The sequence below is a fragment of the Paenibacillus sp. FSL W8-0187 genome, assembly GCF_037969755.1.
In the GTDB taxonomy this organism is placed as follows: Bacteria; Bacillota; Bacilli; order Paenibacillales; family Paenibacillaceae; genus Paenibacillus_AQ.
Window position 1 is genome coordinate 5,757,113 of the sequence record NZ_CP150206.1, and the last position, 115,343, is coordinate 5,872,455.

104 protein-coding genes and 1 pseudogene (2 of these 105 running past the window's edge) are annotated in these 115,343 nt (G+C 48.9%); 32 read left to right on the top strand and 73 right to left on the bottom strand.

Annotation, left to right across the window (positions count from 1 at the left end; genetic code table 11):
- On the top strand, positions 1 to 675 hold the 3' portion of the coding sequence (locus MKY48_RS26005) for a sulfurtransferase (RefSeq protein ID WP_339291607.1). 162 nt of this gene lie to the left of the window's left edge; 675 of the gene's 837 nt are visible here — the last part of the coding sequence; its start codon lies beyond the left edge, outside the window; the stop codon is at positions 673 to 675.
- A gap of 68 nt (positions 676 to 743) precedes the next feature.
- Here MKY48_RS26005 and MKY48_RS26010 read toward each other — a convergent pair whose 3' ends face one another.
- The 6 genes from MKY48_RS26010 to MKY48_RS26035 all read right to left on the bottom strand — a co-directional run bounded on the left by MKY48_RS26010 (position 744) and on the right by MKY48_RS26035 (position 10,042).
- Complete coding sequence (locus tag MKY48_RS26010; RefSeq protein WP_339291608.1) at positions 744 to 1,769, bottom strand: hypothetical protein; 1,026 nt, start codon at positions 1,767 to 1,769, stop codon at positions 744 to 746.
- 75 nt (positions 1,770 to 1,844) lie between these two features.
- On the bottom strand, positions 1,845 to 3,212 hold the full coding sequence (locus MKY48_RS26015; RefSeq protein ID WP_339291609.1) for a HEAT repeat domain-containing protein: 1,368 nt from the start codon (positions 3,210 to 3,212) through the stop codon (positions 1,845 to 1,847).
- Between the two features lie 201 nt (positions 3,213 to 3,413).
- The gene (locus MKY48_RS26020; RefSeq protein ID WP_339291610.1) at positions 3,414 to 5,408 is read right to left on the bottom strand and encodes a serine hydrolase; all 1,995 of its coding nucleotides are present in this window, start codon (positions 5,406 to 5,408) and stop codon (positions 3,414 to 3,416) included.
- A 360-nt stretch (positions 5,409 to 5,768) separates the two neighbouring features.
- Positions 5,769 to 6,956, bottom strand: coding sequence for a multidrug effflux MFS transporter (locus MKY48_RS26025; RefSeq protein WP_076324386.1), 1,188 nt, complete (start codon positions 6,954 to 6,956; stop codon positions 5,769 to 5,771).
- Between the two features lie 365 nt (positions 6,957 to 7,321).
- The gene (locus MKY48_RS26030; RefSeq protein ID WP_339267328.1) at positions 7,322 to 8,329 is read right to left on the bottom strand and encodes an ABC transporter substrate-binding protein; all 1,008 of its coding nucleotides are present in this window, start codon (positions 8,327 to 8,329) and stop codon (positions 7,322 to 7,324) included.
- A gap of 96 nt (positions 8,330 to 8,425) precedes the next feature.
- Entirely contained in the window at positions 8,426 to 10,042 is a 1,617-nt protein-coding gene (locus tag MKY48_RS26035; RefSeq protein WP_339291611.1) for a helix-turn-helix domain-containing protein, read from the bottom strand.
- A 265-nt stretch (positions 10,043 to 10,307) separates the two neighbouring features.
- Between MKY48_RS26035 and MKY48_RS26040 the strand changes: the two genes are divergently transcribed.
- A complete protein-coding gene (locus tag MKY48_RS26040) occupies positions 10,308 to 10,646 on the top strand; it encodes a VOC family protein (RefSeq protein WP_339267334.1) in 339 nt (112 codons plus the stop codon).
- Between the two features lie 89 nt (positions 10,647 to 10,735).
- Here the strand turns inward: MKY48_RS26040 and MKY48_RS26045 are convergent, their stop codons facing one another.
- Both MKY48_RS26045 and MKY48_RS26050 read right to left on the bottom strand, forming a co-directional pair.
- The gene (locus MKY48_RS26045) at positions 10,736 to 11,272 is read right to left on the bottom strand and encodes an SMI1/KNR4 family protein (protein WP_339267336.1); all 537 of its coding nucleotides are present in this window, start codon (positions 11,270 to 11,272) and stop codon (positions 10,736 to 10,738) included.
- A gap of 84 nt (positions 11,273 to 11,356) precedes the next feature.
- Positions 11,357 to 12,121, bottom strand: a complete 765-nt coding sequence (locus MKY48_RS26050; protein WP_339291612.1) for an SDR family oxidoreductase — start codon at positions 12,119 to 12,121, stop codon at positions 11,357 to 11,359.
- Between the two features lie 317 nt (positions 12,122 to 12,438).
- On the opposite strand from MKY48_RS26050, the gene MKY48_RS26055 reads away from it, so the two are divergent.
- Positions 12,439 to 13,275: a YitT family protein gene (locus MKY48_RS26055; protein WP_076324391.1), complete on the top strand. Its 837-nt coding sequence runs from the start codon at positions 12,439 to 12,441 to the stop codon at positions 13,273 to 13,275.
- A 105-nt stretch (positions 13,276 to 13,380) separates the two neighbouring features.
- On the opposite strand, the gene MKY48_RS26060 is transcribed toward MKY48_RS26055, so the two are convergent.
- Positions 13,381 to 14,268, bottom strand: a complete 888-nt coding sequence (locus tag MKY48_RS26060; RefSeq protein WP_339291613.1) for a hypothetical protein — start codon at positions 14,266 to 14,268, stop codon at positions 13,381 to 13,383.
- Between the two features lie 389 nt (positions 14,269 to 14,657).
- On the opposite strand from MKY48_RS26060, the gene gdhA reads away from it, so the two are divergent.
- Positions 14,658 to 16,037, top strand: coding sequence for an NADP-specific glutamate dehydrogenase (gene gdhA, locus MKY48_RS26065; RefSeq protein ID WP_098748466.1), 1,380 nt, complete (start codon positions 14,658 to 14,660; stop codon positions 16,035 to 16,037).
- A gap of 51 nt (positions 16,038 to 16,088) precedes the next feature.
- Here gdhA and MKY48_RS26070 read toward each other — a convergent pair whose 3' ends face one another.
- Together MKY48_RS26070 and MKY48_RS26075 are read right to left on the bottom strand one after the other, a co-directional pair.
- A complete protein-coding gene (locus MKY48_RS26070; protein ID WP_076324394.1) occupies positions 16,089 to 17,072 on the bottom strand; it encodes a diaminopimelate dehydrogenase in 984 nt (327 codons plus the stop codon).
- 151 nt (positions 17,073 to 17,223) lie between these two features.
- Positions 17,224 to 18,285 (bottom strand): suppressor of fused domain protein, encoded by a 1,062-nt coding sequence (locus MKY48_RS26075; protein ID WP_339291614.1) that lies wholly within the window; start codon positions 18,283 to 18,285, stop codon positions 17,224 to 17,226.
- 113 nt (positions 18,286 to 18,398) lie between these two features.
- On the opposite strand from MKY48_RS26075, the gene MKY48_RS26080 reads away from it, so the two are divergent.
- On the top strand, positions 18,399 to 19,130 hold the full coding sequence (locus MKY48_RS26080; RefSeq protein WP_339291615.1) for a hypothetical protein: 732 nt from the start codon (positions 18,399 to 18,401) through the stop codon (positions 19,128 to 19,130).
- Between the two features lie 94 nt (positions 19,131 to 19,224).
- On the opposite strand, the gene MKY48_RS26085 is transcribed toward MKY48_RS26080, so the two are convergent.
- The 4 genes from MKY48_RS26085 to MKY48_RS26100 all read right to left on the bottom strand — a co-directional run bounded on the left by MKY48_RS26085 (position 19,225) and on the right by MKY48_RS26100 (position 23,645).
- Entirely contained in the window at positions 19,225 to 20,763 is a 1,539-nt protein-coding gene (locus MKY48_RS26085; RefSeq protein WP_339291616.1) for a copper amine oxidase N-terminal domain-containing protein, read from the bottom strand.
- Positions 20,764 to 20,780: 17 nt separating this feature from the next.
- The gene (locus tag MKY48_RS26090; protein WP_339291617.1) at positions 20,781 to 22,187 is read right to left on the bottom strand and encodes an MBOAT family protein; all 1,407 of its coding nucleotides are present in this window, start codon (positions 22,185 to 22,187) and stop codon (positions 20,781 to 20,783) included.
- 199 nt (positions 22,188 to 22,386) lie between these two features.
- Positions 22,387 to 22,836, bottom strand: a complete 450-nt coding sequence (locus tag MKY48_RS26095) for a YdeI/OmpD-associated family protein (RefSeq protein ID WP_076324399.1) — start codon at positions 22,834 to 22,836, stop codon at positions 22,387 to 22,389.
- Positions 22,837 to 22,883: 47 nt separating this feature from the next.
- Positions 22,884 to 23,645, bottom strand: a complete 762-nt coding sequence (locus tag MKY48_RS26100; protein WP_339267352.1) for a glucose 1-dehydrogenase — start codon at positions 23,643 to 23,645, stop codon at positions 22,884 to 22,886.
- A gap of 241 nt (positions 23,646 to 23,886) precedes the next feature.
- On the opposite strand from MKY48_RS26100, the gene MKY48_RS26105 reads away from it, so the two are divergent.
- On the top strand, positions 23,887 to 24,999 hold the full coding sequence (locus tag MKY48_RS26105; RefSeq protein WP_339291618.1) for a DUF3626 domain-containing protein: 1,113 nt from the start codon (positions 23,887 to 23,889) through the stop codon (positions 24,997 to 24,999).
- 138 nt (positions 25,000 to 25,137) lie between these two features.
- On the top strand, positions 25,138 to 25,992 hold the full coding sequence (locus MKY48_RS26110) for an AraC family transcriptional regulator (protein ID WP_339291619.1): 855 nt from the start codon (positions 25,138 to 25,140) through the stop codon (positions 25,990 to 25,992).
- A 95-nt stretch (positions 25,993 to 26,087) separates the two neighbouring features.
- Here the strand turns inward: MKY48_RS26110 and MKY48_RS26115 are convergent, their stop codons facing one another.
- Positions 26,088 to 26,579 (bottom strand): GyrI-like domain-containing protein, encoded by a 492-nt coding sequence (locus tag MKY48_RS26115; protein WP_076324403.1) that lies wholly within the window; start codon positions 26,577 to 26,579, stop codon positions 26,088 to 26,090.
- Positions 26,580 to 26,673: 94 nt separating this feature from the next.
- On the opposite strand from MKY48_RS26115, the gene MKY48_RS26120 reads away from it, so the two are divergent.
- Positions 26,674 to 27,369: an effector binding domain-containing protein gene (locus tag MKY48_RS26120; protein WP_339291620.1), complete on the top strand. Its 696-nt coding sequence runs from the start codon at positions 26,674 to 26,676 to the stop codon at positions 27,367 to 27,369.
- Between the two features lie 117 nt (positions 27,370 to 27,486).
- On the opposite strand, the gene fabV is transcribed toward MKY48_RS26120, so the two are convergent.
- A complete protein-coding gene (fabV, locus tag MKY48_RS26125) occupies positions 27,487 to 28,677 on the bottom strand; it encodes an enoyl-ACP reductase FabV (protein ID WP_339291621.1) in 1,191 nt (396 codons plus the stop codon).
- A 223-nt stretch (positions 28,678 to 28,900) separates the two neighbouring features.
- Positions 28,901 to 29,650, bottom strand: coding sequence for an SDR family oxidoreductase (locus tag MKY48_RS26130; RefSeq protein ID WP_076324406.1), 750 nt, complete (start codon positions 29,648 to 29,650; stop codon positions 28,901 to 28,903).
- Between the two features lie 144 nt (positions 29,651 to 29,794).
- On the opposite strand from MKY48_RS26130, the gene MKY48_RS26135 reads away from it, so the two are divergent.
- Complete coding sequence (locus tag MKY48_RS26135; protein ID WP_076324407.1) at positions 29,795 to 30,694, top strand: LysR family transcriptional regulator; 900 nt, start codon at positions 29,795 to 29,797, stop codon at positions 30,692 to 30,694.
- 102 nt (positions 30,695 to 30,796) lie between these two features.
- On the opposite strand, the gene MKY48_RS26140 is transcribed toward MKY48_RS26135, so the two are convergent.
- A complete protein-coding gene (locus MKY48_RS26140) occupies positions 30,797 to 31,561 on the bottom strand; it encodes an exodeoxyribonuclease III (protein ID WP_339291622.1) in 765 nt (254 codons plus the stop codon).
- Between the two features lie 293 nt (positions 31,562 to 31,854).
- Here MKY48_RS26140 and MKY48_RS26145 point away from each other — a divergent pair, with 293 nt between their 5' ends.
- Positions 31,855 to 31,998, top strand: coding sequence for a hypothetical protein (locus MKY48_RS26145; RefSeq protein WP_009595787.1), 144 nt, complete (start codon positions 31,855 to 31,857; stop codon positions 31,996 to 31,998).
- 150 nt (positions 31,999 to 32,148) lie between these two features.
- On the opposite strand, the gene MKY48_RS26150 is transcribed toward MKY48_RS26145, so the two are convergent.
- The 3 genes from MKY48_RS26150 to MKY48_RS26160 all read right to left on the bottom strand — a co-directional run bounded on the left by MKY48_RS26150 (position 32,149) and on the right by MKY48_RS26160 (position 34,486).
- Positions 32,149 to 32,523, bottom strand: a complete 375-nt coding sequence (locus tag MKY48_RS26150; RefSeq protein WP_339291623.1) for a VOC family protein — start codon at positions 32,521 to 32,523, stop codon at positions 32,149 to 32,151.
- A 94-nt stretch (positions 32,524 to 32,617) separates the two neighbouring features.
- Entirely contained in the window at positions 32,618 to 33,412 is a 795-nt protein-coding gene (locus MKY48_RS26155; RefSeq protein ID WP_339291624.1) for an RNA polymerase sigma factor, read from the bottom strand.
- 57 nt (positions 33,413 to 33,469) lie between these two features.
- Complete coding sequence (locus tag MKY48_RS26160) at positions 33,470 to 34,486, bottom strand: iron-hydroxamate ABC transporter substrate-binding protein (protein WP_339291625.1); 1,017 nt, start codon at positions 34,484 to 34,486, stop codon at positions 33,470 to 33,472.
- Between the two features lie 151 nt (positions 34,487 to 34,637).
- On the opposite strand from MKY48_RS26160, the gene MKY48_RS26165 reads away from it, so the two are divergent.
- On the top strand, positions 34,638 to 35,678 hold the full coding sequence (locus tag MKY48_RS26165) for an iron ABC transporter permease (RefSeq protein WP_339291626.1): 1,041 nt from the start codon (positions 34,638 to 34,640) through the stop codon (positions 35,676 to 35,678).
- Between the two features lie 2 nt (positions 35,679 to 35,680).
- Positions 35,681 to 36,685, top strand: a complete 1,005-nt coding sequence (locus MKY48_RS26170; RefSeq protein WP_339291627.1) for an iron ABC transporter permease — start codon at positions 35,681 to 35,683, stop codon at positions 36,683 to 36,685.
- 226 nt (positions 36,686 to 36,911) lie between these two features.
- On the opposite strand, the gene MKY48_RS26175 is transcribed toward MKY48_RS26170, so the two are convergent.
- The gene (locus tag MKY48_RS26175; protein WP_339291628.1) at positions 36,912 to 37,961 is read right to left on the bottom strand and encodes a 2,3-butanediol dehydrogenase; all 1,050 of its coding nucleotides are present in this window, start codon (positions 37,959 to 37,961) and stop codon (positions 36,912 to 36,914) included.
- Positions 37,962 to 38,285: 324 nt separating this feature from the next.
- On the opposite strand from MKY48_RS26175, the gene MKY48_RS26180 reads away from it, so the two are divergent.
- Positions 38,286 to 39,314 (top strand): LacI family DNA-binding transcriptional regulator, encoded by a 1,029-nt coding sequence (locus MKY48_RS26180; protein WP_076324414.1) that lies wholly within the window; start codon positions 38,286 to 38,288, stop codon positions 39,312 to 39,314.
- An 88-nt stretch (positions 39,315 to 39,402) separates the two neighbouring features.
- Here the strand turns inward: MKY48_RS26180 and MKY48_RS26185 are convergent, their stop codons facing one another.
- The 14 genes from MKY48_RS26185 to MKY48_RS26250 form a co-directional block, all read right to left on the bottom strand.
- A complete protein-coding gene (locus MKY48_RS26185; protein ID WP_339291629.1) occupies positions 39,403 to 39,921 on the bottom strand; it encodes a DinB family protein in 519 nt (172 codons plus the stop codon).
- Positions 39,922 to 40,146: 225 nt separating this feature from the next.
- Entirely contained in the window at positions 40,147 to 40,995 is an 849-nt protein-coding gene (locus tag MKY48_RS26190; protein ID WP_339273669.1) for an AraC family transcriptional regulator, read from the bottom strand.
- Positions 40,996 to 41,250: 255 nt separating this feature from the next.
- Complete coding sequence (locus MKY48_RS26195) at positions 41,251 to 42,348, bottom strand: alpha/beta hydrolase (protein ID WP_339291630.1); 1,098 nt, start codon at positions 42,346 to 42,348, stop codon at positions 41,251 to 41,253.
- Positions 42,349 to 42,442: 94 nt separating this feature from the next.
- Positions 42,443 to 43,036 carry a TetR/AcrR family transcriptional regulator gene (locus MKY48_RS26200; RefSeq protein ID WP_339291631.1) on the bottom strand — a complete coding sequence of 198 codons (594 nt, stop codon included), beginning with the start codon at positions 43,034 to 43,036 and terminating at the stop codon, positions 42,443 to 42,445.
- Positions 43,037 to 43,248: 212 nt separating this feature from the next.
- Entirely contained in the window at positions 43,249 to 44,091 is an 843-nt protein-coding gene (locus MKY48_RS26205) for a sulfurtransferase (RefSeq protein ID WP_339291632.1), read from the bottom strand.
- A gap of 36 nt (positions 44,092 to 44,127) precedes the next feature.
- Positions 44,128 to 44,901, bottom strand: coding sequence for an ABC transporter ATP-binding protein (locus tag MKY48_RS26210; protein ID WP_076324417.1), 774 nt, complete (start codon positions 44,899 to 44,901; stop codon positions 44,128 to 44,130).
- A 21-nt stretch (positions 44,902 to 44,922) separates the two neighbouring features.
- Positions 44,923 to 45,939: an ABC transporter substrate-binding protein gene (locus MKY48_RS26215; RefSeq protein ID WP_339267387.1), complete on the bottom strand. Its 1,017-nt coding sequence runs from the start codon at positions 45,937 to 45,939 to the stop codon at positions 44,923 to 44,925.
- 39 nt (positions 45,940 to 45,978) lie between these two features.
- Positions 45,979 to 46,755: an ABC transporter permease gene (locus MKY48_RS26220; RefSeq protein WP_339267389.1), complete on the bottom strand. Its 777-nt coding sequence runs from the start codon at positions 46,753 to 46,755 to the stop codon at positions 45,979 to 45,981.
- A 5-nt stretch (positions 46,756 to 46,760) separates the two neighbouring features.
- Positions 46,761 to 48,101 carry an LLM class flavin-dependent oxidoreductase gene (locus MKY48_RS26225; protein WP_339267391.1) on the bottom strand — a complete coding sequence of 447 codons (1,341 nt, stop codon included), beginning with the start codon at positions 48,099 to 48,101 and terminating at the stop codon, positions 46,761 to 46,763.
- A gap of 76 nt (positions 48,102 to 48,177) precedes the next feature.
- A complete protein-coding gene (locus MKY48_RS26230; protein ID WP_339291633.1) occupies positions 48,178 to 49,158 on the bottom strand; it encodes an aldo/keto reductase in 981 nt (326 codons plus the stop codon).
- A gap of 168 nt (positions 49,159 to 49,326) precedes the next feature.
- Positions 49,327 to 50,643, bottom strand: coding sequence for an LLM class flavin-dependent oxidoreductase (locus MKY48_RS26235; RefSeq protein WP_339291634.1), 1,317 nt, complete (start codon positions 50,641 to 50,643; stop codon positions 49,327 to 49,329).
- Between the two features lie 44 nt (positions 50,644 to 50,687).
- A complete protein-coding gene (locus tag MKY48_RS26240; protein WP_339291635.1) occupies positions 50,688 to 51,260 on the bottom strand; it encodes a DUF4825 domain-containing protein in 573 nt (190 codons plus the stop codon).
- A complete protein-coding gene (locus MKY48_RS26245) occupies positions 51,257 to 51,937 on the bottom strand; it encodes a permease prefix domain 1-containing protein (RefSeq protein WP_339291636.1) in 681 nt (226 codons plus the stop codon). The genes MKY48_RS26240 and MKY48_RS26245 overlap by 4 nt, the downstream gene beginning before the upstream one ends.
- Complete coding sequence (locus MKY48_RS26250) at positions 51,934 to 52,290, bottom strand: PadR family transcriptional regulator (RefSeq protein ID WP_339267400.1); 357 nt, start codon at positions 52,288 to 52,290, stop codon at positions 51,934 to 51,936. The genes MKY48_RS26245 and MKY48_RS26250 overlap by 4 nt, the downstream gene beginning before the upstream one ends.
- Positions 52,291 to 52,492: 202 nt before the next feature.
- Here MKY48_RS26250 and MKY48_RS26255 point away from each other — a divergent pair, with 202 nt between their 5' ends.
- The 5 genes from MKY48_RS26255 to MKY48_RS26275 all read left to right on the top strand — a co-directional run bounded on the left by MKY48_RS26255 (position 52,493) and on the right by MKY48_RS26275 (position 57,252).
- A complete protein-coding gene (locus MKY48_RS26255) occupies positions 52,493 to 53,023 on the top strand; it encodes a DUF2062 domain-containing protein (RefSeq protein WP_339267402.1) in 531 nt (176 codons plus the stop codon).
- Between the two features lie 205 nt (positions 53,024 to 53,228).
- A complete protein-coding gene (locus MKY48_RS26260; protein WP_339291637.1) occupies positions 53,229 to 54,689 on the top strand; it encodes a spore germination protein in 1,461 nt (486 codons plus the stop codon).
- On the top strand, positions 54,689 to 55,864 hold the full coding sequence (locus MKY48_RS26265) for a Ger(x)C family spore germination protein (RefSeq protein WP_339291638.1): 1,176 nt from the start codon (positions 54,689 to 54,691) through the stop codon (positions 55,862 to 55,864). Before MKY48_RS26260 ends, MKY48_RS26265 begins: the two co-directional genes overlap by 1 nt.
- Before the next feature lie 12 nt (positions 55,865 to 55,876).
- Entirely contained in the window at positions 55,877 to 56,080 is a 204-nt protein-coding gene (locus tag MKY48_RS26270; protein ID WP_339267408.1) for a hypothetical protein, read from the top strand.
- Between the two features lie 68 nt (positions 56,081 to 56,148).
- Positions 56,149 to 57,252 carry a GerAB/ArcD/ProY family transporter gene (locus tag MKY48_RS26275; RefSeq protein WP_339291639.1) on the top strand — a complete coding sequence of 368 codons (1,104 nt, stop codon included), beginning with the start codon at positions 56,149 to 56,151 and terminating at the stop codon, positions 57,250 to 57,252.
- Between the two features lie 516 nt (positions 57,253 to 57,768).
- Here the strand turns inward: MKY48_RS26275 and MKY48_RS26280 are convergent.
- Positions 57,769 to 58,629 carry a DUF421 domain-containing protein gene (locus MKY48_RS26280; RefSeq protein ID WP_339267411.1) on the bottom strand — a complete coding sequence of 287 codons (861 nt, stop codon included), beginning with the start codon at positions 58,627 to 58,629 and terminating at the stop codon, positions 57,769 to 57,771.
- Between the two features lie 161 nt (positions 58,630 to 58,790).
- Here MKY48_RS26280 and MKY48_RS26285 point away from each other — a divergent pair, with 161 nt between their 5' ends.
- The 3 genes from MKY48_RS26285 to MKY48_RS26295 all read left to right on the top strand — a co-directional run bounded on the left by MKY48_RS26285 (position 58,791) and on the right by MKY48_RS26295 (position 60,847).
- Complete coding sequence (locus MKY48_RS26285) at positions 58,791 to 58,997, top strand: DUF1657 domain-containing protein (RefSeq protein WP_076324431.1); 207 nt, start codon at positions 58,791 to 58,793, stop codon at positions 58,995 to 58,997.
- Positions 58,998 to 59,153: 156 nt separating this feature from the next.
- Positions 59,154 to 60,116: a sugar kinase gene (locus MKY48_RS26290; protein WP_339291640.1), complete on the top strand. Its 963-nt coding sequence runs from the start codon at positions 59,154 to 59,156 to the stop codon at positions 60,114 to 60,116.
- A 62-nt stretch (positions 60,117 to 60,178) separates the two neighbouring features.
- Entirely contained in the window at positions 60,179 to 60,847 is a 669-nt protein-coding gene (locus MKY48_RS26295; RefSeq protein ID WP_339291641.1) for a bifunctional 2-keto-4-hydroxyglutarate aldolase/2-keto-3-deoxy-6-phosphogluconate aldolase, read from the top strand.
- A 98-nt stretch (positions 60,848 to 60,945) separates the two neighbouring features.
- Here the strand turns inward: MKY48_RS26295 and MKY48_RS26300 are convergent, their stop codons facing one another.
- From MKY48_RS26300 to MKY48_RS26320, 5 genes are all read right to left on the bottom strand, one after another.
- The gene (locus MKY48_RS26300; protein ID WP_339291642.1) at positions 60,946 to 61,551 is read right to left on the bottom strand and encodes a YitT family protein; all 606 of its coding nucleotides are present in this window, start codon (positions 61,549 to 61,551) and stop codon (positions 60,946 to 60,948) included.
- 122 nt (positions 61,552 to 61,673) lie between these two features.
- A complete protein-coding gene (locus MKY48_RS26305) occupies positions 61,674 to 62,525 on the bottom strand; it encodes an MBL fold metallo-hydrolase (protein ID WP_339291643.1) in 852 nt (283 codons plus the stop codon).
- Positions 62,526 to 62,674: 149 nt separating this feature from the next.
- A complete protein-coding gene (locus MKY48_RS26310; protein WP_339291644.1) occupies positions 62,675 to 64,636 on the bottom strand; it encodes a fructose-specific PTS transporter subunit EIIC in 1,962 nt (653 codons plus the stop codon).
- Between the two features lie 83 nt (positions 64,637 to 64,719).
- A complete protein-coding gene (gene pfkB, locus MKY48_RS26315; protein WP_339291645.1) occupies positions 64,720 to 65,631 on the bottom strand; it encodes a 1-phosphofructokinase in 912 nt (303 codons plus the stop codon).
- Positions 65,631 to 66,380, bottom strand: coding sequence for a DeoR/GlpR family DNA-binding transcription regulator (locus tag MKY48_RS26320; protein ID WP_076324436.1), 750 nt, complete (start codon positions 66,378 to 66,380; stop codon positions 65,631 to 65,633). Before MKY48_RS26320 ends, pfkB begins: the two co-directional genes overlap by 1 nt.
- Before the next feature lie 268 nt (positions 66,381 to 66,648).
- On the opposite strand from MKY48_RS26320, the gene MKY48_RS26325 reads away from it, so the two are divergent.
- Entirely contained in the window at positions 66,649 to 67,566 is a 918-nt protein-coding gene (locus MKY48_RS26325; protein ID WP_339291646.1) for a J domain-containing protein, read from the top strand.
- Positions 67,567 to 67,648: 82 nt separating this feature from the next.
- Here the strand turns inward: MKY48_RS26325 and MKY48_RS26330 are convergent, their stop codons facing one another.
- On the bottom strand, positions 67,649 to 68,539 hold the full coding sequence (locus tag MKY48_RS26330; protein ID WP_339291647.1) for a hypothetical protein: 891 nt from the start codon (positions 68,537 to 68,539) through the stop codon (positions 67,649 to 67,651).
- Between the two features lie 173 nt (positions 68,540 to 68,712).
- Between MKY48_RS26330 and MKY48_RS26335 the strand changes: the two genes are divergently transcribed.
- Together MKY48_RS26335 and MKY48_RS26340 are read left to right on the top strand one after the other, a co-directional pair.
- Entirely contained in the window at positions 68,713 to 69,570 is an 858-nt protein-coding gene (locus MKY48_RS26335) for a DegV family protein (protein ID WP_339267425.1), read from the top strand.
- A gap of 241 nt (positions 69,571 to 69,811) precedes the next feature.
- Entirely contained in the window at positions 69,812 to 70,315 is a 504-nt protein-coding gene (locus MKY48_RS26340) for a hypothetical protein (RefSeq protein ID WP_076324440.1), read from the top strand.
- Positions 70,316 to 70,412: 97 nt separating this feature from the next.
- Here the strand turns inward: MKY48_RS26340 and glpX are convergent, their stop codons facing one another.
- The 4 genes from glpX to MKY48_RS26360 form a co-directional block, all read right to left on the bottom strand.
- Complete coding sequence (glpX, locus tag MKY48_RS26345) at positions 70,413 to 71,390, bottom strand: class II fructose-bisphosphatase (RefSeq protein WP_339291648.1); 978 nt, start codon at positions 71,388 to 71,390, stop codon at positions 70,413 to 70,415.
- Between the two features lie 42 nt (positions 71,391 to 71,432).
- Positions 71,433 to 72,239 (bottom strand): pyruvate, water dikinase regulatory protein, encoded by an 807-nt coding sequence (locus MKY48_RS26350; RefSeq protein WP_076324442.1) that lies wholly within the window; start codon positions 72,237 to 72,239, stop codon positions 71,433 to 71,435.
- 13 nt (positions 72,240 to 72,252) lie between these two features.
- Positions 72,253 to 72,915, bottom strand: a complete 663-nt coding sequence (locus MKY48_RS26355; RefSeq protein WP_009595798.1) for a helix-turn-helix transcriptional regulator — start codon at positions 72,913 to 72,915, stop codon at positions 72,253 to 72,255.
- Positions 72,916 to 73,123: 208 nt separating this feature from the next.
- The gene (locus MKY48_RS26360) at positions 73,124 to 73,297 is read right to left on the bottom strand and encodes a GapA-binding peptide SR1P (RefSeq protein ID WP_076324443.1); all 174 of its coding nucleotides are present in this window, start codon (positions 73,295 to 73,297) and stop codon (positions 73,124 to 73,126) included.
- A 327-nt stretch (positions 73,298 to 73,624) separates the two neighbouring features.
- Here MKY48_RS26360 and MKY48_RS26365 point away from each other — a divergent pair, with 327 nt between their 5' ends.
- Positions 73,625 to 74,599, top strand: a complete 975-nt coding sequence (locus MKY48_RS26365; protein WP_339291649.1) for a cation diffusion facilitator family transporter — start codon at positions 73,625 to 73,627, stop codon at positions 74,597 to 74,599.
- 65 nt (positions 74,600 to 74,664) lie between these two features.
- Here the strand turns inward: MKY48_RS26365 and MKY48_RS26370 are convergent, their stop codons facing one another.
- Positions 74,665 to 76,461, bottom strand: a complete 1,797-nt coding sequence (locus tag MKY48_RS26370; protein ID WP_339291650.1) for a S9 family peptidase — start codon at positions 76,459 to 76,461, stop codon at positions 74,665 to 74,667.
- Positions 76,462 to 76,747: 286 nt separating this feature from the next.
- On the opposite strand from MKY48_RS26370, the gene MKY48_RS26375 reads away from it, so the two are divergent.
- Positions 76,748 to 78,139 carry a SpoVR family protein gene (locus MKY48_RS26375; protein WP_076324446.1) on the top strand — a complete coding sequence of 464 codons (1,392 nt, stop codon included), beginning with the start codon at positions 76,748 to 76,750 and terminating at the stop codon, positions 78,137 to 78,139.
- 129 nt (positions 78,140 to 78,268) lie between these two features.
- Here the strand turns inward: MKY48_RS26375 and MKY48_RS26380 are convergent, their stop codons facing one another.
- The gene (locus MKY48_RS26380; protein WP_339291651.1) at positions 78,269 to 79,330 is read right to left on the bottom strand and encodes a globin-coupled sensor protein; all 1,062 of its coding nucleotides are present in this window, start codon (positions 79,328 to 79,330) and stop codon (positions 78,269 to 78,271) included.
- A gap of 213 nt (positions 79,331 to 79,543) precedes the next feature.
- Positions 79,544 to 81,439, bottom strand: a complete 1,896-nt coding sequence (locus tag MKY48_RS26385; RefSeq protein WP_076324448.1) for a PrkA family serine protein kinase — start codon at positions 81,437 to 81,439, stop codon at positions 79,544 to 79,546.
- Positions 81,440 to 81,704: 265 nt separating this feature from the next.
- On the opposite strand from MKY48_RS26385, the gene MKY48_RS26390 reads away from it, so the two are divergent.
- Entirely contained in the window at positions 81,705 to 82,481 is a 777-nt protein-coding gene (locus MKY48_RS26390) for a DUF2161 family putative PD-(D/E)XK-type phosphodiesterase (RefSeq protein ID WP_339291652.1), read from the top strand.
- Between the two features lie 137 nt (positions 82,482 to 82,618).
- Here the strand turns inward: MKY48_RS26390 and MKY48_RS26395 are convergent, their stop codons facing one another.
- Entirely contained in the window at positions 82,619 to 83,833 is a 1,215-nt protein-coding gene (locus tag MKY48_RS26395; RefSeq protein ID WP_339291653.1) for a PLP-dependent aminotransferase family protein, read from the bottom strand.
- A 110-nt stretch (positions 83,834 to 83,943) separates the two neighbouring features.
- Positions 83,944 to 84,600, bottom strand: a complete 657-nt coding sequence (locus MKY48_RS26400; protein WP_339291654.1) for a response regulator — start codon at positions 84,598 to 84,600, stop codon at positions 83,944 to 83,946.
- Between the two features lie 375 nt (positions 84,601 to 84,975).
- Between MKY48_RS26400 and MKY48_RS26405 the strand changes: the two genes are divergently transcribed.
- A complete protein-coding gene (locus MKY48_RS26405; protein ID WP_339291655.1) occupies positions 84,976 to 85,389 on the top strand; it encodes a hypothetical protein in 414 nt (137 codons plus the stop codon).
- On the top strand, positions 85,386 to 86,471 hold the full coding sequence (locus MKY48_RS26410) for a phosphodiester glycosidase family protein (protein WP_339267445.1): 1,086 nt from the start codon (positions 85,386 to 85,388) through the stop codon (positions 86,469 to 86,471). Before MKY48_RS26405 ends, MKY48_RS26410 begins: the two co-directional genes overlap by 4 nt.
- A gap of 281 nt (positions 86,472 to 86,752) precedes the next feature.
- Here the strand turns inward: MKY48_RS26410 and MKY48_RS26415 are convergent, their stop codons facing one another.
- The 8 genes from MKY48_RS26415 to MKY48_RS26450 form a co-directional block, all read right to left on the bottom strand.
- Entirely contained in the window at positions 86,753 to 87,007 is a 255-nt protein-coding gene (locus tag MKY48_RS26415) for an AbrB/MazE/SpoVT family DNA-binding domain-containing protein (protein WP_009595823.1), read from the bottom strand.
- Between the two features lie 196 nt (positions 87,008 to 87,203).
- Positions 87,204 to 87,668: a tRNA (uridine(34)/cytosine(34)/5-carboxymethylaminomethyluridine(34)-2'-O)-methyltransferase TrmL gene (trmL, locus tag MKY48_RS26420; protein WP_076324455.1), complete on the bottom strand. Its 465-nt coding sequence runs from the start codon at positions 87,666 to 87,668 to the stop codon at positions 87,204 to 87,206.
- Positions 87,669 to 87,797: 129 nt separating this feature from the next.
- The gene (serC, locus tag MKY48_RS26425) at positions 87,798 to 88,886 is read right to left on the bottom strand and encodes a 3-phosphoserine/phosphohydroxythreonine transaminase (RefSeq protein ID WP_339291656.1); all 1,089 of its coding nucleotides are present in this window, start codon (positions 88,884 to 88,886) and stop codon (positions 87,798 to 87,800) included.
- A gap of 99 nt (positions 88,887 to 88,985) precedes the next feature.
- Positions 88,986 to 89,870: a hypothetical protein gene (locus MKY48_RS26430; protein ID WP_339291657.1), complete on the bottom strand. Its 885-nt coding sequence runs from the start codon at positions 89,868 to 89,870 to the stop codon at positions 88,986 to 88,988.
- A 78-nt stretch (positions 89,871 to 89,948) separates the two neighbouring features.
- Positions 89,949 to 92,675: a cellobiose phosphorylase gene (locus tag MKY48_RS26435; protein ID WP_339291658.1), complete on the bottom strand. Its 2,727-nt coding sequence runs from the start codon at positions 92,673 to 92,675 to the stop codon at positions 89,949 to 89,951.
- A gap of 25 nt (positions 92,676 to 92,700) precedes the next feature.
- The gene (locus tag MKY48_RS26440) at positions 92,701 to 93,537 is read right to left on the bottom strand and encodes a carbohydrate ABC transporter permease (RefSeq protein WP_339267453.1); all 837 of its coding nucleotides are present in this window, start codon (positions 93,535 to 93,537) and stop codon (positions 92,701 to 92,703) included.
- Positions 93,537 to 94,388 carry a sugar ABC transporter permease gene (locus MKY48_RS26445; RefSeq protein ID WP_339291659.1) on the bottom strand — a complete coding sequence of 284 codons (852 nt, stop codon included), beginning with the start codon at positions 94,386 to 94,388 and terminating at the stop codon, positions 93,537 to 93,539. The genes MKY48_RS26440 and MKY48_RS26445 overlap by 1 nt, the downstream gene beginning before the upstream one ends.
- Before the next feature lie 107 nt (positions 94,389 to 94,495).
- Positions 94,496 to 95,836, bottom strand: a complete 1,341-nt coding sequence (locus tag MKY48_RS26450) for an extracellular solute-binding protein (protein ID WP_339291660.1) — start codon at positions 95,834 to 95,836, stop codon at positions 94,496 to 94,498.
- A gap of 413 nt (positions 95,837 to 96,249) precedes the next feature.
- Between MKY48_RS26450 and MKY48_RS26455 the strand changes: the two genes are divergently transcribed.
- Positions 96,250 to 97,293: a LacI family DNA-binding transcriptional regulator gene (locus tag MKY48_RS26455; RefSeq protein WP_339291661.1), complete on the top strand. Its 1,044-nt coding sequence runs from the start codon at positions 96,250 to 96,252 to the stop codon at positions 97,291 to 97,293.
- Between the two features lie 175 nt (positions 97,294 to 97,468).
- On the opposite strand, the gene glnA is transcribed toward MKY48_RS26455, so the two are convergent.
- From glnA to MKY48_RS26510, 11 genes are all read right to left on the bottom strand, one after another.
- Entirely contained in the window at positions 97,469 to 98,893 is a 1,425-nt protein-coding gene (gene glnA, locus MKY48_RS26460) for a type I glutamate--ammonia ligase (RefSeq protein ID WP_076324463.1), read from the bottom strand.
- Between the two features lie 294 nt (positions 98,894 to 99,187).
- Positions 99,188 to 100,243 carry a 3-deoxy-7-phosphoheptulonate synthase gene (gene aroF / locus MKY48_RS26465; RefSeq protein ID WP_076324464.1) on the bottom strand — a complete coding sequence of 352 codons (1,056 nt, stop codon included), beginning with the start codon at positions 100,241 to 100,243 and terminating at the stop codon, positions 99,188 to 99,190.
- Between the two features lie 179 nt (positions 100,244 to 100,422).
- Positions 100,423 to 102,213 (bottom strand): sensor histidine kinase, encoded by a 1,791-nt coding sequence (locus MKY48_RS26470; RefSeq protein WP_339267460.1) that lies wholly within the window; start codon positions 102,211 to 102,213, stop codon positions 100,423 to 100,425.
- Positions 102,214 to 102,251: 38 nt separating this feature from the next.
- Complete coding sequence (locus tag MKY48_RS26475; RefSeq protein WP_339291662.1) at positions 102,252 to 103,826, bottom strand: helix-turn-helix domain-containing protein; 1,575 nt, start codon at positions 103,824 to 103,826, stop codon at positions 102,252 to 102,254.
- A 79-nt stretch (positions 103,827 to 103,905) separates the two neighbouring features.
- Positions 103,906 to 105,576, bottom strand: a complete 1,671-nt coding sequence (locus tag MKY48_RS26480) for an extracellular solute-binding protein (RefSeq protein ID WP_083659761.1) — start codon at positions 105,574 to 105,576, stop codon at positions 103,906 to 103,908.
- Between the two features lie 79 nt (positions 105,577 to 105,655).
- Positions 105,656 to 106,552, bottom strand: coding sequence for a carbohydrate ABC transporter permease (locus MKY48_RS26485; protein WP_076324467.1), 897 nt, complete (start codon positions 106,550 to 106,552; stop codon positions 105,656 to 105,658).
- Positions 106,553 to 106,583: 31 nt separating this feature from the next.
- Positions 106,584 to 107,540: an ABC transporter permease subunit gene (locus MKY48_RS26490; protein ID WP_098748543.1), complete on the bottom strand. Its 957-nt coding sequence runs from the start codon at positions 107,538 to 107,540 to the stop codon at positions 106,584 to 106,586.
- 672 nt (positions 107,541 to 108,212) lie between these two features.
- Positions 108,213 to 109,163, bottom strand: coding sequence for a 4-hydroxy-3-methylbut-2-enyl diphosphate reductase (locus tag MKY48_RS26495; protein ID WP_339293559.1), 951 nt, complete (start codon positions 109,161 to 109,163; stop codon positions 108,213 to 108,215).
- A gap of 52 nt (positions 109,164 to 109,215) precedes the next feature.
- On the bottom strand, positions 109,216 to 110,673 hold the full coding sequence (locus MKY48_RS26500) for a HAMP domain-containing sensor histidine kinase (RefSeq protein ID WP_076324469.1): 1,458 nt from the start codon (positions 110,671 to 110,673) through the stop codon (positions 109,216 to 109,218).
- Between the two features lies 1 nt (position 110,674).
- Positions 110,675 to 111,361, bottom strand: coding sequence for a response regulator transcription factor (locus MKY48_RS26505; protein WP_339291663.1), 687 nt, complete (start codon positions 111,359 to 111,361; stop codon positions 110,675 to 110,677).
- 129 nt (positions 111,362 to 111,490) lie between these two features.
- On the bottom strand, positions 111,491 to 113,131 hold the full coding sequence (locus tag MKY48_RS26510; RefSeq protein ID WP_339291664.1) for a trypsin-like peptidase domain-containing protein: 1,641 nt from the start codon (positions 113,129 to 113,131) through the stop codon (positions 111,491 to 111,493).
- An 801-nt stretch (positions 113,132 to 113,932) separates the two neighbouring features.
- Between MKY48_RS26510 and MKY48_RS26515 the strand changes: the two genes are divergently transcribed.
- Positions 113,933 to 114,253: a hypothetical protein gene (locus MKY48_RS26515; RefSeq protein WP_339291665.1), complete on the top strand. Its 321-nt coding sequence runs from the start codon at positions 113,933 to 113,935 to the stop codon at positions 114,251 to 114,253.
- Between the two features lie 116 nt (positions 114,254 to 114,369).
- Positions 114,370 to 114,729, top strand: coding sequence for a hypothetical protein (locus tag MKY48_RS26520; RefSeq protein WP_339291666.1), 360 nt, complete (start codon positions 114,370 to 114,372; stop codon positions 114,727 to 114,729).
- A 22-nt stretch (positions 114,730 to 114,751) separates the two neighbouring features.
- Here MKY48_RS26520 and MKY48_RS26525 read toward each other — a convergent pair.
- Positions 114,752 to 115,343, bottom strand: a pseudogene (locus tag MKY48_RS26525) (IS630 family transposase) (it continues 412 nt past the right edge of the window).

Sequence of the window (115,343 nt, forward strand, 5' to 3'; positions counted from 1 at the left end):
CTCTCCTCTCCTATCACCCAACATGGCGGACGCCATCCTCTACCGGACCTGGATCAGCTTGCACAGCGTCTCGGCCAGTCCGGTATTCAGGAGAGCAGCCGCGTCGTCATCTATGACGACCAGGGCGGAGCCATGGCCAGCCGTCTATGGTGGCTGCTGAAATACACCGGGCATGAACAGGCTTATGTGATGGATGAAGGCTTTACGGCTTGGAAGGACGCTTCGTATCCGGTAACGGATGAACAACCGATCGTCATTCCGGTACCATATGACATCAACCTTAAGCCCGATAAACTGGTCCTCGTAGATGAGGTACGCAAGGCTTCGCAGCATGGTAACAAAACGCTTATCGATTCACGCGAACCACGTAGATATGCTGGAGTTGAAGAGCCTTTGGACACCAAGGCAGGACATATTCCGGGGGCGGTGAACTACTTCTGGAAGGGGGTCCTGGACACCTCTGGACATTGGAAGGATGCTGGCGCGCTTCGCGAGCATTTTACCGATATCCCGCAAGATGCCGAGATTATCGTATACTGCGGCTCCGGCGTTACCGCTTGTCCGAACGTGCTTGCCCTGGAAGAAGCTGGGTACGGCAACGTGAAGCTGTACGCGGGCAGCTGGAGCGATTGGATCAGCTACGAGGAGAATCCGGTGGCGACTGGAGAGGAATAAAAGATTAAAATTGGAAAAAAGCCCGCAACTATAACGGGCTTTTTTCCAATTTTATGGCATCTGCACTTTTACATCAGGATCCCCGACAGATGCTCAAGAGCCATCGATTGTATCCGCTTCTCCTCGGCGATATTCTCATAGAGAAGATGCTCTTTGCCCGCTTCAGCCATTCGCTTGCGCATGGCGGCAATGCGGCCTTTTCCGGTATCGATAAACCGGAAGTCTACCTGCCGCAGGCAATCCATATCCGCCAAGCTGTCCAAGGCTTCCGCTTTGATCCTTGTAGGGATCTCCTTTAACATCAGAACCTCCAACCGGTCCGCGGTCCACAAGTTCCCGATCTCCTGCAAGGATTTCATGTAATCCAGTTCAAGCTGCCGGAGATTTCGCATATGCGAGAAATCGCACAAGCGCTCGACTTTCGGCAGCGACAAGTGAAGGAAAACCAAATGATCCAATACCGCCAGGGCATCGATATTCGTCAGATTTCGGACGGCAGAGAGCCTCAGCATACTTATATTGGAGCTAGCCAGCACTTCCAGCGAACCGTTCAAAGTACAGCTGTCTATGGCCAGATACTTCATCAGCGGCAAATCCACGACAAAATCCAGCTGGTCGATCGGGCAGTTCAGGACCAGCGTATCCAGCCGAATGCAGTCCGCTATCGCCGATAGATCATCAAATTTGCCACTAAGCTCAAGGTATTTTAAAAACTTGTAATTCCGGATAAAGTCGAGATTTTGCGTTTTGGGCGAGCGTATCTTTAGAAATTCCATTCGATCCATTGCAGCCAGCCTATTCAAATCCTGTTGCTGTTTGAGATCCAGGTGCAAAGCAGCAACAAATTTCAATCCTGAAAGTGTCTCCAAAAATTCCTCCCTATAACGACCTTTCGCCTCTGCATGATAGATATGCAATATCAAGTCCGGACGCTTGGAGAACACCTGTTCATCCAGCTTCAGCAGATCTTCCGCTTTGTCTGCCCCAACAACAAAACCGATCGTAGCACGGTTCCGTAGTTGTTTGACGGCACTGTCCATCTTGTCCGTGCTCCAGGGAACCCCGCTCATCGATGCTGTCCACGGTTCGCTCATACCGCTCGCCTCCGTTTCTTTGAAAGGAATTAAAGTTCTATAAGAAAAAAAAACCATTTGAGCCTCATGCCACCATTAAAGACCCACTATCTTCTTCAACATGCCCCGCACATGCGTGCATTCTGTCGGAATCTCTCTTTCGACCTCCTCTAATGAGGCAAAGGCGAATTCCTCCAGCCGCACCTTGATATAGGAGCGGATGTAATCCTTGTTGGTCTTATGCTTACGCAGCAGCTGTTCATAGATTTCCATCAATCCGGGATCGGTGACCTCCCCCAGTGCCTGCAGTGCGGTATACTGCACACGTACTTCTTCGTCTTCCAGGGCCCGAATAAAATCCGGCAAATAATTCGCCTTGTCCGCTGATTTTCCAGCCAGATAAACAGCCTGAATACGAACCTCCAGGTTAGGGTGCTTGAAAAAAGGAATGAGCAGCGGTAGCGGCTCCACCCCGGCCTCGTACAGAAGCTTACTGCAGAGTCGGAATGCCTCCTCATTCAGTTCCTGCGGGAGCAGAGCTAGCAGTTCGTCCATAAAGCGCCTCTCCCCCTGCGGCATATACCGTTTGATCAGCTGCATGCCCAGCAGCCGCGCCGCGGGGTCCTGACTATGCAGCGTCCTCCGGATGAGTGGATCGGCACGGTCAAAATCCATTTTGGCCAGTACTTGCAAAGCCAGTCTTGGAATATTCGCCGGGCCCCTCTTATATTGATTGACTAGAAAATCTGCAGTTTCCGGTGCAATGGATGGCAGTTTAAGCATGCCTTCCAAAGCCTCGAACCGGGTATATTCTTCCCGTTCAGTATGGTACAGCTTCATCAAGGCCTGGGCATCCCCTCCTCTTCGCCGCCCAAACCAGGCGCTCTCATAGCCAGCTATGGTCTCATCCAGCCAGCGTTCATACCAATCCAGAAAATGCTCTTCATATGTGAAAAAGAATCGGGTTTGATCTAGATCAAGATACACAACTTTTCCGCGGTATTCTCCGGTAACGATCAGCATCGTCTCATAGCCGCACCACTGTTCTCCGATATTCAGCAGGCCCTGGCACCACTCAGCCATAGCCTCATCGTACGCCTCATCGTCTATATCATCATCAAGACAAAGTTTCGTCATCCTTCCAGCCGCTTGATCCTCCCTAGCTTCAGATCGGAGTACTGAGGGTTCATGAATCCGTTCCAGCCCAATCACCTGCTTCTTCCCAAGCGGATGAATGCCGTAATAGGGACCAGCTCCTCCATTTCCAATCTCAGTAAGAAAAACCCTGTACGCATCCGGAAGCTTAACGCCATGCTGCTGCTCAAACTGCATAAGCTCTGCCTGACTCAACGGCTCATACAACCGGTATTGGTGTATACGCGCACCGAATACCTGACAGTTCGGATCTGCGGCAGCCGCCTGTTTCAGCTTTTCACGAACTCGCAGCACCTGCTCGCCATACATTCTGATCACTCCTTAGATATCCATATAATCAATCGTTTTTCGTCACGGCAATGTCCGTCTAGGCTTTTTCAGACAGCCATCGACATGAAGCCTGTCCGCATCCACGTTCTACCCTTTGATCCGACCCAGATAATAGTCAAGATACTTCTTCGGTCTTCTCTGGAAGACCCTTTTCTTCCCGCATTGAAAGGATCGGTCAAATTAGTGACTAATCGGTAAAGTATAGTAATTAAATGCTTGATCCAATAAGGCACTAGCCTCTTGACGTTTCAAAAGTTCTTTTGAACGGAAGTTCACGGAGCCATCCGTTTTAACCTTGGTATCTGGGTCTATGATACCTTGGGAAACAAGCGCCTTGATCGCTTCCACTGCCCATGGATCCGTTTTTCCACTCAGTTTAACCTTCGTTCCAGGCTCTACCTGTTTCAGGTTTTGGATCATTACCGCCGCCATTTGTCTAGTGATCGGAGAATTAGGCTGATAATTAGGCAGTCCGGCTTTCATCTGCTTCTTATTGGGTTCAATCATGTAAGGCTGTTTATGCATCCCATGGGCGCGAAGCAGCACTTCTGAGAATTCTCCCTGAGTCATCGTTCCTTTTGGATCAAAGATATGGGAAGACTTCCCGATCATGACTTTCAAAGCGTTAAGATTGTTAATATATGATTTATACTTACTATTCGCAGGTACATCAGAGAAAGGTGAATCAACGTTAATTTTTTCTGAAAATGCAACTAAGTCTGGTAGCCTCGTAGAATACATATATGCGATATGGCCAGCTGCGTTTTTCTTAAACGTAATTTTAGTACCTGATTCATCTTCGAACAATAAAGGATGGATCATTTTCAGCGTCTGTTTGCCTGCAGCTCCTGCTTCCAAAACTAAGTTCCCGTTCGAATAAGAAACCTTAGTCCTCATGGCATCAATACGCGTGTTTTTATATAGTCCGACATACGCTTTGGCTTGCTGCTCACTGATTGCCGAATAGGTTGGCTTTGGAACTTCTGTCTTTCTTGGATAATAGTGATTCATAAATGCTTCATACACGTCAATGCTCACATAGGGGTTGTCGTCATTGTTTGACATATACAAGGCTGTATTTTTCTCAGGCAGAATAACAATCAGGGATGAATGCCCTGTAACATTCCCTCCTTTTAGAACCACATGTTGACCATTCATCTTCTCATGAAAGTAGCCTTCAAACCCGATTGTTGCAATAGGAATCGTTTTATCAGCAAAAAGCTGGTATGTTTGCATTTGCTCTATGCTTTTTTGACTCACAATTTCTTTGCCATCATACTTTCCTTTGTTCAGATGCATTAAGAGATACTTTGCCATGTCATCTGCTGTTGAGACGATACCACCTTCGGGTTTTTCTGTAGGAATAGTTCCATCCATAGGGATTTTTTCACCCTTCGGTCCATAGTGAGCAGCCATTCTGCCTAATAGTTCAGGCGTAATTCGCACATTCGTTGAGGTCATGCCTAACGGTTTGAAAATGTTTTTCTCCATATACTTCGAATAGGGCATTCCCGAGACGTTCTCTACCGCATACCCCGCTAGCAGAAACCCAAAATTGTCATAAGTGTATATTTCCCCCGGAGGCCTTACAACCGCTGACATATGTGATCTGACAAAATCCTTTATTGGAAAGTTTTTGTTAACATATTCCGGTGAATAATACGAAGCGATATCGGGTGAATCAAATCCGGTTGAATAGGTAAGCAGATCATACATGGTCAGCTTTTTCCCCGTTTTATTCGGAATTTTCACTCCTCCTAAGTACTTTTGAATGTCGCCTCGTAAATCGATTTTCCCCTTATCGACCAACTGCATTGCCGCCAAGGCTGTGAATGTCTTGGTAACAGAGCCGATCTGGAAAACGGTGTCTTTATCAACGGGAATCTTCTTTTCTTTGTCGGCATAACCGTAACCTTTGCTTAGTAACACTTTCCCATCGGCCACGACCGCAAAATTAGTACCGACTGTGTTATACTTCTTCATCACGTCCGTAATAACGCTATCTGCAAATGCTTCTACCTCCTTGGCATCGCGGGGCCCCTCCAAACTAGGACTTACAGATGCAATGGGTGTGGCCATTGTTGCGCTAGCTGTCGAGCTGCTAACTGGGATACATGCGGTCGTTGCCATAGCGGATAATAGCAGAACCGCGATGGTGCGAGTCTTTTTATTCATACATGGTCTCTCCTCAAAAAGTATTTGCCTGATAACAACTGGCTGAACCGAGTATGGCAAAAGGCTTGTCATATCCACAAGTGTCATTTCGTCACCACCATGCCAAGACACTTCAAAATGTCATATGACAATTAGGCACTAGGATTTATGACCATAAAAGAATGCTCAACAAGTATCAAGAATTTGGATGCAATGGTCGTTCAAGTGAAAGATGCATTCCTAAAACTGGGGAAGAGCTCACAGGAGTTAAAGTACCACCGCCGCTCTATTAATCCAGTGGAACAAGAAGAAGCTGCCCCTCCTGCAAGAAAGGGGACAGCTTCTTTTCAATCCTATATGAAACTTAAACAAGATGCCAAACTACCTCCGCGCATATCCAGCAAGCTTCTTGCTCACGCAGACCATGACTACGGCAAGACCAAGAAAATACAAGGGCATTACAATTAACGAGCCATTGTGAAGAAGACTCATGCCGCTGGTAATCAGGCTGACAACAATGTAGTAACCCAATCCGAAGATCGCTCCTGCCGTTCCGAGCACATCTCCATATTGGTTCAGCGCCAGACTAAGGCAATTCGGAATCGCCATTCCGATGCCGAGCAGCAGAATAAAAATACACGCTACCATTAACACCATATCCATTATAGTGGCGTTAATTCCGATAACAGCAAGAACGGTAAGGCAAAGAGCCCCCAGCATCGTAATGATCGTGCCGATCACGATAATGCGCTCAGCCTGAAGCCTGGTCAGCAGTTTCTTCGACAGCATCGCACCTAAGATGGATGACATCGCAACAAAGATACCGAAGAAACCAAAGCCGCCGGGGCTCATCTGAAAAAATTCAATAAAAATAAACGGGGCCTCCGCATAGTAACTGAACAATATGCCGTTGGTGGCTCCAATGAGAAAACCGAATCCCCATATTCTGGGGTCAGAGACCAGGCGCTTGCCCACGGAGAGGGTGTTAATCTTCGAGACAGCCTTTACCCTGGTTTCAGGCAGAGAAGTCCAGGTATACAACAAAATGGCGGCGCTCATCAAAACCAACGTCAAGAACACTGCTCTGAAACCAAGAGATTGATCCACCCATCCGCCAATGAGCGGCCCAATAGCGGGTGTAAACGCAAGCGCTGCCGAAATCTGGGCAAACACCGCATGACGCTTGGCTCCATCGATACTCTCACGCAAAATGGTTTGGGTGACGACCGAGCCGGTGCTGGCACCAAAAGCCTGAATGAATCGGCTCACCAATAACCATTCGGCCGAACCGGATAGATAGCAGCCCAAGCTGCCTAATCCATAAACCAGGATGCCCCACAGCATAGCAGGACGACGTCCGATGGAATCCGAAAGCCTTCCCCAGCAAAACACTCCGAAGGCAAAGCCTAGGAAGTAAATGCTGAGCGTTAGTTGGATTGCATTGTTGCTTGCTCCCAATTGATGGGCAATGTCCGGTAATGAAGGTGTATATATCGTTTCACTAATTTGTGGGAAACCCACAAGGATAATTAATAACCATATGGATGGATTTGAGATTTTTCTTTGCACAGCTAACATCCCCCTTATCATTTCAAAAAATCTCTAGTTGGCTGGCAAAGAAATTACGGGATCGGGGGTTTGCATTTCGTTAGTCTAGTAAATGAAAGCATGAAAAGTCACCTTTTTTTCTGAATAAGGGGGTTATATCTACCGAGTATTATAGCAGAATTGCAGGCAAAATGCGCTCTTGAGCTCTTGATTCTCCCTCCCACGGGAGGCCTTACACTTTGGGCCAGGGGCAGCAAGAATAGAAAAATGAGAGGAGGTTTTATTTTTTTGAGGATTTGATTGCTCGTACTTGCATCACGATCAAAAAAGGGTGCCCTACCATCGCCCTGTATAATGACAAGACTCTGACGAGCACCTTTTATGTATCAATTCTTCTTGGAGAGCCATTCTGCCAATTCTTCCGTCTGGGCAAGAACGGCAAGCGGATCGTAATACCAGGAACGCTCCTCGGGCCATACATACATGTTCCCCTTCTTGACCGCAGGGAGACTGCCCCAAATCGGATCCGCTCGGAAATCTTCGATCGTACGCGTATTAGACGTCATAATAATGTAATCGCCTGCGTATTTTCCTATCATTTCAGCCGTTAACTCAGCCCATTGCTTCTCCAATATTTCCGCAGCCACCCCGCTCGGAGGCTTTCTTCCCAATGCCTGATAGACAGGCTGACCGCCACGGCCGAAATTATCACCGTACACCCAGGTTGTCTTCTCGCCGTCTTCCATAATGCTAAAGGTCGCATCCGCCGGAATCGCTGCATCGACTTTAGCTTTGGCTGCCGCAATGCGCCGATCATACTCCTCCAGCCAGGTTTTGGCTTCCTCTTCCTTACCAAATAACTCACCAAAATAAGTCAACTCTTCATGAGCATTCTTTAAATCTCCATATGGAATGACGATAGTGGGTGCGATTTTGCTTAGCTGCTCATAGGTTGTTTCCCCATTGCCGGTAATGATGAGATCCGGGTTTAAAGCCATGACTTTCTCGACCGACGGTTTTCCGTAATCCCCGATATCCTCGATTCCTTTTAAGGATTCTTTAAAATAATAATTTTGGATGGTAAGCCCCGGCGCTCCAACCGGAATGACATCAAGCGCAATCAGGCTGCCCAAATATTCTTCTGCGATGATGCGCTTCGGACTCACCGGAACTTCGATATCGCCATTGACGGTAGAAACGGTTTTCACTTTGGATTCTTCCGCCGAATTCGTATCCAGCGCTTGCGATGAATCATTAGCTGCGGTCAATACGGTCTCCGTGTTATTTCCCTTACTTGTCTCTCCTGCTCCACAGGCACTGAGCATAAATGCCAGAAAGAGCACTGCGGTAACAAGAGTTACACGCCTTCTGCTTAAACTACGAAAAGAAAACACTTTATATCCCCCTTATATATCGATAACGATAATCATTCTCATATAAAACATTACCTCCTGTCCCCTCCAATGGCTATGCCTTAAAATGATGTCTACTCATGCAAATTTATGATGTCCTGTCAGCACTTTCATTAATTCGCGCAGCTGTGCTTGTGAGGAGATAGGATCATATCCGAAGAATAATTCCGGTTGATTCAGAACATAGACTCGATTATGCCGTACCGCATCCAAATGCCGCCAATCCGGTGATCTAAACAATGCTTTGACGCGCTCCAGACCGTGAGGATGGTTAGGTAATGACGTTATGAATATATGATCGGCCGCGTAAGAAGCGACCTTGCCGATTGCCGCTTCCACATATCCGCGGCGATGGAGCCCTTCATCCACCAGCCCGGCAGGCGGATGAAATCCAATATCGTCGTATAGAATCTGGCTCCCTCTGCCAAAACTGCCGCTGAAGCAATAGGCTGTATCCGCGCAAAATTCCCAGACGACGGCGCTTCCCCGCTTACCAAGCTCTCCATTGAGTACCTCATTCGAGTGATCGACCCGTTCGTCGTAACGCGACAGCCATTCCTCCGCTTCCGCATCTTTATCTATGGCGGAAGCGATGAAGCGGAATTGCTCGCGCCAGCTCATCGTCTTGAACGGCAGATCCAGGACAGGCGCCAAAGCGAGCAGCGCCTTGTTCTCAATTGCCGAATCGTAGCTGATAATCAGATCCGGATTGGATGAAGCTATCGTCTCATAATAATGATCGAATGCGAGAGCATACGGGTCGAAACGATGGTCTGCACTCAGATGATTGCTGTATGGGGTCTGCTGAAGCCAAGGGGTATACACCCCCAGCTCAGGCGTAACCCCAAGCGCCAACAAGGATGCCGTATGGTTTAGGTTCAATGCGGCGATTCGCTTTGGTTTACGTTTATAAGCCGTAGGAGACATGCCTACGGCTTCCTTGAATTTACGGCTGAGGTACAAGCCCTCCTTATACCCTACTTCCTGCGCCAGCGTATTTAAATCTTGCGACCCGGTCAACAGTCGTTCTTGCGTTTTACGTATTCGAAACAGGGTCAAGTATTCATTAAAGGTACGTCCGGTATGGTTGCGAAACTTGCGCGAGAAATGCTCCGGACTAACACCCGCCCTAGCAGCCATCTGCTCTCTTGTCAGATCTTTAGAGTAGTTCTCTTCCATATACTGCTGGGCTTGTTCCACCCAAGATCGTTGCTGTGAAGATGATCTGGATATCGTCTCCGCATGGATCTCTTGCAGCAGTTTAATGAACAGATGCTGCAGCTGAAAAGGCTCCCCGTGATCCGCACCTCCCCAGATGCTCTCAAGTTCTCCGGCCATCCGTAAAATCTCGGACGGAATGTCATGAATCGGAACATTACATTCAAGTCCGTAAGATGCGCTGTCATCTACACATAAGCATCGATATTCCATGTAAAGCCCCCGTAAAGGCATTAATCTCATGGATTCCAGCTTGAGTTCCGTTAGGCTGCCGGAACCAAATACGCTTCCTCTGAAAACCGGATAGGATCGCTCATCCGCATGCAGCAGGCCCTCTCCCTCCTGGATGATCACGATGCGATAGCTCTGCTCTTGATGATTTCCGCTGGCGCTCGGAATCTCTTCATCCAATCCCATTAGACGAGTCGGTACGTGAAAAAAATGAGGGGGAAGTTTATTCGTTGAAGCTAGTGACACGGAACGCCCTCCTTGATTATGATAATCATTATCAATTAATGTGATGTTATTATACCAGATGCTTGCTCCATCTGTTACGTTAAATCCATTTTATACGCTTCCTCCTTCCAAGCAATCATGGCGAAGCCCTATCTAAAACATTCGACTTGTGTGACGGGTTTCGCCGACCATGCCTGCCCTAAACCTGCATAAGCTCTCCACTTGCTTAAATGTGCTACGCTTAAATTAAGAATCACTCATTCCACAGAAAGGAAGTGTGCACGATATGATACTGAACCATCTTAATCTCACTGTCACTGATGTAACTGCAGCAAAGGAATTTTTGCAAACCTATTTCGGACTCAAAATCGGAGGCGAGCGCGGCCAATCGTTTGCAGCGATGTTTGACGATCAAGGGATGGTGCTGACCTTAATGCGGGGGACCGAGGTTAACTACCCCAAGACGTTTCATATTGGCTTTATTCAGGAAAGCGAAGCGAAGGTAAATGAACTTTATCAGCGTTTAAAGGATGATGGGTTCGATGTCGAGCCGCCACAAAGAGCCCACGGATGGACATTTTACATTAAAGCCCCGGGCGGGTTTACTGTCGAAGTTCTGGCCTAATCATCATCGTTACATGGGACAACGCCATTCCTCATCCGCTACACGCAAAAGCCCACGCATCACGCGTGGGCTCTTATGTTATGTCAGGCTTAATATAGCTCCCATGTCTCCGTGCATAATGCGGGTAAAGAATCCGCAACCCGCTCACAGTCCTCATAGCCCAAGCTGCCGGAATGCGCAAACAAAATCGGATATTCTCCGTTTACCGGCTCTTCCCTCATATCGAACATATAATGGTTTCCGCTTCCATCCATCGCAAACGACACCGCCTTCGGCATATACTCCGGCAGCTCGTAAGCCAGGTTCATCTCCCTCAGGTCATCCGTGCTAAAGAACTGGAAAAGACGTTCTCCCTGTTGAAATTCCCCGCCGTTGGAATACTTCAATAAGTCCAAATAGCTTGCGGGGAAATTCCTCTGAGGCAGCTTCCAGCCTGCAGGATCGAGCGGCGTATATTGATCGTAAAAGGGAGACGTTTTGTGAAAAGGATTCACTTGTCTTCCCTTGATTTCATCCATTTCTTGGGCAGACAGCTCCGTATTCCACTCCTTAACAAAACGAGCCATTTGTTCACCGGTCGCGCCGGAACGTTTGTCATACGGGTGCTCAAAATTGATATTCCACATCTTGGCCTTCCTCCATCCTGGTACTTCCTGTCTTGGATCTTCTCCAATCATTATAATGGAAATATCGGAAAGAGGGAGCAGTCATTACAGATGGGATCCTCCACTGGCATCGATGCATTGACCGGTGATCCAGCGGCTGTCCGGAGAAGCCAGAAATGCTGCAATATCTGCGATATCCCCAGGCTCACCCCATCTTCCGAAGATCGAATAGCCGGCTCCGAATTGGAACGAAGCCGGGTCCTGAAGCATGCCGGCATTCATGTCAGTAGCAACGAATCCAGGCTGTATCGCATTGATCGTGATTCCGCGGGAACCTAGCTGGCTCGACAGGGAGAGGGTCAGCGAATTGATGGCCCCCTTCGTCATCGTATACGCAGGAATATTGGGCAAGGAGATTCGGGTTACCGCAGAAGATAAATTGATAATGCGGCCATCGTCTCGAAGGCGTGGGAGAGCCTGCTGAATCATGAAGAATGGCGACTTCACGTTCATTCGCATCACTTCATCAAAGCTTTCCTCCGTGGTCTCCTCGATGGTTTCCATTAAGCCGATCCCTGCATTGTTGACCAGAATATCGAATTGCGTATTACCGGTTCGTGCTTTTAACGTCTCATCCAGCGACCCGTACAGGGCACTTATTCCATCCATGGAAGTAAGATCCGCCCCTACCAAGAAAGCTTCACCTCCGGCCTCGGTTATCTCGCTCACGACCTCTTCCGCGGCCTCATGGTTCTTGCCATAGTGAACGGCTACCAACGCTCCTTCCTTTGCCAATCGTATCGCGATGGCACGTCCAATGCCTCGGCTGGAGCCCGTAACCAAAGCAACTTTTCCCGTCAATGTATTCATGTTCTCATCATCTCCTCTTTTTCTTTCACTTTTAGTTTTATCACAGGCCCCATTTCGAAATATTGCGCTCCTATTCTCGTCGTCCTCTCGATAACCCTATAAAAAACGCCCCACTTGTGAAGGGGCTAAAACGTAGGCATTTGCGTCGCCGCCTACGCTCAGTGAATTAAAAATCATTTACATTCCATGTAATGATTATTATAATGAGAATATCAAAAGAGCTGCGCAACCTGTGTTTGCATAAAGCGATTAAAGGATGATTTTTTCCTTTAGTCGCTTTTTTTGTGAGCTTGTTGAAAGTCATGGAGGTATATCGTATGAAAAAAAGAGCGTTTGATATGATCATGCTGCTCATCGGGGCATTTATTTTTGCGCTGGCCGTCAATTTATTCGTCATTCCCAACGATTTTGGCGAAGGCGGCGTTACCGGGATCTCGATCATTCTGTTTTATGTGCTGAAATGGTCCCCGGCGCTGGTCGGCATTGTGATTAACGGGATTTTGCTGATTATCGGCTACAAGCTTCTGGATAAAAAAACGACGGTCTATACCATTATCGTTGTTGCCTTTCACTCTCTGTTCCTTCATTTGACGGAGAACTGGAGCATCGCTTCGGATGAGCCGGTGATCAATGCTATATTTGCCGGACTGTTTGCCGGCGTCGGGATTGGACTCATCGTCCGGGTGGGTGGCACAACGGCGGGTACGGTGATATTGGCCCGCCTGGCTAATAAATATTGGGATTGGAATATCAGTTATGCCCTGCTGTTCTTTGACCTGATCGTGGCCGGACTGTCTGTCTTTGTAATCGGGATCGAGAAGGTGATGTTCACCGTGGTCATCCTCTATATCGGCACCAAGGCGATGGAGTTCATTATTGAAGGCTTGAATCCCAAAAAGGCCGTTACCATCATCTCAACTCATCATGACCGCATCGCAATTCGGGTTACGGAGATTATGGATCGCGGGGTGACTGTCCTCCGGGGTTATGGATATTACACCGGTCAGACCAAAGATGTGCTCTACATCGTCATCAGTAAACAGGAAGTCTCCATGCTCAAAAAAATCGTCCGGGCCGAAGACAAAAACGCTTTTGTCACGATCCATGACGTACGCGACGTGTTTGGCGAAGGATTTATTGATATTTCAAAATAAGAGCGGACTTATCCTTTTATACGAAAAAAGATCGAAACAGCCGTTTGGGCAGGTTTCGATCTTTTTTATCTTTTTTTCATCATACTCAGCTTCATCTTCGGTTTATTAGGGAGACATATATCTTCCATACGCCAGCCCGAGATCTGTAATGGCATCATCCGACACGGATAGAAGCGAAACATTCTCTCCTTCCGAGCCCATCCATTGGACGCCCAACACAAAGCCAAGCTCCGTTTTTGCCGCAAAGAGAAATGAGAACATCTCCGGCCGCACCTCGCCTTGATCATCCACTCTCCATGTAGAGCTCGGATCAAACTTCGCCGGATAATCATAATATAACCAGCCGCTCTCACGTTTCAGCGCCAGGCTTGCCAGCATATCATCACCCTGTCTGACGAATTGCACCAGATAGAGGGACTCCCCATCAGGAAGTTGAACAATGGGCCATGCCTTGTCTACTTCTCTCCCCTTGCTGTTCTTGATGTCCTGCAGCTCCTGTTCATTGATCTCCTCCGGATTTGCTGGTTGAATAGTCATTAAGGCATCCGTAGGAAGATGGCGCTTAGGGATGATAAAATAGGTGGCATTCGGTTCTGCGGCCCCTTCGCTCACCTCATATAATTGTCCAGCCTGATGGCTGAAATTCGGTGCGGTTTGCCTGCCGTTATCTTCCTCCGTCGCTGGCTGCGAGCCGGCATATTGAACCGGAAGCACCACGCCTCCCTGTCCCACGGCAATCAGCGAGGCTTGCTCATCCTGAATAGCCGCATCCGGGTCTACCAACAGCCTATGCCCCGTCTCGTCGGCAAAAGCGAAGGTCCCTTCCTGTAAAGCAGCCACATCCTGGACCACCAAGGGCTGCTCATCCTTTATATCAGGCACCGGCTTCACGTTCGAAACGGGTGGGGCTTCGACCTGCTCCATCTCCGGATCCGCACATGCCGTCAAGGTACTTATTGCCAAAATAAACATCGCTGCCGATAACCTTTTCATGCCCTCTCAGCTCCTGTAATAAGATTCCAAGTCTTCCATAACCTCAGACGCTAAACATACCGAAAAAGTTGAAGCCTAAGTTCCTTTTATTTGTATTTTCCCATGACAAATTCGGATTATTTTTTGCATTTTAGCTACACGAAACACGGAGTTATGGCTTATTAACTTACACCAAATGACAACTTTATAGAAATATTTAATGAGTTCGCAAAAAACATTTTATTGGTAATACGGGGCAAGATTCTATACAATTCTTTTTAACTTAAAAATGCTGAGTGCAAACTTTTAATGTTTTAGTACAAATTGTCCGAGACAGGCTACCTTTCCCGCAAAACAGACGATTTATCACGCAATTCTACTTTAACGATTTGAAGGAGTGCATCGCAAAAGTGACTACGAATATTTCCGTTTCTTCACCCCTTACTGCCGCGAAAGACTATGTGGAATCCATCTATAACCAAGTGGTGGCTCGAGATCCGCATGAGCAAGAGTTTCATCAAGCCGTCCGTGAATTTGTAGATTCCCTCGTCCCTGTTTTAGCCCAGCATCCGAAATATCGGGAACACGGTATTCTGGAACGCCTTGTGGAGCCTGAACGAATGATCACCTTCCGTATTCCATGGGTGGATGATCAAGGCAAAACCCAAGTAAACCGCGGGTTCCGTGTCCAATTTAACAGCGCGCTGGGTCCGTACAAAGGCGGCATCCGGTTCCATCCTTCGGTGTATGCCGGTATCGTCAAATTCCTTGGTTTTGAACAAATCTTCAAAAATGCGCTCACAGGCCAGCCCATCGGCGGCGGCAAGGGCGGTTCGGATTTCGATCCGAAAGGCAAGTCCGATCAGGAAGTCATGCGTTTTACCCAGAGCTTCATGACCGAGCTTTACCGTCATATCGGACCTGATTCCGATGTGCCTGCTGGCGATATCGGTGTCGGCGCTCGCGAGATCGGTTATATGTTCGGCCAATACAAGCGGATCCGCGGCGGACATGAGGCCGGCGTTCTGACAGGCAAAGGCGTCATCTATGGCGGAAGCCTGGCACGTACGGAAGCAACCGGCTACGGCTGCGTCTACTTCGTACAGGAGATGCTGGCTTCGCAAGGCCTTAGCTTCAAAGACAGCCGCGTCGTGGTGTCCGGCTCGGGCAACGTCTCCATCTACGCGATTGAAAAAGCACAGCAGCTCGGTGCACACGTCATCGCCTGCAGTGATTCCAACGGGTACCTGTACGATCCGGACGGAATTAACCTCGAAACCGTGAAGCTGCTGAAGGAACGGGATCGCCTGCGGATCAGCGAATACGTCAAGATTCACCCGCATGCCGAATATACCGAAGGCTGCACGGGCATCTGGACCATTCCATGCGATATCGCACTTCCTTGCGCCACGCAGAATGAGCTGGATGAAGAAGCAGCGAAAACACTCATCATGAATGGTGTAAAAGCTATCGGTGAGGGAGCCAATATGCCTTCCACGCTGGAAGCGATTGAGCAGTTCATCAACAGCGGCGTGCTGTTCGGACCGGCTAAAGCCGCCAATGCAGGCGGGGTTGCCGTATCCGCGCTGGAAATGAGCCAGAACAGCATGAGAATGTCATGGACCTTTGAAGAAGTGGATGCGAAGCTGCATCAGATCATGAAAAACATCTACAGCAGTGCCGTAGATGCTGCAGAGGAGTATGGCGTAGCTGGCAATCTAGTGGCTGGTGCCAACATCGCAGGGTTTATCAAAGTGGCTGATGCTATGATCGCACAAGGTATCGTATAAATAAGAAACAAAAAGAAGCCCTACCGCATATGCGGTAGGGCTTCTTACAGCTTATAGAAGCTCGCTACGGAGCTCTTCGGCCGATTTTGGAGATAAGTATCCCAGCGGGATATCAAACACCGTCTTGGCGCCTTTCTGTCCCTCTCTGCTCAAACGATGGGCAGCTCTTGCATAAGACACCAGCACACTGGCCGTAAATTCCGGGTTGCTGTCAAGCTTCAGGCCAAATTCAACAATTTGTTTATTTCCGCTTCCGGTTACGCCGCTGCGAATGACAAATCCGCCATGAGGCATGCCTGCATGCTCAGCCTCAAGCTCTTCTTGCGTAATGAAAGTTACGGTTGTATCGTAATCGGCAAAATAGTTAGGCATCGACACAATCGTTTGACGGATCTGCTCTTGGTCCGCACCTTCTTCCGCTACGATGAAGCAATCTCTCCGGTGCTTCTCGCGCGTGGCGAGCTCCGGTGTTTCACCAGCACGGATTTGGTTGATAACCTCTTCTACTGGAACCGTATATTGAACGCCTGCCTTCACCCCGGGAACACGACGGATGGCATCCGAGTGGCCCTGGCTCACGCCTTTGCCCCAGAAGGTATAATCTTTTCCTTCCGGCAAAATCGCTTCGGCAAGCAGACGATTCATGGAGAACAAGCCCGGATCCCAGCCCGTCGAAATGACGCTGACACGACCTCCGCCCATCGCTGCTTTGTTGACTTCCTCGAAAAACTCAGGGATTTTCGCGTGTGTGTCAAAGCTGTCTACCGTATTGAACATGCTGGCAAGCTGTGGCGTTTGCTCAGGCAAATCCGTAGCCGAACCGCCGCACAGAATCATAACGTCAATCTTGCCGATGTATTGCTCTGCCGCTGATATATGCTCGAAGCGAGCACCGGAATTGGACGGCATTTGCTGCGGGTCTCTGCGCGTGAAGATGGCTACCAGCTCCAGATCCGGATTTTGCCCGATTGCTTTCTGTACGCCTTTGCCCAAGTTTCCATAACCTACGATCCCTACTTTAATAGATGCTTTCAATGTAATCCTCCCTTTGTCAGAACCATTTCCCTGTAGCATGATGTTTATGTACCGCTTTAAAGTATAAGTATATAGACATCACTCAAATTGTAAACTATTTTATATGGACAGGAAATTGTTTCTATCTGTGTTATTCTTATTTTTCACCGTACTATCCGATAACTTGTACAACATTTCCTTCTTGATCCTTGATTTCCGTCTTCAGGACCTCAATCCGGATTCCTTGCAAGCCAGAAAGCTCGAAGGTGCTGACCTGTGGCAGCAATCGGCTTGAGAATTCACCCGCGGTTCGATCGTCCAAAACCAGGGTAACATCTCCGTCCTCCGCAGTCCAGCGGCTCTCTTCTCCCGGCTCAAATACGACCCGAACATCCGAACCTACAAGGCTCAATTTCTTATCCTTCAGAATTCGGCCCTGCAGCAGCTTCCCGATAATTTCGGCCTGCTTGGCACCTATTTGTAATGTAGCCGGAGCTTTACTTAACCAGCCCTTCTTCCCCGGTTCAAAAGCCAGCTGGCTCACGTAGAGAAATCCGGTGTTGGAGCCCTCTTGTTTTGTCCCTCGGTCAACGGCTTCTGAAATCGAAGGTACATTCAGGAGCGAATCCCGATCCAGATCCGTTATATATTGCGGCATATAATCTGCACAAGCCTGTAATACGCCAAGCGTATTCCATGTCTGCATCGCCTCGAGTTCTTCACGTGTGATGCCAACCATCTGCAGGAATTCTACCCGACCATTCGGCGTATCCATCCCCGGCAGCTCGGGATCCAGGGTGAAGGCGAGTGCTGTCAATTGCGTATCGGCACCCAGACAGATCGGCCCATTGGCATCCAAATAATCTCCCGAGCGAAAAACATTCCCGCTGTTAAACACATATCTCCCCATGTTCTGAAGCAGATTTAGCGCCCACGCCGGTGGCTCTTCCTCTTCCTCCCCCTTAGCCAGCCTGAACGTCAATTCGAATCCGTAACCGCTCTCCTCCAGATTGTCCGATTCCTTGTCATACAGCTCGCTAAAGCCATAAGTAACCATATGCCAATGCGGACTTGGGGCATTTGACGTATAAGCGCTGATTCCATTCAGCGGATCGGGTCCTCCAAGGGCATAGGGAATTAGAGCCCCGTAATGTTTCGGCTCCTGCTCCCCGTACAGTTTCAGCAGCTGCTCATCAATCGCGTCCCAGCCTGCGGCGTTTTCTTCATGTGTCATATCCTGTTCCCCCCGTTATCGTTTACCTCCATTATATAGGACGTATAGGGGAATGAAGAAGTTTCCAGAGAAGTGTATAATAGAACCATATCAACGAAGGAGCCTACATGTTCATGAAAAAAATAACGGCATTATCCGTAACCTTAACACTTTCAGCTTCAATTATGGTCTCTTCACTAACTTCGCTGCCGGTTTCCGTCGATGCGGCCTCAGCCAAGGAATGGATACAAATCTCCGAAAGGACGTCCTATTACGGTGAAGCAGCCAACGGCCAGCCCAATGGACGCGGTACGATCAAATGGGGAAATGGCAAACAATATTCCGGCGAATTCATTAACGGGAAGCGCACCGGAAACGGTAAATACATTAACGAATACCAAGAAGACGGTGAAACACATAAGGTGGTATACACCGGCCGCTGGAGCAACGACAAAATGGATGGCGAAGGCATCCTGACGCATAAGGTGAAATTGCCTGACGGGTCCGTCCGATGGAATCAGATCCAGAAAGGGACATTCCAGGCAGGCGCCTTCCAAAGCGGATACGATGTCACTCATGCCATCGCGGATCCCGACTACAACTTTATCTACAAGAAAGGCCAGGAATCGCTCGAAATCATGGGCTTCAATCAAAACATGAAGAAAGCCTGGGCCGCCGGAACGATGTTCAGCGTTCATTATAAAAACGGCACCATCAACAAAAAATCTTCGATTTTCCCTGCCAACTCGGCGGCTGAACAGCGTCAAAATGACGCCGCGATCCAATATTTCAAGAGCATTCAAAACAAAGTGGCTCCTCACCTGGAGCAATTTGAAGCATTGTCTAAGCAGGTTCCATTAAAATAACCTGACCCAATACAATCGTCAAAGAACCCGGTAACTTGCCTATAGCAAGACCGGGTTCTTCTATTACCGAAGGAGCCTATCCATCACAATATCTCTATGATGCAGGACCCTCGAGTACAAACTGTAACGTATAATGATCCAGCTTCTTCACCTCTACTTGATACCCCAATAAATCTGCCGTTTGCAGGAGGGGCATCATCGTCTTGCCCTCCGAGATATAAGGAGCATGCCGAAGCGTAATTTCGGCTGCGGCCGCTTCTTTCTTGCGATCCTCTTGGCTGCTCCACCCCCAAGCTTTCGTTGAATCTACCGTCAGTTCGGCGACAGAACCTTTACCCGATAAAGTTATTTTTCCTGCGTCATATGCCGCCGATAACCCGAGCGCTTTAACCGCTTCCTTCACGGGTACCATCAATTCCGTCTCATCCGGCATCTTCCGACTTGTAAAATGGACGGGTTCTCCGTTTTCGGTAATCCGTACCTCCACGCTTCGGGCTTCCTTCCCGACTATCAGCACTGTATCAACCTGTTTGGTTAACCGCTCCATGAAGGTCGCGGCATTCTCGGGGGTCATCTTATAGCGGGCATCCTGCAGGCTCACCGCTTGAGTAATCCGGGAGTTTATGTCCTGGGAATGATGAGAAAGATCCTTGAACTGCGAGAAGTCATACGTCCAGTCCACTTCGGCCTGAAAATCATATACTTGCGTGTTGCCGTAATGATTCAGCTGCTGGAACATCCACGTCTTCATCTCCAGTTGATTGCTGTAACGGGCCGGGTTCGTGTCCTGCCACAGCTTCTGCCGCAGGATGCTGTATGGTGGGTAATAGACAATAAATTCAACGTCGGGATATGCCTCTACCAACGACAACACATATGTATTGAAATGATGCTGAACCTCCTCGATCGGCTCTTCATTCACGCCAAAATAGTGTTCTGTATTTCTGGCCCGATCATAGGCATTCATCACTTGATCATTTCCGTATGACACCTCGTTGTTCCAGTTGTACAGATATTCGATATTTTTGGGAGTGCCTCCCATGAGTGTTCTGACGATCCCTCTCGCAAAATTTTCATAGGCTGAATAATTGAACCAGTACTTATAGTCATTCCACCAGATATCGTCATACAGATATTCCGGAAAATAGTCGTCTGCGCCTTCATCCGGATTCTTCAGTGCAAAATAGTCCAATCCCCACAAAACGGTCTTTACCTTCCCAGTCTGAAGCGCCAGAGACGCTATCTTGTACTGCTCATCGGCTGTCGACCCGCGCATGGATAACTTTAGCGCTTGGCCTCCCATCGCCTTCCCCACTTCGGACGGCAGGAAATTCTCCGTCATGGATGTGCCGAGAATGATGATATCATATGGGTAATTGCGGGCTAATCCCGGATTCTGGTATCGCTGCTCGCTAGTAAAGATCGGAGTGTACCAGGTTGCTTTGCGGTAGAACTGAAGGGGGTCCAGCACAAATGTCATGCAGCCGACCAGCAGTGCAACGATGAGGGACACGAGTGCAAACTGAATCAGCATCCTTCTCCCTGCTCTCCGATGAATACGAGCGGAATGAGGGGCAGCGGCTGCGCGCGACTTGGGAGACGCCGATTTGGTGGCCGTTGATGTCGTTGGCATGTTGAACGCCGCCTTTCCTAGAAATTAAAATACAGAAACTCGCTAATGCGGGTGATGTACATCAGAGAGATGACAAACAGAACCGCACATACGACGGCTTGCTTGAAATTCGGACGGAAGGAAACGGACAATTCCGAGGAATTCCGGCAGAGCAGCACAATCGGCGCGATGACAACAATGATGGCCAGCGGCTCTAATATGGCATCGTTCAAATAGAAGTGGATGCCTGACAAACCGCTCATTCCCTTCAATAAACGCACAGCCTGAGCCCAGCTTTCCGCACGGAAAAAGACCCAGGTAACCGTAATGAACACAAAGGTGATCGTCCAAGCAAGAAGACGCGGCATCGCAATACCGAGCTTCCCCCAAAATCGGTGAATGACTTGTCCCACACCGTGCAGCAGGCCCCAGAACAGAAAGGTCCAGCCGGCACCGTGCCACAGACCACCAATCAGGAAGGTCAGCACCAGGTTCCGCAGCATGATCGCTTCACCCCGGCGGTTGCCTCCGAGCGGGATATAAATATAATCCCGCAAAAAACGGCTGAGGGTCATATGCCAGCGCCGCCAGAAATCCTGTATGTTCAGCGCCTTATAAGGTGAATTGAAGTTCTGCGGCAGCCGAATATTGAACAGAAGCGCCGCACCGATGGCCATGTCGGTGTAACCGCTGAAGTCAAAGTAGAGTTGAAATGTGTACGATAAAGCAGCGATCCAGGAGTCAACGAAGCCCGCTGCTGAGTCAAAGCCCGCATTGGCATAGACCGCCAGTGTATCGGCAATGACCACCTTCTTAAACAAGCCAATACAGAATATAAAAACACCGTTAGCGGCGTTTCCCCAATCCCACAGCTTCCCCCGAACCCGATCAAACTGCGGCATCATCTCGCCATGATGCAGGATCGGTCCCGCGATCAAATGAGGATAGAAGGTCACAAACAGCACATAATTGACGATATTGTACTCACTGGCCTTCCCTTTGTAGGCATCTACCAAATATGCGATTTGGGTAAAGGTAAAGAAGCTGATCCCAAGCGGCAACGCCAGATTGAGGAGAGATACTTCCCACCCTGTTGCAGCTCCTATATTAACGAGAAAGAAATCGGCGTATTTATAGTAGATTAACAGCAGCACATTGCCTGCAATGCCACAAATTAATATGCCTCTGGCGCCTCGCCGGGAGAAAGAAGAGTCTTGGGAGTTGACTTGACGGGCTTGCAGCAGCCGTCCGATGAAATAGTTGAAGGCAATCGAACCGAGAAGAAGAGGAAGATAGCTGATATTCCACCAGCTGTAAAAAAATAACGAAGAAAGCGCCAGCCAGCACTTGGCTGCCAGGCTATATCGAAACCGATTCAACCCAAAATATACGATAACCGTGATCGGCAGGAATATAAAAATAAAGGGATAGGAATTAAACAACATGCCGGGAAAGGCACCTCCGACTTTCTAAATTGTTATTCATTGACGATGTCGAATCTTGGAGGCGATTTCTAAATAATATCATATATTTTACATTTGAGATATAATTTTCTTGCCCACTAAATGATCCTTTATGTATAAAAGAGGCGCCTTTTAAGCGCCTCCATGTTACTCTACTCTTTTTTCAATTGCCAGGCTATCTCTACTGTGAACGTCCCTCGTTCAGCATCGTAATGGTCTTATCGATTCGCCGCTGACGGGTTTCCATCGCCTTAGCCCCCTCGATCGACAACACCAAGCGGCGTTTATTACTGTAGGACAAACTATCGAAGTATTGTCGCGCCACCGGGTTCAGATCCAGCGTCGCGGAAAAATCCCCGGGTACCGTGATCTCGCGTGGCTCGGTATCAAGCTCAATCTGAACGGTCACTTCGTCACCCGCTGCAACTCCCGCTGCTTGCCGGTTCTCTGCGCTAAGCGGCAGCATGAATACGCCTCCCATAGGGGCGATAGTACTGCGATAGGTATGCTTGCCGATGGTGACTGTAACTGGGGGTCTTTTGCCCGAACCGAGACCTTCCACAACTTCATCCGGTACCTGAAACCCTGTTGCCGTCTTACCGCCTAACTGTATCGTCGTTCGAAATTCCATTTTTGTATTCCTCCAGTTAAAAATCATGGGCTACCATGAACACAGCCTTATTGTGCCGTCCAGCCGCCATCCACAAGCAGCAAAGTGCCTGTCACAAGATCTGATGCCGGGGAGGCGAGATAAATAACGGCTCCAGCCACATCGCCAATGGTACCGATCCGCCCTGCCGGGATCCGTGCCAGGACGCCGTCGCGGAAATCTGGGGAGTCCAGTCGCTCGGCTGTTCCCGGCGTATGGATGAACGTAGGTCCGACGGCATTGATGTTCACGCCACGGCTGGACCACTCCAGCGCCAGCACCTTTGTCAGCTGATTCACGCCGCCTTTGGAGGCGCAATAGGCAGCCCCTTCCGTGATCCCAACGACACTCACCTGGGAGCTGACGTTAATGATTTTTCCGTACCCCTGCTCCAGCATGATGCGGCCAGCAGCCTGACAGCAGAAAAATACACCTTTCAAATTCACGTCCATCATCTCATCCCAATAATCCTCGGTGATATCTTCCGCAAGCCTCCCCTCTCCCAGACCCGCGTTATTGACCACGATATCGAGCCGGCCGAAATCCTTGGCTACCTGATCAAACACGGTTCGGATCTGCTCCACATTCCGGACGTCCAGCTCATAGGCCTTGGCCTGACCTCCTGCTTGAGAAATTTCCTCGACCAATCGATCCAGCGAGTCTTTGCTTCGTGCCATGACGGCAACCTTGGCTCCTGCTGCTGCCAGCGCTTGGGCTAGTCCATAACCGATGCCTTTGCTGGCCCCCGTCACGATTGCGATTTTATCCTGAATGCTGAAATTAGGCTGCATATGTAATACCTCCATCACCTTAGATTCTATGTAGTTTCATTAAAGCATGATGGCTGGTCAGTGGCAATCGTTCCCAGATCCTCCTCCCCAGTAAATCCATCCGATTAAGGCCTAAAGTACGTTAATTTGCAGCAGCAATAGAGGAATCTCTGCCCGTGGGCTAGAAATGATGAGAACTATAGCGATCGTTGTCTAGTATGGAGAGTATGGAGAGTATGGAGAGTATGGAGGAAATCCAAGTATGAGCGAACGATTATCTGAAGCGCAGCAACAAGCGATTCTTCATGTCGAATCAACAGCGGCGGGCCAACGAAAAGTCGCTTTGGAAATGACGGAACAAATCTTGCGGACACATGAACAAGACTCCGTAACGATCGGCTCGCTGTTAACCCATATCGGAAAGTCTGCACGTGTTACGTTAAATTTCCATCCGGATCGGATAATGCCCACCGGACACGCTGTCATCGAATCCCTCTTGGCAGAAGGCATATATCATAACCAGTTCATCACGAGCGTGACGAATGGAAGCCGAACCGCCTACCCGGGCGGTGACCGCGACCAATGGGAACGGCTCCTGTTTGGCGGTGCCTACCAGCAGCCTGATGTGCGTAACGACGAGCGGCCGAAATACGGAGCACTCAATCTCATGAATTATGCCGATGGTGCATCTCCCCGCTTCGGTTCCTGTTTTTTGGTGCTATCCCCTAACCTATTGAACCGCTGTACCTTTACATTCGGAGACAGTCATGCAGGTCCTGAATTTGTGGGCACCATCCGTCAATGGGATTCGATTCTCGCTGCACTCTTGCATCAAGTTGAGACCACAGGCTCGGCCCTGGGTTTCCCGAATGTGGACATTCCGTCCATGCTGGAGCGCATTCTTCATCTGCCTTTATCGCATACCGGTTTCTCCGGACCTCTCGGTCGTTCCTTGGATGATTATATTGAAGCGCAGATCCATGGTGTCATCGACTTGTCCAGCGATGTGGAGGCCCTAGTGGCCGATCCATCCTATAAGGACTCCCCGATCGGGCATTTGCTCCATGCATTATGTGTACGGTATGACCTCACCTTGTCCTGGCATCCAGGCTTCTGCCTTGCCGTACAGGATGTTCCGGATGATTTCCGGGGACCCGTCATGCCGCCGCTCGCCAAGCGGATCGATCAACGGTTTGGAGGCTCGCTGGGCATGCTGGATGCAGCCCTTATTGGCAAAGCCGCTGCTCAACTGCACCATGATCCAAGCGAATGGAGCGATTGGGGAACATTGGATGAAACCTTCCAGCATCTCAAACAGCTGTGGCATGTGCTCGTAAAGTATGGACATTCGTATCCGTATACACCAAACCGCTAAGCTGTATTTTTCCCTAAGTACGTGCATTGGCATGAGGGTCGGACTAAAGATAACCGGGCTAGCGATATCCGTGCAGCAACGGCTAGGCCTTACCGGCGCAGCTTCTTATATATTGATCTTAGAAAGGATGATGACCGGATGGATTGGGTCCAGCGGATGAATGAGGCCATAGGCTATATAGAAGGACACATAACCGAGGAGATCGATTACGCTGAAGCTGCTCAGATCGCATGCTGCTCCGTGTACCATTTTCAACGCATGTTTCCGTTCATTACGGATGTTTCGCTGTCCGAATACATACGGAGACGCCGGCTGACACTGGCCGCCTACGAGCTGCAAAACAGCGAAATCAAAGTAATCGACCTTGCCCTTAAATATGGTTATGATTCCCCGGAGGCGTTCGCGCGTGCATTCCAGAACATGCATGGCACAACGCCGACGGCCGCACGCCAGACCGGCACCAAACTGAAGGCCTATCCCCGCATCTCCTTTCAATTCTCAATGCGAGGAGCTGCCGAAATGAATTACAGAATCGAAGAAATAAAGGCGTTTTCCGTTGTCGGTTTCAAGGAGCAAGTAAACACACAACGTGCCTATGAAGACGTTCCCCGCCTCTGGATGGAGGCTCAGGAGAAGGGCATTTTCGAGAAGCTATGGAACTATCGTGAGCAAGACCATCCGATCCGGGGAATACTGGGTGTTTGTGCAGACGGTGACTACGGGAGGAATGAGCATTTTGACTACATCATGTCCGTCGTATCCAAGGATGCGCCTCAGGAACCGATGATACAGCGACATTTCCCTGCCGCCACTTGGGCCGTATTCGAGCTGGAAGGAGATCCGAGCGGCATTGCGGAGATGTGGAAGCGTCTTTATACGGAGTGGATACCATCCCATGCTTATGATCTCGCGCCGCTTCCTGCCATCGAATGCTATCTTCCTCCGGACGAGCATAAGAACGAGTTATGGATTCCTGTAGTTAGAAAGGCATAGTACATTTCTGCTGAAAAGATGAATTTTTTTGCTCACCGCTACGAAGATCATGAACATAAGCTTCATATCGATACCGTGCGGTGAGCACCAAATGCTCAAATCTGAACGGGAATCATGATGATAAATTCGGGGTCATCCGCATAAGGATCCTGACTCATCGGATATTTTTCGAAATGCGTTAAATGATCCGGGTTATATTCCGAGTAACCTTGTTCTTTGATCCAAGCATAGATATTGTTATAGGACTGATCGATGCTCTGCTCTTTACGATGAGTACAAGTGGCATAGGTTAAAGCAGGAACGGATATCGTAACCATCCCCTCCGGAACTTCGTCGATCTGTTCCACTTCCACGACCGCGTAATGAATAAATCCCTCACCGCCGGGAACTGCGTGATAAGATAACCCCAACAACGAGTCGGTATGTAAGGCATGGGGTATCTCCTCGAGCCGCTCTTGCAGCGTCCGATGCACCGCACGTATCCCGCCCGCACCCGCTTCGGCAAATGTGCCTTCCCACTTTAATCCTATCGCCTGAAAAGCTTCCTTGCTCGTAACCGCTGCTTCGTTTCGTTGATCGTTAGTCATCCGTAAATGCTCCTTTATCCCATATTTGATTTCATTATATACTTGAACTATGCCAGAAACTGTCACAGTATAAAAAAATCATAGGAGCGAAATCATGCCCAAAACCGAACGGATCCTTAAGGTCATGCAGCGGGTGTATGAACGGCAAAACTTCACCGTCGGCGAGTTAGCCGAAGAATTCTCGGTTTCGTACCGTACGATGCTCCGCTATCTTCACGAGCTGTCTCGTCTAGGTGTTCCTTTATACGCTAATGAGGGGAAAAACGGCGGTTATTCCATGCTGACATCGCGGCAAATGCGAGAACAATCCGCGCAGACGGATGAATCCATTCAGCGGATCATCAAACCGCAGACCCTGATCGTCGGCCTGGAGATGAAGCTTCCTTTCACGGCTTATTATATGTCTCAAGCCCTCAAGCCAAAACTCTGGCAGGAACTCCAGGACCGCATGGAGGAAATTCCATATATCCGCAAGAAAACATCGAGTCCCTTATATATTGCAGCTGTTTTGAACCGGCAGCAGATCTATCATTATGTAGCCGGAGTCGAGGTAACCACGATTCGTGATACGCCAAAGCGGATGGTGAGTTTAACCCTGCCGACACAGGAATATGCCATGTATACCCATGAAGGGCATGCCGACCGGGAGGATACCGACCAATCCTATACCTATGTTATCCAGCAGTTGAAACAACGGAGCCTTGCGCCAAACCCGGCGCTCTACAGCTTGGAACTGAGAACCTCGATACATGCCTCTAAAGCCCAAATCTATATCCCTTTAATTGAATAAGAGACTTCCCGAATCGTCATCAATCCTTCGGTAAGTCACACCTTACACAGGGGCAAATGTCTTGTTCCAGCTAAAAAAAGCGAGCCCCCGATCATGTCCGGGACTCGCTTTTAGTCGTTAAATGGCTTTCGGATTATCAACTACAGGATTCACATCCGCATCATAATCCACGCCGTCGGTTTCAAAGCCGAACAGTTGGAAGAACTCGCGGCGGTAACCGGCAAGGTCCGTCAATTCTTCAATATTTTCGCTCGTAACCTTGCTCCACAATTCGGCCACTTCTGCCTGCACATCCTCACGAAGTTCCCAATCGTCGATGCGGATACGGCCCTTCTCATCCACCGGCGTTTCCTGCCCGTTATAGAGACGATCGGAGAACAGACGATAGATCTGCTCGATGCAGCCCTCGTGCAGCCCTTTCTCCTTCATGACTTTGTACAGCGCCGATACGTACAGCGGAACGACCGGGATCGCCGAGCTGGATTGGGTCACTAACGCTTTGCTGACCGTTACATAAGCCCGTCCGCCTCCGGCAGCGAGCCTCTCGTTCAATTTCAGCGCGGTTGCCTCCAGATGATCCTTGGCTTGTCCAATCGACCCATCACGGTAAATGGCTTTGGTAATCTCGGAGCCGATATAGGAGAACGCAATCGTGGTCACATTAGGAGCCAATACGCCGCCTTCCGCCAGCTCATTCATCCATAATTCCCAATCGTCACCGCCCATCACCTCAACGGTGTTCTTCACTTCCTCTTCCGTGGCCGGCTCAATCGTTACCTCCGTCACTTCACCTGTATGGAAGTTTACCGTCTTGTTGGTATAGGCTGGTCCGATCGGCTTCAATACGGAGTTGACCGTCTCGCCCGTCTCAGGCAGCGTACGGCGCGCCGAGGCAACACTGTACACCACAAGATCAACCTGGCCCAGCTCTTGGCGGATAAGCTCAACCGTCTTGGCTTTGGTCTCTTGCGTGAAAGCATCTCCCGTCACACTGAACGATTTTAAGCCTGCGGCCTCCGCTGCCTTCTCGAAAGCGACCGAATTGTACCAGCCCGCCGAAGCGGTCCGCTTCTCGGTTGCCTGGCTGGGACGATACACACCTACAGTATTCGCCCGGGAGCCGAATGCGGCAGCAATTCTGGCCGACAAGCCGTAGCCCGTTGAAGCGCCGATGACCAGCACATTGCGCGGCCCCTCGATGCCAGGCTGATTCAACACATAATCAATCTGCTCCTGCACCTGGGCTTCGCAGCCTACAGGATGGGACGTTGTGCAAATAAATCCGCGTGTTCTTGGTTTAATGATCATATTTATATACCTCTCTTCCAGTACTCGTCGTCTGACACCATATGTATGGTCTTTTAAATTTCCTTTCTATTTTAACTGTTTTTTGCGGAGAGAGGAAATCTTTTGACAGGAAAACCAAGAAAACCTCTCTTCGGAATAACGGAGGCTTAAGCCTGCATTCCTTCCAAAGAGAGGTTCTGTATGTTTAACGCTCTATATACGTTGCCATTAAATACCGAACGAATTATTTGAATGAAGCATAGCCTTGGTCAGCCATGACCACGCTGCCTGTAATCGCAGCAGCTTCATCCAGAGACACGAGATACACGGTATCCGCTACAACTTCAGGCTGTGTTAATTCTCCGCCCATGACTTTGGCTCTCATGGAATCCAGCATTCCTGAATCTTTATAGCCTTGGATAATCGGTGTATCAACTGCTCCAGGAGCAACGGCAACGACACGAATGCCGTATGGTGCCAGTTCAAGCGCAGCGGATTTGCTCATCATGATGACGGCGCCTTTTGTAGCGTGATAAGCAAACGTTCCGGGTGAAGCCAGGAATCCGAATACGGATGCTGTATTAATGATTACGCCTTTAATGCCAAGCTCTTTCATCTTTCGGCCTGCCGCAATAATACCGTAGGCAACCCCGTGCTGATTCACGTTAATGGTGCGATGGTAGAGATCCATATTTTGCTCGAGAACCGGTCCAGCGCCGCCAATCCCCGCATTGTTGTGCATGACATCGATGCGGCCGTAAAGCTCAACCGCTTTATCAACAAGCGCCTCGACGCTTTCTTGTTTGGAAACATCGACTTGAACGAAAGTGGCTTCGCCGCCTTCTTTTTTAATCATGTCCACCGTCTCTTGACCGGCAGCCTCATTATAATCGGCTACGACGACGCGATCGCCTTTTCTTGCAAATTTAAGGGAGACCTGACGACCGATTCCGCTCGCTCCACCGGTAATTACCGCTACACGTTGTTCTGACATTATCAATGACCTCCTATGGCAAAATAGCGTTATTCTTTGAACATTGTGTGTCAATGTCCTTGTGTTCATTGTAACGCTGCGTTATATTTAAGTAAATTTAAACCTAATTAATATTACTTAACTATAGATTAAGGATGAGGTCATATGAATCTTGAACAACTGGAATATATCGTGGAGACGGCCAAGGCAGGATCATTAACCAAAGCAGCCCAGAATTGCAACGTTACCCTTTCCGCCGTCAGCCAAGCGGTGTCCAGCCTGGAAGCCGAGTTCGGTTTCTCCTTGTTTACCCGATCAAGGCTTGGTGCCGTACCCACAGCCGAGGGCCAGCGAATTCTCCAGAAAGCCTATGCCATTTTGGAACAATTTCAGGAGCTGAAATCGGAGGCCGAAGGATATTCCAACCTGCTGAGCGGATCTTTGCGGATTGCTACCGTTCCGGTACCCTTAACGCTGTCCATCGATGCCATTATTCAGTTCAAAAAAGACTTTCCCCAAATCAAACTCGAAATCACGGAAAAAGCGACTCTTGATATTATTGAGGATATCAAACAAAATCATGCGGATATCGGTTTGATTTTTGTCGATGATTCCATCATTCATCAACACCGCGGCCTCCATTTCGGCAAGCTGCTGGAGAGCAAATTCGTGGTCGGAGTCAGTCGTCAATCTCCACTCGCCATGCGGCAATCGATCACGCCGGAAGAACTGCGTAAGTACCCCTTGGTTCTCTACAAGGATGACAGTCTGTTCAAACTGATGGATGTATTCGAGGAGCAGTACGGGGAAATGGATCTGCTCTTCTCAACCAACCAGACGAGGGTCATACAGAAGGTTGTCGAAGAGAATGTAGCGGTCACGGTGGGGGTCGATTTGTCCTTCTCCAGCTTCACTCCCATACCTTCGGGAAACATCGTAACGCTGGAGCTGGAGATGCCCCCGGGCCACGCTGCCTCCTCATTCGGGTGGGTACAGCCCGGAACGCACCATCTGTCGAAGCCGGCGTCGATCTTCCTTGACAAGCTGAAACATCAGATTGGGTAAACGCCACCTTTGCTCCCGAATATAAAAGCCAACCGGCAAATAGGGGCGTGACCGTTATCACGTCCCCTGCTCTTCGGTTGGCTTTTTTTTAAAAAGTCAGTATTAATGTAATGACTCGCTGAGTGTCAAACTCACCGGGCAATGATCGCTTCCCATCACATGGCAGTCGATCTCGGCATCCTTCAGTTTCTCGGTTAAACGGGCAGACGTCAAAAAATAATCGATGCGCCAGCCGATATTCCGCTCCCTTACCTTGGCCATATACGACCACCAGCTGTATACATCCGTGCGATCCGGGTAGAAATAACGGAAGGAATCGATAAAGCCGGCTGACAGCAGGTCGGTCATTTTACCCCGCTCTTCCAGCGTGAAGCCGGAGTTGCCATGATTGGACTTGGCATTTTTCAGGTCGATTTCCTGATGCGCCACATTCAAGTCGCCACATGCGATCACGGGTTTGCGTTCGTCAAGCTGAAGCAAGTAAGCACGGAACCGTTCCTCCCACTCCAGCCGATAATCCAGCCTGCTCAGGTCACGCTTCGCATTCGGCGTATATACGTTCACAAGATAGAAGTCCTCAAACTCCAGCGTGATCACTCTGCCCTCCGGCTCGCTGTCCTCCTCCAGACCATAGCGTACGGACAGTGGTGCGATTTTCGTAAATATCGCCGTTCCCGAATATCCCTTCTTCTCTGCGTAATTCCAATATTGTTGATACTCCGGCCCCAAATCAAGCTCAATTTGCCCGGCTTGCAGCTTCGTCTCCTGCACGCAAAATATATCGGCATCCGCCTGATGAAAATAATCCATAAAGCCCTTCGTTACACAGGCCCGCAATCCGTTGACGTTCCATGACACTAACTTCATTTACGCAACCTCCGTGGTATCCATATCGTATTAGCGTGTTGAATCTATGAATCTTCTAAATTCTATTATGTATCATGTCACGGCTGAAACGAACAAGCAGCTTTGAGCGCTTTCACCATAACTTCATGAACAACTCATGACTGAAGGCACAAGTGTCCTTGCGCAAAGCATGAACCGAAGTTGTGGTTACGTGCATAATCCCGCGCCAAATCAGGAACAACATAAACGTTCGCAAACTGCGATCATTCGTACGTCCGCAATCGATGAGAACCCCACATAAGGAGGAGTACAGCATGACAGGCAGAAACAGCAAACCAAAGAACGACGGTCCTTCCAGTAGTCCTGAACGTTTGGACCAATACGGTGACAAGCTTGCTTCCGAGAATGAGGAAGAGTTTACTTCGGCGGCCGAGGAGCACTGTCGAGATCAGGAATAACGGATTTGATACGACTGTCGATGCACATTCAATAATTACCGCAGCAAAAACACCCATCCATGCCAAGGCAATGAATGGGTGTTTTTCCTATTCAATCATCTGGGCAAACACGATGCCCGTCGGTTATAACCATTCTGCTTCTCGATGTCGTTACTCCGTCACCCCGCAGCGGTTGCCGTCTGGATCCGTCAGGGAAAAGCCTCTGAACCCGCCAAAATCCTCAATTTCAGTTACGTCGGCTCCCTTGGCAACCAATCGTTGATGAATTTCACTTACATTCGTGGTATGCAGGTTGAAATATTGCCCCACGCCATAATCATTCCTGGGAAAAACCGGCTGCTTCACCTCATAGGACCGCACGAGGCAGAAGGATACCTTCTCATCGTTCATTCGCATGACCACCGCATTTGGTTCATCTGTGTGGATCACTTCAAACCCGAGCATATCCGTATACCAGGCCGTCGAACGCTTCAGATCACTGACCGGTACAAAAATGCCAACGCCGTACAAAAGGGTTTTTTTCAAAAAACCTTCCTCCTCTTTGATTTAATTATATAGCTTCTGACACATAAGAAACGAAATTTCGGGCTAAAACCAAACAGCGTCCAAATATAATTTTTTATTCTGTAAGTTTCCACGCATTACCATCCGGATCTTCCATATAAAATGCAAGGGCTCCGCCAACCCGGCTCAATTTGCTTATTCTTATTTGCAGCCTCGTCAATTGGAGATACGAGGTACAAATGGCTTTGGGATCCCTTTTCCGAAAAGCCTCCACAAGCGCATCCATATCCAGTCCTGCGGCTGTGCCTGCCCGGGCTCTCTCTTGAGGTTTAGGTTCCACGCCTGTTTGCTGTATGCGATGCAGCTTCTTCAGCCTGGTTCGCGCACGTCCGAGCGACACCTGAACCGTCCCTTCCGACATGAAGAGAAAATCAGCCGTCTCCCTGGCCGTGAAATCAAAAACGTCCATCAGCAGCAAAATAACCATCGCCCGTGGGGACAACCGATCCGCTAATGTCTCCAGAAGCTCCCTGGTGGATAAGCCGTCATCCTCGGCCGCCCTATCTCCTAACGCATCCTCGGAAACCCTCATTCCGGGCTTATCCTTCTTCAGTCGGTCCTTCCACGCGTTGCTTGCGATGCGATATAAGTAGGCATTGGACAGATGTTTTTCAGGATCGGTTTCAACGGCTCGCATCACCTTTATCATGACATCCTGAAGTAGATCCTCCGCTTCCCATGGATCTCCTGAGATTCGCATACAGTATCGGTGCAGCTTCGCCTGCACATTGGATAAGTCCGGCATATACTTCGGCATCATCATTCCCACCTCGCTAACTAGTTCTGTGAGTGCCCACGTTTTCCTGCTGAATGTTTGCGCCGCCCCTGTTCCATATACGCATCCATACAAAAAAACCGCCTCCCCACTAACATAGGAAGACGGCTGGTTTGCTCGATCTGATAGCGTTTATTTCACCAAACTCTCCAGCACGTTATCAATGATCTGGCTGTTGGCAATCGTGCCTGTATACAACCAGCTTGTATCTTTTCCATATTCATAGATGTTGCCGTTCTTAACAGCCGGAATATTCGCCCAAAGCGGATCCTGAAGCACTTCGGCCCCTTCGCCGTCACTATTAATGAAGAACAGATGATCCGCGTCGAGCTCCGCCAATTTTTCCAGGGAAATGGATGACCAGTTGCCCGTAGCCGATGCCGAAATTTCCTTCACCACACTCGGAACCGTGAGACCCAAGTCACCGTACATGACGGCTCCGCTGGACAACGTCTCGCTAACGACGAACAATTTACCGCCGACAAGCCAAATCGCTGCAGCAGATTCACCGCCGATCGATTGCTGGATTTGCTCCTTGGCATCTTTGGCCTTCTGCTCGTATTTATCGAGCGCCGCTTGCGCTTCCTCCTCCATGCCAAAGATTTCTCCCACTTTCTTCAGCTCTTCGCGCCAATCGTTATTGACCTCATTGCCTATGACGTAGGTTGGAGCAATCTTCTCGTATTGACTGTACTTGTTGCCTTCGACCATGGAAGCCGAGTCCATGATCAATAGATCCGGCTGGAAGCTCGCTACCGCTTCAAAGGGAAGATCATGCTCAATCGTAGGCACATCCTTCAATGAGTCCTGCAGATAATCCTGGACGCTTCCGCCTTTGACCGACCACTGCGCAATCGGAGTAATACCCAATGCCACGAGGTTATCCTCCAAGTAAGAAGCTATCACTCGTTTCGGCTCCGCCGGAATTTTCACCTCATGGCCCATAGCGTCTGTCAATGTGCGTTCTGTCTTGGCTTCTGTGCTTCCTTCGTCCGGCTTGGCTTCGGTGCTGCTGTTCTGGTCACTTGGCGCTTGGGCCTCCGTTGGCTCGTTCCCGGCTGCTTCCTTGCTATTTCCACAAGCTGCAAGCAGCGTGAAAGCTGCCAATAGTCCTGCGATTATCCATATTTTTTTCTTGAATCGATTCATTGTTACAGATCCCCTTTATGTATATTTTTTCTGCCTAGATCACTAGCAATCTTAGGATGAAGTGATATAATAATAACCATGATAATGAAATTCATTCTCAATTACAATACGTTATTTAAAATTTTTTATCAACATGAAGGTTTAGGTGACTATGCAAGCAAATAAGCCCATGAACAAAACAACCACAAAATCCATTTATCGCCCCAAGACGGCAGCGGTCGTCATTCTGTTGGGGCTTAGCCTCCTGGCTGTCGCTATGGCATCCTCGATTATCTATGGTGCGTCGAACATCCAATTGTCCACCATATGGGAGGCTTTTGTCCACTTCGATGCCCATTCCACCTCGCACCAGATTATCCAGAGACTGCGCATGCCAAGGGCCTTGGCAGCTGCACTGATCGGCGGTTCCTTGGCCGTTTCCGGAGCCATCATGCAGGGCATGACAAGAAACGCGCTCGCTTCCCCTTCCATTATGGGAGTCACCGCAGGTGCCACTTTCATGATGTCGATTGGGTTTGCCTTTATGGAGTCGCCGTCCAACACCGTGCTCATGCTGCTATCTTTTGCTGGTGCGGGCCTTGGGGCCGGACTCGTGCTTCTCATCGGCTCGTTATCCAAACGGGGCCTGACGCCCGTCAAGCTGGCGCTGGCCGGATCTGCCGTAACCGCGCTCCTCAGCTCGATTTCCTCAGCCATTGCCATCCGCTTTAACGTTGCCAAGGATATCAGCTTCTGGTATGCCGGAGGCGTGTCGGGCGTGCAATGGGTAAACGTGCAGCTTCTGATCCCCGTCGCGATTGTCGGGCTTCTGATTGCGCTGGCGCTCAGCAGATCCATTACCGTCATGAGCCTGGGCGAAGAGGTCGCTACCGGGCTTGGCCAAAAAACGGGAACGGTGAAGTTCCTGGGCACGCTTGTTGTGCTGCTCCTCACGGGCGCAGCGGTAGCTGTGGGCGGAACGATCGGATTCGTGGGGCTTGTCATCCCGCATATCGTTCGCTTCATCGTAGGTCCCGACTATCGACTGATCATCCCTTGCTCCGCTGTCATGGGAGCACTTTTGCTGGTGTTTGCCGATGTGGGGGCGCGGATGATCAACCCTCCGTTCGAGACGCCTGTCGGTGCGATTACGGCGATCATCGGCGTTCCCTTCTTCCTCTATCTTGCACGACGTGAAGGGAGGGGACTGTAACGATGAATACAACAAGAAAAGTGATGTCCGTTTCGATGATCCTGCTGCTGGCCATATTAGCCGTGTTTCTGGTCAGCCTGAATATGGGCACGATGAAAATCCCGCTCGCTGAGGTCATCGAAGCGTTCAACGGAACAGGATCTGAGCAGAATTATACCGTTCTAATGCACTTTCGTTTACCCCGCATGGTCATTGCCATTCTGATCGGTGCGGGAATCGCCGTCTCCGGCGCTATTCTGCAGAGTGTTTCGCGGAACGCGCTGGCAGATCCGGGCATTCTCGGCATCAACTCGGGGGCAGGATTGGCCGTCGTACTGTATATTTTTTATTTTCAAGGCAGCTCGTTCAGTTCCGGCATATGGTCCGTCTATATCATGCCTTTTGCCGCGCTATTCGGGGCATTTCTCGCTGCCTTTCTCATATATTCAATAGCCTGGAAGCAAGGCGTGACGCCGATTCGGCTTGTTTTAGTGGGGATTGGCATCAACGCGGCCTTCGGAGCGCTTATTATCGTGTTTCAGCTCATGATGGACCCTAACAACTTTATGCAGGCTACCATCTGGTTGTCCGGAAGCATCTGGGGAGCAAGCTGGGAGTATGTCTATGCGATCCTTCCGTGGATCCTTCTGCTGGTTCCCTGGGCGGTATATAAATCGCAAAATTTGAATGTGCTCAACCTGGGAGACCATACGGCAGCTGGGCTTGGGGTTATGGTGGAGCGCGAGCGAAGAACGCTCCTGTTCATCTCCGTTGCCCTGGCAGGTGCCTGCGTGGCCGTTGGCGGCGGCATCGCGTTTCTTGGACTGGTTGCTCCGCATCTGGCGCGTAAGCTGGTGGGTCCCCGTCATCAGGGAATGCTGCCTGTCTCTGCGCTTCTTGGCTCTCTGGTGCTGCTTGTTGCCGATATGATCGGCAAGAACCTGATGGCCCCTTCCGAAATCCCGGTTGGATTGGTCGTTTCCTGTCTTGGAGCGCCCTACTTTATTTATTTGCTGATCAAGGATTAAGTTGAACAGTTTTTTTTTTTTTAAAAGACGGCGATCTTCTCCCGGTCCATGCAGGAGGAAATCGCCGTTCTTTTGTGTCATGCGCTAAAAGCTTGATTGGCGCACATGAGCGAGTGCTATGCACTGCTCTGACTCAGCTCGGAGGCAACCTTTTTATTCCGCAAACAAAAAGACCGCGTTTCGCGGTCTTTCATAAGTTATGCAACTGCGAAGCGCAGCTGCGATATTAGTGAGCGCTCACCAGGATTTTCACCTGGTTCTTCTCTTTGAGCAAGGCCTCAAAGCCCCGGTCAATAATCTCATCCAGTTTGATCCGCTGAGTTACCAGCTTATCCGCAGGGAAGAATCCTTTTTCCATCAGGCTAATGACAGCCGGGAATACGTCGCGATAACCGATGATACCGGTAATATTACGCTCCTTCATCACGATGTCATTCGGCACGATCGGAGCGGAGGTTTCGAATATGCTGACAATCATAATCTGACCGCCGATCTTCGTAGAATTGATGGCTTGATTCAGTACAGGTGGAACACCCGTTACTTCGAATGCCACATCTACCCCGGTGCCGGTGCGACGATGAAGTTCTTCTACGACATCGTAAGCCTTGGGATCAATGACGATAGCCCCCAATTCTTCGGCTTTCTGTTTACGCTCTGCAGACAGTTCTACTGCGTAAATCTCGGACGCCCCTGCTGCCTTCAATGCTTCGATAACGAGCAGACCAATCGGTCCCGCACCGAATACAACTGCCCGATCCCCTGCTTTCAGCTGGCTTTGGCGTACAGCATACAAGGCGACTGCCGAAGGCTCTACCAAAGCCCCTTGTTCATAGGAGACGCTGTCCGGAATTTTATGAACCATATGCTCATCCGCAGCTACATATTCGGAGAATCCGCCGCCACCGCCGGCAAGGCCGAGAAAGCCCATTTTTTCGCACAGATTGTATTTGCCTTGTCTGCAAGCTTCGCATTTTCCGCATGCAAATACGGGCTCAACAACCACGCGGTCACCAGCCTTGAATTTCGTGACGCCTTCGCCAACCTCGACCACCTGGCCAGAAAATTCATGGCCCATTACCACCGGAGCCTGTTCTCCGGTAAGGGGATGAGGCGTATTCTCAGGTATAAATATAGGCCCAGCTACGTATTCGTGGAGATCACTACCACAAATCCCGCACCATTCGACCTTGATTTTCACTTTTCCACTCGTTGCTTGCGGCTCTGAAATTGTCTCCAAACGCAGATCCTTTACTCCATGCCAGCGCAATGCTTGCATTGTCTTCATCTCCTTATGGGTTCGAAAAAATAAAAACAAAACAGGAAACGTTTCCGAAATCAAATATGTCACATTTTCGACAATATGTCAAACACCATTGACTAAAATGTATGAAAAATCATGGACAACCCAAGATCTAAGCTCCTCCTCTTTTTCAGTGATTATCAGCAATGTATACAGCACGCTACCTGCCCCTCTTTTCTTCGTCGAGGTGTTCTATGATTTAAAGGTATTCTTAATGGTATAATATAGATATTGCTCCATTAAGATCTCAAATTAGAACAAGAACAGGAAACGTTTCCGATATAGAGAGGACTTTTGAATATGGTGAATCCCAAAAAAGTGACGATTGAAGATGTCGCCAAACAAGCGGGCGTTGGAATAGCAACCGTGTCCCGAGCCATCAACAACAGCAAGGGAATCAGTCCGAAAACGAAAGCACGGATCTTGCAGGTGATCGAAGAAATCGGATTTAGTCCGGATACATCGGCTCAAAGCCTGAAGGTGCGGCAGACGAATCAAATCGCCTTGGCCGTGCCTGACATTCGAAATGCGATCATCCCGGAAATCGCCTGGTCGGTGGAACAGACCGCCAAGCAGCACGGATATCGAGTCGTTCAGATCAATACAGCCGGGAATGCCCGAAACGAGCTTGAAATCGTAAGAGATATCAAGAAGCTGCACGTAGACGGCTTGATTATCATGCCGCTGGCTTATCCGAAAACACTGGGCGACCTGATCAACAAATCAAGCCTCCCCGTCTCAATCATTAATTACGGGAAACAGCTGGGAGATGAGTATAGAGCCGATATCGTAGGCCTCGCACGTCAGGAGGGCAGGCTTGTTATGGAGCATCTGCTGAAAATCGGACGGACCCGAATCGCCTATGCCGGTGCGCCCAAGGATAAAATCGAAGAGCGGTATTGGGCATATGAGCAATCGCTGACGCAAGTCGATCCGTCGCTTGTCTATTTCGGGGAGGATTTCTCGTTTGAAACAGGGGTTCGTGCCGCGGACTATTTCTATGGCCTGAAACATATGCCGGACGCCATCTATGCGGTAAACGATATGGTTGCTATCGGCATCGTCAACCGTTTTAAAGAGCTGAAGATCCGGGTTCCCGATGATGTGGCCGTCGTCGGCATCGATAACAATGTATGGACCACTGTCACGACGCCTCAGATCAGCTCGGTGTCTATCATGGGCGATGAAGTAGCCCGGCTGGCTACGGAATTGCTGCTCAAGCGGCTCCGCGAGCAAAAGTCCGGCCAATACGAACGCGTGCAATTCGAACCGAGGCTCATCGTCAGGGAATCCAGCATGTCCTTTATACGAAATGCAACAACCGACTAGGATGCAGCAACCGCGGCCCATAAAGAAGAGCCTGGAACATGAAGTCCCAGGCTCTTTCTTTCGACTCTTTAATTGGAATATTGGACGCTTAATGACTCAAAGTATACAAGTAATAGCCGTAGTCGGTAGGCGTACCCGGATGTTCGATTTGCCGGAGCATGGCGGTTACGTTTCCTCGGTGGTACGACCCGTGATTGACCATATGCTGGATATAATCCAGACAGCTGGCTTTAAAGTCTCCGGACGGATAGACGGTTTCCAGATTCTCATGCTCTTCGATGAACAGCCTGAAGCGCACCGCCAGAACGTCCATTAGATGCCCCAATTCTTCGATTCGCTTGCCTTCTGTCTCCGCAACCAGCCGATCGATCGAATCCTTGAGATTTTCCAGGTACAAAGGTGACACCTCCGAGACTCCGCCCGCATTAAAAAACGACAGCCAGCCGGAATCAATGACATAGATATGAACCATCGCTTCATAAATGGATGGAAAGACACTGACTATCTCCTTGCGGTATACCTCTTCCGAAAGCCCCTGCAAATATTCGCAAACCTTCCGGTTTGCCCATACGTGGTAATCATACTGCCGCAATATCCATGTTTTCAAATCGTCGTTCCCCTTTTCATAGGCGGGGAAGCACGCAGTTTAAGGGCAATTATGCGCTAATCCCCATATAAGTTTGCCCGTGAACGATTGTTGTTTTCATCTCAAACGCCTCCTGAAAATAATCTGATCCTATTCTAGCATACATGTTGCCAAGTAACCGCGAATAGTCGTATTGCTTTCACAAAAATATATTCATGATCTTGTTATCCCTACCCGTCTAATTCACTAAATTGGCACCGGCACATGCTGCTGCCGATACGAGGTAGGCGACGTGCGGTAATATTTCGCGAATGCTCTCGAGAACGTGTGGAGGTTGGAATATCCCAGCGAAAAAGCAGCCTCCGTCACGGACACATCGGTTTCGGTCAGCAGCACCGCTGCCCGCTCCATCCGCAGCTTCATTAAATAATGACTCGGACTGATGCCATACGCCCGGATAAACTCACAATACAGATGCGTCCGGTGTACGCCGGCATACTCGACAACATCCATAACCGTAATCCCCTCCATGTAATGGGAATCCATATAAAATACGCTTTGCTCGAGCCAGTTCGATTTGCTCCCTTTTCTGACCGTGGCGGCAGCCAGCAGCTCAAACAGCTGATATAACCATTTCTGTCGTCCAAATTCGTTGCCAACGGTGTCGTCATCCACGCACCCGTATATTTGATTCAGCACCGCCTGCAGCTCCCCCTTCATCCCGGCAAACATAAAGGGCTTGCGCGGAGATAACCCGATCCGGGTCAACGCATTGTCGGTTAATTCACCATCCAGGACGACCCACTGCGTGCGCAGCGTCGGCTCCGAATGGGGGTTCGGTTCCCAGTAACTGAACCTCGTATGAGGGAACAGGCAAAAGACATCCCCTTCCGACAAGGTGACCTCCTCATCCCCATAAGCCAGTGTGATTTTTCCGTTTAGAACAAAATGCAGCGCATAGTTTTCGGATACTTTGGGGCCCACGTAATAATGGGGCTTCGCCATGCTGCGGCCTGTACGGAGAATCCAAATTCCGCCCTTTCTTTCCATCTCCGAAGGTATGCAGTACTTCATTTCGGCATATTCGAAGGCCATCCCCTTCACATGAAATCCCTCCCTCACAAAAAAAGAATGTTTCCTGCTGCCGCAGAATCCTAGTATTGTTTGCGCCTGACTTTATCAGATAAAAAACAACAAAAAGACACAGCCCCATAGCTGTGCCTCCAGTGATCTGGTCGACAAACCTTCGTATTTATCTATCCCCTGCTCCCTTATTGTCCCTGCAGCTGATCCAGTTGCTCCAGCCGGCTATGGCATCCGCCTTTATCAACGGCAGCCCTGTACAGAGACTCACTTGACCTTCGCTGTAGCACCCGTTCGCTCCAAAATATCAAATAAGGCCTCGTTGAATTTCCCCTTCCGCTCCAGCATGGGAACATGGCCCGCTTCCGGAATGGAGTAAAACAGCTTGAGCGGGGCTTTGATCGTCGAAAAAAATTCCTGTGCCAGCGGATAGGGGGTTTGCCAGTCCCGCTCTCCATGAATATAAAAGACTGGAATATCAAATGCAGCGCCCATAGACGACAGATCGAACGATTCCCATAAATATTCCCAAATAGGACGCTGTCCTTCGCCAAATGCTCCGGAGATGAAAAAATATCTCATATCCTTAAGCGTATAAAATGGTGAACCTAACGCATTGAGGATAAGCTCTGTTGTTGGACCAGCCGATAACTTATATTTTCTTTGGAATTTTCGAACCTTCATAAGGTTCCTGATCATGCCGTCATCGAATGCTGGCGGAGGATAAGGCTTCAAACGAAGAAGATCCCGATAATCGTTGTCGTTCCCGGCCATTTTCGCCGCTTCCAGTACTTTTTCATAGCCGACGCGTTCATTGTCCATCATATTCACAACCTGCCCAACGCCGATATAAGCCTGCACAAGCTCCGGATATTGTTTGCTGAACAGGCTACCTAACACTGAGCCCCAGGAATGCCCCAAAATGATAATCTTCTCTTTGTGATACTTTTCTTTCAAATAGTTCACAATTTCATATGTATCCTGAACGATACGGTCAACCGTAACTGTTGGGGCAACTTGTTTCGGATCATTGTTAAAATAGGTTTTGCCGCTGTTTCTTTGATCCCAATGTACGATCGTAACATGCTTCTCCCACGGGATCTGAAACTCTTGGGCAAACGGCAATATAGGCTCTCCTGGACCGCCGTGCAAAAACAGCATCACTGGATTATCCATGTCCTCGCCCCGATGATGCAAATATTGCGAAATGCCGCCGATGGTTACGAATTCTCTGCAATCAATGCCATTACTCATGGGATTGATCCGAATTTGATGTGCAATCTTCTTTTTCTTGTACTGGGCAAACATAACGAAGCTGACGGTGAATAAGAGCAACCCGGCTAATACGATCCATATAACGCTCATCGTGTCCTCCGGTAAACGTTAGGACCTGGGTTACGCAGAGCAGAGCCATTAGGGGCAATCCCATACAACGGTTTGTACTTCTCCAAGGATTCTCTCATTGCTCGGCTCCTCCCGTCATATAGTCGGCAATGGCATGGACGAGAAAATCCAAGGCCTTCTCTCTTCCCCGCTCACCAAAAGACATATCTGTCGACCCAACAAAATGGAGTGCATTCATTAAATAGGCAAGCACATCCATTTCGCATCTCGATTCGTCAATGCCGCAAAGCGACAGCGTCCTGCTGAAATAGTTGTTTGATTTTGACGCTTCCCGGTCCGCCACCTCAGCTGGGAGCTTACGAAGCAGCAGCTCTATATCCGATGGGGAAACGTAGAGCACGATACTGTCAGCCGCCAGATAAATTTCCTTTAATACTTTTACAAGCCTTTCATTCAAATTTGCGTTTTCAGATAATAAGGCCTCCACTCTCTCAAACATTCTGCTCTCGCTCTTTTTGATAATCGAATAGAGCAGTTCTTCTTTGGAATTGTAGTACGAGTAAAAGGAACCTTTGCCGATATGGGTCGCACTGGTGATATCCTCTACTGTAATCCGCTTTACGCCTTTCTTGCGAATCAGTTCAATCCCTTGTGTAAACATCGCTTCTCTCACCATATCTTTTTCATGTTCGGTGACAATTTTAGGCATAACCCCTCTCCTTTTAATGACTGTAAATACATTATTCAGTCATTAAAAATATAATAATCCTTTTTCCTGTTTCTTACAAGATGTTTTATTTTCGCTGAATAGTGTTTCGCTAGTGGAGAAAAAACAGGAGAATAGATAAGGAGAGTTCAAAGGCATATATGTGCTACACCGCTTTATCACCGGAACCCACATCAGACGCAGGCTCTTCCGCTTTACTCGTTCCCAGTGGCTACCGGATTGTCCTTGTAGCTGATCCAGTCGCTCCAGCTGCCTGCGTACAGCTTCACCTTGCGGTATCCGGCTTCCTGCAACGCCAGGACGTTCGGACAAGCCGACAACCCCGAGCCGCAGTACACTATTACTTCATCCTCGGGAGAAATTCCAGCAAAACGTTCCCGCTGCCGCTCTGCTCCCTTCAGTGTCCCGTCTTCATTCATCCCGTCCTTCCAAAAAGCATGCACCGCTCCCGGAATATGTCCGGCCACCGGATCCAGCGGCGCGGTTTCTCCTGTGAACTGCTTCCAGTCCCTTGAATCGAGCAGGGTCACGCCGGCTGCGCCAAGCTTCACCCTCACCTCGTTCACATCAGCCAGCCAGTCCTGTTGGACATTTGTCTGGAAAGAACGCGTCGTCACTTCGCTTTCCTCCGAAGTAAGCGGATATCCGGCTGCTTTCCAGCTTGCGAACCCTCCATCCAATATATATGCCGACCCGTGGCCCAAGTATTTCAAAATCCACCATAACCGCGCTCCTTCCGGGCGGAGGTCACCGTCATAGACAACGACAGGCGTATTTGCATCGATCCCGAGCTTGCCGAGTCGCCGCGCAAGCTCCTCCGGATGCGGGAGCGGACTCCGGCCGCCATGCTCGCTTGGCAGATCCATCAGATGCTTTTTCAAATCAACGAATACCGCACCAGGCACATGCTCACGCTGGTAAGCCTCAAAGCCGTAACCCGCATCACCCGGGCTGAATCGGACATCTGCGATAACCAGCTGACCCGGTTTCGACTCCAACTGTTCCAGCACCCATTCCTTGCTTACGAGATTTGACAATAACTCCACGTCCCTTCTGTTTTCAAGCGGCTGTTCTTAAATCGTAAATTCCAAATCCTCTTCTGTCTTCACGTCATAAATCGCCGAGTAGATATCGTTCTGAATCTTCAGCAGACTGGCATCCTCCCGCTTGCGCGGACGCTCATAGGGAACGTCGAAAATATGGTGAATACGCCCAGGACGCGGAGATAACAGGACGACTCGGTCTGCGAGAAAGACGGCTTCGGATACATCATGGGTAACAAACACCACCGTTTTCTTCTCCTCCTGCCATATGCGGAGCAGATCCTGCTGTAGCTGGAGCCGGGTAAGATGGTCCACCGCGCCGAAAGGCTCGTCCATCAGGAGGATGTTGGGACTATTCACAAGCGCCCGTGCGATCCCGGCGCGCTGCCGCATGCCTCCCGACAGATGATGGGGATATTTGGAACCGAATCCCTGCAGACCGACCATATTCAAATATTTGTCTACGAGCGCTTGCCGCTCTGCTTTTTTCATGCCGCCGAGCTCCAGCCCAAGGCCGACGTTCTGCGAGATCGTACGCCATGGATACAAGGATGCATCCTGGAATACAACCCCCGAGCTCCGGGTGGGTCCCTTAATCTTCGCGTCATCCAGCCAAATCTCGCCTTCCGTTGGGAGCTGCAACCCCGCCAGCAGTTCGAGCAGCGTGCTTTTGCCGCAGCCGCTCGGCCCAAGGATGCACAGGAATTCGCCATCTCGGACTTGCATGCTTATATCTTGAAGCGTGATCGTAGGAAGATCACCGTCATATACCATCGAGACATTTTTCACCGTAAAGCCAGACATATGAACTCCTCCTGCCACACTTTATTTTTTCGGAATAAACCGTAGGTCCAGAATGTCCTCCACCTTGTAGATCTCATCCTGGAAGCCCAATTCCTTTTGGATCTGCTGGGTGTCATTCAGCGCGTTGATGTCCACATCCGGGTTGTTCTCCCATAGAACTTCTTCGCGCTCCAGCGCCAGATCCAGCACCTCGGGATCGATCTCGATGTTCTTCAGATAGTAAGCCTTATACTCGTCCGGATGACTCTTCGCATATTCTTGCGATTTAAAATAGGCCCGCAGCAGCTTCTCGACCAATTCCGGCTTCTCGTTCAGAATCCCCTCACGCGCCGCCAGCACCCCGGTGTGGAAGGTCGGTAGGTAATCCCAGCCTGTAGCAATGATATTTCCTTTTCCCTGCTTCTCCGCGAGAGAAGCGAACGGCTCATGGATGATCGTGGCGTCAACCTGTCCTGTTTCCAGACTCGCGTATGCCGCCTGATGCGTACTGTTAGCAATGAAGGTCACATCCTCCGGCTTCAATCCATGCTCCTTCAGGATGACCTGTGTATATACCTCCAGCCCGCTGCCAAACACAGCGATGCCTACCTTCTTGCCCTTCAGGTCTTCCACCGTCTTGATCTCCGGCGAGGCAATCAGGTAGAATGGGCCTTTGGTCCGGAACATGGAGGAGACAATTTTGACGGGGGCGCCCTTGCCCGCAGCTACAATCGCTGTCGTTGTGGCTACGTCGACCACATCGATGTCTTTGCTAGTCAGGCCGGCAATTGGGTCCTTGGTGGTAATAAACTCGACGTCGAGTCCTTCTTCCTCGAAGAATCCCTTCTCCGCCCCGAAGGACACCGCCAATCCGCTGGCACCGCTAAGCGGTGCGTATCGGATCTTCTCCAGCTGGTTTCCCGCAGCGTTTTCTCCGCCCACTGTGGACGGAGCTGCTCCCTTGCCGCTATCCGTGCCGCTTGCGCAGCCGGCCGTCATGGCGATCAGCCATATCGTTGCAAATGCAATCATGTATGAACGTATTCCTCTTCTGGTCATATGGATCTCTCCTCTGTAAGTGACGCTTTTTCCAATGGTCTATGATGATTTCCATTTCAAAAACACATTGCGTTCCAACAAATCGATTAATGAAATAATAAGTACGGATACGACGGTAACCAGCGCTACAATAGCAAAGGCCTGCGCGGTATTATACAGCGATGTTGCCTTCACGAGAATATTTCCAAGACCATCCTTCGACGCCAGCATCTCCCCAAACAGAGCCCCGACCAGTCCGGTTGCAGCCGATAGGCGCAGACCCGCAAAAATGGTCGGCGCAGCCGATGGCAAAATCACCTTCATGATGGTCTGGTACTGCGTGGCCTCGAATACTTGGGCGACCTTCAGATGGTTGTGCGCCGTCTGCTTAATCCCGGTCATCGTATTGACCGTGATCGTAAAGAAACAGAATAGGAACACAATCGATATTTTATGCGTGATCCCGATCCCGAGCCAGAGGGCGAGCAGCGGCACAATCGTCACCTTTGGAATCGCCATCAGCGCCGAAAGATAGGGCCTGAAGAACTGCTCCGCCCAAGGAATCAGCACCAGAGCCATGCCCACGGCCAGGCCTCCAAGTGCCGCAATTCCATAGCCCGCAACGAATTCGGCCAGCGTGACGTACAGATGCTTCCAAATCTCCCCTTCACCGAACAGTTTGAACAGCTCTTGGAATACCTTGGAGGGCGCAGGCAGATACAAGCTGCTGACGGTCTCCGTGCGAACCAGAAGCTCGCAGATGCCCAGTATGATCAGCAGCAAAATCGCTTGCCCCGCCCAGATGCCGCGAAATTTCTTGGCTTTCCTCGTTCCCATCAGGCTCACCCCTTTGCAATCAGATCATAGCGGTTCCCCGGACGGCTTAGTCCCAAGTGCTCCCGGAAGGTGCTGCCTTCATATTCGGTACGAAATAAACCCCGACGCTGAAGCTCGGGTACAACCAGCTCCAGGAACAGATCCAGTCCACCCGGCATATAAGGCGGGCATACATTGAATCCATCGGCCGCTTCATCCCGGAACCATTCCTCGATGATATCCGCCACTTGCGTCGCGCTGCCGACAACAAGCAGATGCCCGCGGACCGTGACGGTGAAGAAATAGAACAGATCCCTGATCGTAATATCCTCCCGTCCGTTGGCCTTTCTCGCCAGGTCGGCCCAGTGCAACGCCGTTTCCGAAGCGGATACATCCGGCAGCGGATCCTCCAGGGGATATCCCCTTAGATCAATCCCGATCTTATCCGACAGCGGACCCAGATCGTAATCGGTCACAACCAGTTCATTCAGCTCCGCATATTTGGCACGCGCCTCTTCCTCCGTCCGGCCCACGATCGGAACCAGTCCAGGCAGAACCTTCAAATCCGAAGCTTCCCGTCCATACTCCGGCAGCCGGCCTTTCACTTCCTTAAAGAATTTGACGGCAACTTCCTTCACATTCGTTCCCGTGAAGACCATGTCGGAATATTTAGCCGCCAGCATTTGGCTGCGCAGGGAGGTTCCAGCTGTGATGAGCGGCAGCTGCCCCTGTATCGGGCGCAGAATGTTCAGCGGCCCGGCGACGGAGAAGTGCTCGCCGACATGGTCCAGAGCGTGAACTTTGCTTCCGTCGGCGAACACACCGCTTGCCTTGTCCCGCGGAAGGGAGTCGTCCTCCCAGGTGTCCCACAGCCCGCTGACGATCTCGATAAATTCCTCAGCATAGTCGTACCGCTTGACGTTATCCCAATGCTTCTCCCGGCTGAAATTCAGCGCGGCCCGCGGATCGGAGCCCGTCACGACATTCCATGAGGCCCGGCCTTGGCTTAGATGATCCAAGGATGCCGTGAAACGTGCGATGTTGTACGGCTCCGCATAGGTGGTGTTCACCGTGCCAATCAAACCGATTTTATCCGTTGCCGCAGCCAGATAGGACAGCATCGTAAACGGCTCCAGCCGCGTCATTTGGGAAGGGAATAAATGCTGCATATCTGCGCTCGTGGCCAATCGGTCCCCCAGAAAGAAGAAATCAAACTTGGCCTTCTCAAGCTTCTGGGCAACCTCCTTCAGGAACTGAGGGTCATAGGCACCGTCCGTTTTGCCTTCGGGCAGCCTCCAGCCCGCGGGATGATAGCCCGTCCCAAATAAAAACAATCCAAGATGCAATTGACGACGTTTTGAACTCATAGTTGGGTCACCTTCCTGATCTGTAATGGTTATGGTTGATAATCATCGTGCCTTATGGTTTCGTTATATATCTGCTTTATCCGCGAATTTCCTCTGATAAGCGGTCGATTTCCTGCAGTTCTTCCTCTGACAGCCGCTCATCCGAATACTTCAATGTATCCGTGATATGCTCGGGCTTCGATGCCCCGATAATAGCTGATGTGATGCCTGGGCGACTGAGCACCCAGTTCAGGGCGAACTGCGGAAGCGTCCATCCCCGATGCTCCGCCAGTGGCCGGATCGCTTCCACAACGGAGAGCGCATGCCGCTGGTTCAGCAGCAATTGCAATCTCTCTTCGCCTGCAGCCAGGCGCGAGTCCGATGGGGGAGCTTCGCCCGCCCGGTACTTCCCGGACAATATGCCCCGTCCGAGCGGGCTGTACACGATAACCCCAACCTGCTCGGACTGGGCAAAGGGAATTAATTCGCGTTCGATATCCCTTGTAATGAGACTGTATTCCGGCTGTACGCTCTCGAACCTGCGCAGACCGTGGAGCGCACTGATGCCATGAGCTTTGGCCAGCTGCCAAGCCGCATAGTTCGAACAGCCGATATAGCGGACTTTGCCCTGACGTACAAGAGCCGTAAGCGCCTCGAGCGTCTCGTCCAGCGGGGTACACTCATCAAACCGGTGCACTTGATACAGATCGATATAATCCGTTTGGAGCCGGGCAAGGCTATTCTCCAGCGCACGGTAGATATGATAGCGGCTTTGGCCTTGGTCATTAATGCCGGGACCGATCCGGTTATGCAGCTTGGTAGCTAGGAGAATATCTTGTCTTCGCTTCTTCAGCAGCCTGCCTAGAATTTCTTCCGATTGCCCAAGCTGGTTTACGTTCCCGTTATCCATACCGGTACCGTACACGTCAGCCGTATCGATGAGATTGATGCCAGACCCAAGTGCCTGATCCAATACGGCGGCCGAAGCCCTCTCATCAATCCAGCGCCCGAAAGCCATCGTCCCCAGACTCACCTCCGACACTTGAACTCCGGTTCTACCCAGTGCTCTATACTTCATGATTGCTGCCTCCTCGTAAGATTCATACAAAAAAACAGCCGAAGACACACCTCGGATCATAAGCTGATCCAAGGATGCATCTCCGGCTGTCCGGTAGAACGTGCATCAATTTATTTCCGATATGTTAAGTAGGATTATAGCATCGTCTAATTTTGTCGTCAATTATTTTTAATGTTGGATTTCCGGCCGGGTGAGACCGAGATGGTCCCGTAACGTTCTGCCTGTATAGTCCTCGCGAAACACGCCGCGCTGCTGAAGCAGCGGCACTACTCGCTCCACAAACTGCTCGAGACCACCCGGAAGCAAAGGGGCCATAATGTTGAATCCGTCGCAAGCCCCGCTTCGAAACCAATCCTCGATCCGATCGGCAATCTGCTGCGGGGTTCCGATCATCGTCATATGACCTCTAGATACCGCGTAATGCCGGCCGAGCTCCAGAATGCTTTTGCCCGATTTTGCAGCCATATCCATAATCATGATCGCTCGGCTGCTGTTCCCTTCCCTCGGAAGATCAGGCAGCGGACCGTCTACCGGATATCCTGTCAAATCAGCATTCAGCAATTGCGATACATATTTCACCCCTGCTTCCGGCAAGATGAGCTCGCTGAACGTCCGATAATACGCCAAAGCTTCGGCTTCGGTCTCTCCAAGGAAGATCAGCAGGCCCGGCAGAACCTTCACCTCTTCCCCTTCCCGTCCATACTCCTTGAGCAACTCCTTAAACTCGCGGTAATACCTTATCGCATCTTCTTTACTCTCGCAGGCCGTAAACACAACATCGGCCGTTTGGGCCGCCAGCCTTCTTCCCGCTTCCGAGGTTCCCGCTTCAATGATAACGGGCCTGCCTTGTGGAGATCTAGGCATGTTCAACGGGCCCTCTACCTTAAAAAACTCTCCTTCATGATGAACCCGATGAATCTGGGTCGTATCCGCAAAGACAGCTCTCTGCCGGTCCAACACAAGGGCATCGTCCTCCCAGCTGTCCCAACATTCCTTCACAACCTGTAGAAACTCCTCCGCCCGTTTATACCGCTTCCCATGCTCCATTAATTCCGCCGAGCCGAAATTGCGTGCCTCCGCATCCTTCGTGGAGGTCACCACATTCCATGCGGCTCTGCCGCCGCTGATATGATCCAGCGTGGACAGGCGCCTTGCCAATGCGTAGGGCGCGTTGAATGTAGTAGATGCCGTGCCAGCTAATCCAACATACTCCGTGACACTGGCCAGACTGCTGAGCATGGTCAACGCTTCAGGTTGAAGAAAGCTGACATTCGTCCGCAAATCCTCAATCAGCGGTATCGAGTTGTTGTCTGCAAGGAACACCATATCGAATTTCCCGCGTTCGGCTGCTTGAGTGCAGCGCTTATAGAAATCGTAATCCACGGCTCCGACCCCCGCCGAACCGGGATGCCGCCAAGCGGCAATATGATGGCCGTAATTCATTAGAAAAGCGCCCAGACTTAATTGGCGTCGCTCCGCACCCATCTCTATACTCCCCTTCCCTTTATCTCTACTGAAGCTGTTTATCTCTACAGAAACTTACGCTCAACCAGTTTCTCTACGTAATCACCGACATACTTCATATCATCAAGACGGGATTGAACCTCCTTCTCCCATGTCCCGGCATCCCGTAATGAAGCAAGAGTAACCTGGTCGCCATACCAAGACTGCACCTCGTCCCGTCGGATGGTGAAGGTTTCGTCTTCAAAGGCGAAGATCAGTTTCTCCAAATTATCAATCATGGCAAAATTTGCAGTGGAATTATAAACCAGTAGCTGCTTCAGCTTCTCCTCTTGCAGATCGCCTGCCTTAGCCTGAAATCGGAGCTCGGCCGTCAATTCCTCCGGGTATAACTGAAATGTGCGTTCGATGTCACGCATGGGAAGCGAAGCATTCAAATTAATCAGGTTCGCGGCATTCCCCATATACGGGCTGGCGAAGCTTAACGAATTCCGGATATCATGCGTCAACGGATCATTCTGCTCCGCTTCATATTGAATGGCCTGTTCATTTGCCCTGGGCTTAATGAATCCCTCCAGTGCAGCCATACCCACTACGCCGATAAGCAGCAGTGCAACAATCAGCCAATTTTTTCTGCTCATGGTTCATTCACCTCAAGTTGAAGGGTTAATTTACAAGCTTTTTGGACAAGCAGCGGAATGATGACCGACGTCATCGGGATGGCATATCGCATGACGGTCTCATAGAACGAATAAGGTCCATCGATTCGCAATGCTCGCCCAAACCATAGATCACTGCCGTACTGAATCACGAAAGTGTACAAGGATACGACTACGATAAATATCGACCACAGCCACCATGCCCCTTTACTCCATTTGGCCAATTTGCCTGCGTTGATAATAGCTGTCTGCTTCTCATACCGTTTCAGATGCCGTGACATGGAAAGATACACCGCTCCGGTGAAAACAACAACGCACAGCAGGAGGGTGTTCACCCCTATACCGCTTGGCAAAAATCGGGCCGGGATGGTGACGATCCAGGCCAGCAAGGAATAAATAAGCGCGCTCTGAACAAGGTCATAACGGAAACGATAGCTGTAAACTTTTTGATTATCGTCAATGAGGGCCTCGATATCTTCGATGTTATCAATAGCCATGCTGATGGCCGATTGATATTCCATGCCGTTCTCCATATAATCCGTAACTCGGGCCTCCAAATTGCTGAGAACCTCATTCTTCAGCTCTACCACTTCCTTGGTTTTGCGTTGATTCGCAAATAGACGGTCCACAAAGATCTCCAGGTCATGCCTGTTGGTCATTGCTCTGTCAGCTCCTTTCCGTTCCCGATCAGAACATCGATAATCTCGCGTGCAGCCTTCCATTCCTCTTGATTTTGCAGCAAGCGCCTCTGTCCCTCCTGGCTGAGGTTGTAATATTTGCGCCTTCCACCCTGGGTTTCTTCTCCCCAATAGGAACGGATTAATCCCTGCTTCTCTAACCTTCTCAGACTGGAATACAATGTAGGCTCCTTCAGTTCAAATCGATTCCCGCTTCGTATCGAAATTTCTTTAATGATCTGATAGCCGTAATTATCTCCGTCCGATAACACGCGCAGAATAAAGGTATCAATATTTCCACGTATCAAATCACTGTTATGTAAGGATTCAATCAAATACCCGGACCTCCTTAACGGAATGGAATGGGTATAATATAACGCATATTACTATGCGTGTCAAAGTAATACCTCACACATATATTTCTTTCTTCGTCGATTGACGGTTTACAAGCACTACTATATAATTTTTGAAAGTTCTTCCTATTAATAATTAGAATCGCTTCATTATTGTATTTAGTACGTGCAGGAGGAGACGGTTTTGCTTCATAAATACATTCGACGACTGAAATACTATATTATCCGGACTCTCCGCATGCAAAATAGTGATCATCGAATTGCGCTCGGTTTTGCCGTAGGTTTCTTTCCTTGCTGGTATCCAACCTTTGGCATTGATCTGCTGCTGGCTCCGCTGCTCGCTCGCATGGTTCGGGCGAGCATTCCCTCCGCCTTCCTTGCAGCTTCGGCAGGGACCGTCTTATGGCCGATCCTGTTCTATACAAACTATAGAATCGGGGTGTTTGTGCATCTTTTCACCACATTTCCCAAAACCTTTGAAATCGAAGATGCCCTCTCGGCACCTGTCCCAGAGACGGATTATCGAATTGAGACAAATCATTTTGGCAGATTAGGCGATATGGGCGTCAACTTTTTTGTCGGCGCTCTCATCAACAGCATCCTGTCTACATTGATACTCTATATTTTGCTGCGCATCTTACTCTACGTTTACCGCAGACCTATGCTTCACAAAATCAAAGAATCCATCCGAAGAAGAAAATCGAAGTCTAAATGAAAACTCACATTAAAAAGCGCCTGGAACCTCCTTCCAGACGCTTTTTTGTATTCAGATCAAGTTTGCATTGTCCCTGCCCCATCCCAACTCCTCTTCAATCCCTAAGCCAGCTTCTTTTGGAAAATTCGGTATAAGTTGCTAAAAGTACGGCATTCTAAAGAGGATGAGCCTTTACTACGAACCGGCAAAGGAGGGAAGAACAACAATGAAATCGAATGCGCAGCACGTACTGCTTGCCCCTGTTAAAGAGCGGCTTGCGAATTGCGAGGATGTCATCTATCAATCCTTACGTATCCATGGATCGACGTGTACCGTTATCTATATTGAATCCATTGTGGATATCAGCACCCTGCACGAGCATATCGTTAAACCGCTGATTAAGGAAGCCGCGTTGATTCAGCATAATTTTAACGACTTCATTGACCGTATGGATCGTGGAGATATCCTATCGGTTCCTTTTCATCGTTCTTCCTCGGCGGAGTATATTGCCAATATGATTGTCGAAGGCACAGCGGTAGTGGTTGTGGAGCAGTTGGCAGAGGCTTATTTATTCGACATCGCCTTGTATCAGAAACGGGCGGTTTCGGAATCTCAGAATGAGCTGGTGGTGAATGGACCGCAAGAAGCTTTTATCGAAGACATTGGCACCAATTTATCGCTGCTCCGGCACAAAATCAAGCATACGGATCTCAAAACCGTACGTTATCAGATCGGTGACTATTCCAAAACTACCGTATATATGGTGTATGTCGACGGCTTATGCAAACCTGAAGTTGTCGCCCAAGTGGACCGGAAGCTGAATAACATATCCATTGATGGCACCTTCGGGATCAGCACCTTATCCGAGCAAATGAAGGAAGGCGTGAAATCCCCGTTTCCACAGTTCCAATATACCGAGCGACCGGATTCCGTAGCCGCTTCTCTGCTTGAAGGCAGAGTCGGCATCATGCAGGATGGAACACCGTCGGCTCTTATTGTGCCTGTCACTCTATTTTCCCTGCTGCAGTCGTCCGAGGATTATTATCACAGCTTCTTCTCTTCCAGCTGGATCCGGATAATCCGATTCGTGTTCGCCGTCATTTCATTGCTGATGCCTTCGCTATATGTAGCGATCACCACATTTCAGCCATCCATCATACCCACGGATCTGCTGATCACGCTTGCGGCATCACGTGAGAACATCCCATTCACCGCCTTAACCGAAGCGCTGATCATGGAGCTTACCTTCGAAGCCTTGCGGGAAGCCGGAACCCGGATCCCCAAGCCCGTCGGGCAGACCATATCCATCATCGGCGCTATCGTCATTGGGCAAGCAGCAGTAGCAGCCGGTGTTGTATCCAATCCGATGGTCATCGTAGTGTCCATAACCGGCATCGCTTCTTATATCATTCCGCACTTCGAGCTCGGGCTTGCGTTCCGATTGCTGCGCTTCCCCATACTCATTCTGGGAGGGACACTCGGTCTTATCGGCGTATTTGCTGCTGCCTTCCTTGTGTATGGCCACATGGCTTCCCTGAAGTCGTTTAATACGCCCTATCTGCAGCCCGTTGCGCCGCTTGTGATATCTGAATGGAAGGATACCTTCCTGAGGGCGCCATCCATGCTGATGAAGAAGCGGCCTAAGACCTATGCGTCATCCAACAATTTAAGGAGAAGAAAGCCATAATGCCTCTACTCAAATTGTTTAACATGTTCAAAATAGTACTTCCCCTTACGCTGTTGACGGGTTGCGGTTTCACGATGACTAAGGTTGAGATCAATCAGCAAACCTTTGTATTTGCCATGTATGTGGATAAAGGTCAGCAAGACGACACCGTAGAAGTTACGATTAGTGCCCCCCTTCCAAATCGGCTTACATCTGGAAGCCAAGCAGGCAAGCAAGGTGGTGGTGAACCGTATGCCACGGTAACCAAGACCTCCAGCACTGTGCAGGAAGCCTTGCACCTGATTCAACGGGATCTTTCCAGGCGTTTGGACTTCAGTCACGCCAAGGTCGTTGTCGTTGGCAAAAGCTACGCGGAGGCGGGATTAGAGGAGCTTACGGACTGGTTACAGCGAGAACCGACAACCATCCTCAGTACTTATTTAATGGTTGCGTCCGGAGATGCGAAAAAAGCCGCGGAGCTGACGCCAGTCTTTGAGCAGATGCCCTCGGAGGTGCTCACCCGTTTTGCGGACCAACACAACATGATCACAACGAACTTAAAAGATTGCCTCTATGCCGAATCGGCCAACCAAGGCTATGCCTTGACCTATTTGGCAACAGGCATGAAGCCTATGGTCGCCGATCAGGAGAAACTGAAGCCTTGGACAGGGATTCAAGGCACGGCGCTTTTCCATCATCATAAACTAGTTGCTACACTCCCGATGAAGGAGTCACTTGCTGTCAGTTGGGCAGTAAACGAGGTAAAAGGGCCTATGTATACCGTTTCATGGGATGAAGGTAAGAAGGCAAGCGTGTTTCTCATCACATCAAGCTCTAAGAAGTCTGTTCGCATGGTTTCGGGTCATCCAGTGTTCACGGTAAAGCTAAACGGAACAGGCGATATCGTATACAAACAAAAGCACAAGCAGCTTGATACCCTTCAGGTGAAAGAGCTCATCGAGCGTGAGCTCAATGAGCAAATCACCGGTCATTTAACAAAGGCTCTTCATACCTCGCAACGAGTAGGAGCAGACATCCTGCAGCTTGGCATGCTGGTGGATTGGAACTATCCGGATCATTGGAAAAGAGTTCATGCCAACTGGCCCGATTATTACAAAAACGAAGTTGAGATCCAGGTTGTTACCGACATCAAGATTCGAAACTTCGGATCCATACTCAAAATGAATCCGAAATAAGGAGGTTTGCCCATGCTCGCTCTTCTGTTCCTCGTGTATTCCTTGGTGGAATGGTATATCGCGAAGAAAAAGGCAAAAGCACCTCGTGAAAAATGGACGGTTCTCCTTCTGATCCTTGCGTTTACCGTCTGGAATTTATTCGCCTTGTTTTATCACGAGTGGCTGACCCCCAACCAACTGATTATGCTGCTGTTCGGTTGGCTTAATAACATATAACAAAACATTTATCGTTGTACCTTCACAGAGGACTATAATCTATAACGGAAAGGATGTACGAACCCGACATGCGCAATACTCCCTGGCAGCTGTTCCGTTTCGGATTTGTCTATCTTAACGCCATACCTACTGGATTTCTGATCAGTCCCTTATTGTGGAACTCCGCTTATTTAGGATGGGCCGCGATTCTCGGCGGCTATGTGATGAGTCTAATCTTCCTGTGGTTTACCGTAAAGCTCGCGCTGTGGGACCCTCAGAAACCCTGGATCGATTTCGGCAGTAAACTAGTCAGCAACTGGATTCACGTTCCGATCGTCGCTTTGGTTTTCTTCTGGTCGATCAATTACATAGGGATGGATATCGAAAGCTTCACTTTATTCTTCGACACCAATTACATGCGTGAAACTCCTCAATGGTTCGTGCTCCTGATCGTGGGTTTGGTCGTTATGGTTACCGCCAGATGTGGCATGGAGACGATGATTTATATTTCAGACGGGCTTTTTCTCGTCATTGTCATTGCGATCGTGTCCATGAACATGTTTTTCTTCAAGGAAGCCCATTTCGATATGATGATTGCGACGGTCAGGCATCATAATTATGAGTCTGCAGTTAAGGACGCCCTGTTCTGTCTTTCTTTCTTCGCCGAATGGATCATCTTCCTCTTTCTCGCTCCCTATATCCAATTTAATCGGAAATCGTTTCGAAACCTCGCTGCCGCAGGGATATTGGTGACTATTGGTATATTGCTCCAATGGGCTTCTGCTTTACTGAATTTCGGCCCTTATCTAGGGCGGGAAATGCAATATCCACTTGTTGAATTAATGCGCGCAGCTAGTGGGTTCCTCGCTAATGCCGATCCACTTATCATTGGATTATGGAGCAGTTCGATGTTTTTCCATAGCGCCTTTCTCATCCACGTAAGTGTAAGTTGCCTTGCCAAATTGTTTAACCTGAAGCAAATGGATGGGCCACTAATCGCCATCGTTGGGGGAACCGCTATCGTGATTGCATACCAATATTCGCAAAATCCAATCCGCTTTCTCCAGGACTTCAATTCATTCGAGATGGTGATGTTCTTTATTCTTATAGAGTTCATCCCTGTTTTCTATTGGATTGCCTCCCTGTTCCGCAAACGCAAACACAAACCTAAAGCTAATCATAAATCCGCTTGAAACTTGAAACTGTATCGATATCCTATTGAAAAACAGAAACTGGGAGAGCGGCATTTGCTGCTCTCCCAGTTTTCCGGATTATATGTCACCTTTAGTACCGAGATAAGTATGATAAGCCTCTGGAGTTTATACTTTTTGATCTCGTCAAAAAATCAACATTTTATGTAAGCGCTTCCTACAAAAAGGTTCTTTTATTGTAAGCAATTGGCATATTATATAGTACAGTAGACCAGCTGGCAAGGGTGGCAGCAGGAGGTGATAGGCATGGGCGTGAATGAAGCTTTGGCTTTAATGATATCGTTCGCCACTCTGGTCGTCTCGATCCTTGCCTTCCATAATAAGAAATAGACCCGTCCCTTGTACAGATGAATCTATTTCTTACGTCTGGTTGCAAGCAAATATCCACCTTGCAGGTGATGATCTGCTGTGTGAGGAGTCGGCGGCAACCGGCTCCTTTTAATACACAAAAATATCCTATTCTGATTTTCACGGAATTATGACTCGGCGGCGCCCGAATTAAGTATTTAGGATTGGCTTTACCTCCGCTATAATTTTCTCGATCTGTTTGGAGCATTCTTCATACATTTTCTTGGCCTTCTTACTCTTTGTGCTGAGGCTGAATAACTCCAAGTCCGCCTGACATTTCTTTAAATTCGCATAGAGCAGTTTCCGCTCCTCATTTTTGGGAACCTGAATCTGATCATCATATAAATCGATGGTTAGTTGTCCATAAGCATCAACCTGGGCAAGAAATACGTCCTTGATCTTGGCGCCCTGCTTGTCCAGTTCTTCCACCAGCCATCCCTGATTGAAGCCTGCGACGCGCAGCGGTTCATCCATGACTTTACCATCCATGACCACAACCTGTGCGACTTTTTCCGGCGCTACCTGGATACCAAGATCTTTAGGGGTTAAAGGCAGATTCTCACGTGTCTGCAGAATATTAATCTCCCCGCTTGACTCCATGATAGCAAATTCCACGTCAGCGACCTGAAACACGTCTTTTTTCCGCAACTGCTCCATTAACTCATCGGTAGACAGTCTTTCTTTCTTTAAATTGTCTTCTAATATCTTGCCATCTTTAATGAGTACGGTCGCCTTAAAATCGATAAAGTCCCTGGCCTTCTTGCTCTTGATTTGCAGGAATTCAATAAGTAATGAACAAGCTACCCATACGCCCAGCCCAACTAATCCCAAATACCAATTCGCCTCAAGATCCAAGGAGATATAGGCGGCCAAGCTGCCGATCGTAATCCCCGTTAAATATTCAAAAAAGGAAAGCTGCGAAACCTGCCGCTTTCCCAGCACTTTCGTCATCAGAAACAACACAACCACAGCACATAAGGTTCTAAGTACAATTTCCAACCATTGGGCCACAATAAAGCCTCCTCATTTGATGTCTCGACTTAATAATCACTCTATAGATTATTGTCAAATATCCTTCCAGAAATCACACCATTATTTCCCAGGCTATACTCCATGCATGTTCTTCTGCAAAATGCGTACATTATTACGCATGAAAGGAGTGATAAAAACCAATGACCGTAGCATCCGATGTCAAAACATGTCTCTCATCCTTAAAAAGCGCTCAGGCCAGCCTTGAGCAATTTGCACTGTCCACGCAAGATCAAAATGCCAAGGATTTGTTCACAGCTGCAGCATCACAAACACAGCAAGTCGTGGACCAAGTGGCCCAGCGGGTTCAACAGCTTGAACAGGAAGAGCCTCAGTATAAAGGTTTCTAACCATTTTTTTGTTAGCTCCATCGCGTGTAAGCCCATGCATACCTCCTATCTTCCCCTGATAGGAGGTACTTTATATTGTGTTATTTATTATTGAGTTATCTTCCCCATCAGGGTAAAGTGTTAATAACGGAGACTGAATACAAAGGGGTAGATTCTATGGAGAATGGTACGCGTTCTATCGATGTCATCACGTTCGGTGAGTCGATGGGATTATTATATCCGGAAGGCACACGGGGCATAGGTCAAGGAGGAAGCATGGCACAATCCTTCGGTGGTGCTGAAAGCAATCTCGCCATCGGATTAGCCAGGCTTGGCTGCAGCAGCGGATGGTTCGGTCAACTCGGCAACGATCCGATCGGAACCGGTATTTTGAAAACGCTTCGAGGCGAAGGTGTCGACATTTCCGCCGCCAGACAAACGGATGTTGCACCGACCGGTCTTATGCTGCGACAGAATGTTCGCGGTCAATCCTCCGTCTATTACTACCGCAAAGGCTCTGCCGCCAGCCAAATGACGCCGGACCATGTAGACTCCGAATACATAGCCGATGCTCGCATCCTTCATTTTACAGGCATCACCGCAGCTTTAAGCAGCAGCTGCCTGGAGACGATACGGCATGTCATTTCCGTATGCAAAGCGCATGGCGTCCTGATCAGCTTTGACCCTAACCTCAGGCTCAAGCTATGGAATATCGAGGAAGCACGTCCTGTACTGCTGGAGCTTGCGGAAGTCTGTGATTATTTTCTTCCAGGCTATGATGAATGCAAGTTGCTGTTCGAAACAGAGGACGAGCAGGTGATCCTGGATCGTCTGCGACAGCTTCCCGCAATGTCAATTATCAAAAGTTTCAATGGGAGCAATGTCATTGTCCACAAGAACCACACCTATTCCCTTCCCTTTGAGCAGGTGGATCAAGTGGTGGATACCGTGGGAGCAGGCGACGGCTTCTGTGCCGGTTTCCTTGCTGGTATTGCCAAAGGCTGGACACCCGAAGAAGCTCTTTCACTGGGCGGTTTAACCGGTTCACTGGTGATCCAAGCGCCCGGTGATTGGGAAGCACTTCCGACATGGGAAGAAGTAGAGCAGCGGCGCGGGAATGCTGCTCATATCGAACGTTAACTCCTGTTCTTTAAACGAGCCATCTTTCTAATCCATTCATAGACGAGAAGGAGTGTGTTTACATGAAAAAACTAAGACTAATCGAACAAATTCATCATGCAGGTGTCGTTGCTGTCCTTCGCGGGGATTCCCCTGAAGAGGTTGTCGAGATTGCCAAACATGCGATTGAAGGCGGTATCAAGGTAATCGAAGTAACCATGACTGTACCGTTTGCTACCGAAGCCATTACAACGCTGGCCAAAATGTACTCCTCCAAAGATCCGCAAGCGGATAATTATGCCATTATCGGCGCAGGCACGGTTCTGGATGCCGAAACAGCCAGAATCACCATTCTTGCCGGCGCCGAATTTGTGGTCTCGCCCGGCTTCGACCGCGATACCATTCTCCTCAGTAATCGTTACCGCGTCCCGGTGATGCCGGGTGCCGTAACCGTTCATGATATCGTTGCCGCTCTTGAACTTGGCGTCGATGTCGTTAAGCTCTTCCCGGGGAATTTGTACTCCCCATCCGTCATTCCATCCCTGAAGGGTCCGCTCCCGCAAGCCAACATCATGCCAACCGGGGGCGTAAATTTGGACAATCTGCATGAATGGATCAAGGCCGGCGCGTTTGCGGTCGGGATCGGATCGGATCTGACCAAGGACGCGCTGAAGAATGGAGACTTCAGTCTGATTACAGAAAAGGCACGCGCTTATATCAATGCATTTAAAGAAGCTCATGCCCAAAGATAAAAAATGATGTACTGATTTTGTAATACATTTTTTGCTAAATATTGTTATTTTCATAAACAGACAAGCCTATCAAGAGTCGACTTGATAGGCTTGTCTGTTTATTTAATCCGTCTCTTTTTGAACCAACGCTTCTGCGTAAGCATTCCCGTCGTAAACCCGCCTGCTACTATTGTCAAAACGGAATACATGAAAGTGCTTCCCGACAGCAGGATGCCTCCGAAACCGATGATAACGACATCCATCAGCAAAATAATGACGCCTACATTTAACGGCAAATATTTTGCCAGGAAATGCGCCAACAGGTCCGTTCCGCCCGTGCTTGCATTGTTTCTAAGCATAAATCCAAGGCCGGCTCCGATCAAAGCCCCGCCCAGAGGCGCGCTTAGGATGACATTCGGGGCAAAAAATCGCAAAAAACCCGGTTGCAGCGGTGAAAGCAAATCGATGATAAATGAAGATATCAGCATGCCTGACAGACTATTGTAAAAGATTTCGCGATTTAATATCCAGGCTGCAATAAACATGGGAACGCTGCACAAAATGATGACGAATCCGATATGTAGATCAAACACATAGTTAGCAATCAGAGCAATGCCGATAACTCCACCATCCAAAACTTTATGCGGGACAAGAAAAAAATTGGTCCCCATCGCGATCAGAAAACTGCCGATCACGATAATGACATGTTTTCGAAATGACACCATTTCCCCATCTCCATTTATAAGGGCATGTCTTATTTATATGCTTGTCATTTCGAAAAATTGCGAACTTGCTGTCCCGCATTTGAAAAAAATTCCACCGTGTTCGATTCGGATGCTTTTCGCTTTTAATCTTTTACATAAATTAAACGCTCGGTCCGTGCCATCACCTTGGTCTTCATATATGGATAATTCTCATAACAATAATCCACAAAATACCCTGGCTTCTCTCCATTCCAAGGGAAAATATCGTAGTGCATCGGAATGGTCAGATCGAATCTCGATACTGCGGCAAGCTCTGCGGCCTCCCGGAAGCCCATATTTCCAACGATCCCATCATTCCGGCGGAAGGCATCTCCCCCGTTGATCGGCACCATCCCGATATCAATCGAATATGCCTGTAATCTTTCAACCAGACCAGGATAAACGACGGTATCTCCTGCATGGTAAATCAACACGCCCTGGATATCCACCAGATATCCGACAAATCGGTGTCCAAACTGTTCATGCTCATCCAAGGTTTCATGGGCAGCCGGAATCGCCATCAGACGGAAGCCCTCAAACTGCTGCCATTGATCGCACACCGCCGCGAACAAGCGCGCCGGTGCGACGCCAGCCTCTCTCATCGCTTCGTGACAGCAAGCTGGTGCAACAAAGGCTGTCTCCGGATTCTGTTTGGCTATGACCGCAATCGTTCCCAGATCCATATGATCGTCATGCTCATGGGTGATCAGCACCATGTTCGCATACGTGATATGCTCCGGCTTCAGCGGTGCAGGGAATGCACGCTTAAATCCCGCCTTGCGTTCCAGATCATCTGACATATAAGGGTCGATATAGATGACAACCTCTCCGCCTTTAAGGACAACGCTCTCCTGCCCCAGAAACCATACCGCCGCCATCCCTTCGGCTGCGGACGTCCGGTTGATTTCTTCGATAAGCTGCTCAGGACCTCGACCTTTGCTGTTCTGTTCCAACATCTCTATTATCTCTCCTTTCATTTTCTATCACGACTAGATTATAACATGCAGTCATTTGTAGAAATGGCCCAACCCACAAAGAAAAAAACGAGTCCAGAGTAAGCAAAAAATGCCCACTTCAAACTCGTTTTGTCTCATCTATATGAATCCTAATTACGTTCAAGCGGCTTCTTCCATAGACCAAGCAGCATGCCTGATATTACCGCGCCAATGAGGACGGCCAGCAAGAACAGAAGCGCATGATTCGCCAGTGCGGCAACAAAAATCCCCCCATGAGGAGCAGGGACGTTAATGCTCCACAGCTGCGTCAACCCACTGGCAACCGCCGAGCCTAGGATACAGGATGTCAGCACACGCAGCGGATCGGCTGCGGCAAACGGGATCGCGCCCTCCGTTATGAAGGAAAGGCCCATCACGTAGTTGGTCACGCCGGACTTTCGTTCCTGCTCCGTAAACTTATGCTTGAAGAACGTCGTTGCCAGCGCAATGGCGAGCGGAGGAACCATCCCGCCAGCCATAACCGCAGCCATCATGGCACCGTTCGTGTTGCCGCTGGATGTAAATACGCCGATCGCAAATGCATAAGCCGCTTTATTAAAGGGACCACCCATATCAATCGACATCATTCCACCCAGAATAAGACCGAGAATCACCGCGTTGCCGGTACCCAGATTGTTCAGAATATCAACCAGACCGAGATTGATCCAACTGAAGAACGGATCAAACAGGTAGAACATGATTGTTCCGGTGACAAGGAGGCCGACAACCGGGTACAGCAGAATCGGCTTTAAGCCGTCAAGCGCTTTTGGCAGTCCGGCAAATGCTTTGCGCAGCAGGATCACCACATAACCCGCCAAGAAACCTGCCGCAAGTCCGCCTAGGAATCCCGAATTGGAATTGAGGGCCATCAGGCCTCCGACCATGCCGGGCATCAATGCCGGACGATCACCTATACTCAGTGCAATGAATCCCGCCAGAACCGGAATCAGGAAGTGGAAGGCGCCGTCTCCCCCGCCAATCGTCTGCAGCAGCTGAAAGAGGGGATGATGTTCACCTGCAAGCTGCTCGATCAGGAAAGAGACAGCCAGAAGTATGCCGCCTCCCACGACGAATGGCAGCATATGCGAAATACCATTCATCAGGTCCTTATACACTTTAGTGCCAATACTGCCCTTCTCTTTCGTCTGCGACTCACCGCCGCCTTCGCTCCGGTAGATCGGCGCATCGCCGCTCATCGCCTTGCGAATCAGCTCCTCCGATTTGCGGATACCGTCGCTGACAGGTCGCTGGAGCACGGGCTTTCCGTTAAAACGGGCCATTTCCACGTTTTTGTCGGCCGCAATGATGACGGCTGCAGCCCTGCGGATTTCCTCTTCCGTCAACACGTTTTGCGCACCTTCCGAGCCATTGGTCTCCACCCGAATTTCGACGCCCATTTCCTGGGCTTTCTTCTTCAGGGCATCTTCAGCCATAAATGTATGGGCAATACCGGTTGGGCACGCCGTTACGGCAACAACAAAAGCTTCCGAGGTTCCGGCAGGACCCTTCATAGGGTCAGATTGGGAAGTCATATCGGATTCCTGATGCTTCTCCGATTCCTTTTTTGCCGCTTCCCTTCTCTTAGCCGCTTCCTTCTCCGCTTTAGCAGCTTCTTCGATCTCCTGTTTCGAATCGAATAAAACCGTCACTTCCCCGGGCGTGTTCGTATTCATCAATTGACCGATGAATTCCGCATCGATCAGCAGCCGTGATAGCGCTGCTAGTGTGCGGAGATGGGTATTCCCGGCTCCTTCCGGAGCAGCGATCATAAAAAACACATACGCCGCCTCTCCGTCCAGCGCTTCGAAATCCACGCCCTGTCTGCTCTTGGCAAACACAACGGTTGGTTCATTAACCGCTTTCGTCTTTGCGTGCGGCATCGCGATGCCGCCCCCGATCCCCGTACTGGATTCGGCTTCACGCTTCAGAATCATCTCTTTGAACAAGACCGGATCGTTGATCCGTCCGCTTGCTGCCAGGCTTGCGATCAATTCATCAATGGCTGCCTCCTTCGTGACCGCCTTCAGGTCCATGATCATCGTTTCTTGTATCATTAAATCCGTAATTTTCATGCTGGTTCACACTCCCTTGAAATCATCGTGATGACTACCACGCCATAACCGCGTCATAACCGCCGGATTCGTAGTAAAGCAGCTTACCATTCCGTGATCCTAACCTGCGGAAGAAGTCGATCAATCGTTTCCCGCACAGCCAAATCGTCCGAGAACGCCGTCGCGCTTCCCGAGGCGACCCCTGTCCGGAATGCCTCGATCGGATCCTTGCCCATCGCAAGCGTACCGACGAATCCGGCAATCATCGAATCGCCGGCCCCAACAGAATTACGGACTGTACCTGACGGTACGTTGGCATGATATACCCGATCAGTCGTGATAAACAGCGCCCCTTCGCCTGCCATGGAGATAAGGACATGCTGCGCTCCTTCCTCAAGCAGCTTTCGGCCATACTCCACAAGCTTCTCGCTTGAGTCAATAACAACGCCGAATAACTCGGCCAGTTCGTGATGATTCGGCTTCACGAGGAGCGGCTTCCAAGCCAAAGCCTTCATCAGCGCCTCGCCGGTGGTGTCCATCACGAATTCGGCGCCGCTCTTCCGGCACGCTTCGATAAGACGGCCATAGAAGTCAGGACCTAGCGAAGGCGGAACGCTGCCGGACAACACAACGATATCCCCTGCTTGAAGCTGTGACAGCTTATGAAGCAGCTCTTTCGTTTCTTCCTCGCGGATGATAGGACCCAGACCGTTGATCTCGGTCTCGTCGCCATGCTTAAGTTTGACGTTGATGCGAGTATCGTCCGCGATATTTACGAAATCAGTCCGAATTCCTTCCTTGCCCAGCATCTCGTCTATATAACAGCCGGTGAATCCGCCCAGGAAACCGATGGCCGTATTATCAGCTCCAAGCTGGTTCAGCACCCGCGATACATTAATCCCTTTCCCCCCCGGAAACTTCATGTCCCGGCTCATTCTGTTCAATCCGCCAAGCTCGATATGCTCAACTTCCACGATGTAATCAATGGAAGGATTCAGTGTTACCGTATATATCATCATGATCCCTCAATTATTTTGGTTTTCTGTGAAATGGCCTTCTTCCATGATTCCGGCAAGGGCTCTGTAATTAGCGTCGCTTCGTTCAGATCCAGCAATTTAGCGAAGGAAACCTCACCTATTTTGCTGGAATCCGCAAGGACATAACTGGAGGCGGACAGCTGGTGGGCTCGCCGCTTAATCAAGGCTTCTTCCGGATCCGGCGTGGTGTAGCCCATTTCTACATCCACACCGTTCGTGCCCAAAAAGCAGCGGTCAAAACGGAAGTTGTCCATATTTTGCAGCGCAATGCTTCCGATGACGGCTTTGGTATGAATTTTCATCATGCCGCCCAGTAGATAGCTTTTGATTCGCTTGCTTACCAGCGCTTCGATGTGGGATAAACCGTTTGTAACAACCGTGACGTCCTTCGCGTCGATGAACGGTATCATCGCCAGCGTGGTCGTTCCCGCATCCAGGTAAATGCTTTCTCCATCCTCCACCTGTGCGGCCGCTAAACGAGCAACGACATTTTTTTGTTGAATGTTTTTGAACGTTTTTTCCTCAATTCCAGGTTCCTGTATCTTAGGGCTCGGCAAAGCCGCTCCGCCATGAATGCGCTTTAATAATTGACGTTCTTCAAGGTCGATCAAGTCACGCCTTACTGTTGATTCCGAAGCTTCAAGGAGTTCAACCAATTCCTGCAACTTCACGACGCCGCGTTCTTGCAAGCGCTCTAAAATGATTCGGTATCTTTCTTCCGTCAGCATAATGAATCCCCTCCTCATTGCATATAGTACCATAACTATTCCAAAAAACAATCTAAAACTTTCAAAATCATTCATAATCATTCAGTAAATCCATAAATCATTTACCATATCGCATCATTTTCATTCGCCATTTTTTGCTTGTTCATGACAGTTTACCCATTATCAAGCCGGCAAGTGTCGAAACATCACATAAACGTTTGTAACCTGCAGCCTCTACACTATATACTGGTAAATAGGAAACTCTCACAGTATAGAAGAGGTGACATGAATGGACCAATTGAAAGAAGCCTATGAGCGAATGGGTCTACCGGAGGATGCAACCAAGGAACAGCTCGACGACCGGTATACGCTGCTCATGCGCCAAACCCGCTCACATCAAAGGCGGGAGCCGGACCGGGCGGAGGAGTTCGAAGCCGAGTTTGCCGAAATCACCAAAGCCTATAAATTCATCCTTGAAGAAGAAAACCGTAAAGCTTTGGAAGAGATGAATCAGAAACGGTACGGCAAATATAAAAGGTTTGCCGGGACAGCGGAAAAAACCGATCATTTCTTCCGTTATTATAAATTTCATGTGCTCGGCGGTATTGCTCTAGTCGGCGTACTCATTTATATCGTGATCAGCATTTTCAACCATCAGGCCGAGAAAGAACGGTTAGCCAATCTGCCCCCGGTTGATCTGGAAGTCATGTTCCTCGGATCTTATATGAATCAGGATGGTGGACAGGACCTCAAACCGATCGAAGACGCGATTCTGGCGCAATTCCCCGATTGGAAACGCGTAACCGTTAACATTAACTATGTACCGCCTCTGGATTCCAACAATCCGCAGGATGCAGCCATGCTGCAAAAGGCACTGCTTGTACTGTCCACCGAGCGCCCGGACCTGTACATTATGGATCAGACTGCCTTTGATTGGGTGGGCAATCAAGGGATGGTACGTCCGCTCGAAGCAGAGGTTGAAGGCGAGCTAAAGGAAATGCTCACGCCGGAGATGCTGATAAAGGGGAAAAATGAGGAAGACGGTTCGGAGCATGTGTATGCCGTTGATATTATGGGCAGCCCGCTTGGCGAAGAACTGCCTGTCCTTAAGAAAGAAATGTTTGCGGGCATTCGTGAAGGCACGGAACGTGACGCAAATGCATTGCGCTTCATTAAGCAATATTTGGAGACGTCCAAGCAACAATAGATGCTCCCATCCGATATAAACAACAAAAACAGCCTCGCTGCTTAGCCTTATGGCCAAACAGCCGAGGCTGTTTTTATGCGCATTATTGATTAACGATCGAGCTCAAGGATGTAAAGGCATGCGTGGCAAATCCTTCGGAAGGTTCACGGTGAGGGTTATTGACGCGGAAAATATAGCCCTGTCCGTCAATCTCATCCACAATGTACATCTGGGTTAGGCTCTCACCTTCGCCTATCATATACACGGACGCATCCTCCATGCCCTTATGCTTCTCATTGTTGCCAGCCTCACGAACTTTACCTACCTCGGCAAGCTCTTTCTCCGCTTCCCGCTTGAGTTCATCCTCGTTATAATCCGAAGGCAGCTTCGTTATCTCGACATAATAATCTGGATCCACATTCATGGTCAGTTTGTTGGTCTTTGCATCAAAGGAAAAGATATCAAATATATACAGCGCGTAGCCATCACCCTTGGCCAGTTTAGCTGTCTTGGTCTCTTTCATGCCCTCCAGCTCAAGTTCAAAATTTTGGGTTGCTGGCAGCTGCGCGTTCTCTGAACCCGTGCCCCCGCCTCCCTCTTCCACCGTCAGCTTGGTGAGGATCAGTTGTTTCAATTCCTCTTCGCCCTCAATGGGCTGCTCCCAATACTCATACGAGACGGACTCATCTCCCTGAAGCTTGGATATCACTTGGTCCATACCAACGCCCAGACGGAACGCGGTAGGGCCATCTGCTGTTTCAATTTCAACGGAATTGTTATCAATTTGACCTACATAGGTACCAGTTCCCTGCTTAATCTCGTACTTCGGCTCTTCGACGGGTTCAACCGGTTCCTTGACATTATCCTCTATTGGATTTGGATTAGCCGGCGGCTGAGAAGTTGGGTCTTCACCTCCGCATGCCGTTATCGCCATCAGCAGCATTGCAGCGGTCGTTAATGCGATCATTTTGCTCAAATGCCTTCGCTTAGCCATAAAACCACCTCCATTATGATTAACGGGAAACTTATGGAATATGTTGCACAATCATCGCCTTTTTGGCGTATGCTCACAGTACCCGCCCCAAAACGACAAGAGCATTCCCTTTTCCCATCAAACAAGGTATTCTAGTAATACAAGATTCAATTAGTTGATAAAGGGAGATGTTCATGTCTGGTAAAATTAGAATTTTTGCTGACAGTACTTGCGACTTACCACCTTCATGGATAGAAGAATATAATATCGGCATCGTTCCGCTTTACGTCGTATTCGGAGAACAATCCTTGCGCGACGGAGTCGACATTACGCCGGAACAGCTATACGCCAAAGTCGACCAGATCGGCAGCCTGCCCAAAACAGCGGCACCTTCTCCGTCTGACTTCATTGCGGCCTTCACGCCTTCCATTGAACAAGGCGAGGATATCCTGTTCCTCAGCATTTCTTCAGAGCTTTCTTCCACCTACCAAAATGCGTTGATCGCCGCAGGTGAGCTGCCCGAGGGCCGGGTTGCCGTGTTTGATTCACGCAATCTTTCCTCCGGCATCGGACTGCTTGTCATGAAGGCTGTTCACGCGGCCAATGAAGGTTTATCCATACCGCAAATTGTGGAGCTATTAAGCCGTACGGTAAATGAAGTGGAGTGCGAATTCGTTGTCGATACGCTGGATTACTTGTATAAAGGCGGACGCTGTTCCGGCATGCAAAACATCATCGGCAGCCTGCTGAAAATCCGCCCCGTTATCAAAGTCGTGGACGGCGGCATGATCCCCGCTTACAAGGTACGCGGCAAAAAAGAGAAGGCACTGGAGCAGATGATCCAAAATGCGCTGGCTCAAGTGGACAAAATGGACAATGATCTGATTGTAGTTGTACATACCATGGCCGAAGAGGAAGCCCGCTTCCTGCAGAAGCAGCTGCAGGAGAAAACAGGCGCACGGCAGGTTAGCATTTCTACGGCGGGTTGCGTCATTTGCAGCCACTGCGGTCCTCAAACCGTCGGTCTCATGTATACCAAGAGGCCTTCATAATATTTATCATCCGAAAAAGACAGTCCTGCTTTATAACGCTCTGCTGCAGGACTGTTTTTTCTGTAGTCAGGCCTGCCTATCGGGCACTTAGTGCCTTATTAAACGGGCTGCCTATTGGCTAAACATGTCATCCTAGACTAAAGTCTAGGATAAACATTCCCCGAAGGACCGAGGACATCCCCATCCATAACATGGTATTCTTGGATTAATCAATCTACAAAAGGAAAGGAACGAAGTTTGTATGACAAAACGTACAATCTTGGCACCGCTGCTCATCCTGCTCGGCGCATACTTGCTCTTAAACCAAGGCGGATCGGTAGGCGCCGGTTCCATCTTCGCCACATTCTGGCCTACCTTGTTCGTGATCCCGTTAGGCCTGTTTTTTCACTGGATGTACTTCTCGCTGGTTGGACGACAGGGTATCGGACTGTTGATACCGGGCGGCATTCTGCTCACAGCTGGTATTGTCAGCCAAATCGCTTCCTTGTTTGACTCGTGGGGTTCCATGTGGCCCGGCTTTATTCTGGCTGTTGCGGCAGGGCTGTTCGAGTTCTACTGGTTCGGATCGCGTAACAAGTGGCTGCTCATCCCAATTAACATTCTGACCGTATTGTCGCTGCTGTTCTTCGTGGTATTCTCAATCGGACCCGTGCTGAATTACCTGTCCGTCGTGCAGCCTGTCATCGCCGTGCTGCTTGTGCTTGGCGGAGCTTGGCTGATGCTCGGACGGAAGAGACACGGTTAAGCATCCGCTGCGCCAAACTGTTAACAACGCATAAAGGCACTCCGAAGGTTGGTTAACCTTTGGAGTGCCTTTATGCTATGGATGCCCTGCGTAAGCATCAAGAAGAGGCAGCAGCAGCTAAGGTTTCACTGCTGTGAAACAGATGATGAACGCTGCGGATATAACGGACGGTTCTCGTGCCGGAGTACATCATGACGGAATGCGTTTCGGCCCGCTGACCTGGCATATACTTCACGCCGCGCAGGAAATCGCCAGCTGTCACGCCGGTAGCCACGAATAATACGCCTTCGCGCCCTACCATATCCTCCATCGTCAGTAGCTGCTCCGGATGTTTCAGCCCCATGTCCTGGCATCTAATAAAATCCTCCGGTGTCTCCGGTATAAGCCGTCCCTGAATTTCTCCGCCCAGGCATTTCAAAGCGGCGGCAGCGAGAACGCCTTCCGGAGCCCCTCCGGAGCCCACATAGAGATCGACTTCACTGTCGGTGCAGGTCTCGATCGCTCCCATGACATCTCCGTGACTCAACAATTTAATCCTTACCCCGGACTCTCGCAAAGCCTTAATCATCGCGCTGTGTCGCTCACGATCGAGAATGGATACCGTCATCTCCGACAGCGGCTTTGATAAGATCTCCGATGCTTTTCGAAGGGTTACCTCAATTGGATCATTCAAACTCAGCTTGCCCGCAAGCTCGGGTCCAACCGCGAGCTTATGCATGTAAATATCGGGTGCATGCAGAAGGGTTCCGCGGGGAGCTGCCGCAATCACGGACAACGCGTTGTTCAGCCCGCTGGCCACCGTTTCCGTTCCTTCGAGCGGATCCACCGCTACGTCCATCTTCGGACCTTTGCGGTTCCCTACGCGCTCTCCAATATACAGCATGGGCGCTTCATCCATCTCACCTTCTCCTATGACAACGACCCCATCCATCGCTGCGGAATCAAAATGCTTGCGCATGGCAACCGTCGCGGCTTCATCAGCACTGTTCTTGTCACCTCTTCCTGTCCACCGGGCGGATTGCAGCGCCGCTTCCTCCGTCACTCTTACAAGCTCCAATGCTAATGAACTCTCCATGAATGAATCCCTCCTTTTAGCTTTTTTCATTACCGATGCAGCTTATTTCAAATAATTCGTAATCAGTCCTGCGGTTTCCTCAATCGCCTTGTCAGTAACATCGATGACGGGACATCCGAGCTCCGCATACAGCGACAACGCATAATCCAGTTCTTCTTGTATCCGCTCAAGGGATGCATATTGCACCTGATGCGGCAATCCCATGACCTTTAAGCGCTCGCTGCGGATTTTAAGCAGATGCTTCGGTTCGATCGTAAGTCCGATAATCGTGCCGTCCGTTACTTCTCTAAGCTGTGAAGGGGGCGACATCTCCGGTACGATCGGGAAATTGACCGTTTTGTAGCCTTTATGAGCGAGAAACATCGATAGCGGCGTCTTGGATATTCGGGATACGCCCAGCAATATGATGTCCGCCTTCAAAATGGCGCTAACGTCCTTGCCATCGTCATATTGGACAGCGAATTCCATCGCGTCGACCCTCCGGAAATAGCTGTCGTCCAAGCGATGCAGCAGCCCCGGCAGCCGTTTGGGATAGTCGTTGAACGTATCGGCAAATGCCTGCATCATCGGCCCCATAATATCCACCGTACGAATGTTGAGTCGCACGGCTTCCTCCCGCATTACCTCGCGAAGCTCCGGCTGCACGAGCGTGTAAGCCACAAAGCCTCCGCGCCGCGCCACCTCCTCCATCAATTCGGTCAATTCATCCTCGTCGCGAACGTTCATATAACGTTTAATCTCTGTATTCGGAAGCTCGAACTGGCGTAACGTAGCTTGCACAACCGCTTCAGCCGTCTCCCCAATGGAGTCCGAACAGATTGCTATGAAATGTGTTAATGCCTGATTCATCCGATTCCTCCCATTATTCCTCGGCTACCATGTCGAGCAGCATTTTGATAATATTCGTTTTTGTAATCCGACCCACAACCTTCCAGTGTTCCCCCGGATTCCCCGTGGTGGATGGTACAACAACTGGCAGGCTATCGATTTGATGATTAATGATTTTTCGCGCGGCATCCAGCACCGTATCTTCCGGCTGCACAGTTGTCACGTTAGCCCGGCGGGTCATAATCAGGCTTACCGGCATGGAGGATGCCGTTGGGTTGCCAAGCGTTACCTTAAGCAAATCCTTGCGGGACACAATCCCGGCCAGATGGCCGTCGGCATCGGTAACGATCAGATTCCCCACGTTCTCCAGAAACAAGGATACAACGGCTTCATGAATCGTCGTGGTCTCACGCACAATAACCGGAACACCGTGCAGATCGCCAACCTTCATTTTTAGCAGGCGAAACTTCTCCTCCCGGTCGCGCGTACCCCGCTTTCCCAGGAAGTACCCTACCTTTGGCTTGGCATCAATATAATCCAGAACAACCAGTTTGGATAAATCGGTACGAAGGGTGGCTCGGCTGACATTCAGCATCTCCGCAATCTGATCTCCTGTAATCGGTGCATGTTTTTTTACGATATCGACGATATCCTGCTGCCTTGTCGTCAGTTCGATAGTGATCCCTCCTGCGTGCATTTCCTCTACTTGCCGATATAATACGTCATATATAATATATATGCAACATATTTTCGTCCAAAAATACGTAATTAGGTATTAATCATTTTTTTGATGCCCATCAAAAAAAGTTATAAATCCACTAAAAAAGCATGCTTCAGGAAAGTTTCCTCCCCCATAAGCATGCTTTGTGTTTGTATTTACTTTTCATCTAACCATTATCAATTGTTTAATCTTGAGGGTCTGTACCTTTGCATTCTCCTTTACCGCAAAATCCATAAATGATCTTCACTCCGTCGGTTGGAATCGTGTCCACCATTTCATCACATCTGGAGCATATAATCAGGCCCCATTCCTCGTTTGCCTTGCCTTTCGCTGCCTCCGGACTTGTTAACGCTTTCATAACATTTCCTCCTTATGTTTTTTCACTTTGCTGCAAGGCTGTTTACGCTTTGTTATCAAGGGGTAACTCGATTCGCCACATCTTACTGAAGACCATACCAACCGTTTCGCTAACATACATCCCTTTATTTTCCACTATATTCTTAATGTATTGGGTAAGAAATGAAGATATGAGTAAATTATGATAATGAAACCAAAAACACGTTAAGCAATATTTATGTCATCATGATTCATGTGTGGAGGATAGGGGATACCCTTAATTTGGCATGATATGATAATATATACTTCAGATTTAATGGAAATTGACATTATAGACGGAGGGTTTGGATTGAAGAACACATGGCAGCTCATTAAGAAAGGAAACACCTCATCCGCGATAGCGGCACTGGGCAACACGGGACTGGCCATAATCAAGGGGATTGCGGCGTCTGTTAGCGGCAGCGGCACGATGTTTGCCTCCGCCATGCATTCCGTGGCCGATGCCGTAAACCAGGGGTTTGTATTCGTAGGCAGCGTGCTCGCCGAGCGGAAGCCGACCAAGAAGTTCCCCACCGGATTCGGCAGGGTCATAAATCTGGTTTGCATGGTCGCGGTGATCGTGGTTACCATCATGGCCTACGAAACGATACTGAAAGGTTTCAAGCTGTTAAACCATCCGGAAGAAGCCACGAATTTCTGGCTTAATTTTATTGTGCTGGCCATTGCCGTTATCATTGACGGTTCCATACTGGTTAAAGCCATGAAAGAAATTATGAAGGAAACCCGTGTTCAAGCATCCGGCCTTACCCTGCTGCCCGCCGCTTTCAAAAATGCCGGCCGTGCTGCCCCGCCTACACGGCTTGTGTTCTATGAAGACATCGTGGCTACACTCGGCGCCCTCTTTGCTCTGGTTGCCATTATATTCGCATATTTCTTTAACTTCCTCATCCTGGATGGAATCGCCACAATCCTGATCGGCTGTCTGATGGTAGGCGTTGCCTTTAAGGTCGGATATGACAATATGGTCGGCTTAATCGGGGTCGCCGCTCCGAATGAAGTGGAAGAGAAGATCTCCCAGATCATTCTCGGCGATCCGGATGTCCGCGACATCAATCGTCTTCGCATCCTGCAGGAAGGGCGCAACTATCATGTGGAGGCCTACATTGAACTGAAAAAAGGGATGACCCTGGCCGAAGCAGGCCATTCCAAAATGAGAATCAACGCCCTGCTGACCCAGGATCCGAACATCTCGGATGTGACCTTGGGCATCCTGGAGGACGATGGAATCAAGCTCTGGAATCCGAGCGATCCTATAGATAACTAAAAGAGAAAGAGGCGTACCTCAGAGTCCGAATGGACCTTGGGTACGCCTCTTTTTTCATACGACTCTTACTGATTGCGCTTCAGGAATTCGACCATCCGGGCATAAGCGATTTTTTCGTTGGCCTTCTTCGTAATGCCATGCCCCTCGTCTTCGAAAACAAGATATTCCACGTCACGGCCCTTCGCTCTCAAGGCTTCGACGATTTGGTCAGATTCCTCTTTGACGACACGCGGATCGTTAGCCCCTTGGATGATCAGCATCGGGTTCACCATATCATCCAGGTACGTAATCGGCGAATCCTTGATAAAGCGTTCTTTATCCCGTTCCGGATCGCCTATCCAGCGCTCCATAATCGGCTTCCAGTGCTCAGGTACCGAGTTGTAGAAAGTAAACAGGTTGCTGACCCCGACAATATCAATGGCCGCTTTGAAATACTCCGGATTACGCCCTGCCAGCAGCAGAGTCATATAACCGCCGTAGCTTCCGCCCATCACGAAGAGTTTCTCACGGCTCGATATGCCTTGCTCGAACAGCCAATCCATGCCTGCCAAGCAGTCCTTACGCGGTCCCTCGCCCCAATCCTGCTCCACCAATTTCACGAAGGAGCTGCCGTAACCCGTGCTTCCCCGGAAGTTCGGGCAGAAGATGTGATACCCTTTGGCCAGGATATACTGGAACATCGAACGGAACTGCTTGCGTTCCGAGGCTTGCGGGCCGCCATGCGGCCAAAATACCGTATAACCGTTCGCCACGTGGTCTTTGGCACGGAACAGGAGGGCTTCGATCTCCATGCCGTCAAAAGAGGGATACGTTACGACCTCAGGCGTCACCATGTCCTCGTCGGTTAATCCGGTCAGGACATTCTTCGTGATCATGCTCCATGCGCCATTCGCATACCGGTAAATGTTAAGCGGCTTCACGGCTCCGCGGGCCAGCAGGTACAGATTGCCGGATTTCGTCACGTTCAGCTGCTCCACGATGTCCGATGGAAGAGGAATGGCGGTTAGCTCACCACTGTCTAGCGAATAGGCATACAGTCGATCCTCCACCCCTTTTTCCGTGACGATGTAAAGCGTCCGTGAATCCTTATGATAGCGCAAGAGCTGGATGCTCTCCCGGTCAATGCGGCACAGCGGTTCAAACTTCTGCTGAGCAATGTCGTAAGTGGCTACATATGAAAATTCCGATTCGTAATCCGTTGCAAATATGACCTGGTCATTGCTGGCGAACAGCACATCGCCTGAAATATGCACCTGTTCAGGGGAAGGCGTCAAGCACAACGGCTCTTCGCCTTCACGCTTCACGTAACTGACATAGTAGGTGTTGGCATACATTTGGGTATACGCGATGGTTTTCTCGTCGGGACTGACGGCACATATATTCGTTGATGTATCCCGGCCCTCAAGCAGCAGTTGATCCGCTTTGGTATCCAGATGGTATACGCGCGAGTTCAGGAAGGATGGATTGTCTTTCGACGTGGCGTAATATAAGCGCTTGCCGTCCTCTGACAGATGAACGAAATAATGTTTGTCATCCGCATCAGCACCTTCGAACAGAGGCATTGGTTCGCCACCATTCCAGGGCAGCGCATGAAACTGATAGTTTTCATTCCCGTCACGGTCAAACGCCGTTAAGATATGTCGCCCTTCCGGGTCCAGCTTGATAAAGCTTGCGATCTGATCATTGTATGTAAGCGGATAAGGGTAGGACGTCTCTCCTTCTAACTCCATGGCCCATAAATTAAACTTTCCGTTCAGGCTGCTGCTGAACACGAGCCGTGACTCGTCTGCGCTGATTCCGAAGGTACGAATGCCATACGTTTGAAAAAATTGCTCCACATCGGGTTTAGGAAATTCGATCATTCATTTGCCTCCCTGACCTCATTTTATTATCCATCGGTTAATAAATGGAGAAGTTTGCCAACCACTGGATTAATCCCATTATAACGCAAAGCTTTCTAAGGGGCATCATTACATAGCCTGGCAGATTGCTACGACTGTGGATCGAGATGAGGCACTTTTTGACCTAAGGCTAGCCTGTGCGTTTGCCATCATCCGTTCACGGATTCCCTCTTCAGCCCGCATATCTGCACCAAGATTCCATATAAATGATAAGAACCATGTTTTTAATAACGAAGGGGGGATTCTCGTGCACCAAGACGAGATCGCGGAACTGGAACGTTCCATTGCGGAGATTACCGAGATCGCTACAGGCTTTGGCCTTGATTTTTACCCTATGCGATATGAGATCTGCCCGGCAGACATCATATACACCTTCGGTGCCTACGGCATGCCAACCCGGTTCAGCCACTGGAGCTTCGGAAAAACCTTTAATAAAATGAAGATGCAGTACGACTTCGGCCTTAGCAAAATCTACGAGCTCGTGATCAACTCCAATCCGTGTTATGCGTTTCTCCTGGACGGCAACTCCCTGATTCAGAATAAACTCATAGTCGCCCATGTCCTTGCACACTGCGATTTCTTTAAAAACAACGCCCGCTTCTCCGTCTCCAACCGTAATATGGTCGAGAGCATGTCGGCTACAGCCGAGCGCATCTCCCGTTATGAGATCGAACATGGCACGGAGGCGGTTGAGCAGTTTATTGACGCCGTGCTAGCGATTCAAGAGCATGTGGATCCCCATATCATAAGACCGGATAAACTTGATAAGCAGCGGTACACCGCACGGCGGATGCAGGCGCAGAAGGAGGAAGCCAAGCGGCAGAAGCCTCCCGGCCGGTACGACGATTTATGGGATATGGACGAAGACGGTGAAGACAAAGCCGACAAATTGCCGGCGTCACCCAAACGCTTCCCGCCCGAGCCGGAGAAAGACATCATGTGGTTCATTCAGGAGCACTCCGACATTCTGGAGGATTGGCAGCGAGACATTATGAGCATGCTGCGGGAGGAGATGCTGTACTTCTGGCCGCAGATGGAAACCAAAATCATGAACGAGGGCTGGGCTTCGTACTGGCACCAGCGCATTCTGCGGGAGATGGACCTAACCAGCGAGGAAACGGTGGAATTCGCCAAGCTTAATGCCTCGGTCGTGCAGCCGTCGCGCCACAGCCTGAACCCCTACTACCTTGGACTGAAGATCTTCGAGGATATCGAACGCCGCTGGGATCGGGAGAAGATGTTTGATGTCCGCGAATACGACTCCGATATCTCTTTCCTGCGCAATTATTTGACAAAGGAATTGGTGGAGGATCTGGACCTGTATGTCTTTGAGAAAAAAGGTCCAGAGTGGAAAATCACCGACAAGGCGTGGGAACATATCCGCGACCAACTGGTCGTCTCCCGCGTAAACGGCGGCTCCCCGTTTCTCGTGGTGACCGATGGCGATCATCTCCGCTCCGGCGAGCTGATGATCAAGCATCTGTACGAAGGTATTGAGCTTGACCTGAAGTATATGGAACGCACCATCCCCTATGTTTACCGGCTCTGGGGCAAACCCGTGCATCTGCACAGCATGATCGAGGGCAAACCGATCCTGTTCTCCTACGACGGCAAGAAGCTCCATCGGCGATTTATTTAACAACGCAATGCTTGAAGGACAATATGGCGCCATATAACAAACAGCACCCGCACATGAGGGAATTCTCCTCAACGCGGGTGCTGCTGTTGTTTACAGATATCCTTAATCTATTCGCTTCTTAGGTCCCTGTTATACGCTTACCTTCTCGGATTCGGTTCCCTCTTGGACATCGTGCTTCTGAACATCATATTCATGTTGAAGCGATTCCAAATCATCGGCCAGCTTTTCCATCATTTTCACAAAAGCAGCCAATTCCTGCGAGCTTGCCGCCTGATTACGTGCGTTCATGGACGTTTTTTCCGATTCCTGCTCCACAAGGCCCAGCTTGCGAATAATGCCGCTAACCTTGTCCTGAATCTCATCCATCGCCTTCTTGGAGTTGGTGGCCAGCTTTCGGACTTCCCCGGCAACCACCTCGAAACCTCTGCCTAATTCCCCGGCATGAGCAGCCTCAATTGCCGCATTCAGACCGAGCAAGTGGCTCTGATCCGAGATTTCCCTGATCAAGCTGCCCATCTGCTCAATATGCAGAATTTCCTCGCCCAGCTCGGAAGTCAGAGTATGCGCTTTATCCTGTGCCTCTGCCGTTTTGATTGCATTGTCAGCCATTAACGCCGCGCTTTGATCCAGCTCCACGATCATGGCAGTCAATTCTTGAACTGCATTTGTAATCGCTTCCAACATTCTTTGTTGATCCGATACCAAATTGCTGATCTTCTCTTTCTCTTTCATTTCGTAAGCTTCCAGGACGAGCTGGGAGTCTAAATTAAACATCTTGCTCAGCGCATGCACCACTTGGATCCACTGATCCGGTACGATTTGCTTCAGTAAATCGGTGGCGATGTCCAGATAAACCATGTAACTTCCAAGGTAATAGTCTGTTTTCAGGCCGATTCTGGAGTGAACTTGTCCGATCTTAATCCGTTCGGCAATATAAGCATCATCCACTCTCCCTGCCGCAAGTGACATCCAATATACCCGCTGAGTCTCCTTAAGCCGTTCCACAGTCGAGGTACGCTCGATAATCTGCATCAGCTGCGGCTGCGTCCCGATCTGCGCGTAAAACCGGTTAACGACCTCTTCAACCACCTTCGCAAACACATCACGATGTTTAGCCAGCAGTTCCAACCCTTGTTCATCCAATCCGATATACTCCAACTGTTGGCGTCTTTTCGGGGAAACATCAATCATTTCGAAAAATCCACTCCTAAATAACGTGATCCATCTCACAGGTTCAAGTACTTAGGGTCCATTATAGACTATATTTACCACCTAAACATAATGCTAAAGTCCTAATTATGTGTATATTTGCACCTCCTAACCGGGCTATTTCATCCCGAAGCATGAGAAACCACCCTAACTTCTTGGGTGGCTTCTCATAGCATTCCATTATTCTATCCGGTATTACCGATTCAATAGACTGCCCACATAACGCAGCAGCTCGTTCGCACATACCGGGCAATATCCATGCTCCTCGATCAGTCTGGAGCTAACCTCGTTGATCCGTTTCAACTGCACGGCATCCGGCGTTTTGGTCGAGGTTGTAATCTTGACGATATCCTTCAGGTCAGTGAACAGCTTTTTCTCAATCGCCTCGCGCAGGCGTTCATGATTGTGATACTCGAACTTTTTGCCCTTCCGGGAATAAGCCGAGATGCGAATCATGATCTCTTCCCGAAAAGCCTTCTTCGCGTTTTCCGAGACGCCGATCTGCTCCTCGATCGAACGCATCAATCTTTCGTCCGGATCCATCTCTTCATCCGTTAACGGATCGCGAATTTTCGTCCAGTTGCAGAATGCTTCGATGTTATCCAAATAATTCTCGAACAGCGTCTTGGCAGACTCCTCGAAGGAATACACAAAGGCCTTCTGGACTTCCTTCTTCGCCAGATCATCATACTCCTTGCGTGCGGCGGCAATAAAATTCAGATAGCGCTCCCGCTCCTCCTTGGCAATCGAAGCATGCTGATCCAGCCCATCCTTGATCGCCCGCAGCATATCCAGCGCGTTAATGCACTGAAGATCCTGCTTAATCAAAGCACTGGATATCCGGTTAATGACATATCGCGGATCAATCCCGGACATGCCTTCTTCCAAATATTCATTCTGCATCTCTTTCAGGTCCGCTTCTTTATACCCTTCGACTTCCACCCCATCGTACATCCGCATCTTCTTGATCAGATCCATCCCTTGCTTCTTCGTTTCCTTCAGACGCGTCAAAACGGAGAATATCGCGGCAGAACGAAGCGCGTGCGGCGCGATGTGAATATGCTTCATATCGCTTTGGCCGATCAGCTTCGAGTAGATCTTCTCCTCGTCGCTAACTCTCAGGTTATACGGAATCGGCATGACAATCATCCGCGATTGCAGCGCCTCATTTTTCTTATTCGCGATAAATGCTTTATACTCGGATTCGTTGGTGTGGGCCACAATCAGCTCATCGGCGCTAATTAGCGCAAACCGGCCCGCTTTAAAGTTCCCTTCCTGGGTCAGGGAGAGCAAATTCCACAGAAATTTCTCGTCGCATTTCAGCATCTCCTGGAATTCCATCAAACCGCGGTTCGCTTTGTTTAACTCGCCGTCAAAGCGATAGGCCCGCGGATCCGATTCCGAGCCGTATTCCGTGATGGTGGAGAAATCGATGCTGCCGGTTAAATCGGCAATATCCTGCGACTTGGGATCGGACGGGCTGAATGTGCCGATGCCGACGCGGTTCTCCTCGGAGATTAACACCCGCTCGACTTCAACCTGTTCGATATCTCCGCCGTATTCGGTCTTGAGGCGAAGTTGGCAGGCCGGGCACAAATTGCCCTCGATCCGGACGCCAAGCTCCTTCTCGATTTCGGGTCTTAGCTCCAGTGGAATCAGATGCAGCGGCTCCTCCTGCATCGGGCAGCCGGATATCGCATATATAGCCCCCCGATCGGTACGGGAATGCTTCTCCAGGCCGCGCTTCAGCAGCGTGACCAGCGTGGATTTCCCGCCGCTGACGGGCCCCATAAGCAGCAGTATGCGTTTGCGTACATCCAGTCTGCGGGCCGCGGAATGGAAATATTCCTCAACGAGTTTCTCAACAGCTCGGTCGAGACCGAAGATTTCCTGTTCAAAAAACTTATATTTTTTCTGACCCCCGCTCTCTTCGAAACCGTAGGATTCGATCATGTCATATACACGGGCATGTGCCGTCATGGCTGGAGAGGGATCCTTCTTAAGTATTTCAATGTATTCCCTGAATGTGCCGCTCCACGCCAAACGGTCGCCTTCTGCCCGATATGATGCTATGCGTTCGAAAATATCCATTTCGCTACCTCCTATGAGTCTGTTTATGGGGATTGGCTTCCATTCCACAGCGTCATTAGAAAACATTCCATTTTCGAAAAAGTGTATTACATACCTATGCGACTTGCTTGGAATAGTTGACCTTATTTTCGAAGTCATGCGCATGCAATTTATCTAACCACCGGTCCATTCTACACTCAGGTACGCCACGCGAGCCGTCCCCATGCTATACTGAAATTACATTAACTTGACATTAAAGCATCTTTCGAATAAAAGGAGAGTCATCATGGCGATAAAGCATGAAGCCGAGCTGTACGCTCCCCTGAAGGCCTTTTTTGAATTGAACGGATATGAAGTGAAAGGCGAGGTACGCAATTGCGATCTGGTCGGTATGAAAGAGGGCGCCGATGAACCGCTGATCGTGGAGCTGAAAAAAACATTCAATCTGGCCCTTCTGCTCCAAGGCATCGAGCGGTTGAAGCTGACACCTTACGTTTACCTGGCCGTCGAGAAGAGCCGGGCGAAGAAAGGAGCGGTCAATCAGCGCTGGGCGGATCTGACGGGGCTTTGCGGACGATTGGGATTGGGACTCATTACGGTCACCTTCTACAAAACCAAAGCGCCCTTCATCGAGGTGCTCTGTGAGCCGGAAATGGCGGTACAGAAGGGAAGGACAGCCATCAGGCGCAAGGAACGCCTGTTGTATGAATTCCGTGAGCGCAGCGGCGATTACAATACAGGTGGGGTAACGAGAGCCAAGCTGGTTACCGCTTATCGCGAGAAGACGCTGCGCGTGGCTGCTGCCATGAATGCGGCGGAAGTGGAGCAGCGGAGCTCGCGTGAATCTCAGGAGGGGCATGAGCTTCAAGAAGGAACTGCCCCTGCGATACTGCCTGGTATTTCTCCCGCAGCTGTGCGGGATCGAAGCGGCGTTGGATCAGCGGCTGACATTCTGCAGCGCAATTACTACGGCTGGTTCCGTCGGGTGAGCCGCGGACGCTACGTGCTCACACCAGCAGGCGTACAGGCCCTGGCAGACTATGCTACCGTATTGAAATCATAAATTCTGGATGCAGACCTTCGAACAAGTAAATATTCGCCCATGAAAAAAAGCTGCTGATTCTCTTCCGAACCTGAAATCAGGCTCCATCAGCAGCTTTGTTATGTTATACACGATTCGTAAAAAGAAACCTTCCATGTCTAATTCCGGGCTGTAAATTCCATTACGGCCTCGCTGATGAGATTCATACCGAGCAGCAGCTCATCCCGCCCCGGATGCGTAAAATTCAGCCGGATACACTCACGGGTATGATCAGCTGCCGAGCACATCGAGCCTGGCAGGAAAGCGGCTCCTTTTAATAGAGTAGCTCTTAGGAGTGCATCCCCATTCAATCCCGGAGGTAACCGTACCCAGAGAAACATCCCCCCGGGAGGCACTGCATACTTCGACTCCTTCCACGCGCTGCGTTTCAGCAGTTCCACCATCAGCTTGAGCCTCGTTGCGTATTCCCGATTAAGCATGCCGATATGATCTTCCAGCTTAAAATGCTTCGATTCCAGCAGATGGTGCAGCATCCGCTGGTTCAGCATGCTGGATTGCCAGTCGGCCATCTGCTTCACGGCCGTCATCATCTCAATCAAGCGCCGGTTCCCGGCAGCCCATCCCGTACGCAGCGCTGGCGCAACGGTTTTACTGAACGAGCCCACATACAGAACATGTCCTCCCTGCGGCTCCTCAAGTGAGAAGATGGAAGGAATTCGGGGCTTCGGATTCTTGGGATCCGCAAAATAAAGATCACCGTAAGAATCATCCTCCACAATAAGAAGTTCGTGTGAGATACACAGCTCCAGCACCTGCTTACGCCGTTCCAAACTCCACATCACGCCTGTCGGATTGGTAAAATTGGGCGCAGCCATAAGCAGCTTCGGCTTGTGCTGCCGAATCATGGTCTCCAGGTGCTCCGGCAGCATCCCGTCTTGATCTCCCTCCACAGGCACGATGACGGCACCTTGGAGGCGCAGCACCTGGAGCAGTCCTGGTGAAGTTGGATTCTCCACCAGTACCGGGTCGCCCGGGTCCACATACACCCTGACCAGCAAATCGATGGCCTGCTGGGTGCCCGTTGTCAGCAAAATATGCTGAGGCAGGACACTCAGCCCTTTACGGCGGGAAAAGTCCTCGCTCAGCCACTCGCGCAGCGGCCCATACCCTTCTGCCTCACCGTACTGCAAGGCGAGCGGGTCCTCGGAGAGCACCGATGTCGCCGCTTCTGCCAGTGAATGCAAAGGAAATAATTCTTCAGCCGGCAGCTCTTCTGCCAAGGAAATAAAAGAATCCCGCTTCGCAAGTTCCCTGATATCGCGCAGCGGGGATGACAAAAGGGTCTGTGCACGGGAAGCAAAGGAAAACTGCATGGAAGTCCCTCCTCTAACCGTTATCAAAACCTCGGTTTTGTATTCAGGAGCCTCTTAACAACCTCTAAAAGGTATTCCTGATATTTATATATTATAACCTTAATCCTGCATTAGGCATAAATTTGCCGGCCTTGGCGGGTGTAGAGAGCATATTTCTCGATCGCCTGCGCACGAGTGGATACCCCCAGCTTCACATAGATTTTGCGGAGGTAATTGTCAATTGAGCGGCGGCTTACCTGAATTTCCATGGCGATTTTATCGTATGTAATGCCCTGGACGATCCGTTCCATTATAAAAGCCTCCGTCTCGGAGAGCTGGAGTCCACCTTCATTCATTGCAGAGGCCGTTAACGGCCAGATGCCTTGCCTTACCCAGTCGAGCGGCAGCGAGGCAACGCCTTCCCGGAGTCCTGTAATCATATGTATGAGCTGAAAGGTGGATGCCTGTTTGGACAATAGGCCGCTTGCACCGCGGCTGATCAAGGATTGCAGCAACGGAAGGCCATCATTGTCGGTCATAATGACGACATGGGTCTTAGGGGACAGCTGCTTTATCTGCTCCAATACGGCTTCCGAGGTATGTTCCGACAAATGATAATCCAATAGTACCAAGTCAGGAAGCAAATCCCCGACCATTCGAAGCCCTTCTGAATCCAAGGATGTCATTCCCTCAACGAGCAGATCCTGCTGCTCTTCCAAAATCAATTTTGTTCCCAGCATGCTTGTAGGTTGACTGCCGACGATAACTACCCGCCAAACCTGATTCATTTTCTAATAGACCTCCTGTATCAGCAAACTTGAATCTCTAGTATCTCTATTAAGTAAGCGCCGTCAATTTCTTACATATCCGGTATTGCGAATCTCCGTTGTTTGCAGATATGGATAGACGCAATTCGGAGCTGTCATTCATGTAGAAATAAGGTTAATTAATCCTATAGGCGCAGGGCCTTTGACGGTATGCATGGCGAATGTCTTATATGTATCCTGTTTGATAATCAAATCTATACAAATTGTATCCCACTCTATCTTTCTAGGCAATCTATTTTTCATAAAAACAAGTGCTATTAGTTCGTCTTTGCGAAAGTAATCCTGACATGTTAGAATGAAATTTGGAAAAAATGATAGTTTTTGAGGGGTGATGAAATGCCATTGTTGGAGCAGGAACACAATACCCCCTATAAATCCCGTGAGGAAACGCAGCAAAAGGGGCCATCCACCAAATGGTTCTGGGTATTTTGGATTGTTCTCATCGGGCTGGGTACCACCGCAGCCTACCTATATAGTAATCACTTGAAAGAGCAAGTCGTGGTGCAGCTGCAGCAGGATACGCGCCAGGAGATGGCGGCATTCAAAGCGGAGTACGACCAAAGGTTTAACGAGCTGGTTCAGGAAATGGACGAGATGCAGAGCAAGGTTCAGTCGTTTAATGAGCTGCTGACCTTTACCAAGGATCAGGCTAGCGGCAAAACGGACAACAGCAACAAGCTGTACAGTCAACTAAGCCAAGTTGAGAAACAGCTGAAAGAGCTGGAACGCAAGATGGAGCTGCTGAAGTGAGAACACTGAAGTATATCCGTCCCAAGCAGTTAAACCGTACATTTATGCTGGCCATTGCACCTTTTATCGGAATGCTGCTATGTATGTGGTTAATTACGGAACCGCCGCACCTGTCGCACGAAACCGCGGAGTACATACCATCCGGCAGCATATCGGAACAGTCTGCCGTGATCAAACAGGATTTGGATCAAGCCGCTGTCTATGCGGAACAGACGATATCCTCCATTGAAAAAACGGCCAAGCTCTATCGGCAAACGACCGCCACGGTAGGAACCATTCTGCAATCAGCGGAAGCACAAGCTTCACGCCCGGAGCAAATCTATAATCGCCGGATCACAACCAAACTGGGTGTCCCTATTGAAACGGTCAACAGTGACCGGATTCGAATTGAGTTATACAAGATCAACCCGGGTACTTATCACGGATATGCGATGAAGGTCAAATTGAAGGATCCTTCCGCGATGAAGATGTCGCTAGGCAGCGAAAGCGGCAGGCCCGGGTCCGTAGAAACCACCATGCGTGCCGTAAGCCGGCATGGTGCGGTTGCAGGGATTAATGCCGGTGGATACGCTGACGGGAACGGGGGCAGACATCCACTGAGCACAACCTATTATGATGGCAAATACGTCTCAGGGTTTCAACCGAGCTTTAAGGATCTTGCCTTTGTCGGCATGAGCAAATCCGGCAAGCTGATCGGTGGCAAGTTCTACAGCCAGAGCGAGCTTGACCGGCTCGATCCCATGTTCGGTGCTACCTTTGTACCCGTGCTGCTCCAAAACGGCAGTAAAACAACAATTCCCGAGAAATGGAGAACGACCCCTGGCCGGGCACCGCGTACCGTCATCGGCAATTACAAGGACGATCAGTTGCTCATCCTGGTTACCGAAGGATATGACGAGAAGGGCAAATCGGGAGCCACGCTGCAAGAGCTGCAGAACAAGCTTAAAAATTTGGGCGTGATTGACGCTTATAATCTCGATGGCGGCGGGTCCGCATCCCTAATCCTAAACGGCCGGGTCGTGAACAAACCGTCGGACGGAAATCTGCGCCCGGTACCCACGCACTTCTTATTTTTCAAATGATAGAATCGGCACTCATATTCTCGTTTATTTTTTGGCTCAAGGTGGTTATAATAAGGTTAGCTTAGCAGGAGGTGGCAAGAATGTCGTTCTCATTAACATTTTGGATCGTCATGCTCGTATTCGCCCTTTACATGGTTGGCATTTGGACCGCGGCATACAATGATGATAAAACCAAAGGCCTGTAAGGCGTCTCCCTCGTATATCGGGGGAGTTTTATTTTTTTGAGGAACAAAAAAGGCACCGCTCATTAGCGATGCACAAAAGGTAATTCATTTGAGGTACTAGGCATGTTTCGGAAGCTGCTGCATTTCGGACATGCATTGTGAACAGATATAGCGCTCTTTAAACTCGCTAACTCCGTCCATAGAACCACAGAAGACGCATTTCGGACGATAGCGCTCCAATATAATATGGTCCCCCTGTACAAGAATTTCTACGGGATCCCCCTCGTTCATTTGATATCTCTTGCGTAGAGACTTAGGCAGAACGATTCTTCCCAGCTGATCAACTTTACGAACAACACCAGCAGGTTTCATAACGATTGTACACCTCTTTCATTTTCAACAAGTGATTTCTGACACCACAGTTCAGAACTGATAACAAGGGCCTAGTATAATAGTTCGATAAAAAGTTGTCGAATCCTGCTGGAAATTAAGAATTTCTTAGTTTTTTTCAATATCAACTAGGTATACTGGATGATATTCCCCAAAAAACTCAAAGTTTTGCAAAAACTTATTCCATACCCGGGAAATCCAATTGACGCAGTGCTTCATATACCATAATCGCTGCAGAGTTGGATAAATTCAAAGAACGAACCTTATCGGTCATCGGCATGCGGATGCAATGCTCGCTATTCGCGGCTAGCAGCTCCGGCGGCAATCCCTTGGTTTCTTTGCCAAACACCAAAAAATCCCCGTCTTGATATTCAATGTCCATGTAACGCTTGGTAGCCTTCGTCGTGGCGTAGTAATAACGTCCTTCCGGATAGAGCGCCTGCAACTCCTCAAAGGAATCGTGATATTCAATATGTACGGCATACCAGTAATCCAGCCCGGCCCGCTTTAATGTCTTGTCGTCTGTATTAAAACCGAGCGGACGGACCAGGTGCAGATGTGTGCCCGTTGCGGCGCAAGTTCTGGCGATATTGCCCGTATTGGCTGGAATTTCCGGTTCGACTAGTACGATGTGTAATGCCATGTTGATAAGTCCACCTTTTCTTCTGTTTTATTTTTATTATAACCGATTCCTTCCCGATTTCCCGGGATATCCAGAAATAACCTTCCGCCGAACCGGCGGAAGGTTATCATTGTGTAATCTTGTATGATTTTAGCTGTGGCTCTTCTTAAACTGCTGCATAAATTCTACCAGCGCCTGAGCGCTCTCATACGGAACGGCGTTATATACCGAAGCCCGCAAACCGCCGACGCTGCGATGACCCTTCAGGCCGACAAAGCCTGCTTGCTCCGAAGCCTTCACGAATTCCTTCTCCAGCTCCTCAGAGGCAAGACGGAACGTAATGTTCATATCGGAACGTACCTCTGCATTCACGCAGCCGCGGTAGAAGCCTTCGCTGTGATCAATGGCATCATAGATGAGTGCGGCTTTCTTGCGGTTCATCTCTTGAACGCCTTGCAGGCCGCCCTTCTCTTCAATCCACTTCAACACTTCGTTGATCATATAGATGCCGAAAGACGGCGGCGTGTTGTACAGCGAGTTATTTTTCAAATACGTATTGTAACGGAGCATAGTCGGCAGATGTTTAGGAGAATCTGTAATCATATCCTCTCTGACGATCACAACCGCAACGCCGGACGGCCCCAAGTTCTTCTGAGCGCCCGCATAAACCATCGCGAATTGGTTCAAATCGAACGGACGGCTGAGGATATCGCTCGACATATCACAGATAAGCGGCACCGAACCGGTATCCGGGAATTCCTTAAACTGTGTGCCTTCAATCGTTTCATTGGAAGTCAGATGGAGATAAGCTGCATGATCCGACAGCTTGATGTCCCTAAGGCTAGGCAGAGCCATGTACTTGCTCCCCTCAGAGGAGGCTGCCACATGAGTTTCGCCGATCAGCTTGGCTTCTTTAATCGCCTTGTCAGACCAGCTTCCCGTCATTACATAGTTCGCAACCTGGCCTTGTCCCAAGAAGTTCATCGGAATCATGGCAAATTGCGTGCTTGCACCGCCTTGGATGAACAACACCTTGTAGCCGGATGGATTCCCCAGCAGGGACAGCAAGCGCTCCTGCGCTTCGTTATGAACGGCTTCATATACAGCACCGCGATGAGACATTTCCATAATCGACATGCCGGTATCCCCGTAATTGACGAATTCGGCCTGGGCGCGCTCCAACACTTCAAGCGGCAATGCAGCAGGTCCTGCGTTAAAATTGTATGCTCTCTTGCTCAAAAGACTCTCCACCCTTTCTCTACTATGAATGCTAATTAACGCTAATCATAGCAACAATCCCATAGACCTTCAAGTGTAATTATTCACATTGAATTCTCGCTACCAACAGAAGAATTGGTACTTTCTGATCCAGGATCTCTTTTCTCCGGGTGCCAGGCTTAATCGAATAAACACTTCTGGCGATATAACGTGGCCAGTCCCCCACAGAGCCATATGCGCAACCGGAAAATCACTAATCTCCCTGACTCCCGCCCTGCTGGCGCTGTGCGTTAGCTCCCAGGAATAAGGATAATCGCTGCCGTTAAAGCCTTGCATTCTCCCATAAAAGGGTTTGTCCGGTCTGGCATTCCAGCCTACCTCGTTATCCTGAACAGATAGCAGACCCGAGGTATAATCCGATTCGACCTCCGTAAAGCGGACAGGGACCGGTAACTTCAGTTTATACTCTGGTCCTACCAGCTCTTCGTTAATCCCTATGAAATTATGAATGTACTCCTCCGTATCCATCCTCTGGCTTCCTTCGTTGCAGAGCTCATAATCTATCGTCAACGCCGTGTTCTGAATCGAGATTTTCTTAACGAGTTTTGCCGCATACCCTTTGACGTTCCTAGGATGCATCGTATATGAAATGCTAACGTCATCCGAAGTGATATCCACATTGAAAGGTTCCACCGGATACGAATACTGAAAGTGATACGGGTCCTCGCTGACCCGTTTGAGAAGGCCCACTCCTAATTTGGGAAACCACCCACCTACTTCCGCCTTTGCATAACCCATCCCCTCATGCAGTCCAAACTCGTTGCACAATCCGGACCCGGCCTGAGGGTTAAACCCATCCGCAAACTCATGAACACAGAATGTGTGACCACTTTCGGTCAATTTGACCTGGGTAATGAAACCGGTCCGATCAAAACGCGTGCCTTGATAACGACCGACTTCCGCTATATCGACTTCCAATTGTCCGTTTGCTAATTGATGTCCCATAACAATCGCTCCATTCATGATGAAGAAACCCCGGCCAACTTGCCTGCCGGGGCTTCTGAAATGTTGTATGCTCGTGTGTCAGGCAAGCTCGACACGAATTAGTTGACACTCATCTTCGGATAACGCGTACAGCAAGCTGCGATCCAATTCGGCAGCCCCCGGTTTCTCACTGCGGAGCCGAATCTTCTCGCCGTTCAGCGTTACCGATTGAATCGTATAACTTCCGTAATCCAATCGCTTCGGATTGCTGTATACAATCTGAAGCGGTTTACCCGCAAACCGTGTATGCACAGCAGCAGTACCATCGGCTCCAAATTGCGAAGGACTGAGCTTCGGCTCCAAGAGCAGATGTCCCAGATTTCCTTTCACTCCAAAAACCTCGGTCAGCATGGTAAGCAAAAGCCAGCTTGCCGACCCGGTAAGATAGGGATACATCCCTCTTCCCTTCTCGTTGATGTACTCGGGAATACCCGGATACATGCGGCTCCGTTCAAAGTCATTGCTTAAATCGTAAATCGATTGTAATACCTCGTATCCCTCTTGGACAAAACCTCTCTTATAGAGAGCGTTAGCGTACATGACGCTCATATGGCTGAACATGGCTCCATTCTCTTTATGTCCGAACGCGAAACCGAATGCCCGCCCGAGATTTTGCTGAATCTCGCCAAAGTTCGAATTCAGACGATAGCCAATGCTCGGATCTTTTAAATACCGATCAACCGATTTCGTAATTTGTCCTACCTGTTCATCGTCCGCAATCCCGCCCATAACGGCAAATACCTGACCTGTGAGCGTCATGCGCACGCCAAAGGGATGATCGCCTTCCACGCGCGCTCCGTCATTATTGTAATAACCGTTAAACCACGAGTATCCTTCTTGGCTTGTAATCCATTCTTTGCTGTGCAAATGCCGGATGATCCAGTCCGCTTTCAGTTTCAAATCCTTCACAACTTCCGCAACGCTAAACTTTCGTTTGTTTCCGGTCACGGAGACTTTAACAGCCTCATAATACTGATCAAGCAGCTCCAGCTTCCCCTGCACATCTTCATATGAGACGGGAGCCGTTACCGAATCGAGCAGCACAGCCATTTCCTCCGCGATTTCAAGAAACGCAACGCCTTCTCTGTCCTGCCATGCCAGCAGCAGATCGCCAAGCTGCATCAAATTGCTTGCATAGAACGCAGTAAAGGCCACGCTCTCGCCTCTGTCCGGAGCAAGATCGAGACCATCATTCCAGTCCGCTCCCTCAAGCTTGATGTTATTGTGCTCACCTACATTAAAGAACGGAACCAGATTCTGCAGCAGCATGTGCTCCAGTATCGTACCTTCGTATACCTCACCGTTCACGGTTAAGAGTAGATTCCCATGCTCAGGCAGCCATCCGCTGTCCTTCTCCTTGCACCGACTTACAAATACGTCGCGGAAATAGGTCTGCGGCTGCTTCAGGAAATCCAAATCCCCGCTCTGATCCAAATAAAGCAGCGTCGTCATGAATGGCCATGCACCGTGATCCATCCATACACGCGGTATGTTGTTCCGGTCAGCGATAAACTCACCGGGCTTCGTTCCAATAATTGTAGCATTGCTTCCATCAATCCGTACACCTGCATAATTATTAAGCAGCAGATACCGGACCTCGGATGGTTCCATGATCATCAATGCCAGACAGTCCTGCCAGAGGTCACGCCATCCACGTCCTCCACGGCCATAGTCATGATAAGGAAGAAATGAGTTGCCATAGAGACGCCTCAATATCGGCTGCAAGGTTACCCATTTCATCCACAAGTCCTGCTGCTGATCGCCGGTATGGAAGGATACGGTATTCAGCTTGTCATTCCAATAGGCTTCATTCTGATCAAGCAGCTCATCAAAGCGCTTCTCCGATAAATACGTTTCGGCAAGTCTTCCGGTCTCGGCGCGATCTTCCGAAATGACCATCGCCATAACATAAGCCCTGGATTCGCCAGGCTGCAGTTGAACCCCCGCAAACCGTAGACCTCCAATGGCCTCATATCCCTCCAAGGAGTCACCTGCCTGCGCGCCCGCTTGCTTATTGGCAATGATAGCCTCAGGCCAATCGAGCGCGCCGCCTTCCCCAATATACTCTTCAAGCACCGGAAAATAACCGATCGGTTCCGCACCGTCCGCTTCCGCGCCTAGGACGCTGTAGGATACGTGATTAATACGGTGACCCCGCTCGTCAAATGAGAGAGCAGGCTGGACTTCGATTCCTTTGCGATGGACAAAGATCCGGTGAAGCAGGGATGTCACGTGACGGTGGTCCCGCAGGTCGTCTGCCGAACGGCCATACAGCGGGATCGCCGCGGTAGGGGTCAGTTTTATCGTCTGCTCGCCTACGTTGGTCAGTGTTACTTTCATTAACTCGATTTTATCATCCGTTACCGGAACGAAGCTGGTTACTTCCGCTTGCAGTCCGGCTTCCCCGTTCATCCGTGTCAGCTTATGCCATAAAAACCCGGCTGCCAATCGGCTTTCTTCTTCCTCGTTCATGAACCGGTTTGCATTCTGCTTGGCTGAATTGCCGGTTACGGACCATGCACCATGCCCGTCAATATGCACCCAAAAGTTACGTGCGGACTTGGAATTATGTAGATCCTCCACCGATACGGGCGACATGAAAAACGTATTATGACTGCTTGTCATTTCACCGTGAAGATTCGGCGTGACGGCCGACATCATGCCGGCCTCATTCACTAAAGGGAAATATAAATAGTTATGATGTTCGGGATTACGCAACGTAAAGACCCCATGGTTTCCCTCAAACTTCCATCCTGTTGATTTCATATCGCGATCTCTTCCCTTCTATGCCTTAGGATTTGACGGCTCCGGCCAGCGCCCCGTCCACCAGATATTTCTGTATGAACGTGTACAGAATGATCAATGGCGCCGCTACGATCGTAATTCCGCATGCAAGCAGCGGCCAGTTATTCCCGTATTGCCCCCTGAATTCCTTTAGGCCAAACGTAATAGGATAGTTGGACGGACTCGGGAGATACATGATCGGACCAACAAAATCATTCCAGATTCCAATCGCAGTCAGAATGACGCCGGTTGCGATAACCGGCTTCATCAGTGGCAGAATGATCTGGAACAGGTAACGGATATAACCGGAACCATCCATCCCCGCGGCCTCATCCAGATCGCGGCTAATCGACTTGATGTAGCCGACAAACATCATGAACACAACGCCCGTTCCCGTCGTTTTCAGCAAGATATAGCCAAGCTTGGTATCATACCCGAAGAACGAAACACTCTCCTTGAAGGACAGCATGAGTTTATACTGGGCAACCATCGGATTCGGAAGAAACTGGGACAACAAAAAGAACATATAAATGAAGCCGCTCCACATCACATATCCGCGCGCGACCGGGAAGGCCGCAAACAACGACACGATGATGGTCAGTACCGTCGCAGATACCGTATAAATTAAGCTGTTCGCGAAATAACCGGCGAAATTACCCTCAGACCATGCCTGCGTATAATTGCCCCATTCCATGTTCTGGACGATCCCGATCGGATTGAGCAGATACTCATTGAAGGATTTGAGTGATACGTTGAATACGAGCAGAAGCGGGACGACATACAGAATCAGCAGCATACCTATGACGGCGTAAGAAAGAATTTGCGTGGTTTTGGAATTTCGCATCAATACTCCACCTCTCTCTTACGCGTCTGTCTGACAGCCACCACAACAAAGAGGAGAATAATCAGGAACTGCACAACAGACAGCGCCGAAGGAAGGCCCATTTCCAAACTTCCCCGGAACGTCTCTTTGTACACGTCGTAAGCCATCGTCCTTGTATTGAAGCGACCGTCTGTTGTCGCCAAAATGATATCAAAGGTAGACATTGCGCCAATGATGGATAACAGCATATTCACCGTGAAGGATGGTGCGATCAGGGGGAAGGTAATATGACGGAAAGATTGCCACTTGCTGGTGCCGTCAATATGACCCGCTTCGTATAAATCTTTAGGGACCGATTGGAGTCCAGCCAGAAAGATCAGCATGGAATAGCCCATGTACATCCAAATCTGGACGAAAATAATATAGCCGAAGAGAGCGTCGTAAAGGCGGTTGACCGGTCCGTTTAACGGATCGAACATCATCCCCCAGATCAGAGCAACGACAGCTACGCCCAGTACAACCGGCAAGAAGAATACCGCGCGATAGAAATAATCGCCTTTTAGGCGCTGGTTAATGATGACGGCGATAAACAGAGCGACCCCGTTCTGCACGATCGTAACAACGAACATAAAGATCAGGGTGTTTATGATGGAACGCCACCGCTCCCCTGAGTTCCCCGAGAAGAATAATTCCTTATAATTATCAAGCCCGACAAATTGGTACGTGCTGCCCGGGAGGTTCTTGACATCGGTAAAGGAATAGATGACTGTCAGGATCGATGGTCCAAAATAAAACACGATGTAAAGCGCCATCGGTATCAGCAGCAGCAATAAGGGTATGAATCGGTTAAATCCTTTTCCAAATGGATACATCTCTCTCACCTCGCAAAATCCCATTTCAATAAATGTCGGGGCCTGCTGCACAGACCCCGACTACAGTATGGTTCATTCTATATAGGTCTCTTTATAATAGAAGAATCTTATTTCGGAGCAGCAGCTTCCCATTCTTTTTGTTGAATATCAGCCAGCTCTTTTGCTGTTTTGTATGGACCGCCCGGTGCCAGGAATTCCGTATGAACGCCTTCTGCAGCCAGATGCTCGCCAATATTTTGACGGTTAATCATCATGATTTCGTACGCCAATTCGAACTCTCCGAGATATGGGGTCACTTCATTGTCAATAAAGTTGCTTTCCGTCTGAATGTTATCCTGTGTCGGAATGAAACCGGCAGCTTTCACGAATGTCGTGTAATTTTCCGGCTCGGAGAAGAATTCAAGCCATTTCAGGGCTCCTTCTTTGTTCGGTCCCTTCTCGGTTGCATACCAGGTTACGTCATACTTGCCGACAAAAGAGGCATTCTTGGCTGCATCTTCCGTAGCCGGAAGCGGGAAGTAACCGAATTTCAGCTCCGGATTTGCTGCTGCGACGGTTGGAGCATCCCAAGAGCCATCAGCCAGCATGGCTGCTTTTCCTGTTGCAAAATAGGAAGGCGCTGTTGCATAATCGATCCCCATGAATCCGTCAATCATGTAATTGTCTTGAAGCGTCTTCATTTTTTCCAATACTTCGATTGCTTCTTCATCGTTATAAGCCGTTTCGCCTTTCCAAACGCCTTCAATCCATTTCTGCTGGTCTCCGCCGCCAAGAATTTTGGCTTGCAGGGCGAATACAGGGAGTTTCAAAGGCCATACGTCTTTACCTGCAACAACAATCGGGGTAATAGCCTTGGCTTTCAGATCATCATTCAGCTTGATGAACTCCGACCACGTTTTCGGAACACTCAATCCATTCTGTTCAAAGATTTCCTTATTGTAGAACAGACCGGACATCGCAACCTTGCCCGTTGGAATCGCATACACTTTATCGTTATAAGTTCCGGCTTTTTCAATATCGTTAGCATTATAATTCTTAATGAAGGCTTGGTCGGATAAATCCGCGATCAATCCCGTATCAATCCACTGCTGCCAATCAGGTACTTTCGCACCCGGTGTCCATTCCTGCGGGGAAAGTCTCATTCCCGATAAATCAGCCAAAACGTCGACGTCATTAGCGGTGATTCTTGCTCTCTGCGCCTGCTTGTATTCGTCATCCGGTCCCGTAGTGGTATACTCTATCGTATACTCAGGATACTTCTCTTCAAATTTCTTGTTGATCTCTTCAACCGCTTTATTGATGTTATCTTGTTTCCAGTGTAAAATTTTGATGACCTTTTTATCACCTTTCGAAGGTGTACCTTTATCGGCTGAATCACTGCTTCCGCAAGCCGCTAGCGAGAAAGTCAGAGCACCCGCCAAAAGTATTGCTGATAATTTCTTAATCATTTCCTTACCCCCTGAAATTAAAGTGCAATTCATTATGAAACCGGATTCATCATTCCGCTTTTTCTCGCCCAGTACAATCTTGATGTTACGAAACAATAATTATTAATTTTCGCAATTCAGCGAAATATACCGAAAGCGGTTTCGCAAGGCCTATTATTACTCATAATATTTTGTTTGTCAAAGCTTTTTTTCTCTTTCCCAAAATATTATGTTATCAAACGCGATACAGCTTTATTCCTTTCTATTACAAGCATCATGACTACTCTCTTCATTGACTTACCTAGTTAAAGCAGATACACTAATTTACGAAACAGTTTCGATTATGTACTGAATAACGACAAGTAGCAGTCATCTTAACGAAAACTCACGAAAATTATGAAATGATAATATAAACAGAATAAGGGGCGTTTCGCATGGCGTTAAACATCAAAACAATCGCTAAAATGGCCGGGGTATCCGTATCCACCGTCTCCAAGATTATCAACAACTACAGTGATGTATCCGAAGAGACCAAAGCACGCGTGTTGGAAATTATGAAAGAGACGGGATACACCCCTTCCAATTCTGCGAAAACATTAGCAACCAAGAAATCAAATTTGATCGGCATCATATTTGCGGGAAAGCTGAATGTCGATTTTACTCATCCTTTTTTTGTTGAAGTTCTCAATTCCTTTAAGAAGCAAATGGGGGTTCTCGGTTACGATCTACTGTTTTTTTCGAATGAGAAATTCCAAGGGGATGACGCCGACTACCTCGGCCGATGTCGTCATTATCAGGTGGATGGCTGTGTCATTATATCCGGCGAGGAAATCGAGCCCTCGATTAAAGAGCTGGATGAGAGCGATATTCCGTGTATCGGGGTCGATATTGAACTATTCGGCGAAATGTCGGGGCATATCATGTCCGATAATTATAAAATGTCCTCGAAGGTCGTGGAGCATTTCTATCTTCAAGGTTTCAGAGACTTGGGGTTCATCGGAGGCAGCAAGGAGTCTGAAATCTCCAACAAGCGTGAGGCCGGTTATCGTAACGCCATGGATAGCTTCGGACTTCCGGCCCGGGCGGAATGGTTCCAAAGCGGTGAAGATTTTCATGAGGCAAGCGGATACAAAGCCATGACACGGCTGATCCAAGCAGGTTCCCTTCCTCGCGCGATCTTTGCGGCCTCCGATCAGATTGCGATTGGAGCCATCCAAGCGCTTCAGGAACATAGCCTGAAGGTCCCTAACGATGTATCGATCATCGGTTGTGACGATATTGAGGCGTGCAAATATACAACTCCCAAACTAACGACGATTCGGCAAAATAAAGAGAAAATCGGTCGCCTGGCAGCGCTCATGCTCTATGACCTTATCCATAAACAATCACCCATCAGCTCCTTTGTCGTAGAGCCTGAACTCATCGTTCGGGAATCTTGTGGAAGCAACACGCATCACTACGGATACTTTAAAGAGTAAAGCTGGGTAAGGGAGTGAGGGGCTGCTTCAGCCAAGAGCAAGGTTATTCATGCCTGCCTTTGAAAATAGCTCTTATTTTCCTAGGTATGATAATCCTCGCCTAAACCTAGCTAGGCTTTATATGTGTGCAAAAAAAGCCCAGGGCATGATGCCCTAGGCTTTTTGACGTTATTTATTATAGGTCGTAGTACAGGGAGTACTCGTGCGGATGAACGCGGATGTTAACCGCTTTGGCTTCGGCACGCTTGAACTCGATGAAGTTCTCGAGGAATTCTTGCGTAAATACGCCGCCTTCTGTCAAGAACTCATAGTCTGCTTGAAGTGCATCCAAAGCTTCATCCAGGGAACCCGGTACGCTGCGAATTTCTTTCTTCTCGGCATCAGACAATTCATAGATGTTTTTATCGAATGGTCCATAACCGAGTGCGGTAGGATCGATTTTACGCTTGATACCGTCCAAGCCAGCCATCAGCATGGCGGAGAATGCAAGGTAAGGGTTCGCCGTGGAATCCGGTGTACGGAACTCGATGCGGCAGCCCTTCGGCGTTACGGCTGCAACCGGAATCCGCACTGCAGCAGAACGATTGCCCTTGGAGAATACGAGGTTAACCGGTGCTTCATAGCCTGGTACCAGACGTTTGAAGGAGTTGGTGCTCGGATTCGTCAAAGCGATCAATGCAGGCGCATGGTACAGAATACCGCCGATGTAGTGGATCGCTGTTTGGCTCAGGTTAGCATAAGCGCCTTTTTCATAGAACAATGGGGTGTCACCATCGAAAATGGACTGGTGAACGTGCATGCCGCTTCCGTTATCCCCGAATAATGGCTTCGGCATGAACGTAGCCGTTTTGCCATATTGGCGCGCTGTGTTATGCACGATATATTTATAGATCAACAAATTGTCAGCTGTTTTCTTCAATGTATCGAAACGGAAGTTGATTTCCGCTTGGCCGGCAGTTGCTACTTCATGGTGGTGACGCTCAACGCGAAGTCCTGCTTCATCAAGCAATCGGCACATTTCGCTACGGATATCCTGCTGAGTATCCACAGGTGCTACTGGAACATATCCGCCCTTAACGCCAACTTTGAAACCAAGGTTGCCGCCTTCTTCCTTGCGGTTCGTATTCCAATGCGCTTCCTCGGAGTCTACGAAATAGCTGGAGCTGTTCATGGAGCTTTCATAGCGAACTTCATCAAACAGGAAGAACTCGGATTCCGGTGCAAAGAATGCTGCTGTTCCGATACCGGCCTCTTGAAGGTATTGCTCGGCACGAGCTGCGATACCGCGCGGGTCACGCTCATATGAATCACCTTCCGGTGTATAGATGTTGCTCATAATGTTAAGCGTAGAATGTGCTGTAAACGGATCGATATAGCAAGAATCCGGATCAGGCATCATAACCATATCCGATTCTTCAATGCCGCGGAATCCTGGAATAGAAGATCCATCGAACGCTACCCCGTTCACGAATGTTTCTTCATCTACTTCTGAAGCCGGCAAGCTAATATGATGAACCCGTCCCGACAAGTCTACAAAACGAAAATCGACCCACTCAATATTGTTCTCTTTAATGGTTTGCAATACTTTCTCTACCGACATGTCTCTTCCTCCCAATTTCCGAACATTAAGACTTAAACAGCTTAACAATGTTCATAATCTTTCGATTTCTTTTCGTCATTATATGCCGGGAGATAACCTGACGTCAATACCTATGTAAGGTATTTTTGAAAACAATGTTAGGTTATATAACACAGGAAACCAATTAATGTAAACTCAGAAAAAAGACACCTGCAAGCTTTTTGCAGATGTCTTTTATATTAGATTTAAGGAACTGGCGTACCTTAACTATGTTCTTAACGCTATCCCCGAATGTACAATGTCGCTTATCAATTACTATACGCGCGCAAATTCAGAAGCAGGTGCTTTGGAAGTCGCAAAGCTTTTGCCTACTAGTGGGGCCAGCTGCTCCAAGTCTTTAAGCAATGCGGCAAATTGATCCGGGAACAGGGATTGAACCCCGTCGCCTGTCATGGAATTATCTGGATCTGTGTGCATCTCAATAATAAGGCCGTCTGCCCCGGCCGCCACAGATGCCTTGGACATCGGTTCAACAAGCTCGCGTCGTCCTGTTCCATGGCTCGGATCAGAAATGACCGGAAGGTGGCTCAACCCTTGTAAAACAGGGATGGCAGATAAATCCAGCGTATTCCGGGTGTACGTTTCGAATGTTCGGATTCCACGTTCACAGAGCATGACATTCGGATTGCCGCCGGCAAGAATGTACTCCGCTGCATTCAGGAATTCATCATAGGTTGAACTGAAACCTCTTTTCAACAAAACCGGCTTACCGCAGGTACCCAGTTTCCGAAGCAAATCGAAATTTTGCATATTACGGGTTCCCACTTGCAGAATATCGGCGTATTCCGCGCAAATATCCACGTATTCGGGCGTCATAACCTCCGTAATCGTCAACAGGCCATGTTTTTGCCCTGCTTCCGCCATCATAATCAAACCTTCAACGCCAACGCCCTGGAAGCTGTATGGGCCCGTACGTGGCTTAAAAGCGCCACCTCTAAGCACCTGTCCGCCTGCTGCCTTAACCAGCTGCGCGATCTCGTCAATCTGCTGTGCGGATTCCACGGCGCATGGACCACCCATGACGACCAGATTGCCACCGCCAATCTTGGTGCCTTTAATATCAATAACGGTATCATCCGGATGAAAATCACGACTAGCAAGCTTGTAGGACTTGGAGATTTTAACCACATTCTCTACGCCCTTCATTTGGCGAAGGTGCTCCGCAAGCTTCGGGTTCACGCTGCCGATCAGCCCGATTACGGTACGGTCCGCCCCTTTCGATACGTGAGCCTGCAGTCCTTCCTTCTCAATCTCGCTTACGATATGCTGAACTTGTTCCTCTGATATTTGATTGGATGTAATAACGATCATAATAAAACCTTCTTTCTGAATTTATTCCATTTTCAATTTCAATCGATGGATAATCACTTTCGCGCTTGTTCGCTTTTAAGCTTTTATGCTTTTATCCGATAAAGTAAATATACAGAAAAAATCTCCCCTCGTCAAGCCCATTCTTCAAGCCTGCACGATCGGGAGATGTCGATTACCTGTTACATCAATGTTTTGCTGCGTCCTTCCGCTACGGTTCGCTTCACGAGTGGTATCGCAATTCTTGCCGTTGTCCCAATTCCGGCTCGGCTGAATAACGTGACCCCATATTCGCTGCCATAGTGAAGTTTGATTCGTTGATCCACATTCCGAATACCGTATCCGGCATTGGTTAGATCCTGTCCGCCTGTATTGTCCAAAACTCTGCCGGGCGGGAACCCGACTCCATTATCGATAATTTTAAATTCCAGGACATCTTCCAGCACTCTGGCGGTAATTCGAACATGAATATAATCCCCGGTCCAGGCATGCTCCAGCACATTCTCGATAAACGGCTGCAAAATCAATTTCACGGTTTCATACCGGACCACTTCCGGCTCGAAATCATAAGTAACCTGCATCCGTTCGTCGTATTTAATCTTTTGAATATCTACATACGCCTGAGCCTGTTCCAGTTCATTCTTCACGGAGATGATATTCCGGCCATCGTTAAGCGACAGGCGATAAAACTTCGCTAGGTCCATCACCATACGCTGCAGTTTATCCAGCATCCCAAACCGCGCCAAGCGGCTGATGGAGGATAGGGTGTTGTATAGAAAATGCGGATTGATCTGCGCATGCAGCGATTCCAGTTCCGCTTCTTTTTTCTGAAGGTCGGCCAGATACACCTCATTGATCAGCTTGCCGATATTGCTGCCCATATCATTCAGAGCAGAGGAAATATGCGTAAATTCATCATTGCCCTTAAAGGATACCCGCTTGTGGAATTCCCCTTCCTGGAACGAGTCCAGCACCGATACGATTTTGGAAACCCGGCGGCTGAAGTATCTGGAGACCAAAATGCTGACCACAAAAAAGATAGCGATACAAATCAGACAGATCAGATAAGTTAAATTACGAATCTTGACCGTATCTTTCTCCACGATTTGCGCAGGGACAACGGCAATCAAATCCCATCCGAGCTGGGGAATGGGCTTCCGAATGAGGAGGTCACCGTTCTTGCGAAGTTCTTTTTCCTTGAAGACGGTTGTCTGTATGCCACCCGATGATAGAACCACCCGCCCTTGGGAATCCGATAAATATAAAGCCGTTCCGTCACCGATCTTGTTGTAATCCATGCTTTCGAACAGGTCGGTCATACTGACGTTGATCCGCATGAATCCGATCTCCTGCGGTTTAATGGTCGAGCTGATATCCACCAACCGCCGCAGCAAGGAAATGCGTCCGTTCCTCACATCGTCTTCAATCTGTTTCCATTGCAAGGTTACACCATAATTCTCATCCTTGGGATACAGCTTATACCATGATCGGTCCTCTAGTCTGTCATATTGATAAATATCAAACAGACGTTTGTTGGAATCCAGTGGATCTGAATTCGAATAATTGTCATAGATCTCCCTAAGGTCGTCGTTACGCAGGTAGATCGATAACCAGATCCTTCGGTTAGCCGTACTCACCGCGGTCTCCAACTTGGGAATCAGCACATTAATCGTTGTGTCGTAGCTAATCCAAGCGCTTTCAGTAAACCGCAGGCGGCTGTTAAAGGTCGTATCAAAATAAAGCATGTCCGAGATCCGAATCATGTCCTCCATCTTATACGATATATTCTCGCTCATCTGATGCAGCGTACCCTGAATATTGTTATACGTCTGCTCGCGAGTGGACTTTACGAAGACCTGATTCGCAATCTGACCGACAAGCAGCACCGGTATAATGATGAACACGCAGTACGAAATCATTAACTTGTACCCGAAAGGTATCTTGACCCGTATTCGTTCGAATTTCCCTGCCATCACCTGTTTGACCCCATATCTAATCTGAATTTTACAAGTTAAGAGTGTTTGCGCCGATATTCCAGAGGTGTCATTCCATACATTTCCTTAAACTGTCTACTGAAATAAGGCAGATACTGATACCCTGTTTGCGATGCAATTTCGTATATTTTGAGCTTGGTCGTCTTGAGCAGATCTCTAGCGCGCTCCATGCGGAGCTTGATTACATAATCGCTGAAGTTATGTCCGGTTTCTTCCTTGAAGAGCACCCCAAGATAATTCGGTGAAAAAGAAAACCGGTTTGCCATATCTCGCAGCGTGATATTCTCATGCATACGCGCTTGGATATTTTCTATGATCTCTTCGACCAGCCTGCCATTCTTTGTTGATTTTCGGTTCTTGAGCATTTCCGAAATTTCCATTGCCTTCATGCGAAGCCATGAGAAGATATCATCCATCGTTTCAAAATGAAGTAGTATATCAAGATTTTTGAGATCCAATCCTGCCATACGGTATAACTCTTCATTAATCGTCTGCAGATGACCTTCGAGCTTCACCATAATATACACGGCTAAATTACGTATGGTGAACTTGGATCTGATATTAGAGGCAAGCAATTGAATCGCTTCCAGTTCATCATAAATACGAACAATATCATACTCTGTCATGGCTGTAAATAAGGCATCCAGACGGATATCGAGACTTTTTACATCCTCACGGTCCTCGGTAGGCACCTCGCTGTACAGAATCCATTTACCTTTGCCCCGGAACATTTTGTAGTCCAGCGCGGCCAATGCCTCCTGATACGACGTGTGAAGCTGCTCCAGTTGGTAGGCAGCTCTTCCTTCTCCTACCGTCATCGTATAGTTATATTCCTGCTTCAATTCCTCAAGCAGGGATTGAATCTCTTCCTTGCCCCTGCCCCCGTTAAGCAATACGGCCGTCCGCTGATCTGTTACCTTGCATATGTATTCGAAGCCGTTCTGTTCGAGCAGTTTATGCAGTCTCGAGAAATACTCCTCTATGACACTAAGCTTTTCCTCGGAATCGAGCAAGCTGCTTCGCCAGGTGCTCACATTATCAAGCTCTAGCAAAATGACACAAACCGGCCAGTGAAGCTCCGTCAATCGGTACTCCCGCTTGATAATATCCAGTATGGCTCCATCGTAGGGCCTCTGGAGAATTTGCAGGAGGTACTGATTTTTGAGGATGGGGATCATCTGCTGGTAAGCTTCTTCCGTCTCTTTGCGTTCATGGAGACGATCCAACTCCAGCCTCACCTTCGTTAACGCATCAATCAGCTCTTGGTCCTCCATCGGCTTTAGCACATAACTGCATGCATTCAAGGCAATCGCCTGCTTGACATAACCAAAGTCCTGGTAACCGCTTACGAAGATAATCCGGAGTTCCTCCTGCAATTTCAGTGCCCGCTGAGCAAGCTCAAGCCCGGTCATATTCGGCATGCGTACATCGGTAACAAGGATGTCGATCTTCTCCTTTTCGAGAACCTCACAGGCAGCGAAGCCATTATTGACCGAGTCTATCACTTTCATTCCGAGATTTTCCCATGGAATAAAGCTCTTCATGCCCTCTAGATCCAGTATTTCATCGTCTGCCAGCAGCACTTTATACACGGGTATCATCTCCCCCATAAATTCCGATAAGGGTATACTGCATAAGCAGCATACCCTTCTTGGTTTTAAGTAAAGAATATTATTGGCCTTTCATTTTTGCAACGTTTTCTTGCCATTTCGTTGTTTTGAATGCAAGAAGTTTATCATATCCGGCAGATTGCGCATCGGCTTCCGCCTTGTCGAGGATTGCCAATACTTCGGCATCATCCTTCGCATACAGGGCTTTCGCTCTGGATTCTGTAAAGATATCCTCTACACGCTGACGGATAATTCCTTCCTCGCTGTCCGGGGCCGGATCGAGGTTGATGTATTCCGTAGCATTTGCTTGAGTCTTCCAAGTGACTTCATACTGCCAACGAGTGGACCAGTTACGCTGCTCCTCTGGCAATGTGCTTTCATATTTTGCTTTTGCTGTATCAATAAATACCGTGTTACCGTTCCAATGCAAGTTCGTTGTTATCGCTTGCAGCTTGTTAAGACCGGCTGCATCAGATACATACTTCTCAGTAAATTTAGGTGTCACACCGTCGTCTTCAAATCCATCCCAATATCCTCCTGGAGGACCCCACATCAGAACACTTTGTCCTTCAGGACCTGTGTACCAATCCAAGAATGCGAAGATCGCTTCTGGATTTTTAGCAGACTTCGTAATTACACTTACGTTCCAACCCAATTGCGTGTAAGTACCAGGGAAGATTTTGTTCTTGTCCAGGCCTTCTTTGTGAATCGGCCAGATCATGAAATATCCTCCGTTTGGATCTTTTGCTGCCAAATCGGCATGTGCGTTCATTGCATTTTCAGTCGGGCTTGAAGCAGCATATACTGCAACTCGTCCCGTGTTCACTTTCTCTTTAACCTGATCTACAGTTTGAGTCATAGCATCCTGAGAAATCAACTTCTCACGGAACAGCTTCGCGGAATACTGCATCGACTCACGGAAGATAGGATCAGTAAAGATGGAAGACAACTTGTCACCGTTAGGCACGCCGCGGATGCTGATCCAGCGCGTTAGAGCATTTTCAGCAAATGCGGAATACAGTACTTCAATGCCTTGACCTTGAACGTGTGGTTCAAATGGAACAACTTTATCGCCATATTTGGCTTTAACTGCTTTCAGATATTCATACAAATCATCTGTTGTTTCCAGTTTAGGTGAACCTAACTCATGGTAGATTTGTTTATTAACAACATACCCTGCGTTACCGTTCGGTTGGTTCGTATACCAGTTCGGGAACTGATACAGTTTACCGTCAGGGGAGCGAAGCATGTTCAGGCCTTCCTCACCCATCCATTCCTTCAAGTTAGGGTATTTATCGAGATATTCGTCATAAGGCACAAGCATGTCTGCTTGACGCAATTTCTCTACATCCGGTCCGCGATCCATCCACATAACATCTGGAAGCTCCGTGGAAGCAATCATGGTATTGAATTTTTGTTGTGCGTTACCTTGCGAATGAATGGCATTTACGGTTACTTTCTTATTCTCTTTAATCCATTTCGAGGATTCGTCTTGCCCCCATGGAGGCATGGTGTACTCGTTATAATGACCATAGAAGCTGAACTCAAGCGGAGTTTCGCCAAGCACAAACTTGTCAGATGCCTCCGTTGGAGGCGTGCTAGTTCCGCTTTCGCCTGCTGGCTCAGGGTTAGCAGTCTTGGTTCCACCGCCGCCGCCGCATGCAGAAAGCATTAGCGCTGCCGCAAGCAAAGCCGTCATCGATGTGGTCAGCGATTTCTTTCTCAACCTCATTCTCTAATTTCCCCTTTCGTCTTTACACTTGATATTTATGTCTAAAGCATAATGCTTCAAACAACACATATTGTTGCCCTTACTCTTTCAGGGAGCCTACCAGAACACCTTTAACGAAGTGCTTCTGTACGAACGGATACACCATAATAATCGGAAGTGTTGCCACCATCATAGTTGCCATGGACAGCGACTTGGAGGTCACACTCTGCATCCGGGAGAGAACGGCCTGAGAAGCCGAATCTAGATTGCTCATCTGTTCAGACATAATATTAGAGTTCAATATCTGGCGAAGCATGGTCTGAATTGGCAGCAAGTTCTCGTTATTGATATAGATACTCGGCAAGAACCATTCATTCCAATGGGAAACCGCGGTGAACAATGACAATGTTGCGATTACCGGACCGGACAGTGGGAGAATGATCTTAAAGAAAATACCCCAGTTGCCACAGCCGTCAATTTTGGCGGACTCTTCAAGACCATTCGGGAGGCCGTTAAAGAACGTCCGGAAGATGATCATGTTCCACACACTTACCAAGCCCGGAATAATGAACACCCAGAAAGAATCCATCAGACCCAAACCGCGAACGAGCATAAAGGATGGGATCAAGCCACCGCCAAAATACATCGTAATAATACACATAACCATGTAGTACTTACGGCCGATCAGTTCGCTCTTCGTCATCCCATAAGCGAAGATAGAGGTTACAAGTATGGAGGAGATGGTTCCGATCACGGTACGAAGCACCGAAATCTTGAAACCATTCAGCAGCCTGTTATCCTGAAAGACGATCCCATAATTCTCTAATGTAAAGTCCCGGGGCCAAAAGGTAACGCCCCCCATTGCTGTATCTGAACCTGAGTTAAATGAAATGACAAGTCCGTTCCAAAACGGATAAAAAGTTACAAAGGCCAGTAATGCCAAGAAGATATAAATGATGACCATCATCACTTTGTCACCAAATGCTAGACGTACCACAATTACCCGCTCCCTTCATCATAGTGGTCTTTTACCATAAGCTGTTCCCTGATTTACGTGCAATCAAGTTGGCAATCGTCAGAAGCATGACGCTGATTACCGCTTTAAACAAGCCTACAGCCGTTGCATATGAGAATCGGGAATTTTCAATACCTATTCGATAGACATACGTGTCGATAACGTCGGATACCTCTCGCAATACCGGGTTCTTAGCCAAGAGCAAGATGTCTTCGAAGCCCGCAGTTAGCAAGTTACCAATGGCAAGAATCATAAAGATAACAACGACCGGCATAATCGATGGAAGCGTAATCGTAAAGATCTGCCTGAATTTGCTTGCACCATCCATGTCAGCTGCTTCGTACATGTGCGGGTCAACCCCGGCAACAGCTGCCAAGTAAACAATCGAGGAGAACCCGATCTCTTTCCAAACCCCTGTCGTTACGAGTATCGTCCAGAAATACTTAGGAATGGACAGGAAGTTGATCGGCTCTTCAATCAAATTCAGCTTTTGTAGCAGAATGTTCACACTGCCGTTATCCGTTGACAAGAGAGAAATCGCAAATCCTGAAACGATAACCCAAGACAGGAAGTGCGGTAGATAACTGACGGTTTGCACCAATCTCTTAAAGAACATATGCCGAACCTCGTTCAGCATCAGCGCCAGCATAATCGGTGCAGGGAAACCAATGATAAATTTAAGTAAACTGATGACGATCGTGTTTCGCATAACCGTCATAAATTCAGGTGATTCAAAAAACATTTCGAAATGCTTGAATCCAGCCCATGGGCTCTCGCCCATCCCTTTGAAAATGTTAAAGTCCTGGAAAGCCATTAGAATACCGTACATCGGTATATAGCTAAACACAAAAATGAGTGCGAGTGCAGGAAGCACCATTAACTGAATATCCCATTGTTTAGCAAAGCGAATCAATAAGCTGTCCTTTTTCCGTTTTGGAACAGGTTCCTGTTCTACGGATATTTGCGCCATGTCCAACCCCCCGTGTGTTATATGCCATGAAGTTTACCTGATGTCTAACATTGTAGAATAAACTATCCAATATAAACATTTGCCTATTCAACGAAAAATGATATTATTCAATCGAGAATTGAAACGCTTACACGGCATGGGATATTTACGGGGTTACTGCTAGTCCAAAAAAATGATCCTGTATCCGGCTAGGTTGTCCAATATTCATCCTTCCGTTCTTAGTGCGGAACATAGAAAATCCCCTTAGGTCTATAGTGTTCAGTTCATTTCACATGAACTGTTGTTCCACCATTCACCACAAGGGGAGAGTTTATGAATTAGCACAATTTGGCTAAACCATTCATAGTTTTTATAAACTAAGCTACAATGGATCTCTTGTTATGTTTAGGCAATGATTCATGAACTGATATAATTTCCGGTAACACCATCAATGTTTAGCTGAACGCTGTCCTCTGCTGGTATGCTATAAACCATTTTCTGTAATGTCAATGGACTCGAACTCCTAATATATCATAGGTGATCATGAAAATAAACGCTTATCCCCCTGTTCGAGAAAAGGAGCCAAATAGGACGATGACAAGATAATATTAAGGACGTACCGATATCAGCAAAAAAATACAACCGTCACGATAAAATCGCGACGATTGCATTAAGAAAATTAGTATTCCATTCTTATGACTTACTCTTCACCCGAACCGGCGGAAGCAGTTTATTCATATTCACCGTACGTTTGATCTCCCAAGTTTCCGGCTGATCATGTTCATATTGTTCCAAATAGGCGATGACTTCCTTGGTAATTGGAGTCGGTGTTGATGCCCCTGATGTAACAGCCACTTTGCCTACGCCTTCAAGCCATTCGCGTTTAAGCTCCGTCACATCGCCAATGCGGTGAGCCGGAACTCCAGCTATCTCTTCGGATACCTGTGCAAGACGGTTCGAGTTATTACTGCGCGGGTCCCCAACCACGATGACCAAATCAGCCTGGCCCGCTTGCTCGGCTACCGCTTCCTGCCGAACTTGCGTAGCAAGGCAAATTTCATTATGAATCTCCGCTCCCGGGAATTTATCGAGCAGACTCTTCATGATATGCTTGATATCCCATTGACTCATCGTTGTCTGGTTCGTAATGATGATTCGGGATGAATTTACCTGAAGCTGTTCAATCTCTTCTTCCTTCTCGATCAAATGCACATGATCCGGTGCGATCCCGATCGCGCCTTCCGGCTCGGGATGTCCCTTCTTCCCGATATAAATGATCTCATATCCGTCCGCTACCTTTTCCCGGATCAAATCATGGGTTTTCGTAACATCAGGACAAGTTGCGTCGAGCGTGGTTAACCCTTTATCTCTCGCAAGCTTGCGTACTTCGGGAGAGACCCCGTGTGCGGTAAAAATAACGGTGCCGCTCTCCACCTGACTCAGGATTTCCATCCGATTCGGACCGTCCAGCGTAATGATGCCTTCATCCTCAAAGGATTGCGTGACATGACTGTTATGCACGATCATGCCCAATATATAAATAGGCCGAGGAAGATCCAGATTCTGGGCCGCCTGACGTGCCAAGACCATAGCGTCAACGACACCGTAACAGTAACCTCTCGGTGATATTTTCAAGACTTCGATGATCCTCACCTGCTTTCCGTTGTAATACGTAAAGTATCTAGTCTATTATAACCTATTCCAGAGGAGGAGCAAAGACGACGGGCAGCCAGACGATAAAGGTACTGCCTTCCCCTCTTCGGGTAACAACCTCGACAGAGCCCTTGTGCTCATCAATAATCCATTTGGCTATGGATAAGCCAAGGCCGGTACCGCTCGTCACGCCTCTGGACTGGTCCGCACGGTAGAAACGCTCGAATATAAACGGAACCTCATCCTTATCCATACCGATCCCCGTATCCGAAATTCGCAGACCGACCTGGCCCTTGTACAGGACGACATCCAGGCTAACTTCACCCTCCGGCGTATACTTGAACGCATTCTCGATAAAGATGAACAGCATCTGCTGCAAGTAGTCCTTATTACCTTCTACATAAACACCGTTCAGGACAGACAGCTCTCCGACATGCCACTCAGCGGTTTTCTCCAGGAAATGAGCGCGCCGTGCGACCTCTTCAACCAAAGGCTGCAGAGGGACCGGATCCAGTTCAAAGGTCTGGCCAGTATCGGCCCGTGCCAGAGACAGCATATCATTCACCAGTCTGCTCATCCGTTTCGCTTCATCAGATATATCTCCCACCGCTTCGACCGAGATTTGCTTAATCGTTTCTTCGTCCATATTCGCTCTCTCGCCAGGGGCTTCCGTCCACATCTTCTGGAGAAGATCCACATTCCCCCGGATGGTGGTCAGCGGCGTTCGGAGTTCATGGGAAGCATCCGATACAAATCGGCGCTGCGCCGCATAGGCATCTTCAAGCTCTTTGTAAAAGCCCTCCGTCCTCTCAAGCATTCCGTTAAACGTGCCGATCAACTGACCAATCTCGTCCTCCGGACCATCGTATTCGATACGTACGCTGAGGTCGGTCCCCTTTTGGATCTGCTCCGCTGCCTCCGTTACCTTGCCGATTGGTTTCATGGATTTCCGGGCGAGGAACAAGCCTAATGTTGAAGCAATGACAAGTGTTGCTGCGGATCCCATGATGAGGATGGACTGGAGTCGGTCCAGGGTTTGCTCGATGGTTCGCGTACTTACTCCGATCTGAAGCCATCCGAATAATTTCCTTGAGTTCGTTTCAACGACCGGGGATTCGTATACAATGAAGGATGCCCCATTAAAAGAAAACCGTTTAAACTCTCCGGGTTTGGTCATACTTAATGCTCTGTCTACAGTCGGATTCTCAAATTGCAAACCACTGAACTCCATATTCCCAGATCTCCAGATGGACCCATTATAGAAAGTATACAGCTGAACGTATAAATCAGCTGCCTCCATATTAAGCGCGGAGGAACGATCCGGTAGAAGTGCAACAGACGAAGATGTGTAACCAATCTTATTTGCTTCCTGTACTAATCGCTGCTTTAACTCCTCATACGTATACAAATGGACAAAGCCATACACCGCCGAGCTGAATATCAGCAGTGTCACAAACAAAATGCCGGTATACCATGCTGTCAGTCTTAACCGAATGGACATGCTAGTTATCTCCTCTTAAAATATAGCCGGCTCCGCGGATCGTCTGGATCAGCCGTTTACCTCCATGTTCCTCGGTCTTCTGCCGGAGCATGGCGATATAAACCTCCAGCACGTTGGACTCCCCGCTGTAATCATAGCCCCATATTTTATCCATTATTAAATCGCGGGACAGCACCCGCTTCGGATTTTGCATAAACAGGTGCAGGAGCTCAAATTCCTTGGCGGTTAGCTCCAGTCGCTGCCCGCTGCGAATAACTTCCCTTGCATCGGTATCCATCATAAGATCCTCGTAGGTCAGTCGGTGGTTAGAGCTATCGTCCCCGGTTTTACGGCGCAGCAAAGCCCGTACGCGGGCAAGCAGCTCCTCCAGCGCGAAAGGTTTGACCAGATAATCATCTGCTCCGGTATCCAGTCCCTTCACCCGATTCTCCACTTCATCCTTCGCGGTCAGCATCAGCACCGGTGTCGTGCTTCCGCCTTCCCGGAGTCTGCGCAACGCTTCAAATCCATCGACTTGAGGCATCATCACATCCAGAATGACAACGTCCGGGTCCTCACTCAATATCACCTTCAAACCTTCCGCTCCGTTGGATGCGGTTAGGACGTCATAGCCCTCAAACGCAAGTCCCCTGCGCAGCATAGAAATAATCTTCTCATCATCATCTACAATTAATATCCGGGATCGCATAGCGGCATCTCCTCTATCTTCTAGCGTTTAATTTAGTTCGACGTTACAATCCCATTATATCGGTCGCCTCAAGGACAAGACAAGCGGAAGGGAACGGTCCCTTCCGCTTGTTGTCACGCCTATCCAGGATTACGGTTGCTGTTGTTGCTGCTGTTGGGATAGATCAAACTTATTACGGTCCCCAATCGTCAGCGGCAAATCAATGTTCTTACCGTTACGAACCACATTCAGTGTGATTTTGTCTCCAACCTTCTTCGATTGTATGAATTCAGTCAGATCCTTCGAGGTCGGATATTTTGTTCCGTCCACGCCCACAATGATGTCATATTGACGCAGGTCCGCTTCATAAGCCGGCGAACGGAATACAACGCTGTCAACATAAGAACCTTCCTTCACGTCGGTACCCAAGGACTGGGCAATTTGCGGAGTGACCGTTCCCAGGGTTGCCCCGATAAACGGAACCGGCTCTTTCGGAACTTCCTGATTATTCTTCAGGTATTCCACAACTTCCTTGATCGTGCTGGACGGAATTGCAAATCCGATCCCTTGCGCTTCCGCGCTGACGGCTACGTTCATCCCGATAACCTCACCCTTCAGATTGAGAAGCGGTCCCCCGGAGTTACCCGGATTAATCGAGGCATCGGTTTGCAGAAGATGCTCATAATTCCGCTCAGCTTCGCCGTTTCTTCCTTGAATATCAATCTCGCGTTCCTTCGAGCTAAGTACGCCTGCGGTTACCGTATGCTCAAAACCATGCGGGTTACCGATGGCAACAAGCCATTCACCGACCTTCAGCGAATTGGAGTCACCCAGCTGCACCGTTGGGAAATCGGCCCCTTCGATTTTTAGCACGGCCAAGTCGAGCTCATAGCTGGAACCGAGCAGCTTCGCTTCATAAGGCTTTTTGGTACCCTGTACCGTTACTTGGATCACATCTGAGCCATGGATCACATGCTCATTCGTCAAAATGTATCCGGACTTCTCAAAGATGAAACCCGAGCCGATGCCGGAAGGCTGAAGCTGGGATTCCTGACCTCCGTTGTTGCTACTTCCACCGTTTCCACTGTTTCCGCCATTTCCTTCCTGGCTCGATTGGCCGCCGCCGAAGAAGTACCAGAACGGATCATTCATGTTCGGATTCGTGCTCTGACGATTGCTGCTGTTTACAAGCGTCTCGATCAGTACAACGGCAGGACTCGCCTGATCTACGACTGCCGATACATCTCCTTGGCCCGAAGGAATAATGCTCGATGCCGTAGTAGCTCCGCCGTTATCATCGACTTTGGCTGAAGTTTCTTGGGCTGGCTCTGATGAGTACGCCGCATCAGGTGTAAACAGATTCGTGCGGTCAGCGGCAAACATCAGGCTCGAAATGACAAGGACACCTGCCATGAAGGACAACAGCACCGTCTTCACGGAATTTTTAGGCTTCTGGCTGTAGTTCCATTCTTTATTTCTTTGCATCGAATCCATAGACCCACCGCCCCCCTGGCTTCCGGAGGAATGTGACTGCGAGAAACCGGAGGATGGTATTGGTTTAACAGGCTGCGGAGCTGTAACTTCTACTTCCTTCGATTCCCGGCTCTGGTATGGCCGCTCTGGCTGCTGATCATCACGTTCGCTGGGTATGGACTGAAACGGTCCGTAAGAATAGTAATAAGACGAATTCTTCGTGGATGCTTCCACACGTCTCGGTGCTTCATTGTTATTCGACTCGTTGTTCATTCCCTCATCATCCGGATACCCGTAGCGCTTTCTTTGATCGTCCATAGGTCTACCTCCTATTTAAAATCACTTGCTTCCAAGTGGTTTAATTGATTAACTGTTCTTATTGTGTACTATAAACCTTAATAGTACCTTAAAAACAATTAAAAGGCAGATAAAAAGGATAACCCCCGCTGTTTTATTGCTTTGATCTAAAAAATCTGGTCGATTTAATCATATTCTAAAGCCACAGAACAAGCTAAGTGTCCATGAAATTGCTGGAAGCATTAAAGGAGACCAAGCAAAATTGCCCGCTTTCAATCGTAAAATTTTCAGAAAGCTAGGCAATAAGCTTACTGTAAGTGTGGCCATACAGTTCAACTATCAATATGCTTTTAAAGCATTCAGCGTTTCTTATGAGCAGATCTGCATTACAAAGAGCGTATTCAAGGTCCTCAAAAAGGTGTATTTCAAATGAAGATCTAAGTCACGCCTATATCAGTTCTTCAGACAAAAATATTGTTCAAACAGCAAAAAAGCAACCTAAACATTCTAGACTGCTTAAAAAATCCGGCCCACTAATTCTGTCTAACTATTCAAGTCATAAGGATCAGCTTTGACCAAAGCAAGCCACCATACATAAATCGCTATAAGTTTACTTGGTGTTAATTCATTAAACAATGGGGAGAGTTGTGGAATGAAGAACAATACATTAAAAGAGACAATTAGAAAATTGTTATGTTGATTTCCTTATTTTTATGGATGGTAAATACTTCTTGTAATTTTGAAAAAATGTACAATTTTGTTTACTATTGTATAATTATGCTTTATAATTTGAATCTATTAACATAATTAGGAGGTAATTAAATGAAATTGCGTTCGCTTGTAGCAAGTTCAATTCTTTCTTTCTCATTATTGGTAGGAGGTTCTTCTGTTTTCGCAGAAACCATTTCTCAAACGAGCAATACTATTCTTCCTGAAAGCATAAACACAGAAGTAGGCGTGATGGCAAGTTCGTATGAATTTGATGGCCCCATTTGTTGTTTCAACTCTGAGCCTCCGGCTACATATTTGTATAATGATGGAAGGGGCTACATAGGTTGGGTTACACTGCAACGCTGGGGAGTTGCTTACCCTGGTCCAGGACTTGTAGGCATTTATAAGGGGACCTTATATTACCAATATTAATGTTGTGGGCTTTACTAGTACGTAAGGACAATGTAATAACATTTGTTAGTATTTTCAGAACTCATCCAATAGTGGTGGGTTCTTTTTTTGCAAAAAATCAAGGGAGAGTATAAATAATGAATATGAAATCAACGGTGAAAAACTTTTTAGAAGATGAAAAACTAAGCAAGGTACGGAATACAAATGAACGTATGGATGAGGTTTTAACAATTATTGAAAACAAGAACCTCACTGAGGAATATTATATATCAGGTAAGAAAGCAATTAAGAATGATACAACATCTAGAATCCAAGATGCACTTGAATATTTAGCGGATTATATACTTGAGACTGAAAACCTTACTACTAAAACAAAGAATGACTATAACATTTTAGACAATAAGAGGTTACAGGAAGTTGAATTATTTGAACAAGGACTGACAACATACAGATTTGATAATGAAGATAATGCAGCTGATGGACGGAGTATTAAATGAGGCATTAATTAATAAAGAACGATTAATCCAATATGAAGATACAGTCTATCAAACAAAGGCGGTCAATGGTCTCCATCCGGTGGATATTGACTCGTCTCATAAACGCAGCGATGTTAACTCGAATATGATAAAACCTCTTGTAAAATACATTGTGAACCACGTCGTTTTTCAGCCATTTCCAACGTCCCTCCACAAGATAGAGCTCGGGCGAGTATTTGGGTAAGAAGACAAAATCCAGGCGAGAATGTTGTTGCAAGTACATCTGGACCTGCGCCTCGTGGTGAATTTCCCCTTGTCTAAGATCATAATAATCTTGCCGGTCGGATACGCTTATAGAACGGTATCAAGAAACTGAATGAATGCGGGCGCATCATAACGCTCACCGTTTCATAATTCAATACGCCGAATAACTTTGCACCTTGATGCCGACCGTAGGTTGGAATCTTGCGCTGGTGGCCTTTGGGAAACCAATTGTACCGCAAGGATTGATAGGCACAAATCATAGACTCGTCCTCGAATAGTAAGTGATCAATTAGCGCAGGGAAGGTTTTGTTACGAAAGGTTTCTTGATCATCTGGATCAGCTGATTCCAGTGTGCTTTCGTGTAACTAACC

Coding starts and splice junctions, on each gene's coding strand:
- MKY48_RS26010 (WP_339291608.1), bottom strand. CDS start 1,769: ATGAGCGAACCGTGGACAGCATCGATGAGCGGGGTTCCCTGGAGCACG.
- MKY48_RS26015 (WP_339291609.1), bottom strand. CDS start 3,212: ATGTATGGCGAGCAGGTGCTGCGAGTTCGTGAAAAGCTGAAACAGGCG.
- MKY48_RS26020 (WP_339291610.1), bottom strand. CDS start 5,408: ATGAATAAAAAGACTCGCACCATCGCGGTTCTGCTATTATCCGCTATG.
- MKY48_RS26040 (WP_339267334.1), top strand. CDS start 10,308: ATGATACTGAACCATCTTAATCTCACTGTCACTGATGTAACTGCAGCA.
- MKY48_RS26045 (WP_339267336.1), bottom strand. CDS start 11,272: ATGTGGAATATCAATTTTGAGCACCCGTATGACAAACGTTCCGGCGCG.
- MKY48_RS26050 (WP_339291612.1), bottom strand. CDS start 12,121: ATGAATACATTGACGGGAAAAGTTGCTTTGGTTACGGGCTCCAGCCGA.
- MKY48_RS26055 (WP_076324391.1), top strand. CDS start 12,439: ATGAAAAAAAGAGCGTTTGATATGATCATGCTGCTCATCGGGGCATTT.
- MKY48_RS26060 (WP_339291613.1), bottom strand. CDS start 14,268: ATGAAAAGGTTATCGGCAGCGATGTTTATTTTGGCAATAAGTACCTTG.
- MKY48_RS26075 (WP_339291614.1), bottom strand. CDS start 18,285: ATGACACATGAAGAAAACGCCGCAGGCTGGGACGCGATTGATGAGCAG.
- MKY48_RS26080 (WP_339291615.1), top strand. CDS start 18,399: ATGAAAAAAATAACGGCATTATCCGTAACCTTAACACTTTCAGCTTCA.
- MKY48_RS26085 (WP_339291616.1), bottom strand. CDS start 20,763: ATGCCAACGACATCAACGGCCACCAAATCGGCGTCTCCCAAGTCGCGC.
- MKY48_RS26090 (WP_339291617.1), bottom strand. CDS start 22,187: ATGTTGTTTAATTCCTATCCCTTTATTTTTATATTCCTGCCGATCACG.
- MKY48_RS26095 (WP_076324399.1), bottom strand. CDS start 22,836: ATGGAATTTCGAACGACGATACAGTTAGGCGGTAAGACGGCAACAGGG.
- MKY48_RS26100 (WP_339267352.1), bottom strand. CDS start 23,645: ATGCAGCCTAATTTCAGCATTCAGGATAAAATCGCAATCGTGACGGGG.
- MKY48_RS26105 (WP_339291618.1), top strand. CDS start 23,887: ATGAGCGAACGATTATCTGAAGCGCAGCAACAAGCGATTCTTCATGTC.
- MKY48_RS26110 (WP_339291619.1), top strand. CDS start 25,138: ATGGATTGGGTCCAGCGGATGAATGAGGCCATAGGCTATATAGAAGGA.
- MKY48_RS26115 (WP_076324403.1), bottom strand. CDS start 26,579: ATGACTAACGATCAACGAAACGAAGCAGCGGTTACGAGCAAGGAAGCT.
- MKY48_RS26120 (WP_339291620.1), top strand. CDS start 26,674: ATGCCCAAAACCGAACGGATCCTTAAGGTCATGCAGCGGGTGTATGAA.
- fabV (WP_339291621.1), bottom strand. CDS start 28,677: ATGATCATTAAACCAAGAACACGCGGATTTATTTGCACAACGTCCCAT.
- MKY48_RS26130 (WP_076324406.1), bottom strand. CDS start 29,650: ATGTCAGAACAACGTGTAGCGGTAATTACCGGTGGAGCGAGCGGAATC.
- MKY48_RS26135 (WP_076324407.1), top strand. CDS start 29,795: ATGAATCTTGAACAACTGGAATATATCGTGGAGACGGCCAAGGCAGGA.
- MKY48_RS26140 (WP_339291622.1), bottom strand. CDS start 31,561: ATGAAGTTAGTGTCATGGAACGTCAACGGATTGCGGGCCTGTGTAACG.
- MKY48_RS26145 (WP_009595787.1), top strand. CDS start 31,855: ATGACAGGCAGAAACAGCAAACCAAAGAACGACGGTCCTTCCAGTAGT.
- MKY48_RS26160 (WP_339291625.1), bottom strand. CDS start 34,486: ATGAATCGATTCAAGAAAAAAATATGGATAATCGCAGGACTATTGGCA.
- MKY48_RS26165 (WP_339291626.1), top strand. CDS start 34,638: ATGCAAGCAAATAAGCCCATGAACAAAACAACCACAAAATCCATTTAT.
- MKY48_RS26170 (WP_339291627.1), top strand. CDS start 35,681: ATGAATACAACAAGAAAAGTGATGTCCGTTTCGATGATCCTGCTGCTG.
- MKY48_RS26175 (WP_339291628.1), bottom strand. CDS start 37,961: ATGCAAGCATTGCGCTGGCATGGAGTAAAGGATCTGCGTTTGGAGACA.
- MKY48_RS26180 (WP_076324414.1), top strand. CDS start 38,286: ATGGTGAATCCCAAAAAAGTGACGATTGAAGATGTCGCCAAACAAGCG.
- MKY48_RS26190 (WP_339273669.1), bottom strand. CDS start 40,995: ATGGCCTTCGAATATGCCGAAATGAAGTACTGCATACCTTCGGAGATG.
- MKY48_RS26195 (WP_339291630.1), bottom strand. CDS start 42,348: ATGAGCGTTATATGGATCGTATTAGCCGGGTTGCTCTTATTCACCGTC.
- MKY48_RS26200 (WP_339291631.1), bottom strand. CDS start 43,036: ATGCCTAAAATTGTCACCGAACATGAAAAAGATATGGTGAGAGAAGCG.
- MKY48_RS26210 (WP_076324417.1), bottom strand. CDS start 44,901: ATGTCTGGCTTTACGGTGAAAAATGTCTCGATGGTATATGACGGTGAT.
- MKY48_RS26215 (WP_339267387.1), bottom strand. CDS start 45,939: ATGACCAGAAGAGGAATACGTTCATACATGATTGCATTTGCAACGATA.
- MKY48_RS26220 (WP_339267389.1), bottom strand. CDS start 46,755: ATGGGAACGAGGAAAGCCAAGAAATTTCGCGGCATCTGGGCGGGGCAA.
- MKY48_RS26225 (WP_339267391.1), bottom strand. CDS start 48,101: ATGAGTTCAAAACGTCGTCAATTGCATCTTGGATTGTTTTTATTTGGG.
- MKY48_RS26230 (WP_339291633.1), bottom strand. CDS start 49,158: ATGAAGTATAGAGCACTGGGTAGAACCGGAGTTCAAGTGTCGGAGGTG.
- MKY48_RS26235 (WP_339291634.1), bottom strand. CDS start 50,643: ATGGGTGCGGAGCGACGCCAATTAAGTCTGGGCGCTTTTCTAATGAAT.
- MKY48_RS26240 (WP_339291635.1), bottom strand. CDS start 51,260: ATGAGCAGAAAAAATTGGCTGATTGTTGCACTGCTGCTTATCGGCGTA.
- MKY48_RS26245 (WP_339291636.1), bottom strand. CDS start 51,937: ATGACCAACAGGCATGACCTGGAGATCTTTGTGGACCGTCTATTTGCG.
- MKY48_RS26260 (WP_339291637.1), top strand. CDS start 53,229: ATGAAATCGAATGCGCAGCACGTACTGCTTGCCCCTGTTAAAGAGCGG.
- MKY48_RS26265 (WP_339291638.1), top strand. CDS start 54,689: ATGCCTCTACTCAAATTGTTTAACATGTTCAAAATAGTACTTCCCCTT.
- MKY48_RS26270 (WP_339267408.1), top strand. CDS start 55,877: ATGCTCGCTCTTCTGTTCCTCGTGTATTCCTTGGTGGAATGGTATATC.
- MKY48_RS26275 (WP_339291639.1), top strand. CDS start 56,149: ATGCGCAATACTCCCTGGCAGCTGTTCCGTTTCGGATTTGTCTATCTT.
- MKY48_RS26285 (WP_076324431.1), top strand. CDS start 58,791: ATGACCGTAGCATCCGATGTCAAAACATGTCTCTCATCCTTAAAAAGC.
- MKY48_RS26290 (WP_339291640.1), top strand. CDS start 59,154: ATGGAGAATGGTACGCGTTCTATCGATGTCATCACGTTCGGTGAGTCG.
- MKY48_RS26295 (WP_339291641.1), top strand. CDS start 60,179: ATGAAAAAACTAAGACTAATCGAACAAATTCATCATGCAGGTGTCGTT.
- MKY48_RS26300 (WP_339291642.1), bottom strand. CDS start 61,551: ATGGTGTCATTTCGAAAACATGTCATTATCGTGATCGGCAGTTTTCTG.
- MKY48_RS26305 (WP_339291643.1), bottom strand. CDS start 62,525: ATGTTGGAACAGAACAGCAAAGGTCGAGGTCCTGAGCAGCTTATCGAA.
- MKY48_RS26310 (WP_339291644.1), bottom strand. CDS start 64,636: ATGAAAATTACGGATTTAATGATACAAGAAACGATGATCATGGACCTG.
- pfkB (WP_339291645.1), bottom strand. CDS start 65,631: ATGATATATACGGTAACACTGAATCCTTCCATTGATTACATCGTGGAA.
- MKY48_RS26320 (WP_076324436.1), bottom strand. CDS start 66,380: ATGCTGACGGAAGAAAGATACCGAATCATTTTAGAGCGCTTGCAAGAA.
- MKY48_RS26325 (WP_339291646.1), top strand. CDS start 66,649: ATGGACCAATTGAAAGAAGCCTATGAGCGAATGGGTCTACCGGAGGAT.
- MKY48_RS26330 (WP_339291647.1), bottom strand. CDS start 68,539: ATGGCTAAGCGAAGGCATTTGAGCAAAATGATCGCATTAACGACCGCT.
- MKY48_RS26335 (WP_339267425.1), top strand. CDS start 68,713: ATGTCTGGTAAAATTAGAATTTTTGCTGACAGTACTTGCGACTTACCA.
- MKY48_RS26340 (WP_076324440.1), top strand. CDS start 69,812: ATGACAAAACGTACAATCTTGGCACCGCTGCTCATCCTGCTCGGCGCA.
- glpX (WP_339291648.1), bottom strand. CDS start 71,390: ATGGAGAGTTCATTAGCATTGGAGCTTGTAAGAGTGACGGAGGAAGCG.
- MKY48_RS26350 (WP_076324442.1), bottom strand. CDS start 72,239: ATGAATCAGGCATTAACACATTTCATAGCAATCTGTTCGGACTCCATT.
- MKY48_RS26355 (WP_009595798.1), bottom strand. CDS start 72,915: ATGCACGCAGGAGGGATCACTATCGAACTGACGACAAGGCAGCAGGAT.
- MKY48_RS26360 (WP_076324443.1), bottom strand. CDS start 73,297: ATGAAAGCGTTAACAAGTCCGGAGGCAGCGAAAGGCAAGGCAAACGAG.
- MKY48_RS26370 (WP_339291650.1), bottom strand. CDS start 76,461: ATGATCGAATTTCCTAAACCCGATGTGGAGCAATTTTTTCAAACGTAT.
- MKY48_RS26380 (WP_339291651.1), bottom strand. CDS start 79,330: ATGATTGATGTTTCCCCGAAAAGACGCCAACAGTTGGAGTATATCGGA.
- MKY48_RS26385 (WP_076324448.1), bottom strand. CDS start 81,439: ATGGATATTTTCGAACGCATAGCATCATATCGGGCAGAAGGCGACCGT.
- MKY48_RS26390 (WP_339291652.1), top strand. CDS start 81,705: ATGGCGATAAAGCATGAAGCCGAGCTGTACGCTCCCCTGAAGGCCTTT.
- MKY48_RS26395 (WP_339291653.1), bottom strand. CDS start 83,833: ATGCAGTTTTCCTTTGCTTCCCGTGCACAGACCCTTTTGTCATCCCCG.
- MKY48_RS26400 (WP_339291654.1), bottom strand. CDS start 84,600: ATGAATCAGGTTTGGCGGGTAGTTATCGTCGGCAGTCAACCTACAAGC.
- MKY48_RS26405 (WP_339291655.1), top strand. CDS start 84,976: ATGCCATTGTTGGAGCAGGAACACAATACCCCCTATAAATCCCGTGAG.
- MKY48_RS26415 (WP_009595823.1), bottom strand. CDS start 87,007: ATGAAACCTGCTGGTGTTGTTCGTAAAGTTGATCAGCTGGGAAGAATC.
- trmL (WP_076324455.1), bottom strand. CDS start 87,668: ATGGCATTACACATCGTACTAGTCGAACCGGAAATTCCAGCCAATACG.
- MKY48_RS26430 (WP_339291657.1), bottom strand. CDS start 89,870: ATGGGACATCAATTAGCAAACGGACAATTGGAAGTCGATATAGCGGAA.
- MKY48_RS26435 (WP_339291658.1), bottom strand. CDS start 92,675: ATGAAATCAACAGGATGGAAGTTTGAGGGAAACCATGGGGTCTTTACG.
- MKY48_RS26440 (WP_339267453.1), bottom strand. CDS start 93,537: ATGCGAAATTCCAAAACCACGCAAATTCTTTCTTACGCCGTCATAGGT.
- MKY48_RS26445 (WP_339291659.1), bottom strand. CDS start 94,388: ATGTATCCATTTGGAAAAGGATTTAACCGATTCATACCCTTATTGCTG.
- MKY48_RS26450 (WP_339291660.1), bottom strand. CDS start 95,836: ATGATTAAGAAATTATCAGCAATACTTTTGGCGGGTGCTCTGACTTTC.
- MKY48_RS26455 (WP_339291661.1), top strand. CDS start 96,250: ATGGCGTTAAACATCAAAACAATCGCTAAAATGGCCGGGGTATCCGTA.
- glnA (WP_076324463.1), bottom strand. CDS start 98,893: ATGTCGGTAGAGAAAGTATTGCAAACCATTAAAGAGAACAATATTGAG.
- aroF (WP_076324464.1), bottom strand. CDS start 100,243: ATGATCGTTATTACATCCAATCAAATATCAGAGGAACAAGTTCAGCAT.
- MKY48_RS26470 (WP_339267460.1), bottom strand. CDS start 102,213: ATGGCAGGGAAATTCGAACGAATACGGGTCAAGATACCTTTCGGGTAC.
- MKY48_RS26480 (WP_083659761.1), bottom strand. CDS start 105,576: ATGAGGTTGAGAAAGAAATCGCTGACCACATCGATGACGGCTTTGCTT.
- MKY48_RS26490 (WP_098748543.1), bottom strand. CDS start 107,540: ATGGCGCAAATATCCGTAGAACAGGAACCTGTTCCAAAACGGAAAAAG.
- MKY48_RS26500 (WP_076324469.1), bottom strand. CDS start 110,673: ATGTCCATTCGGTTAAGACTGACAGCATGGTATACCGGCATTTTGTTT.
- MKY48_RS26505 (WP_339291663.1), bottom strand. CDS start 111,361: ATGCGATCCCGGATATTAATTGTAGATGATGATGAGAAGATTATTTCT.
- MKY48_RS26510 (WP_339291664.1), bottom strand. CDS start 113,131: ATGGACGATCAAAGAAAGCGCTACGGGTATCCGGATGATGAGGGAATG.
- MKY48_RS26515 (WP_339291665.1), top strand. CDS start 113,933: ATGAAATTGCGTTCGCTTGTAGCAAGTTCAATTCTTTCTTTCTCATTA.
- MKY48_RS26520 (WP_339291666.1), top strand. CDS start 114,370: ATGAATATGAAATCAACGGTGAAAAACTTTTTAGAAGATGAAAAACTA.